We start from the raw sequence: 95548 nt of genomic DNA, 5'->3' as shown, positions 1-95548 counted from the left end.
TGTCGGAACGCCCGAATACATCCAGTATGCGGACGCTCCTCCGCCTTGCGATGCACCGCATCTGACGCCGCGCGCTGATCCACCAGGGATTACGGAACAGCCCTTAGGGTGTTCAGCAGGCTCACGGAACGGGGGAACGATGACGTCCGTGCAGGGGCCGGCGCCCTCCGCGCCCGTACGGGAGAGCGGTCCGCGCCCTCCGGTCGAGCCGCCCGCCAAGCCGCTGTCCTGGGCGATGCTGTCGCGGGCGATGGCCGTGCCGCTCATCCTGGGTCTGGTCTGCTTCCTGCCGGCGCTGGTCGCCGCCCAGCCCGGGACCGGGCCCAGGGACACGGCGTACTGGCTGCAGCTCGTGCTGACGTGTTACGCCGGAGCACGGCTGGCGACCATGATCCTGTCCACGCGGCGGCGGCTGCTGCAGGGCGTGTTCTGGTTGTTCGTGTACATCGCGATGGGCGTGGCGCCGTTCGCCCAGGCGGTCATCGGCCGGACACCGACACCGCTGGTGGGGCCGCGCGCCGATCTCGTCACCGCGATCGCCCTGATCCTGGTGGGGTGCGGCGCCTTCGACCTGGGGGCGCTGCTGGCCTCCCGGCGTCCGTTGCGGCGTCGGGCCACGGTGCGCGGGGGGCACGGCGGTCCCGCCACGGCGCACCCGGTCAGGCTGCGGCTGCTGGTGCTGCTCGCGTTCGCGGCGAGCGGCTACTACGTGCTGAAGCTCGGCGGCCCCGCCGTGTTCTTCTCCAGCAGGCAGGAGATCAGCGCCTCGGTCGCGGAGAGCGGCGTGACGTCCGGGGGGTCCCACGTGGGCTCGGCGTTCCTGAAGGGCTTCGGGACGGTGCCGGCCCTGCTGGCCCTGCTGTTCTTCACCCGCCGGCTGGTCACCTCGCGCCGGGCCCGGCGCTCGCCGTCCACGGTCCTGGTGTGGATCGCGCTGGCAGCGGTCAACCTGGTCGTGAACAACCCGGTGTCCAACGCCCGCTACTGGTTCCTGACGGTGCTGGTCTCGCTGCTGTTCACGGCGTTCCCGAGCAGCGCGGCGATGTACCGCTCGGTGCTGGCCCTGGGGGTGGCCGGCGCCCTGGTGCTGTTCCCGTACGCGGACAGGTTCCGGTACGACGACTCCGGGCACCGTCCGGTGCGGTCGTCGTCGGTGTTCGAGCCGCTGGCCACCAAGGACTACGACCAGACGGTGATGTTCGCCAACGCCATCTCGTGGGTCGATTCCGGGAGCCACACGTACGGCCGTCAGCTCGCCGGGTCCGCCTTGTTCTTCGTACCGCGGACGGTGTGGAACGAAAAGCCCGAGGACACCGGGGTGCGCGTCGGGCAGTGGATGGGGATGAACATGACCAACCTCTCCGCGCCGCTGTGGGCCGAGCTGTGGGTGGACTTCGGCGCGCCGGGCCTGATCGGCGGGCTCGCCCTGGCCGGCTACGCGGCCGCGCGCATCGATCGCCGGTACGTCCGGGCGGTGTCGCGGGACGGCCCGGGACCGGGAAGCGTCCTGGCGGTCGTGGCGCCGCTGATCGCCGGTTACGCCTTCATCCTGCTGCGCGGGCCCCTGCTCCAGGCCGTCGGCAAGCCCGCCGTCGCGGCGCTGTGCCTGGCGCTGGTCACGAGTTTCACGGACCGGAGCCGGCAGCGGCCGCACTGACCGGTGCGCCCTCCACCGCACCGCGGCGGGTCAGCCGGGCCACCCGGGTCCAGGTGGCGACCGCCTTGCAGACGGAGCCCAGGCACAGCCCCCACGCGGCGCCCTGCACTCCGCCGAGCAGGTAGCCGCCGGTGAGGAAGGCGACCGCGGCGAGGGAGAAGACGACCTGGACGACGAGCGTGGCGCGGGGATCGAGCAGCCTGAGGGCCAGCAGTCCGCAGGTGCCGGCGGCCATCGCCGCGTACTGGCTGCCGGTGGCCGGGAGCAGGGCCGCCGCGGCGGGCCAGGTGTCGCCGAGCAGATGGCGGCCGGCCGAGCGCGGGAGCAGCGCGAGCACGGTGGCCCAGCCGGCGGCGGTCAGCGCCAGAAGGGCGGCCAGGGCCGCGGTGGCCCGCACCCTGAGCCGCTGGGTGGGGAGCCGCCCGAGGAGCGGGGGGCCGAAGCCGGTGGCCGAGGTGAACAGCACGTTCAGCGGGCCGAAGAGGGTGGTGGCGCCGCGCAGGGCTCCGACGACGAGGGGGCTGCCGACCGCGCCGAGCCCGAGCACGGAGAGCTGGCTGGTGGCGTTCCCCACGCCGAACTCGACGACGAACCGCCGGCCGAGGTGCCCCTTCCTCAGCAGGGGTCCCAGCAGCACCGGGGCGCCGGCCGTCATGCGGTGCAGCACCGCCGCGGACAGCAGCAGGGCGGGCAGTGCGGAGAGGCCCCAGACGACGACCAGCCGGGCCGCCGGGGCGCCGTGCGGCTGCAGGGCCAGCGCGCCGAGGACGCACACCAGCCGGAGCGTGTCGGAGGCCAGCGCCCTGTGCGGGGCGTGCAGCGTGGCGAAGGCGTAACGGGCCGTGTCCTGGGCGAGGACGACCGGCAGCACGAGCCCGAGCGTCGTCAGGGCGCGTGCCGTCTCCCCCGGCAGCACCGCGCCGGTGACGGCCAGCACGCCGCCGACGACGGTGGAGGCGAGGAGGGTGAAGCCGACCGCGGACCGGCAGGCCCCGCGCGTCCGGTCGCTCGCCCCCCTGCGCAGCACCAAGGGCTGTCCCGTGTAGGCGCCGGACAGCCCCAGCAGTACGGAGAAGACGAGGTAGACGGCGGAGAAGCGGGCGAAGCCGGCGACGGTGGAGAGCCGGGCCGCCACCACCAGGACCAGGATGTTGGTGCAGGCCGCCACCCCTTGGTCCGCGATCGAGCAGACGACCGCGGTGCGTGCCCTCATCTGTGTCGCGCGGTGCTGCTGTGGTCGCTGTCGCCCCATCGGTCACGGCCGCCCAGCGTGCGCAGGCCGAGGGTCTCGGTGGGGTCGCCGGTGTGCCGGGCGCCCTCCGCCTCCGCACCGCCCTGCCCGTCGTGGAGGTGCGAGGAGGCCGCCCGGGCGCGGCCCGGGCGTCCGGCCGCCTTCCGGCGGGCCCGGCGCTCGCGGCGCCCGTAGCCGGGGTGGAGCAGGGCGCCGAGCACGGAGCCCCCCGCGGCGCCGATGATCTCGCGGATGCGCTCCAGGTCGCTGCGGTGGACCTCACGCGGGTCGCAGACCACCACGACGCCTTCGACGCGGTCGATGAGCGCGACGGCGTCGGCGTACGACAGGACGGGCGGGGCGAGCACGATGACGACGGCTCCGGGCCGCCCGCCCTCGGCGAGGATCCGGCCGACGGGCGCGGAGGTCAGGGCGCGCGGCACGTTGTCCGTCCGTCGGCCGGCGATCAGCGTGAAGGCCCCCGATCCGGGCACGTCCACGTGGGTGCGGCTGTCCGAGGGCCAGGGGCGCTCGCCGGGCCCGGGGGCCCGGCCGGGCCGGCCGCCGCGGCCCGCCGCGCCGAGTTCGGCGGCCAGGGACGGCGCCCGCAGATCGGCCTCGACCAGCAGGACGTCGCGCCCCATCTCGGCGAAGGCGGCCGCGAGGTTGGCCGCCGCGGCGGTCGCCATGCCGTGGTCACCGCGGGGCTCCGCGACCAGGAGACGGCGGCGTTCGGCGAACGAGGGGTCGTACGCGAGCCGGAAGGCGACGGCCCGGTACTCCTCGGCCAGCCGGCTGTCGCCGCGTCCGATGGCGAGGAGCGTTCCGGCCGCGGCGCGTTCCCTGGGCAGGGTGCCGAGCAGCGGGGCGCCGAGCGAGCGGACGAGCTCCCTGGTGGAGCGGACGGCGGGGTCGAAGACGAGCCGCACCCAGGACAGCAGCAGGCCGAGTGCGAGGCCGACGACGCCGCCGAGCCCGAGGAGCAGCGGAAGACCGGCGCCACTGGGCTCTTCGGGCGCGACGGGCTTCGTGTTCAGATAGCCGGGTGTGGTGTCGAGAGCTCGCAGCTCCGAGATCTTCTGGCTCAGTTCGGAGATGGCGACGATGAGGTTGGCCCGCGCGCTGGTGACGTCGTCGCCCGCGGTGCCGGTCTCCTGCTCGGCCAGCCGGTCACGCTGTTCGGTGAGCGGTTTCAGCTGGAGGCGGTAGCCGTCGACCATGTTGTCGATGCTGTTCTCGGTGCGTTCCCGGCGTATCTCCAGGTAGGCCTCGGCGAGCGCCTGGGCGCGGGCCCTCGCTTCCCCGGGGGTGCGGCCGGTGTACGAGAACTTCAGGACCAGGGTGTTGGGCGGGTTGGTGACCTGGAGCCCGGAGAGCAGCGCCCCGACCTCCACGGCGTCGCCGGACTTGACCAGTGAGCCGGCGGCGACGGTGCCCACGGCGTCACTGACGGCGGTCTGGCGTTCGGAGCCGATGTTGATGCCCTTGTCGGCGGAGGCGCCCGCGGCGAAGGGGTCCGAGGTGGCGGAGCGTAGGGAGACCTCACCGGTGGAGGTGTAGGTGTCCTCACCGCTCATGGCCGCCCAGCCGCCGCCGAGGAGCCCGGCCACGACGCCGCCCACGAGCAGGGTGCGGTAGCGCAGGAGCTGTCGGAACTGGTCCCTCAGCAGGGCGGGTTCGTCCTGATCCTCCAGAGCGCGGATCGGGTGGGTCATCGGCGGTGAGTCCCTTCGGCGTCCCGGAGGACCTCGGCGAGCAGCGCGTCGAAGCGGGCGAGACCGGCTTCCCGGCTGAGATGACGGGCCACGTACCGCGGCCCGTGGGAGCCGAGTTCGTCGGCCGCGGCGGGTTCCTCGGCGAGTTTGCGGACGGCCGCGAGCACCGCGGCCGGGTCCTCGGGTGCGACGAGGAGCCCGGCGCCGGAGCGCTGCACCTCCTGGGCGGTGCCGCCCTCGTCGGCCACGGAGGCGACGACGGGGCGGCCCGAGACGAAGTACGAGGTGAGCTTGGAGGGCACGCTCATGTCGAGGACGGACGCGCGCTGGGTCACGGCGAGGACGTCGGCGGCGGCCAGCACGTCGGTGAACTCGTCCGGGCAGGCCGGCGGTAGGAAGTCGAGGTTGGACAGTCCGGACGCCCGGGCCCGGAGGGCGTCGCGCTGGTTGCCGTCCCCCATCAGGACGAACCGTATGCCGGGGGCGAGCCGCGCCGCGTCGACGAGGACTTCCAGCCCCTGTTTGAGTCCCATGTTGCCGGAGTGCAGGACCACCGGGGTGCCCTCGGGCCAGCCGAGCCGGGCCCGGGTGGCGGCGCGGTCGGCCGAAGGAGCCTGTACGTGACTCCAGTTGGGGACCACCCGGATGCGGTCCGGAGCCACTCCGTAGGCGGCGACCCGGGGGACGAAGCTCTCGTGGATGACGCCGACCAGTGCGGCCGCCCCGAGCGCGTACCGCTCGGCCCGCGAGGCGAGGGCGGCCGCCCGGCCGCCGCCGGGGATGCCGCTCTGCGCGGCGGCGCCCATCAGGTCCTGCACGACCGGTAAGTAGGGGACGCCGTGACGGCGGGCGAGCCGGGCGCCGATGACGCCACCGGCGAGGGAGGGCAGCTGCGCGATCACCGCGTCGGGCCGCACGGCGGGCGGGGCGGCGAGGCCGTGCGCGAGGACGCTCGCCTCGAACGCCGCCCGGCGAAGGGCACTCTGGCGGGGCGGCACGTAGTGTCTCCGCCGGTGGACGGTGACGCCGGAGCGCTGCTCGTCGGCCCGCCACACTCCACGGTAGGCCGGCTCGGTCCGCCAGGACGGGTAGTGCGGCATGCCGGTCAGTACATGCGTGTCGGCCCCGGCGCCGGCCCAGTGCTCGGCGAGCTGGGCGGCGTACGGACCGATGCCGGTCAGCTCGGGTGCGTAGTTGGTCGAGACCACCAGCAGACGGCGGCCGGCGAGCGGCTTGTGGTGCTCTTCTGGCATCGGACGATCACCTTCCCCCCGGAACCATCGGTGTTCCCGCCGGGGAACATGCCCAAAAGTGAGCCTATCCGTTCACGAGATACGCAAGTGGTCGTCACAGTAAGGTCGTTGCACCATGAACACCCATACCGACTTCCCGCCGGACCGGATGCCATGTCCGGACGCCGTCCGGTGGTCAGCCGGACATCACGTTCACACCGTGGGGGGAGAGAACGGATGGTGCACAGGGTCGGTTACGCGCCGGGGGTCTACGACCTGTTCCACATAGGCCACCTCAACATCCTGCGGCATGCCCGCAGCCAGTGCGACTACCTGGTGGCGGGGGTGGTCTCGGACGAGATGGCCACGCTCGCCAAGGGCCACAAGCCGGTCGTTCCGCTGCCGGAACGGCTGGAGATCGTCCGGAGCGTGCGGTATGTGGACGCGGCGTTCGTCGAGACCGTTCCCGACAAGGTCGAGACCTGGCAGCAGGTCAGGTTCGACGTCATCTTCAAGGGGGACGACTGGCGCGGCACGGAGAAGGGCACGCGCCTCGAACGCGACTTCGCCGAAGTCGGCGTGGAGGTCGTCTACTTCCCGTACACCGTGCACACGTCCAGCACGCAGCTGCGCCGGGCGCTGGACTCGCTGGTCAGTCTGCCCGGAGCGCTCTCAGCTCCTTGAACCACTTGCCGAGGAACGCCACCAGGAACACCGCGTGCACGGCGGCGAGTACGGCGTACCCGGTACGGAACGCCCTCTCGTCGCCGAGCAGCAGGAACACCAGGCAGAACACCCCGTAGTCGGCCGGCAGCAAGGCCGCGGCCCGCAGCCGGGACACGGGCCCGGCCGACGCCCCGGCCGTCGGCGCGGAGCGGGCCGCCGCCCTGCCCAGCTGTTCGCGCAGCAGCCCGGCGCAGAAGGTGAGCACCGCGACGAACAGGAAACCCAGCGGCAGGAGCAGCCAGCCGTCGGAGCCGAGACCGAAAAAGCGGTGGAACGAGATCAGTACGGCGGTGTGGACCAGGATCATCTTGGCGCAGTCGACGACGTGGTCCAGCCATTCGCCGTCGGGGCCGCCGCGGCCGGTCAGCCGGGCGAGCTGCCCGTCGGCCGAGTCGAGGGCGAAGCCGATGGCGAGCCCCAGGTAGATCACGACGGCCAGCCCCCAGGTGGGGCGGACGAGAGCGACCGGCGCGAGGGCGCCGAAGGTGAACGCCGCACTCACCGCGGTGACCTGATTGGGCGTCATACCCAGGCGGTACGCGGCGGCCGCGAAGATCCGGCCGGCCGGTCGGTTCACGTACCGCGAGTAGAGCGACACCCCCTTGGCCGGCTTCTGCGCCCCCCGCAGCTCGCGCAGCACCGCACGCGTGCTCTCCATGCGCCCCCCAGCGTGTCACCGTCCCCGCGGCGGCGGCCCTGGACCGCACCGCCGGAGCCGCATCATGACACGCGCCCGTCCCTGCGCGGGCGGGATCTCCGCCACCCGGCCGGGCGGCGGGGCCGGGGACCGGCACGGCACGCGGGCACGCCGCGTCAGGCGGTGGCGGACCGGCAGTCCGGATGGCCCCAGCCGTGGTCGTTCTTGGCGATCATGTCCTTGGCCGCGTACGGCTTTCCGCAGTGGCACCGGCCGGCAAACCTGGCGCGGATGGTCGCACCGGAACGGGCCCCGCTCGCCGCCTTCTTCGCCGGTCCGCCGGTCCGCCGGCTCTCCGTCGCGCGGGAGGGAGCGGGCACGGGCAGGTCCGCGGAGCCCTGGGAGGTGCCTGCCGCGCGCTGCGCCACGGCCACTTCGCTGGCGGCCTGGTCGGCCAGCGCGTTCAGCGGGTCGCCGTCCACCTGGTGGGCCGGGACGTAGACGAACTCCACGGCCCGGCCGGTGAGCAGGGAGTCGATGCGGGCCACGAGGTCACGGTTGGCGACGGGTTTGCCGGCCGAGGTCTTCCAGCCGTTGCGCTTCCATCCCGGCAGCCACTTGGTCACCGCGTTCATCGCGTACTGCGAGTCCATCCGGACTTCGAGCGCCACGGCCGGGTCCAGCGACTCCAGCAGTTCCCGCAGCGCGGTCAGCTCGGCGACGTTGTTGGTGGCGGTGCCCAGTGGTCCCGCCTCCCACCGCAGCGGTCTGCCCTCCGCGTCGGCCACCACGTAGGCCCAGGCGGCCGGCCCCGGATTACCCTTCGACGCCCCGTCACACGCGGCGATCATGCGCTCGTTCATACCCCTGATCATGCCAGCGCCCGGGCGCCCGGATCACGTCGGCCGCGAACCGGGGCCCCGCAGGGCGGCGGCAGGGCCCGCGCACCGGGCCCACCAGGCACTTTCACCGTACGTAACGGTTCGGAATGCGGTGCTCACGCAGCGCTGTTTCCCTGAAGGGGCCCGCTCTTCCCTACCGTTCAAGGAGCGACGATGAGCGTTACAGGAGAAACCGGCCGAGCCCAGCAGATGCGCGAGAAGGCCAAGCACATGACCGAGGCCGCGGAGCGCACGAGCGACCCGGAGCAGCGGCGCCGGCTCCAGGAGAAGGCCCGGAAGCTGCAGGAGCAGAGCGAGCAGCAGGCCGGCCGGGGCGGCGGCGACCGCCCCCTGTAGCCACCGCGCGCACATGCGGACGATGGACTGCCACCCTTCCATGAGGGGGTGGCAGTCCATCGGCGCGTGGGCCGCCGCACGGGCGGCCGGACATCGCGGGGCCCGGGGCGCGGGCCGCCGCACGGGCCCGCCGGACATCCCGGGCCCCCGTCGGGGAAGTTGACCACTGTTCGTACGATGGGCCCTCACGAGGACGTCAGGTCGTCGTCGCACCGATGTGAGGGGTCTTGCATGAGCCGTCGTCCGGTCACCGTGGTCACCGGCGGCAGCCGCGGCATCGGAGCCGCCGTCTGCGCGCGACTGGCGGCCGACGGGCACGACATCGCCCTGGGCTACCGCTCGGACGCCGCAGCGGCGGCGGCCGTCGCCGAGGCCGTACGGAGGGCGGACCGGAGCTGTGTCACGGTGCGGGTCGACACGACCGACGAGGCCGACGTCGACCGGCTGTTCGACACCGCGGCGGCGGAGCTCGGCCCGGTCACCGGTCTGGTCAACAACGCCGGGGTCAGCGGGCCGCTGGGGCCGCTCGCCGACGCCGACGCGGCCGGGCTCCGGCGCGCCCTCGACGTCAACGTCGTCGGCTATCTGCTCTGCGCACGCCGTGCCGTGCGGGACATGAGCCGGTCGGGCGGCGGGGCCATCGTGAACATGTCGTCGGCGGCCGCCACCCTCGGCAGCCCCGGCGAGTACGTCCACTACGCCGCCGCCAAGGCCGCCGTGGACACGATGACCGTCGGGCTGTCGAAGGAGGTCGCCGGGGCCGGCATCCGCGTCAACGCGGTGGCCCCCGGCATCATCCGGACCGGTTTCCACGCGGACCCGGAACGCCCCGACAAAGCCGCCGCCGGAATCCCGCTGGGCCGGCCCGGAGAGCCCGAGGAGATCGCCGGCGCCGTCGCGTGGCTGCTCTCGGACGACGCCTCGTACGCCACCGGAGCGATCCTGCGGGTGGCGGGCGGTCGCTGACCTACCGGTTGTACCGTGCGGCGGTGAACGCTCCCGGCAGACTTCCGCTGCTCTTCCTCGACGTCGACGGCCCCCTCATCCCGTTCGGCCCGCGCGTCGGCGGGCATCCGGTGTACCCGGAAGGGACGCGTCCGGCCGCAACCGGGCACCCGTTGCTCGACAGGATCGACCCGGCACTCGGGCCCCGGCTGGCGGCGCTCCCGTGCGAACTCGTCTGGGCGACGACATGGGCGGACGAGGCGAACGCGGTCATCGCCCCCCGGCTCGGTCTGCCGGCACTGCCTGTGGTCGCCTGGCCCGCGCCCTCGGACGAGGACGGACGGGACGTGCGGGCGGGGCTGCACTGGAAGACCCGTACGCTCGTCGGCTGGGCGGCGGGGCGCGCCTTCGCCTGGGTGGACGACGAGATCACCGGGCGGGACCGCTCATGGGTGGCCGCGCACCATGACGGGCCGGCTCTGCTCCACCGCGTCGATCCCGGGGTCGGGCTGACCGGCGCGGGGCTGCGGCTGCTCGACGACTGGCTGCGCACGGCGTGAAGGCCGCGGCCCGGTCTCACACCAGGGCGGCGCCCCTGACCAGCAGGAGCGCCACGTCCGCCGCCGCGACGACGGCCGCCGCGGCCAGCGGAGCCTTGCGCCAGGTCCGTGCCAGCAGGAGCCCCGCGAGCGCCGCCGGGGCGGCGACGGCGAGCGTCATCGCTCCCCACGGGCCGGCCGGTCCCGCGGGGCCGAGGGCCAGGGTCGCGGAGGCCGCCACGAGGGGCACCGGCAGCAGCAGTCCGGTCGCGGTGGGCCCCAGCCGGTGCGGGAGGCCGTTCACGCCCTCGCGCAGATCGTCCGCGATGTCGGGCAGGACGTCGCCCAGGTGGGCCGCCAGGCCCAGCAGCGCCCCCGCCGTCACGGCCCACCACATCGGCCCGCCGCGGCCGGGCAGAGTCAGCGCGGCCACGGCGGGCAGGGCGCCGAACCCGATGACGTAGGGGAGCCAGGACAGGGCCGTGGCCTTCAGCTTCAGGTTGTAGGCCCATGCGGCCCCCACGGCCGTCAGATGCACCGCGCCGGCGAGCGGGCCGCAGGCCAGGGAGAGCGGAACGCACAGCAGGGCGGCGGTGAACGCCGCCGTCCACACCGCCCTGCGGCTCACCCGTCCCTCGGCCACCGGTTTCCCCCCGCGGCCGGCGGCGGCGTCCCGCCGGGCGTCGAAGGCGTCGTTTGACCAGCCGACGGAGAGCTGGCCGCTCAGCACGGCGGCGACGAGGAGGGCGCAGCGGGCGCCGTGGAGGCCGGCGGCCGCGCCCAGTGCGCCGGTGATGGCGGTCACCGCGACCACCGGCCCCGGATGGCAGGAGCGGGCCAGCCCGGCCGCGCGACGCAGCGGCCACGCGGGCGCGGCGTACGCGCGCGAGGGTTCCGGGGTGCCCATCAAGTGATGGTAGGTACTCCGGACCCGGCGGACCTGACAGCCGCACGGGTTGTTTACGGTGTTTCATCCCTTTTGCGGGGCAGGGATGGGCCATGACGCCTCACAAGCAGGGTCCGGGATGACCCGGATCGCCGCCGTACACGGCACCCTGGCCCCGTACCGCCACGCCCAGCGCGAGGTCACCGACATGGTGGCCCGCAGCTGCCTGCCGCCGGGGGGCGACCGGCGCGTTCTGGACCGGCTGCACGAGAACTCCGGGGTGCGCACCCGCACCATGGTGCTGCCGCTGGAGCGCTATGCGGAACTGGACGGTTTCGGGGACGCCAACGACGTGTACATCCAGGCGGCCGTGGATCTGGGCACGGAGGCGCTGCGCGGGGCGCTGCGGACGGCGGGGCTGCGGCCCACGGACGTGGACCTGCTGATGTTCACCTCGGTCACCGGGGTCGCCGCCCCCTCCATCGACGCGCGGCTCGTCGGCCGGCTCGGCCTGCGGCCGGACGTGAAACGGCTGCCGGTCTTCGGACTGGGCTGCGTCGCGGGGGCGGCGGGGATCGCCCGGCTGCACGACTACCTGCTCGGCCGGCCCGACGACGTGGCGGTCCTGCTCTCGGTCGAACTGTGCTCCCTCACCTTCCAGCGCGGCGACGCCTCGCCCGCCAACCTGGTGGCGACGGCACTCTTCGGCGACGGGGCGTCCGCCGTGGTGGCGCTCGGCGAGGGCCGGGCGCCGGCTGCCGGACCCGAGGTGGTGGCCACGTACGGCCGGATGTACCCCGGCACCGAGCACGTCATGGGCTGGGACATCGGCGACTCCGGCTTCAAGGTGGTGCTCGACCCGTGCGTCCCCGACGTCGTGCGCCGCTATCTGGGGGACGACGTACGCGCCTTCCTGGCCGAGCACGGGCTCAAGCCGAAGGATGTCGCCCACTGGGTGTGCCATCCGGGCGGGCCCAAGGTCCTGGAGGCCGTCTCCGACGTCCTCTCGCTGCCCGAGGGGGCGCTGGACGTCACCTGGCGTTCGCTGGCCGACGTGGGAAACCTGTCCTCGTCCTCGGTGCTCCACGTCCTGCGGGACACGCTGGAGCAGCGTCGGCCCGAGCCGGGCTCCCCCGGTCTGCTGATGGCCATGGGCCCCGGATTCTGCTGCGAACTGGTGCTGCTGCGCTGGTAGGTCGGAGGAGACGTGATCTGGTACACCGCGCTGGTGCTCGCCGTGGCGGCCGAGCGCCTCGCCGAACTCGCCGTCGCCCTGCGCAACACCCGCTGGGCGATGGCCAGGGGCGGCACCGAGTCGGGGCGCGGCCACTATCCGGCGATGGTCGCCCTGCACACGGCGTTGCTGGCCGGGTGTCTCGTGGAGGCCGGACTTGCGGACCGGCCGTTCGCGCCGCTGCCCGGCTGGCCGATGGTGGCCCTCGTCGTCGCCGCGCAGACCTTGCGCTGGTGGTGCATCCGCACGCTCGGACCACGGTGGAACACCCGCGTGATCGTCGTTCCGGGTCTGCCACTGGTGACGGGCGGCCCCTACCGGCTGCTGCGCCACCCCAACTACGTCGCCGTGGCCGCCGAGGGGATCGCGCTGCCGCTCGTCCACGGCGCGTGGCTGACCGCGGTGCTCTTCACCGTGCTCAACGCGGCGCTCATGGCCGTACGGGTCCGCTGCGAGGAGGCGGCGCTCGCCGGGGGCGTGCCGGCGTGATCGATCTCCTCGTCGCGGGCGGTGGCCCGGCCGGCCTGGCGGCGGCGATCCGGGCGGCGTCGCTCGGCATGGAGGCCGTCGTCGTCGAACCCCGCACCTCCCCTGTCGACAAGGCGTGCGGCGAGGGCATCATGCCCAGCGGGGTGGCGGCGCTGCGCGCGCTGGACGTCGAGGTGTCCGGCCACCCGCTGCGCGGGATCCGGTACGTGCAGGGCGCGCGGAGTGTGGAGGCGGCGTTCCGCGGCCGGGCCGGGCTCGGTGTGCGACGGACCGCACTGCACACCGCGTTGCACGCGCGGGCGGTGGAACTCGGCGTCCGGATCGTGCCGGGCAAGGTCACGGACGTACGGCAGGCCCACGACCGGGTCCGGGCCTGCGGGCTGACCGCCCGCTGGCTGATCGCGGCCGACGGGCTGCACTCCCCCGTCCGCCGCGGTCTCGGTCTGGACGGCCCCGGCACGACGGTGCGCCGGTACGGGCAGCGCCGGCACTACCGGGTCGCCCCGTGGACGGAGTACGTGGAGGTGCACTGGTCCCGGCACGGTGAGGCGTACGTGACGCCGCTCGGGGACGGCCTGGTGGGTGTGGCCGTGCTCAGCGGGGAGCGTCTCGCGTACGAGAGCCAACTGGCGGCCTTCCCCCGGCTGGCCGCCACCCTCGCCGGCCGGGAGGCCGGCGCCGTGCGCGGAGCCGGGCCCCTGCGCCGGCGGGCGCGGGGCCGGCGGGCGGGGCGGGTGCTGCTGGTCGGTGACGCCGCCGGCTACGTGGACGCGCTCACCGGCGAGGGGGTGGCGCTGGCCGTGGCGACGGCCGGTGCGGCGGTGGACTCGCTCACCGCGGGCCGTCCGCAGGACTACCCGGCCCACTGGGCGCGGCTGACCCGGCGTCACCGTCTGCTCACCGCAGGACTGTTGTCGCTGGCCCGGCGTCCGGCCACCGCACGGCTGGTCGTCCCCGCCGCACACCGGGCTCCGGCCCTGTTCGGCGCGGCGGTGCGGGCACTGCAGTAGGAGCCACGGCGTGCCGGATCCCGTGCCGGCGCGGGCCACCGGCCCCGGCCGCCTCCGGGGCTTCTCAACAGCGACTGATCGGCGTGGAGTTGCTGTGGCAGACTTCACCCGAAGGAGCGGTTTCATCTCATCTGCAACGGAGCTCGCCATGACGGCAGGGACGTCCCAGCCCCCGATAGACACCAGCAGGCCGCAGTCGGCGCGCGTCTACGACGCGCTGCTCGGGGGCAAGGACAACTACCCCGTCGACCAGGCCGTGGCGGAACACCTGCCCGTCGAGGCGAAGATCGGCGCCCGGCAGAACCGGGCGTTCATGAACCGCGCCACGGCCTGGCTGGCCGGGGAGGGCATCGCCCAGTTCCTCGACATCGGCACCGGCATCCCGACCGCGCCCAACCTGCACCAGATCGCCCAGGAGATCAACCCGGCCTCGCGGGTCGTCTACTGCGACAACGACCCGATCGTCCTGCGGCACGCCGAAGCGCTGCTGGTCAGCCGGCCCGAGGGCGCCACGGACTACGTCCCGGCGGACGTCCGCGAGCCGGACACCATCATCGAGGCCGCGCACAAGGTCCTGGACTTCCGGCGCCCCGTGGCCGTCTCGATGCTCGGGCTCCTGCACTTCCTGCCCGACGACGTGGACCCGATCGGCATCGTCCGCACGCTGACCGCCGCGTTGTCACCGGGCAGCTATGTGGTGCTGTCCCAGGGCGCCTCCGACGTCAACCCGGAACGGGGTCAGCAGGGGGCCGACGAGTACGACAAGGGCGGCATCCGGCTGGCGCTGCGCACCCGGGCGGAGTTCGCGCGGTTCCTCGACGGGCTGGAGGTCGCCGAGCCGGGACTGGTGACGGCCCCCGAGTGGTTCCGCGGCACGCCCGCGCCGGAGCCGGAGCACAGCGGACTGTACGTGGCCGTGGCCCGCGTCCCGTAAGTTCCGGGACACGACAGCCGCAGAAGAAGGGATCGCGCCATGGATGCGAGCCGGCACCCCACCGCCGCGTCGGTGTTCGACGCTCTCGGCGCCGACTACGAGCGGGCGTTCGGCGGATCGGACGCCCACCGCGCGTCGTTGGAGCTCCTGCTGGAACGGCTCGCTCCGGGCAGCCGGGTGCTGGACGTCGGCAGCGGCACGGGGCGGCCGACCGCGCGGACCCTCGTCGACGCCGGCCACGAGGTACTCGGCGTCGACGTCTCCCCGGTCATGGTGGACCTCGCGTCCCGGCAGGTGCCCGGGGCCGAGTTCCGCTGTGCCGACGTCCGTGAGCTACCCCTGGAGGAGGGGAGTTTCGACGCGGTCTGCGTGTACTTCGCACTCCTTCAGCTGTCACGCGCCGAGCAGGCGGACGTGCTGCGCCTGGCCGCCCGGGTGCTGCGGCCTGGCGGCCATCTGGCCGTGGCGACGGTGCCGCTGGACGTCGAGGGGGTGAGCGGCACCTTCATGGGCCAGGCGGTGCGGGTGACGAGCTTCGGCGAGGAGGCGTTCACCGCGCTGGTGGCGGGGGCCGGGTTCGCGGTCCTGGAGCAGACGAGCAGCATGTTCGTCCCTGACCATCCGGCGGCGGTGCCCGAGCCGCATCTGTTCCTGCTGGCGCGCCGGACCTGACGGCGCCCCGCCGCGGGGGCGCGCCGCCCGGAAGACCGACGAGCCGACGGTGACGGGCGCCCGTATGCGCGCGGCGCCCGGTTCCGGTTCCCCGACAGGCCACCGCGCGGGGCCGTGTCCCGTCCGACGCGTTCAGCCGTACGGCGGTCGCACCCGCCGGGGGCCGAGAATTCCGGGGGCGGGGTGCACCGGGAGCGGTGTCGCCTGTCGCCGAGATGCCGCGGCCCGCGCGAGGACATACCGTCCAAGTGGCTCATGCCGCAGGTCGGGAGGTGCTGATGCGGACGACGCCTCGCGCCCGGCGCCCCGCCTCCCACGGATGTCCGCAGGAGGTGGCGGACCGGGCAGATACGCCGGGGTCGCGGGCCGTGGCGGCGTTCCCCCGTACGGCCGCTCGTCGCGCGCCGGTGGTTCTGCTCGCCGTCTCACTCGTCCTCGCCGCGCCGTCCCCGTCCTCGCACGCCGGCACGCCCCCGATCCGGCTGTCGAGCAGCCGGGGCGCCGTCGCCGAGGGGTGCGACGACGGGCCCGCGTCGTGCCACGGTGACGTGACGTCGCTGTACCGGTACGGCTACTCCCTGGGCGTACACCCCTTCACCAGCCCGCACGACGTACGCCGGCAGCTCACCGACCACTTCTGGCTGTTCCCGGTGAGCGGTGGGTGCCCGGCCCGGATCCGGCCGGGGGACACGTGCGAACTGCTGGGCGGCAACCCGATCCGGGTGGAGGCCGTCGGCCGCACCTGGTTGCAGATCGCGACGCTGCCCGGCCACGACCTGGGCGAGGGGCTCCACATCCGCTTCGCGTTCACCCGCAGCTTCGGCTTCCACTACCTGGTCGTGAGCGCCTGGCAGGACCGGCCGACGCGGTGCACGCAGGGGGTGCTGTGCGCGACGGCGAGCCGTGCGGGGGCCTGGGTGCTGTGGAGGGTGCTGTCCGGGACGCTGACGATCACCGCGTACGCCGCCTGACCGGCCGGCCCCGCCCTCTCGCCGGGAGCGTTACTTCGCGCCGGTCCCCTCCCCCGCCTCCTCCGCCACCGCCGTGTCCAGTGCGGCCGTGAGCCGGTCGAGCCGGTCCCGCAGTTGGCTGATCTCTTCGAGGTCGAAGCCCGTCGCGGCGGCGATCCGGCGGGGTACGAGCAGCGCCCGCTCCCGCAGCGCCGCGCCCTCGTCGGTGAGATGCGCGTGCACGGAGCGCTCGTCCCGGGCGCTCCGCTCACGCCGCACCAGGCCCGCCGCCTCCAGCCGCTTCAGCAGCGGCGACAGCGTGCCGGAGTCGAGCCGCAGGTGCTGCCCCAGCGCCTTCACCGGCAGTTCACCGTGCTCCCAGAGCACCAGCATCACGAGGTACTGGGGGTAGGTGAGCCCCAGGTCCTTGAGGAGCACCCGGTAGACACTGCCGAAGGCGCGCGAGGCGGCGTTGAGGGAGAAGCAGATCTGCTGGTCGAGACGGAGGTAGTCGGCCTCGGGCGCGCCCTGGGGGGCGGGAGTGGGCGTGACGGTCATGGATTCAGCATAACCCCGCACGCCCCATTTGATTGCGCACAATTGAGTTGTGTGCTTCACTTCAGGGGAAGCGGCAGGGCACCGCCGCGGAACATGACCTTCGAGAGGAACGGTTTCCATGGGATCGATCTACACCGCCGTCGCCACCGCCACCCACGGCCGTGACGGCCGCGCCGTCAGCGCCGACGGCAAGCTGGATCTGCAGCTGGCCATCCCGGTGGAGATGGGCGGAAACGGCCAGGGCACCAACCCGGAGCAGCTGTTCGCCGCCGGGTACGCCGCCTGCTTCGCGAGCGCCCTGGGCCTCGTGGGCCGTCAGGCCAAGATCGATGTCACCGACGCCGCCGTGACGGGTGAGGTCGGCATCGGCAAGCAGGGTGAGGGCTTCGGTCTCGCGGTCACGCTGCGCGTGGAGCTGCCCGAGTCCGTCGACGAGGCCACCGGTCGCAAGCTGGTCGAGCAGGCCCACCAGGTCTGCCCGTACTCGAACGCGACCCGCGGCAACATCCCGGTCGAGCTCGTCATCGAGTAGCGGACGCGCGGCGGACGGGCCGGGCGTCGTCCCCGGCGCTCGGGTACGGCGCCCGTCAGGCGTGGAAGCCGTTGCAGACGACGGGCGTGTACTCCGAGGGGCCGCCCTCGACGTGGTAGATCACGACGGTCCAGTCGCCCAGGTCGTCCCCCACCGGGACGGCGTCGACGGCGCGTTCGCCGAAGTGGGCCGTGAAGTCGTCGGGGTACGAGAGCTTGACGGTGCCGCCGGAGGACCAGCGGGAGTAGAGGTCGACCGGCTTGCTCGTGAAACCGATGCCCTTGCTCACCGACGTCAGCGGCCGCCCCGTGGCACGGTCGGTCTCGTGCGGGGGCCGCACCCCGACGGAGACGTAGTAGGGCTTCGGCCGCTCCCCTTCCCCGGCGTCCTTCGGGCGCATCGACACCGTGGCCGTGTCCGAGCCGGTGGTGTGCGCGACGGAGGACATCAGACCGTTCGGCGGCGCTTGCCCGGGGAGATGGTCCACATCGCACGAGCCGCTGCCCAGGGCGGCCTGCCCGGGGTCCGGCGACAGGGTCCAGCGGTCCTGCGAGACCCGGTCGTTCACCAGATGGTCCGGCGGCCCGGCGGCCGTACTTCCGCCGGCCGGGCTCCTGCCCTCCGGACTCCCGCCCGCGGGCCGGGACGCCGCCGGCTGCCCGGACAGGGTGGCCTCGGGCGTGGCCGGGCCGCCACCCTCGCGGTCCGATTCGGGGAGCAGCCACACCGTCAGCGGTGCGGCGAGCGCCACCGCGCACACGGCGAGCCACGTGGTGCCCCTCGGGGAGCGGCCCGGACGGCGCTGCCGTTCGGGGCCGTCGGACGGCGCCGTGGTGCCGGGCGACCGGGTGGTCCCGGCCACCGCCGGTCCCCCGGCCTCCCGCACGACCGGCCCGTCACCCTCCGGCCCGGGCCGGGCCCCTGTTCCCGCGGCCCGGACGGTGTCCGGCTCCCCTTCGGCCCCCTGCCGGGGGTCCGCGCCGGACGGCCGGGACGGCGAGCCCGCGTCCTCGCGTACGGGCACGGGGTCGACCGCCTGCGCCACTGCCCGGTAGTGCGGATCCGACGCCAACGGGGAGTCCACCGCGCAGCCCGCGATGACGGTGGCCGGGTCGGGCCGCTCCGCCGGGTCCTTGGCGACGCATCCGCGGATCAGGGCGGCCAGCACCGGCTGTACGCCCTCCAGGTCGATGTCCTCGTACACGGCCCGGTAGTTCACGGCCGCCGCGTCGCCCGCGCCGTACGGAGGCCGGCCCGTCGCCGTGTAGGCGAGGGTCGCGCCGAGCGCGAAGACGTCCGCCGCCGGTCCCACCTCGTTGCGCAGCACCACCTCGGGGGCGGTGAAACCGGGCGTCCCGGGCGCCATGCCCTCCTGGGTGAGCAGCGTCTGCTCCCGACCACGCGCGATGCCGAAGTCGATGAGCTGGGGGCCCTGCGGCGAGAGGATGACGTTGTGCGGTTTCAGGTCCCGGTGCGTGACTCCGTGGACATGGACGGCGGCCAGGCCCTCGGCGAGCGCGGCGAGCAGGCGCAGCGCACTGGCCGGCGGGAAGGGCCCGCCCGTTCCCACGGCACCGCGCAGGGTGGGCCCGGCGACGTACTCGGTGGCCAGCCAGTAGGGGGACGAGTCGAGCGAGGCCTCGATCAACTGCGCCGTGTACGCGCTGCGTACCGTCCCGACCGTCACGGCCTCCCGTCTGAAGCGGGCCAGTGCTTCGGGGTGATCGCTGATCTCGTCGCGGATGACCTTGACGGCCACCAGCCGTCCACCGGGAGACCGGCCGAGGTACACCTCCCCCATACCGCCGGCACCGAGGCGGGCGAGCAGTTGGTAGGCGCCTATGCGCGCGGGGCCCTGAGGCCGCAGTGCATCCACGGCCCGACTGTGTCACATCCGCCCGCGCGGTGGACCGGCCAACCACAACTCGCTGACCGGGTGCGGGCGGTGGTCCGTCCTCATGCACCATCGGCGGGCGCCGTGCTCGCCTCGCGCACTTCGTCGGCCCTCGGGCCCGGGGGCCGGCCGCACCCTATGATCGTGGGACGGGCCGGCCTCGCGTGCACGGGTCCGTGTCCATGCGACGGGATGACGGCATGAGCGGAAGAAGCGGGCGGACCGGCGGCCCACGGGGTTATCCGGCGAAGCCGGTGAAGCGGCACCGGGTGCGTCCCGCGCTCACCGTCTTCCTGGTGACGGCGGGCGTGCTCTACGGGCTCGCCGTCGTCGTGCCGATGGCTGCCGGGGAGCGGACCTGGATGTGGGTCGACGTCATCGTCTTCCCGTTCATCGCCCTCATCGCGTACTCCACGATCTTCGGTGACAGCCCCCAGGACGGTTCACCGAACAACAGCCCCTTCGGCTAGGTACGTGCGTACGGAGCGGCCGCCGGGCCCGGCGCCGCTTCGGGCGGACCCGGGACGGCGCCCAGCGGCATCCGCTCCGCCTCCCCGCGCGGGCGGGTGCTGAGGGCTCCTCGCGGACAGGCGGTCATCAAGCCGCTCCGGGCCTCGCCGGCCGCGTTCAGCCGGGGAACGAGAGTCCTCTGGACACCCGGATCGCCGAGGACAGCAGCCCCTGCCGGACCTGCGTGGACCGGTACATCCGGTCCGACCGGAAGGAGATCCCGAGCGACCCGACCTGATCACCGCTGTACACGGGCACCGCGAGGCAGGTGGTGCCGCGGGCGTACTCCTCCCGGTCCATGACGAGCGGGGTGGCGGCCGAGGCGTCGAGCTGCTGGATGAGCTCTTCCCGGTGCGTGATGGTCCGGGGCGTGAGCCCGGTCAGGGAGTGCCGGGACAGATACTCGGCCCGCCCCTCCCCGTCCAGTTCCCGCAGGACGCTCTTGCCCAGGGCGGTCGCGTGCCCCGCGTCCTCGAAGCCCACCCAGAGGTCCACCCGTGGGGTCCTGGCGCTGTCGACGATCTCCATGACGCGGATCTCGCCGTCCTCGTACAGGGTCAGGTAGGCGGCCGCCGACAGATCGTTCCGCAAGGCCATGAGAACGGGGCGGACGCGCCGGAGCAGCGCGTCGCCGGTGCGCTCCGCGCCCGGTCCGGCGCCCGTGTCGGCGAGGACGTAGGTGCCGTCGCCCAGCGCCGTCACGAACCCGTCGCGGGCCAGTTGGGGCAGCAGTTCCCGGACCTCGGCCGGGGCGAGCCCCGCTTCCCGGGCCAGCTGCCGCGCGTCGGCCTTGGCGCCGTGCGCGCCGACGGCCTCCAGCAGGCGCAGCGCACGCCTGACGGCCGTGACGGGTTCGGTGCCGGCTCGGTCAGCCATGCCCCCAAGCATCACCCCGGGCCCGTGGAGCGGCAACGCGTCCCGCTCGCCGGGGGCCCGGCGGGGCTCTCCCAGGTCGCGTGGCGGGCGTGGCATCCCGGGCATAGCCTGCCCAGGAGCGTCGTTTCGTCAGCCGCTTGTCAGCCGCCCCCCGGGTCGAAGGGTTGAGGAACGTGAGCGTCAACGGTGACGGCCAGGATTCCCGGGGTGCCGGAGCGGGCGCCGCCCCGGACGGGAAACCCGCGTTCCGCCCCTACCGTCACCCCGCGGCGGGCTGGGGCGCGGCCACGAGTGTGGGCCGGTTCGTGGCGCGCGAGGGGGCGCTGGTGGACGGCCCGCGGGCGACCCTGCGGATGAACCATGAGAACACCGGGTTCGACTGCCCCGGATGTGCGTGGCCCGACACCAAGGGGCTGCGTCTGGACGTCTGCGAGAACGGCATCAAGCACGCCGCCTGGGAGATGACGAACAAGCGGGTGGGGCGCGCGTTCTTCGCCGCCCACTCGGTGACGGAGCTGGCCGGGTGGAGCGACCACGACCTGGAGGACCAGGGCCGGCTGACCGAGCCGATGGTCTACGACCCCGAGTCGGACCATTACGTCCCGATCAGCTGGAAGGACGCGTTCGACCTGGTCGGGAGTGCGCTGCGCGCGCTGGACAACCCGAATCAGGCGTCGTTCTACACCTCTGGGCGGCTCGGCAACGAGGCCACGTTCCTCTACCAGCTGATGGCCCGGGAACTTGGCACGAATAACCTGCCGGACTGCTCCAACATGTGTCACGAGGCGAGCGGCCGGGCCCTCGGGGCGTCCCTGGGCACGGGCAAGGGGACGGTCGACCTCAAGGACTGGGAATCCGCCGACGCGCTGTTCATCTTCGGCGTCAACGCCGCGTCCAACGCACCGCGCATGCTGACCGCGCTCACCGAGGCGCACGACCGCGGCGCCCAGATCGTCCACGTCAATCCCCTGGTCGAGGCGGCCGCCACCCGCACCATCGTTCCGCACGACTTCGTGGACATGGCCCTGTTCAAGCCGACCCCGACCAGCACCCTGAACCTGCAACCGCGCATCGGCGGCGACATGGCGCTGCTGCGCGGCATGGCCAAGGCGATCCTGGAGCAGGCGGGCGCCGATCCCAAGGCGCTGGACCAGGAGTTCATCGACCGTCACACCGAGGGCTTCGAGGCCTACCGCGCACGGTGCGAGGCCACCCCGTGGGAGGAGATCGAGACCCAGTCCGGCCTGGGCCGCGCCGCCGTCCTCAAGGCCGCCCGCGTGTACCGCGAGGCCGACCGCACCATCGTCAGCTGGTGCCTGGGACTGACCCAGCACGAGCACGGCGTCGACACGGTGCGGGAGATCGTCAACCTGCTGCTGCTGCGCGGAAACGTGGGACGGGAGGGGGCGGGCCCCTGCCCCGTGCGAGGACACAGCAACGTCCAGGGCAACCGCACGTGCGGCGTCGACCACCACCCCACCGACGCCTTCCTGGACCGTCTCGGCGAGGTCTGCGGCATCGAGCCGCCGCGCGAGCCCGGACTGGACACCGTCCGCACCATCCAGGCGATGCGCGCCGGGGACGTCTCGGTGTTCGTCGCCATGGGCGGCAACTTCGCGCTCGCCGCACCCGACACCCCGTACACGTTCGAGGCGCTGCGCGCCTGCGATCTCACCGTCCAGGTGAGCACCAAGCTGAACCGCAGCCACATCGTCCACGGCAGCCGGGCAGTGATCCTCCCGTGCCTGGGCCGTACCGAGAAGGACCATCAGCGCGAGGGGGTCCAGAAGACCTCCGTCGAGGACTCGATGAGCATGGTCCATCTGTCGGTCGGCATGAAGCGCCCCGCTTCACCCCACCTGCTGTCCGAACCGGCCATCATCGCCGGCATGGCGCGCGCCGCTCTTCCGGACAGCGCCACGCCCTGGCACTGGTACGTCGAGGACTACGACCGGATCCGGGACACGATGGCCAGGGCGCTCGACGGCTTCGAGGACTTCAACCGCCGGGTCCGCCTGCCCCTCGGCTTCCGGCTCAGGCAGCCCGCCCGCGAGCTGGTCTTCCGCACCCCCTCCGGGCGCGCCGAGTTCTGTGCCGCCGCCCTGCCGGACGTCGTCCCGGCCGCCGGCACCCTGGCGCTGGGGACCATGCGGTCCCACGACCAGTGGAACACCACCGTCTACTCCGACAACGACCGCTACCGCGGCATCAAGAACCTGCGCACGCTCGTCTTCATGAACCGGGCCGACATGCGGGAACGCGGCATCGCCGACCTCGGCCCCGTCGACATCACGAGCACCGCGAAGGACGGCAGCCGGCGGTCGCTGGAGGGCTACCTCGCGATCCCCTACGACATCCCCCGCGGTTGCGCGGCCGGCTACATGCCGGAGATGAACGTGCTGTGCGCGCTCAGCGATTACAGCACCCAGAGCGACCAGCCGATCATGAAGCACCTCAAGGTCACCATCGCCCCGGCCGCCTGAGCGGGCGCGGACGTCACCGCCGTCGGGGCCGGCCGCGCCGGGAGGAGACGGGCGCGGGCGGTCCGGAACGGATCAGCCGTCCGCGGACGCCGCGAGGGACCGGGGCCGCAGATCCGTCCAGTGGGTCTCGACGAAGTCCAGGCACGCCTCCCGGGTGTTCTCCTCGAAGGCGATCGTCCAGCCCCCAGGCACCGCCGCGAAAGACGGCCACAGCGAGTGCTGGCCCTCACCGTTCACCAGGACCAGGAACCGGCCGTCGGGGTCGTCGAACGGATTGGTGCTCATGGGTCAGTACCTCCTCGGGTCCGACGGGCCGTGACAGCCGCGCCGCGCGGATACCTCTGCCCGCCAGGCCGGCCGGGGTGTTCCCGACAGCGGACATGGAAGCAGACTTAGGTTAGGCTCCCCTAATTGACGTGAGCTTATCCCTTCTCCGTTCCCTGTCACAAGGAGACGTTCATGCCCCCGGTGACCCGCCCCGCGGAGGGCGCGCTCCTGCCCACTGGCAGGCCTTTCCCGACCGTCGCCGGCCGCCTCGGCGTGCGGCGATGACCGAGCCCGGCCACGGCCCGGCGCGCTCCTCCGGGAGCAGCCCGTTCGCGGCGTTCGGTCTTCACGGGGCCCCCGGCACCGACGCGTTCTGGGCGGCGGCGCGGACGCCCGCGCCGGCGCCCGCCCGCGACGGCGGCTGGCTGGCCCTGTTCCTCTGGCGCGGCTCCCCGGCGAGCATCGGCTTCGAGAGCTGGTCGGAGCCGGTCCCCCTCCGCCGGTGGGGCGGCACCGACTGCTGGTACGCAAAAGTGCCCATGCCCGAACGGCTGCGGGTGACCTACCAGTTCCTCGTGGACGACACGGCATACGCGGATCCGTTCAACCCGGCCGGCGCCGGCGGGGACCGTTCCATCGCCTCCACCCCGGACGCCCCGGCCCAGCCGCACTGGCCCGTCGTGGGCGCCGACGACGTGCTCCCCCTCCCGCGCACCCGGCTCCGCTGGACCAGCGAGCGGCTCGGCGGACGGCGCACGGTGGGCGTCCACCCCGTGGGCGGCGGCGGGCCGGTGGTCCTGCTGCTCGACGGGGACGACTGGCTCCACCTGCACCCGGCCATGGCCGCGTTCGACTCGGCCTTCGCCGCCCGCGAGATGCCGCCCGTCACGCTCGTCTTCCTTCCGGCCAGGGACCGGGCTGCCGAGTTCGGTGCCGGGTCCGGACTCTGGGAGGCGGTCCGGGACGAACTGCTGCCGCTGGTCGCGGAGTCCGACGTCCCCGCGGACCTGACCCGGCTGGTGGTCGCCGGGCAGAGTCTCGGCGGGCTGAGCGCGGTGAACGCGGCTCTGGAGTACCCGGAACTGGTGTCCCGCGTCGCCTGCCAGTCGGGATCGTTCTGGTGGACCCCTGAGGCCGGCGACCTGGCGGACCCCTTCGACGGCCCGGCCGGCGGCGCCGTCGCCGCGCGCCTGCGGGAGCGCGGCGGTCCGGCCGGCCTGAGGATCGCGTTCGACGTGGGGGAACACGAGACGCGGATGCTGCCCCACTGTGAGCGGGTCGAGGCCCTCGCACGGGCCGCGGGAGCGACGGTCCGGGTGTCACGGTCGGCGTCCGGCCATGACCGGGCGGGCTGGCGGCACGCCCTGCTCAGGGATGTCGCCTGGACCCTCGGCTGACGGTCATCGTGCCACCGCCAGGCAGTAGGCCTCATCGGTGGCGAGAAGGGCGCGATGGGTGTCCTCGGCCGTGATGACGCCGCCGTCCAGGACCAGGACCCGGTCGGCCGCGTCCAGGACGGCCGGGCTGCTGGTGATCACCACGGTGGTGCGGCCCCGGCGCAGCTTCACCAGGTTGCGCGCGATCAGCTGTTCGGTGACCGCGTCGACGGCCGTGGTCGGGTCGTGCAGCACCAGGACGTCGGTGTCGGCGGCCAGGGCGCGGGCCAGGGAGAGCCGTTGGCGCTGTCCCCCGGACAGGTTCGCGCCGCGGTCGCGGACGGCGTGGTCGAGTCCCGCCCGGTGCAGGGCGACGACGTCGGTCAGCAGGGACGCCTCGACGGCCTCGGGCACCATCCGGCTGGTTCCCGACGGATCGATGTTGGTCCGGAGCGTGCCCGCGAAGATCTCCGCGTCGTACGGGTTCACCAGCATGTGCTCGCGGACCGCCTCGACCGGCAGGTCCGCGATCTCCCGCCCGCTGATCCGTACCGCTCCCCCGTAGGCGTGCGCCGGGACGTTCACGGCCAGGACCGACGCGAAGTCGGCTGCCGCACGCGGCTGATAGGCGGCGATCGCCACGAACTCACCGGCGGCGACCCGCAGACGCAGCCCGCGCAGCGCCCCGTAGCGGACACCGTCGATCTCCAGGTCCCCGCCGGCGGCCGGGCGCTGGGGCCCTGGGGTCGTCGCCGCGGGCGCCGCCAGGACCAGTGCCATCCGCTCGGCCGAGGCACGGGCCGTCATCACGTACTTCGGCATCTCCGAGAACATCTTCAGCGGTTCCATGACGAACTGCGCGAGGCCCACGGCCATGACGAGTTGCCCGATGGTGATCTCCCCGTCGAACGCCAGCCGGCCGGCCGTCAGCGTCACGGCCGCGGCGAGGACGGCGTTGAGGGCCTGCGCGGCGCCGGCGTACGCGCCGTTCACCCTGGCGACGGTGATCGCCTGGCGCCTGGCCTCCGCGCTGACCTTCCGGTAGGACACGAACGCCGCGTGGTTGCCCCCGAATCCGTGCAGCGGGCGCAGACCGGTGATCAGGTCGGCGACCTTCGCGCCCGCCCGCGCGACCCGGGCCTGCTGTTCCTGCGTACTGGCGCCGATCCGCTTGGACAGCACGCTCAGGATCGTCAGGATCACGACGGTCCCCGCGATCACCAGCAGCCCCAGCCGTACGTCCGCCAGACCCAGCGCGACGGCCGCGACCAGGACCGCGACGAGCGAGCTGATCAGCAGGGGCACCACCTCGACGATGTCGGCGGTGGAGTCCGCGTCCTCGGTGGCGATGGTCAGCACCTCGCCGGACTTCAGACCGATGGGCCGGTCCACCGGCTGCAGCCCGCACGCCGCGACCGCTACCCGCCAGCGGTGCGCCTCGGTCGTGTTGGCCTTCTGCAGGACGCGCATCCCGAACCGCCACGACAGCGACACGGTCGTGATGATCAGGGCCAGCGCGCCGATCGACACCCCGAGGGAACGGGGGCTCCGGTCCTGCAGCGTGTGCTCGACGATCAGCCCGAGCGCGATCGGGAACGCGGTCTCGCCCGCCTGGTACAGGCCCATGAGGACGGTGCCCCGGACCATGGCTCCCCTGTTGCGGCGCAGAGCGGTGCGGAGGATGCCGGCTCCTCGCAGGGGCCGGCGGGGGTCAGGAGCGCGCATCGAGGTGACCCGCAATCGCTTCGGGGGTTCGCAGGGTGAGCAGGTCGCGGATCGTGACCACCGGGCCGTACTCCCGGCGGAGCAGCCCGGTCAGACGCACCGCGAGCATGGAGTGCCCGCCGAGGGACACGAAGTCGCTGACCGCGCTGACCTCGTCGTCGTCCAGGTCCAGGGCCTCGGCGAAGAACGCGCACACCGCGATCTCGGTGTCGGTCCGCGGTGCGCGTTCGGCGACTGTCGTCAGCACACCCAGTGGCTTGGCCTCCGGCAGCGCCTTGGTGTCGGCCTTCCCGTTCACGGTCAGCGGGATGCGGTCGACCTGCGCGTAGTGCGTGGGGCGCAGGAAGTCGGGGAGGGCGGCGCCCACTTCGGCGGCGACGGACGCCAGATCGCAGCCGTCGAGCACCAGGTAGGCGGCCAGCCGGTACGCTCCGTCGACCTGCGGGTCCGGCTGCGCGACGGCGGCGGCGAACCGCACCGCCGGGTGCGCGGCGAACGCGGCCTCGACCTCGCCCGGTTCGACGCGGTGCCCACGGATCTTGACCTGCTGGTCGGTGCGGCCCAGGTACATCAGGTTCCCGTCGGGCCGCCGGACCACCAGGTCCCCGGTCCGGTACATCCGCTCGCCGGGTGCGCCGAACGGGCACGCGACGAACCGGTGCGCGGTCTGGGCCGGCTGCCCGAGGTAGCCGCGGGCGATGCCGACACCCGACACGTACAGCTCTCCGGGGACGCCGTCCGGCAGCGGCCGCAGCCACGGGTCCAGCACGTACACCTCGGTGTTGTCGATCGCGACGCCCACCACCGGGTCCTCGCACTCGAAGGTGCCGACGCCGAGGGTGTTGATGGTGTACTCGGTGGGTCCGTACAGGTTGTAGCCGGCCGTGCCCTCGGTCTCGGTGAGCCGCTGCCACAGGGCCGGGGTGACGGCCTCGCCGCCCAGCAGCACCAGCGCGGGCCGCCGTCCGGGGTCGTCGAGCAGCCCCTCGGCCACCAGTTGCCCCGCGTAGGTCGGGGTCACGTTGATGACGTCGATCCCGTGCTCCAGGCAGTACGCGACCAGCCGGGGCGCGTCGCGGCGCAGTTCCTCGTCACAGATGTGCACCTCGTGGCCGTCGGCGAGCCACAGCAGCTCCTCCCACGACATGTCGAAGGCGAACGACACGGTGTGCGCGATCCTGAAGACCCGGTGTCCGTGCTCCGCCAGCACCGGCTCGAAGATCCGCCGCTGATGGTTGATCAGCATGTTCGTGAGTCCGGCGTACTCGGTGACCACGCCCTTGGGCTTCCCGGTCGATCCCGAGGTGAAGATCGTGTACGCGGGGTGCCGCAGCCGGTCCGGATCGTCCGGCGCGAACGTCCGGTACGGCGCGGCCGCGGGCAGCGGACGGTCGAGCTCGATCAGCTCGCCGGTCAGCCGGGGCGACACCGCGCTCACCGTGAGGATCACGTCCGGGCGGGCGGCGTCGACGATGGCGGCGATCCGCTCGTCCGGATGGTCGAGCTCCAGCGGCACGTACGCGGCGCCGACGCGCAGCACGGCGAACAGCGCCACGATCGAGTCGAGGGAGCGCGGGATCGCGAGGGCCACGGTCCGCTCCGGTCCGATGCCGCGCGCGGCCAGCACGCCCGCCACCGCGCGGCTGCGGTCTTGGAGCTGCGCGAAGGTCATGGCGCGGCCGTGGGCGACGAGGGCGACCCGCTGCGGATCGCGGTCGGCGGCCACGTCGAACCGGTCGACGACGGTGTCCGTGCCGACATCCGTACGAGCGGGGGGCTCCGGCGGCGTACCCACCCCGCGCAGGGCGCCGACCGGGCCGTCCGACGTGGCGAGGTCCTCCAGCACGCGCAGGTAGTCGTCGAGGAGGCGGCGGGCGTTCGCCGGGTCGTCGTCGCGGTGCTCCAGCTTGACGGTGAGCCGGTCTCCGGGCGTGACGACCCAGGTGAACGGGTAGTGGGTCGAGTCCTCGGACCGCACCGAGGTGATGCCGTGCCGGGCGTTCATCTCGGCGAACGCGTCGGGGTCCAGGAAGTTCTGGAGCACGAACAGGTTGTCGAACAGGCTGTCGTGTCCACTGGCCCGCTGGATCTCGCCGAGGCCCAGGTGCTCGTGTTCCATCGCCTCGACGCGGGCCGCCTGGACGGCCGTCAGGTAGGCGGCGACCGTGTCGTCGGGCCGGGCCCGGGTCCACTGGGGCACGGTGTTCAGCAGCACACCGACGATCCCGGACAGTCCCGCGCCCTCCCGGCCGGAGACGGTCACACCGAACACCGCGTCGCCGCGGCCGGTGTGCGCGCCGAGCAGCAGGCCGAACGCCCCGGTCAGCACCGAGTTCAGTGTCACGCCGTGCGTCCTGGCCGCGTCCCGCAGCAGGTCGGAGAGTTCGGCGGACAGGGTGCGGACGAGCGCGCGCGGCAGTTCGTCCGTGCCGGCCGGGCGCGGTCCGGCGAGCAGCGTCGGTCCGGTCAGGCCGGTCAGGTGCTCCGCCCAGAAGCGTTCCGCCACGGCGGGGTCCTTGGCGGCGAGTGTGCGGGCGTAGTCCTCGAAGCCCGGCGAGAGCGGGACCTCTTCCAGCGGTTCGCCCTCGACGAGGGACCGGTAGGCGGCGAACAGGTCCCGCAGGAGGATCTCGCGGGACCAGCCGTCCCACAGGAGCAGGTGGTAGCTGAGCAGCAGGCGGTCGCGGCCGCCGGGCGGACGCACCACGGTCAGGCGGATCAGCGGCGGCTCCCCCGGGTCGAATCCGGTCTCGCGGTCCCTGGCGCGCAGGGCGTCGGCCTCCGTCTCCGTCGTCAGGTGGACGGTGCGGACAGCGACGCGGCGGCCCGCCTTGAGGACCTGGACCGGGTTCCCGCGGTCGTCGGTGGCGAAGCCCGCACCGACGACCGGGTGCCGGGCGATCACGTACGCCATCGCCTCGGCCAGCGCATCGGCGTCCAGGCGCCGGTCGAACGTGAAGTAGCTCTGTGCGACATAGTGTCCGGCCGCGCCCGCCATCTGGGCCTGGAAGTACAGGCCCCGTTGGAGGGGGGTGACCGGCGCGGTGCGCTCAGCCGTGCTGGAGGCGTCCGCGACGTGCTCCAGCGCGGTCCGCCAGTGCCCGGTGATCTCGTCGGGGATGCCGTCGGCGAGGGTGAAGACCGCGTGCAGGCTGCCGGTGGCTTCGTCGGTCCACGCGTTGACCTCGACGGCGTACGGACTGCGCTCATCCGCGCCGGTGATGCGCGGCGCGTGGGACTCGCCGCCCCGGCCGAGGTAGTTGAACAGCACCTGGGGGTGGGCGGTCAGCAACGGGGCCGTCTGCGGATCGAGGTACCTGAGCCGGCCGTAGGCGGCGTGCCCGTCCTCGTCCGGCCGGCGTCCGGCGACTTCGCGCGCCGCCTCGACGGGGTCGGTGTGCGCCGTGAGCCGGACCGGGGCGATGGCGGTGAACCAGCCGACCGTGCGGGTGTAGTCGTGGTGCTCCCGCACGGGGAACCGGCCGTGCCGCTCCAGATCGACCGCGAGGTCGGTGGGTGAGCGCTGGATGGCCGTCAGCGCGGTGCGGAGCGCTCCGCACAGCAGCTCGGTGAGACCGATGCCGAGTGCGGCGGGCGCGGTACGGGTCACCCGGTCGCTCACGTCGGGCGGAAGCACGACGGCGCTCTCGCGCAGGCCCGCGACGGCGGGCAGCAGCGGGGGCGCCGCGAGCGTGGTGATCCAGTCCCCGACCCCTGCCACCTCGGCGGACCGGGCGCTCATCGCTTCCGCGTACTCCGCGTAGGACGTGGTGGGCGGTGCCAGGGCCGCCCCGCTCAGGGCGGTGGCCAGGTCGTCGAGCAGGATCAGCCAGGACACCGCGTCGACGGCGAGGTGGTGCACGGCGACCACGAGGGTCCGGCTCTCCGGCAGCCAGGAGAACGCGATGACGTCCCCGGTCCGCGGATCGAGGCGACCGGCGGCTTCGTTCGCGGCGGCCGTCGCGTCGGTCGTCTCCGCCCGGACGACGGTGACCTCGCGGTGGGGTGCGGTGCGCAGGGCCCACACGCCGTGCTCGACGTCCAGCTTCAGCCGGAGGACGGGGTGCGCCGCCACGACGGCGTTCGCGGCGCGTCCGGCATCGCCGTACCCGGTGCCTTCGGGCGCGACCAGTGTCCTGGCCTGGGCGAACCGGGCGAGCGAGCCGCCCAGTTCCCGCTTGCGCAGGATGATCGGGGTCGCGGGCAGTGGGCCGTCCTCACGGCGGACCGGTTGGGGCGCGGTCGGCGGTGTGCGCGATTCCAGCTGCTCGGCCAGTGCGCGCGGGGTCTTGAACAGGAAGACGTCCCGCGGTGCGATCGACAGCCCGAGCGCCCTCGCCCGGTTGATCACGGTGATCGCGAGGATGCTGTCACCGCCGGCCACGAAGAAGTCGGTGTCCGCGTCCACGGTGGAGCCCGGCAGGGACTCGCCGAAGACGCCGACCAGTGCGGCGAGCGCGGAGCCGGTCGCGGGTCCGGTCGCGGGTCCGGGGGCGGGGTCCGCCGCGCTGTGCCCGGCCAGGGCCCCGCGGTCCAGCTTTCCGTTGACCGTCAGCGGCAGCGCGTCGACCCGGCGCACCTGGCCCGGGACCATGTGCGCGGGCAGCTTCGCGGCGAGCAGGCCGCTGAGGTCGCCGGGTGCCCGGCCCACCACGTGTGCGATCAGGTGGTCGCCGCCGGCCGACGCGGTGACGGCCACGTCGACCACGCCCTCGAGTTCCCTGATCGCCGACTCCACCTCGCCGAGTTCGATGCGGAAGCCCTTCAGCTGGACCTGGTCGTCGGCGCGTCCCGCGAACTCCAGGTCACCGTCGAGCGTCCGCCGGGCGAGGTCGCCCGTGTGGTACATGCGGGAGCCGTCCCCCGCGAACGGGTTCGCCACGAACCGGCCCGCGGTGAGCCCCGGCCTGCCGAGGTAACCGAGCGACACCTGGTCGCCCGCGACGTAGATGGCGCCCACCCGGCCGGGCGGCACCGGCCGGAGACGGTCGTCGAGGAGATAGGTGTGCAGACCGGGGACCGGACCGCCGATCGGGCTGGCGTCACCGGCGAAGTCCTGGTCGGTGAGCACCCGGTGGGTGACGTGGACGGTGGTCTCGGTGATGCCGTACATGTTGACCAGCTGGGGCGAGCCGGCGCCGTGCCGCTCGACCCAGCCGCGCAGCCGCGCGGGATCCAGCGCCTCACCGCCGAAGATGATCCGGCGCAGTGCGGTGGCCGGTCCGCCGGCGTGCCGGTCGGCCTCGGCGAACTGGTAGAAGGCCGACGGGGTCTGGTTGAGCACGGTGACTCCCCGCTCCCGGACCAGCCGGTGGAAGTCCACCGGGGAGCGGGTCAGCGCGTAGTCCGGCACCAGGAGCTCACCGCCGTGCGTCAGTGCGCCCCACAGCTCCCAGACGGCGAAGTCGAAGGAGTACGAGTGGAACTGGACCCACACGTCACGGGCGTCGAAGCCCATGGCGGACCGGGTGTTCGCGAGCAGTGCCACCACGGAGGCGTGCGGGACGACGACGCCCTTGGGCCGGCCGGTGGAGCCGGATGTGTAGATGATGTACGCGGGGTCGTGGGGGGCCGGGCCCGTGGTGTCCGGGGCGGGCTCGTCCGTGCGCGGCAGCGCGTCCCCGAGTGCGAGCACCCGGGCCCGGACGCCCGCACGGGTCAGCAGACCGGTGAAGCGGTCCCGGTGCTCACGGCCGACGAGGACGACCTGCGGCGCGGCGTCGGCCAGGATGTACGCCAGCCGCTCGTCCGGGTACGCCAGGTCCAGCGGTACGTACGCGCCGCCCGCGGTGACGACGGCGAGCAGGGCGACGACCTGTTCCACGGAGCGCGGGACGGCGACGGCGACGCGTCCACCCGGCCCGACCCCGGTCGCCCGCAGTGCTTCGGCCAACTCGTCCTTCGCCGTCAGCAGTTCGCCGTAGGTGAGCGACCTGCTGCCGCCGTCGAGGCCGCACTGGGTGACGGCGACGGCGGCCGGGTCGCGCAGTGCGGCGGCGTCGAACAGGGCGTCCAGCGTCGTCGGCTCGACCGGCGCCGGGCGCCGGCCGTCGTCGGCCGCCAGGTCCTCCACCAGCGCGTCCGGCCGGGTGAGCAGGCCGGTGAGAGTGCGGGTGAACGTCCGCAGGATCGCCGAGGCGCCCGATCGCCTGAGCAGCGCGCCGTCGTAGATCAGGTTGAAGCGCGGCCGGCCGTCGTCGGCGCGTTCCACCACCAGCGTCAACGGGTAGTGCGGCGCCCCCTCGTTCACGATGCCGGTGATGACGAGGTCGTCCTCCGGTCCGCGCAGAGCGGCCACGTCGGTCGCCACGTCGAACACCACCAGGGTGTCGAAGCGGGCGCCGGTCAGCCGTCCGATCCTCGCCAGCGAGACGTGCTGGTGCGGCAGCACGGCGCTCTGGTGCTCCCGCACCGAGGCCAGCAGACCGGACGCCGTGGTGGTCGCGGTCCACCGGGCGCGCACGGGAACGGTGTTGATGAACAGGCCCACCATGTCGGCGATGCCGGGCACATCCGCGTCCCGCCCGGACACGGTGGATCCGAACACCACGTCCTGGCCGGACAGGATGCCGCCGAGTGTCACCGCCCAGGCGCTGTGCACCGCCACGCTCAACGGGACGCCGGCCGCCCGGGCGGCCGCCTCGACGTCGTCCGCCGGCTCCACGGCCGTGTCGGCGAACCGGTCGGAGGGGGTGTGGCCCTCGGCGACCAGTGAGGGTCCGGGCAGTGCGTCGAGCTGGTCGCGCCAGACGCGGTCGCTCTCCTCGCCGTCGCGTCCGGCGAGCCAGTGCACGTAGTCGGGGAAGCCGCCGGTCCGGTACGCGGTCCCCGGCCGGTGGTACTCGGCCAGCAGCGCGCGGAGCATCGGCGGCACCGACCAGCCGTCGGCGATGATGTGGTGCACGGTCTGTACCAGCACGTTCCGGCCGGCGCCGCCGCGCACGAGCGTGTAACGCATCAGCGGGCCGGTGGCCAGGTCGAACCCGGCGCGGCGGTCCTGTTCGGCGTACGCGCGGATCTCGGCATCGGTGACGCCGGGGCGGTCCAGTGTGGTGAAGGGCGCCTCGGCGCCGCTCTCCAGTACGGAGACCACCCGGCCGTCGGCGAGGGCCACGAACCGTGCGGCCAGGTTGGGGTACAGCGTCAGCAGCCGGGTGGCCGCCGCCGCGAGCCGTCCCGCGTCCACCTCGCCCTCCAGCGTCAGCAGTTGCTGCTCCACATAGCTGCCCGCCGACTCGTCGTCGAAGACCGAGTGGAAGTACAGGCCCTCCTGCAACGGGGTCAACGGGAGGATGTCGTGCAGGCCGGGGCCGTCCAGGGCGTCGACATCGGACTGGGTGAGCGGCAGCGAGCCGAAGTCGCTGGGCGAGTGGCCGCCCCCTTCGAGCGCGGCCAGTTGGGCCAGGGCCTCCCTCAGGTACTCACCGACGGCGGCGATGTCCTCGTCGGTGAACATGCCGTCGGGCCAGGAGACGGTGGTGACCAGTTCGTACCCACCGGCCACCGCCGGTTCGGCGATCAGGTTGAACTCCAGGGCGCGCGGCAGGCGCATCCGCGGGTCGCGCCTCTCACCCAGCTGCCCCGTGGTCCCGGCGAGCTGCCAGTCCCCGGCGGTGTCCGCCTCGAAGCGGCCCAGGTAGTTGAACAGCACCTGGGGCGCGGGCGCGTCGAACCGGGCGCCGGCCAGGTAGCGCAGGACGCCGTACGAGAGACCGTTGGCCGGCACCCGGGCGAGGTCCTCCTTGACCGCCTTCAGCGCGGCGGCCAGGTACGCGGGGGAGGTGGGATCGGTGGTGGCGCCCGGATCGACGGTCACCGGGAAGAGGGTGGTGAACCAGCCGACGGTGCGGGACAGTTCGGGCTCGAAGCCGGCGGCGTCCGCGACGAAGCGGCCTTCGCGGCCGTGGCCCTCCAGTTCGATGTGCGCGAACGTCTGGTCCTGGCCGAGGTCGCGGCGCCACCGGGCGAGGGCGACGGCGAGCGCGGTCAGCAGCACGTCGTTGACGCCCGCGTGGAACCGCGCGGGGACCTCGCTCAGCAGCGCCGCCGTGATCTCGGGACCGACCAGGACGGTCCGCTTCCGCTCGCGGGCCACCGTGTCGTCCTCGGCGAGCGCCCGCCTGCCCAAGGGATGGTCCACACCTGGCAGGGGGCGGCCGAAGTGGGCGAGGTCCGCGTCGAAGGCGGTGTGTCCGAGGAGCTCCGTCCAGCGCCGGAACGACGTGCCCACCGGGGGCAGTTCGACCGGGGCTCCCGAGGTGACCTGCCGCCAGGCCGTGGCGAGGTCCTCCATCAGGATCCGCCAGGAGACGCCGTCGATCACCACGTGATGGACGGCCACGACGAGTTGCCGTGCCGCGCGGCGCCAGACGGCGCGAAGCATGACTCCGTTGTCCGGGTCGAGCCCCGCGACGGCGAGGGTGACGCACGCGTCGAGCGGCCGGCCGCTCTCCTGCCACCCGGCGACGGCCGTGTCCGCATCCGGCACGTCGAAGCCCCAGCGCTCACCGCGCACCAGTCCGGCCCGGAGCATGGCGTGGTGGCGGACCACGGCGGTGAGGATCTCGTCCAGGGCGCCGGTGGTCAGGTCGGGCGGGGTGTTCAGGACCACCGACTGCACGAAGCCGTCGACCGCGTCCGTGGTCTCGCCGAGCCACTGGACGATGGGCGGCCCCACGACGGGCCCGGTCGCGACATCGTCGTCCCGCGCCGTGGAGGCGTCCTCGCGGGTCGCGACGGCGGCGAGGGCTCCGACGACGCCGTGGGTGAAGACCTGCCGGGCCGTGACGTGGAGACCGGCGTCGCGCAGCGCGCTCAGCAGGGAGATCGCCGAAATGCTGTCCCCGCCGAGCCGGAAGAAGTCCTGGTCGACGCCGACCCGCTCCAGCCGCAGCACCGCGGCCACGGCCGCGCAGACCAGGCGCTCGTTCTCGGTGACGGGCGCGCGCACCGGTCCGGCGGATGGCACGGGCTCCGGCAGCGCCGCCCGGTCGATCTTGCCGTTGGCGGTGAGCGGGAACTCCCGCAGCACGACCGTGTGGGCGGGCACCATGTACTCCACCATGTGCGTGGCGGCCCATGCCCTGACCTCTTCGACGTGCAGGTCCTCGTTGCCGGCGGCCGGGATCACGTACCCCACGAGGGAGGTGCCGCCCGCCGGGTTCCTCCTGGCGACGACGCAGCTGTGCCGTACGCCGGGGTGCTCGGCGAGACCGGCCTCGACGTCCTCGATCTCCAGGCGCATCCCCCGGATCTTGATCTGGTTGTCGGCCCGGCCGAGGAAGTCCAGTGAGCCGTCCGGGGCGAACCGGGCGAGGTCGCCGGTGCGGTACAGCCGGGATCCGTCGGACGCGAACGGGTTCGCCACGAAGCGCGACGCGGTCAGGCCGGGCGCGTTGACGTACCCCCGCCCCAGGAGGAAGCCGCCCACGTACAGTTCGCCGCCGGCCCCGACCGGGACCGGGCGCAGTTCGTCGTCCAGCACGTACAACTGGGTGTTGGGGTTGGCCTTGCCGATCGATGTCGACAGGCGTTCCGCCGCGCCCCGGTAGATGACGTGCGAGACGCCGATGGTCGTCTCGGCCGGGCCGTAGCCGTGGTACAGGGGAATGCCGAGGCGGCTGCGGAAGCGCTCGTAGAGCTCGGGGGTCAGCACCTCGCCGCCGCACCACACATGCCGCAGGCTGTCCAGCTGCCCGGAGTCACCCGCCATCTCCAGCAGGACGTCCAGCATGGACGAGACCAGGTACGTGAAGGTGACGCGCTGCTCGGCGATCACGCTCAGCAGGTGCTGGGGGTCGCGCTCGCCGCCGGGCCGCAGAACCACCAGCCGGCCGCCGCGCACCAGCGGCAGGAAGATCTCGTTGATGGAGATGTCGAAGGACAGGGGCGCCTTGAACAGGGACGCGTCGTCGTGTCCGAAGTGCAGGATCTCGCCGGCCTGCCACAACAGGCGTTCACTGATCGCCTCGTGCCGGATCATCGCTCCCTTGGGCCGGCCGGTCGAGCCGGACGTGAAGATCACATAGGCCAGGGCGGGTCCGGGGACGGCGACCCCGGGGCCCTCGGCGGGATAGGACGCGTACCCCCAGTCGCCGAGGTCCACGGCCACGGCCTCCGGCTCACCTGGGGGGTGCTCGCCCGTGCCGGTGAGCTGGAGGACGACCCGGGCGTCCTCGATCACGACGGCCCGGCGCGCGGCGGGCCACTGCGGATCGAGCGGGACGAACGCGCCTCCCGCCTCGAGCACACCGAGCAGCCCGATGACCATGGCGGCGGAGCGGCCCAGCGAGATCCCGACGACCTGCTCGGCGGTGAGCCCACGCTCGATCAGGTGGTATGCCAACTGCGCCGCTCGTTCCGCAACTTGGCGGTACGTCAGTGACCGGGGCCCGTCCACGATCGCGAGGGCGTCAGGGCGCCGGCGGGCCTGCTCGTGGAACATCTCCACGAGGGTGGGGCGGATCCGGCCCGCCTCGGTGTCGTTCCACCGTGCCAGGGTTTCGGTCCTCGCCGCGACGCCGGAGGGGCCGATGGTCCCGAGCGGGCGGTCGGGAAAGTCGGCGAGGTCGTCCAGGGCGAGCTGGGCATCGGCCGGAGCGATGCCTTCGGGGACGGCGATGCTGCGGCCGTCCGCGCCGACCGCCCAACCGTCCGCGCCACGGCCGCCGTTGCCGACCCACCCGAGGACGTCGGTGAACTGGGTGCCATGGGTGAGGTCCATGCCCTCAGGACCGCGTCCCCTCGCCCAGTAGGACAGGCCGATGGCGCACGCGGTGGTGAGGGTCCGGTCGCTGTGATCACCGGTTCGCCGGCGCAGGCCGGCCAGACCCGATTCGGAAAGCACTACGGCACGAACGCCCGGTTCCAGCATCGAAGACTCCGCTTCCCATCCGAGTTAGTCCCACGTTGTCCACCTGGCTCCGGTTCACCGACTGCCTTCGCGCCAGGCGCGCCACAGCCGCGCGTACCGGCCCCCCAGAGCCACCAGTTCCTCGTGCGTCCCCTGCTCCACGACCCGCCCCGCGTCCAGTACGGCGATCCGGTCCGCGGCCATCGCCTGGGTCAGCCGGTGGGCCACGAACAGCGTGGTCCGGCCCGCGCACGCGGCGAGCACGCCCCGTTCCAGCTCGGCGGCGCCCTCACTGCCGGCCTCCGCCGTCGACTCGTCCAGGACCACCACCGGCGACCGGGCCAGCACCAGCCGGGCCAGGGCGATCTGGGCCGCCTTGGTGACGTCCAGGCGCTCACCGCCCTCACCGACCAGGGTCCGCAGTCCGTCCGGCAGCGCGTCGGCCCACGCGCCCGCACCGACCGTCCTCAGCGCGTCCGTCAGCTCGGCGTCGGTCGCCTCCGGCGCGGCCAGCCGCAGATCCTCGGCAAGCGGACCGGAGAACACATGGCTCTCCTGCGTCAGGATGCTCACCAGGGCCCGCGCCCCGGCCTCGTCCAGTCCGGCGAGGTCGTACGGTCCGATCCGCACCGAGCCGGCCTGCGGGGTCCCGATGCCCGCGATCAGGGCGGCGAGGGTCGACTTGCCCGCGCCCGTCGCTCCCACCAGGGCGAGTGAGCCGCCCGCCGGGATCGTCAGGCTGACGTCCCTCAGGACCGGTTCCTCGGCATCGGGGTAGCTGAACGTCAGCCCCTCCACCGTCACCCGGTACGCGCCGGCTTCCGCCGGCGCCTGGGTGGCGTCGCCCACCAGGCGGTGTTCCGCGTCCTCCCCCAGCACCCCGACCAGCCGGGTCAGGCTCGCGCCCGACTTCTGCGCCTCGTCGAAGGTGAACATGATGGCGCCGAGGGGGGTGAACAGCCGGTGGAACACCAGCGGGGCGGCCGACACCTCGCCGAGGGTGGCCGCACCGCCTTCCAGCAGGGCGTATCCGGCCAGCAGGATCAGCACCAGCCCGATGAACTCGGCACGGTTCTCCCGGCCGACGAAGCGGCCGAAGAACCGGAACACCTCGATGCCGAGCTCACGCACCCGCCACGACTCAGCGGTGACCTTCTCGCGGAACGCGCCTTCCAGCCGGTAGGCCCGGACCGTGTCGATCCCGTTCAGGCCGCTGATCAACGCCTGCGCCCGGTCGGCCTGGGCCGCCCGCTGCTTGCGGTAGAGCGGTGCGGACCGGGGGAGGTACCAGCGCAGGGCCAGCGCGTAGGCGGGGAGCGCGCCGGCGCCCGCCAGGCCGAGCCGCCAGTCCAGCCCGAACATGCCGGCCGTGGCGATGGCGACCAGCACCCCCGCCGAGAACACCGTGGGAACGGCCGACCGGATGCCCCTCGACAGTACGGCCACGTCGTCGCCCACCCGCGACAGCACGTCCCCGCGGCCGACCTGCTCGATCCGCGCACTGGGCATCGCCAGCACCGCGCGGACGGCGCCTTCGCGCAGCCGGGCGAGCAGATCCGCGCCCAGCCGCCCGATGAGGTACGCCGATCCCGCGGTGGCCGTCGCCCCCAGCAGCGCGGCGGCCGCCATCAGCACCCCGATCGTGACGAGGAGCTCACGCGACGCACCCTCGACCACCCCGTCGACCACCTGGCCGAGCAGGAGCACGGGGAGCACCTGGAGCGCGGCGCCGGCCACCGTGGTGAGGACCGTGGCGGCTGCCAGCCACGGCACCTCCAGGCAGTGGTCCGTGATCCACCGGGCGGCCTCGCGCCCGGTGGCCGTGCGCAGCGTCGCCGGGGCGGGCCGGATGCCCGTGCTCACACGCGGGCCGGGGCCGGCCGGCCGAGGGTGCGGGCCGATGTCACTGGTCGACCGACTTGACGAGCTCGTCGATCGCGTACGGCAGCGACAGCAGGGTGCCCTGCGAGATGGCCGCGCCGACCGCCGGCCCCTCGCTGTCGAGCAGGTACGACACCCTTCCCTCCTTGACCGCGGACAGGTTGGCGAAGAGCTCGGACTTCTTGAGCGCTTCCTGGTCCGCCTTGTCGTTGATGACGAAGATGCGGTCGACGTCGACGAGGTCCATGCGTTCGGGCGAGAGCACGGTGTAGAACGTGCCGCCCGCGATCTTGTCGATCTCCGTCGCGCCCTTGTAGCCGATGCCGGTGACCAGGCGTCCGCGCACGTCGGTGGTGGTGAACGGCGCCACGGACTTCTCGTACCAGGACAACGCCACCGCGGTCTGGCTCGCGAACTCCGGGTGGGCCCCGGCGGCCGCGTCGAGCTTGCCCTGGATGCCCTTCACCATCGCGGCGCCCTCGGCCTCCTTGCCGAGCGCCTTGGCGATGTGGACCGCGTTGTCCTGCCAGGGCGCGCTGAAGGGTTCCTTCTCGGCCTTGGTGCGGCCCACCGTGGGGGCGATCTTCGAGAGCTTGTCGTACGCGGCCTGGTCGACCTCGGAGTAGACGGCGATGATCAGGTCGGGCCGCAGAGCGGCGATCTTCTCGTAGTTGGGGCCCGCGTCCCCGTTCTTCATGATGACCTCGGGGCGGGTGTCACCCCACTTGTCCTTCACCCAGGGCCACTGGGTGTTGATGTCGGGGGTCTTGCCCGCGGGGTTCGGATACTGGTCGACCATGCCGACCGGCTTGATACCGAGCGCCAGGATGGTCTGGTCGTCCGTGTAACCGACCGAGACGACCCGCTCGGGCGCCTTGGTGATCTCCGTCGATCCGAACGCGTGCTCCACGGTGACCGGGAACGCGCCGGCGGCGGCGGGCGCCTTGTCGCTCGACGCGTCCGTCTCGTCCGCCGAGTCGGAACCGCATCCCGCCAGGAGGCCGATGCCGAGGGTCGCGGCGGACACCGTCGCCGCCAGCCGCCGCCAGGGCTTCGTGGGCATCGTTCTATGGAGGAGCATCCGGATTCCCTTGCCTTCGCACTGTCCACTGAGCCCCTGTAAGGGCAGCCAAACCTTACCCCGAGAAAGTGAGGGTAGCCTAGCCTAACTGTCGTAATTCCTTGTGACGCAACCTAGTTGAGCGACACGTGGGTACGACCGATCGGCACGATGAGGGGCCGGTCGCCCACCGGGTCGTCGATCACCAGCGCGCGCAGCCCGAACGCCTCGTCCAGCAGCTCAGCGGTGATCACGTCGCGCGGGTGCCCCTGCGCCAGGATCGCGCCCTCCCGCATCACGACGACGTTGTCGCTGTACCGGGCGGCCAGGTTGAGGTCGTGCAGCACCATCACGACGGTGCGTCCGGACTCGTGCAGGTCGTCCACCAGGTCGAGCACATCGATCGCGTGCGCCAGGTCCAGATACGTGGTCGGCTCGTCCAGCAGCAGGAGATCGGTGCCCTGGGCCAGGGCCATCGATATCCAGACGCGTTGACGCTGCCCTCCGGACAGCGAGTCGACGGGCCGGTCCGCCAGTTCGGACACCCCGGTCATGGCCAGGGCGGCCGCGACGACGCCGGCGTCGTCCGACGACCACTGCCGCAGCCAGCTCTGGTGCGGATGCCGCCCCCTGGCGACCAGGTCGGCCACCGTCAGCCCCTCCGGGGCCACGGGCGCCTGCGGGAGCAGGCCGAGCTTCTTCGCCACCTCCCTGGTCCTGAGCGCGGCGATGTCCTCCCCGTCCAGCACCACCGCGCCCCTGGCCGGCTTGAGCAGGCGGGTCAGTGTGCGCAACAGGGTGGACTTGCCGCAGCCGTTGGGGCCGATGATCGTGGTGATCACGCCTGGCGGGATCACCACGTCCAGACCGTCGATGACGGTGCGGCCGCCGTATCCGACCGTGACACCCCTGGCTTCCAGCCGTGGTGCGTCCCTGCCCACCGACTCGACCTCGGTGGTGGTGTGGTGAACGGCCACAGGCCCCCCTTTGTCCGGGTAGTCCGACTCGTCTGTCATCTATCTGAGGTTCGCCCGCACCAGCAGGTACACCAGGAAGGGCCCGCCGATCGCGGCGGTGACCACCCCGACCGGGAGGCCGATCGGCAGCGCCGAGCGCGCCACCAGGTCGGATCCGGTCAGCAGCAGCGCGCCGACCAGTCCGGAGGCCACCAGCGGCGGTGTCGGGCACCTCGCCAGACGCATCGCCACCTGCGGTGCCACCAGCGCGACGAACGGAACCGGACCGGCCGCGCTCACCGCCACCGCGGCCAGCAGGACCGCGCACAGCAGCAGGACGGCCCGCACCCTCGTGTGCCGGACGCCGAGGCCGGCGGCGACCTCGTCACCGAGGTGCAGGGGCTTGAGCTGGAAGGCGACGCAGGTCACGACGGCCATCAGGACGAGTGAGCACCACAGCGCCACCCGCACGTCGTCCCACGACCGGTCGTCCAGCGAGCCGACCAGCCACGCCTGGGCCCGTGCCACGTCCCTGATGTCGGCCGAGACCAGAAGCCACGTCGTGACCGCCTCCGTCAGGGCGCTCACCGAAATGCCGATGAGAATGAGCCGGAAGCCGTCGATCCCCCGCCGCCACGCCAGGAAGTACACCAGCAGCCCGGCCCCCAGGCCGCCGGCGAGCGCCGCCGCGGAGAGGCCGACGGAGCCGGCGACCGCCGCGGCGGTCCCGCCCGACACCGTCACCAGGAACACCGCGACCATGCTCGCTCCCCCGGTGATCCCGAGGACGTCCGGGCTGGCCAGGGGGTTGCGCGCGACGGACTGGGTGATCGCCCCGGACACCCCGAGCGCGACGCCCACGAGGAGGCCGGCCAGGGCACGCGGCATCCGTAGTTCCATGATCACGAACTCGTCGACCCGCTCGCCCCGGCCGATGATCGTGGCGATCACCCGGGAGAGGCCGATGGGGAAGTCCCCGACGCCGATGGAGAGGCAGAACACCAGGAACGCCCCGGCCGCCAGCACCAGCGTGACCAGCACGATCCAGGGCCGCCATACGAACGACACCCGGCCGATCCGCACGCCCGGCGCCAACGAGGGCTTCGTCTGTGTCACGTTCACGCACTCCTGAACTTCCCACGCCACACCAGCGCCGCGAAGAACGGGGCGCCGAGGAGCGCGACGACGACGCCCGCGTCCAACTCACCCGGCCTGACCACGAGTCGGCCCACGAGGTCGCAGACCAGGAGCACGACGGCGCCCAGAAGACCCGCGTAGGGCACCAGCCAGCGGTAGTCCGGCCCGGTCAGGTGGCGGGCCACGTGAGCGACCATGAGCCCGAGGAACGCGATGGGGCCGCACGCCGCCGTCGCCGCGCCCGCCAGCAGGGTGATGGCGAGGATGCCGACCGTCCGGCTCAACGCGATGTTCACGCCCAGCCCCCGTGCCACGTCGTCACCCAGGTTCAGCAGGTTGAGGGAGGGCAGCATGGCGAGCGCGAGCACCAGTCCGACCGCGACGAACGCGGCGACCGGCCAGATGACGTCGAAGCCGACGCCCGCCACGGAGCCCGCGTTCCAGAACCGCAGCGCGTTCAGCGACTTCTGGTCCGACAGCGCGACGGCGGTGGTCATGGCCGCCAGGAACACGGTGATCCCCTGACCGGCCAGGGCGAGCGTGAGCGGATTACCCGCGCCCCTGCCGAGGCTCGCGAGCCCGAACACCACGACACCGGCGACCGCCGCGCCCAGGAAGGCGAACCAGGCGTACTGGAACGGATCGGTGAACCCGAACACGGCGATGACCGCGACCACGGCGAACGAGGCGCCCGCGTTCACCCCCAACAGGCCCGTGTCCGCGATCGGGTTGCGCGTGTAGCCCTGGATCAGCGAGCCGCCGGCCCCCAGGGCGATGCCCGCCACGACGGCGAGCACCGTCCGGGGCACCCGTACGGTCCGCACGATGAGCCGGATCTCGGTGAGCCGCTGGTCGGGTTCCGGCGCCGCGAAGAGCCCGTGCCACACCTCGGCGGGGCTCAACGCACGGGCGCCCACGGCCAACGACATCGCTCCCGCGGCCAGAAGGATCACCAGAAGCCCCGCCAGGCCTGCGATCCTGCGTCGGCGGGTGTTCGTCGTGCCACGGAGCGCGGGGCGCTCCACTGCGGTCGTGCTCATGTCGACGTTCGCTGTCCCTTTGATCCACTCGGCACGCGGGGCGATCCCTACAGGTGGTGGCCGCTGCGGCGTGGCGCGCCGCCGTTCTCGCCGACAGCCGGCCGGGCCGCGCCGGAAGCGGGCCCGCGGCCCCGGTCGAGCAGCGAGTCCAGGATCTCGCCGACCCGGATCGCGGTGTTGGACAGCAGCGCCGAGGTGATGCCGTGCGTGTGCTCGGTGCCCCCCTGGAGGTAGATGCCGCAGCGCAGGCCGGAGTCGGTCGTGATGCGGTAGTCGCGCTCCACGCGCACGCGGCCCTGCTCGTCCCGCAGACAGCGGTCGGCGACCTCACCCAGGAGACCGAGCGGGTCGGCGGGGCTGTACCCGGTGGCGAGCACCACCACGTCGGCCTCCAGGAGCGTCTCCTCGCCCGTGACCAGGGACCTCACGGTGGCCCGGACGTTGTCCGGTGTCTCCTTGACCTCCTCCAGCCGCGACACGTTGAGGAAGCGCAGCCGCTCGGCGCCGAGCACCTTCTCCTGGTACATCTGGCGGTACAGGTCGTCGATGAGGTCGATGTCCACCACGGAGTAGTTGGTGTTGCCGTGGTAGTCCATCAGTCTGCGCTTGACGCCTTCGGGAGCGGCGAAGTACTCGTCGACGGCCCCCGGGTCGAAGATCTTGTTGGCGAAGCTGCTGTCGTCGGCGGGGCTGTAGCCGTAGCGGGAGAAGACCGCGCAGACCTCGGCCCCGGGGAAGCGGCGGTGCAGATAGGCGACGTTCTCCGCGGCGCTCTGCCCCGCACCCACGACCACGAACCGCGAGGGCGTGGCCGCCTCCAACGCGTCGACCTTCGCCAGCAGTTCGGAGTTGTGCCAGACGCGTTCGCCGCGCTCGACCCCCTCCGGCAGGAGGGGGCGCAGCCCGGTGCCCATGACGAGGTTGCGGGCGCGGTGCACCGTGAGCCCCTCCCCCGACCGGACCGTCACGTCCAGGTACTCGACGGCTCCGTCCTGGACGACGGGCGTGACGCCGACGACCTCCTGGTCGTAGGAGACCAGGCGGCCGACCCGCGCCGCGGCCCACTCGAAGTAGTCGTGGAACTCCACCCGCAGCGGAAAGAGGTTCTTGTGGTTGATGAAGTCGATCAGCCGCCCCTTGCTCTGCAGGTAGCACAGGAAGCTGAACTCGCTGGCCGGGTTCCGGAGCGTCACCAGGTCCTTGAGGAAGGAGACCTGCATGGTCGCGTCGTCGATGAGCATGCCGCGGTGCCAGCCGAATCGCGGCTGCTGCTCGAAGAAGTGGGCGCTGACCGCCTCCTGGGTTCCGCTGCGTGCGTTGTGCTCGCTGACCGCGATCGCCATGGCCACATTGGACGGCCCGAAGCCGATGCCGATGAGGTCGTGGACCGGTGGTGCGTCGCCAGGAAGAACCTGTGACATGTCACTCCCATCGTGAGGGGAAGCCGCCTGCCAGGTGCGGGGAAAGCGCGATGACCGGGTACGCCGAACGAGCGACCCGGGAGAACTTAGGTGAGCCTAAGCTAATCCTCAGGTGCTGTCGATAGACCGGAACCGGCCAACAGGAGGCGAATGGACCGGCCAACTGCGGCGAGACAACAGCCCGTTGCGACATTAGGTAAGCCTTGCTTTACTGACTCTCGCTCGTCCCTACGCTGAGGAGGAACCCCTATGCGGGTCGTCATGTTCGGTTACCAGACCTGGGGGCACCGCACCCTGCAAGCCCTCCTGGACTCCGAACACGACGTGGTGCTGGTCGTGACCCATCCCAAGAGCGACCACGCGTACGAGAAGATCTGGAGCGACTCCGTCGCCGACCTCGCCGAAGAGCACGGCGTTCCGGTTCTGATCCGCAACCGCCCCGACGACGACGAGCTGTTCGAGCGCCTCACGCAGGCCGCCCCGGACATCATCGTGGCCAACAACTGGCGGACCTGGATCCCTCCGCGCATCTTCGCCCTCCCCCGCCACGGCACGCTGAACATCCACGACTCGCTGCTGCCGAAGTACGCCGGCTTCTCGCCCCTCATCTGGGCCCTGATCAACGGCGAGCGCGAGGTGGGCGTCACCGCGCACATGATGAACGACGAACTCGACGCCGGCGACATCGTCCGGCAGGAGGCGGTTCCGGTCGGACCGGCGGACACCGCCACCGACCTCTTCCACAAGACCGTCGAACTCATCGCCCCCGTCACCACCGGGGCGCTCGACCTCATCGCCGGCGGGCAGACGGAGTTCACCCCGCAGGACCGCTCGCGGGCGAGCTTCTTCCACAAGCGCTCCGTCGAGGACATCCGCATCGACTGGACGTGGCCGGCGCAGGACCTCGAACGGCTCGTACGCGCCCAGTCGGAGCCGTACCCCAGTGCCTTCGCCTTCCACAAGGGCCGGCGTCTGGAGGTCCTCGCGGCGGTGGTCTCCCAGGGCCGCTACGGGGGAACGCCCGGCCGCGTCTTCTACCGTGAGGGAGAGGGCGTGGTGATCGTCGCCGGTGCGGACGCCCGCACCGGCCGCAACCACGGGCTGGCCCTCACGCGCGTCCGCACCGAGGACGGCCGGGAGATGCCCGCGACGGAGTACTTCACCTCCATGGGCGGTTACCTGACCAGCCGGCCCTGACGCACCGGGTTCCGCGCCCCAGGTGTCCGGCGCGCTGCCGCTCGTGCGGTACGGGCGAGCGCGGGTGCCGTCCGGCCGGCGCGGGTTCCGCGCTCGGCCGGACGCTCAGGCGGCTGTCGCGACGAGGCGTCGCAGTGCGGCCTGGGCGGGCGGGCCCCAGGTGGGCTTTCCGCCGGGGCGGCCGTGGACGCCGGCGTCCGCGATGAGGACGCCGCTCAGGGCCTGCCGCACGGCCCAGCCGCGGGCGCGGCGCCGGGTCGCCGCGTCCGCGGCCGGCCGGTAGGCGTCGTGGAAGCGCTCGACTCCGTCGTCCGGCAGCAGCACCCAGGCGGCGGCGAGGTCGCAGGCCGGGTCTCCCGAGCAGAGATCACCGAAGTCGATGACGCCGCAGAGGGTGCCGTCCGCGGTGAGGACGTTGGCCGGATGCAGGTCACCGTGGAGCCACAGCGCCGGGCCGGTCCACTCGGGCGCGGTGACGGCGTCCTCCCAGACCGCGCGGACGGCGTCCGGGTCGGGGACCAGCCCCTGTCGCGCGGCCGAGGCGAGCGTCCCGAGGAGTTCGCCGGAGAGGCCGGACAGCGACCCGCCGCGACCGAAACGGCCGACGGGCGCCGCGTCAGGGGCGGGGAGGTGAAGAGCCGTCAGGAAGCCGGCCAGGGCGTCCGCCGCGTCCGTGGCCTCGGTGGCGGGAGCGCGGTCGGCAGGCTCACCCGGCACCCAGGTGGTGACGATCCAGGGCCGCGGGAACCGCTCGGAGGGCTCACCGAGGCGCTGCGGGACGGGCACCGGGAGCGGAAGGGCGGGGGCGAGAACCGGAAGCCAGGTGTGTTCCTCGCGCAGCAGGGCGTCGGCCGACCGCGTCGCCCAGGGAAGCCGGACAGCGAGGTCGTCGCCCAGCCTCCACACCTGGTTGTCCCAGCCGCGCGCGCCGAGCCGCACAGGGTGACCGGCCAGGTCGGGGTGCTGGTCGCGCAGCAGTTCCCGTACCAGTTCCGCGGTGATCTCGGTCTCGGTGGTGCCGGTGTGCGTCATGCGGCCCCACCGTAGCCGGGCCCGCCGGCCGTCTTCCGCCCGGTGGCGGGATCCGGTCGCGGGAGCTCCCGGGAACGGCTTACGGGGCCGGCCGGTCGCACCGGCCGGCCCCGTAGGCCCGTGTGTCGGGGTCAGCTCCCGCGGATCAGCCGTCGGAATCCGACGACGGGATGAAGGCGCCCGGTACGTCCTCGGGGGCGAAGATCTTCCGCTCGCCGGGGTAGGGCTGCTTCCAGTTGTGCGTCTCGTACCACGTGAAGTGGTTCATCTGCGCGGGGTTCGCGTAGTCGGGCACGGCATGGGGGCCGCTCAGCCGCTGCCGCGACTTCCAGTCGCTCCACCGCGCCGCGAGCGGCCGCATGTCCGCAGGGACCTTCGCCGCCGGGACGGCCGCGGCACGGGGGTTCTGGGGTGCCGGTGTGTCGAGGCCGCAGGCGGGCGGGGTCGCCAGTCCGTCGGTCAGCGGGGTCCGGTTGGCGAGGGCGTCGAAGGGCGTGAGGTCCGCCTTCTTGGTGAACGCCGCGGTCATCGGGGTGGCGGCGCTGTCCTTCTGGTTCATCGGGTGGATCCCGAGGATCTGCTCGATGGTCCGGATCATCGTGATCTGGGTGTAGTAGTGGCTGTCGACGACTCCGCGCCGGGCGTAGGGGCTGATGATCTGGACGGGGGCCCGGTGGCCGTCGACGTGGTCGAGGCCGGCCTGGGAGTCGTCCTCGACGACGAAGATCGCGGAGTCCTTCCAGTACGGGCTGTGGGAGATCTCGTCGACCATCCTGCCGACCGCGAGGTCGTTGTCGGCCACCTGGGCGGCCGCGTTGGCCGGGCCGCCGGTGTGGTCGCTGGACAGCCAGAACATGTTGAGGTTCGCGGGCCCGTTCTTCTCGAAGTCCTGCTTCCAGATCCCGTACCGGTAGACATCGGGGACACTGGTGTCGAACTTCGGGAAGCCGTGCACCGACACGCCGTTGAGCGACGGGATCGGGGAGGACGAGACCATCGGGTAGGCGGTCCCCTGCCCCGTCGCCTCCATGTTCTTGCTGTCGCAGTACAGGTTCTGCCAGCTCGAACCCGCCGGCTTGGTCAGGAACTGCTGGAACTCGCCGAAGTTCCGCACGGACTTGCCTGCGGCCTGCGCACCGGTCCAGATGAAGCCGGTCCGCTGGTGACCGAGGGCGTCGTCCTCGGTGTCGTAGCTGCGCAGGTACTCACCGGCGGAGGACTCCGTGTACTCGGGGTTGTCGGCCTGCATCAGCCAGTTGTGGCCCTCGGCGGAGTTCGTGCCGATGTCGTAGGTGTTGTCGTAGAGGCCGAACTGCCGCGCGAGCGCGTGCTGGTTCGGTGTGACGTTCTCCCCGAACTGCGTCAGCGACGGGTCGCCGTTGCCCTGGGGGATGTCACCGAGGACCTGGTCGTAGGTCCGGTTCTCCTTGACGATCATGAACACGTGCTTGATCGTCGAGGGATCGCCGAGCCGCGCGGGCACCGGCACCGGCTTCGCCTTGCTTCTGCCCTGGGCGACCTTGACCGAGCCGTGGGTCCAGCCGTTCTGCTGGAAGACCGTGCCCGTCCGGGACGTGACGGTCTTGTCGTCGGGCAGTGTGAACCGGGTGAGGCTCGACGTCGTGTCGTGGGTGGCGTGCCCGGCGCCGGTGGTGGGCCGGCGTGCGTCGATGCCGCGGGTGTGGGAGACGAGCACCTGATCGCCCACGGTGGCGATCTCCGCGGGGAAGTAGTCCGTCGGAAGCAGGCCGACGTAAGCGACCGGCTCCTGCGGGCTCGTGTACCGGTAGACGGCGACCGCGTTCGCCCGGCCGAGCGTCACCAGCAGGTGGCCGTCGTCGGTGAGCGTCACGGCGTCGGGCTCGTAACCCACCGACGCCTCGGGCCACGGCCGGGTGGCGATGGTCTGCACGACCTTGTCGTCGGCGGTCCTGATGACCGACACGTCGTTGGTGGCCGTGTTGGTGACGAACAGCGCCCCCTTCTTGGCGTACATCGCCGTCGGGTGCAGCCCGACGCCTATGCTGGTGACGGCGGCGGCCGGCTTCTCCAGGTCGATGACGCTGACCGTGCCGGTGGTGGTGGCCGCGGTCACCGGGTCGGCCGGAACCGGCGTGTTGTAGCTGTTGATCGTGGTCTCGCCGGGCTTCGCCGGGCGTCCGCCCTCGTTGCTGACATAGAGCTTGCCGCCGACCTGGACCATGTCGCGCGGCGCAATGCCCACGGCCCAGCTCTGCTTGACGGCCCCGGTCGCCGCGTCGATGGCGACCACCCGGTTCTGGCCGTTGAGCGCGCCGTACACGGTGGTGCCGTCCGGCGAGAACACCGCCTCGCCCGCAAGCGCGTGTCGGGGCCCGTCCGCCGGGATCGTGACGGACGTCGGCTCGGCGACGCCGCCGTCCGGATTCACCCGGAACCGGGTGTAGCCGTCGGGCTGGCCCAGCCACAGCTGCCGGCCGTCGGGCGAGTACGTGGGGCCCTCCTGGCCGACCGAGTTGCTGGCGATGCGTGGAGTCGACGACGCCGCGTTGCTGACGAGTTGCTGCACCTTCCAGCTTTTCAGGTCCACGATCGACAGCGCGGCACCGCCGTCGGTGACCGACGCCGCGAGGTGGGTGCCGTCCGGGCTGACCGAGGACGACATGATCTTGCCGTTGTTGATCACCAGGCGCTCGCCGTAGGGGGCGATGTGCTGGTCGCTGGAGATGACCTGGCCCTGACGGGTGGTCTGGCCCACCTGTTCGACGCCGAACTGCTGTGTCTTCGCGAAGGCGGTTCCGGCGGCAGCGACGGCGACGGCCGTGATGCCTGCCGTGACCAGGGGGATCCTGCCGACGCGTCTGCCGCGAAGGCCGGAACGGTCCCTCTCGGCACGCCTGCGGCGTGTTACCTGCATGGGGTCATCCCTTCGTCGTACCGAGCAGTTCGACATTGCCGTCGAACTGCCAGAGCGGGTTCGGTGTGTCCCCGGCGGAGGTCCGTACCAGGAAGTAGCCGTTCACTTCCTTCGGGCCGTCGCCGTCGGCCATGAAACGGCCGTCCGGGGTCACATCGAGTTGGTAGACCGCCGTCCCGGTGGCCGCGACGTCGGGGAGGTGCCAGGAGACGACGCAGCGCCAGTCGTTGCCCGCCCCCTGCGCGCCGTCCGACACGTCGCCCTTGGTGCAGGCGGCCGTGGCCCGCAACCGCTCCTCGGTGACGTCCGGCCGGTGGAGCCAGCCCGCCTGCTGGCGGTACAGGTGGGCGAACGCCGTGGCCACGGAGCGCTGCACCTTGTTCTGCTCGATCCCGGAGCCGCCGGCCGAGGTCGTCCCGGCGACCACCCCGACCGTGGCGGCGAGCAGTGCGGCGAGGGGCAGGGCCCCGGCGGTGATCGCGAGGCGGGGCGAGGCCCCGTCCGTCAGATTGGTGAAGTCGCGGCGCATGAACAGCAGATACGCCAGAGCCGTCGCGGTCACGGCCCAGACGAGGCTGACCACCGTCCCGGTCACGAGCGGGCCGAGCTGTCCGGGGCTCGTGAAAAGACCGTTCCACGCGGTGAACGCGTAGCCGGGCAGGGCGAGACGCACCGCGACGGGCAGCGGCAGCATCTGGACGAGTTGCATCGCGAGCGCGACGAGCGCGGGCAGCAGAAGCCCCATCGGGGAGCGTCCCAGCGTGACGGAGCCCAGGAGCCCGATGGCGGCGAGGGCCAGCGTCGGAGCGAGGACGCAGACCCAGGCGAGCAGCACCCTCGCCGCGGCGTCCCCGGCGCTCAGCAGGTGGCCGTCGAGGCCGACCAGCGGCCGGTTGCCGACCGCCATGACCCCGCCGGCCGCGCTGGAGCAGACGAGCCCGGCCACGAGAAGGAGGATCACGGTGAGACTGGCCAGCGCCTTCGCCACGAAGATCCGCCGAGGAGACCGGACGGCCACCAGCAGGTGGCGCCAGGTGCCGAGCCGGTCCTCGGAGGCGAACACGTCGCCCGCGACGAGCGAGGTCAGCAGCGGGAGCGCCCAGGTGCCCGCGAATCCGAGCACCACCAGCGGACCGGCCCACCCGGTGGCGTGCATCCAGCGGCCGAACAAAGTGTCGACGGGGAGGCTGCTCTGCCGGCTCACCGCAGCCACGAAGAGCGCCGGGGCGATCCAGCAGGCGAGGATCACCAGGCGGATCCGCCACTGCGAGAGGAGCTTGACCAGTTCGAAGCGGTAGACGCGCGCCAACGGGACCGCGCGTGCGGGGGCGTTGCGGACGGGTGCTGCGGTCGCGCTCGGGGTGGCGGTCGCGGCTGCGGTCATCGGACGGTCTCCTGCTGCTCGGTGAGGGCCAGGAAGGCGGCCTCGAGCGGTGACACCACAGGGGCCAGCTCGCGCAGGGCGATGCCCGCGTGCACAAGTCGCACCACCAGTTCGTCGAGGGCGGGTACCAGGGTGCGTACGGCGAACCCCTCTTCGTCGGGGCGGGTCGTGCCGTCGTCGACGACCTGGATTCCCGTCGTGCCCGCGGCGAGTTCACGGGCGGCCCTGGGGTCGGAGGTGAGCACCCGGTACTCGAGCTCGCGGTTCTCGGCGGCCAGTCGGCTCAGCGGGCCGGAGAAGACGACGCGTCCCGTGGCGAGGATGGTGACCCGGGAGCACAGTGCCTCCAGGTCATCCATGCGGTGGCTCGAGAGCACGACGCCGGTGCCCTCGGCCGCGAGGCGGCTCAGGACTCCGTGAATGTGCTTCTTCCCGGCCGGGTCGAGGCCGTTGGAGGGCTCGTCGAGCACAAGAAGCCGGGGCTTGGTGAGGAGCGCGGCGGCGAGACCGAGCCTCTGACGCATACCGAGGGAGAAGCCGCGGGCCCGGTCGTCGGCGACATCCGTGAGGCCGACCTGGCCGAGCGCGTCGTCGATCCCCACGGCCGGCGCGTCGCGGCCGCGCAGGGCGGCCAGCGCGGCCAGGTTCTGCCGTGCGGTGAGCGAGGGGTAGAGCCCCGGCCCGTCCACGAACCCGGCGACCCCCTCGGGAGCGACGAGGGCGCGTCCGACCGGCGTACCCAGTATCTCGAGCCGGCCGCCGTCGGCGGCGGCGAGACCCAGCAGGAGGCCGAGCAGCGTCGTCTTCCCGGCGCCGTTGGGCCCGGCCAAGCCGTGGACCTGTCCCTGCGCCACATCCAGATCGACGCCGTCGAGAGCGATGACATCACCGAAGCGTTTGGTGATCCCGCGAGCCCGGATGGCGGGGAGAGTGTCCATGAGTCCCTTCCTGGAATGACCACGAGGGACACTAGGGGCGGCACATACCCCTGCCAGGGGCGGCGAGTTGAACGGCCGGGAAACGACGGAAGACCGGCGTCGGCCACGCCGGCGACTTCCCTCCGTTTGTCCAGTTCATGCACATCGGCCGGTGGCCGGACGAGGTGGCGCGGCGACGGCGCCCCGCACCCGAGGCGCCGCTCTTCGCCATGAGCATCGGGGAGCATCGGGCTCGCTCATCGCCGCACGCCGAGGCGGCCGACGACCGGCCGACCGGGCACCGCGGACGGCTGGCCGCCGGGGACTGCGCACGACCGGCTCGGCGGAAGCCGTCACGGCCACCCGGGAAGCCGCTGCGGGCAGGGGCGGGGACGCCAAGGGGCGGGGCGCTCCATGACCGAGTTACCGGCTGGGCTGGTCGACGAGCTGATCCTGCGCCAGGACGCGCCTCCCGCAGGGGATCGGCCGGCGCTCACCTTCGCCGCCTGCCCTGCCACGCACGCGACTCACTTGCCCGGTCGGTCCGGAGGCACGCGGCTCCTGCCCGGTGCCGTCCGGGCCCGCCCGGCTCACCTGCCCGTTCGGTCCGGACCCGCGCGGCTCCTGCCGGGTGCCGTCCAGGCCCACGCGGCTCACTTGCCCAGTCCGACCCTGACCAACGCGGCCGCCAGCCTCGGAAGGTCGTCGTCGTCGACGAGGCGGGCGAGCCCGTCGGGTGTCTTCGGGAGCCCCAGTCCGGCGGCGGCATCCCGGGCCCGGGCGTCGAACGCCGGGCGGAGCTCCGGCCAGATGCCCTGCGCCTCACGGCTGAAGATGTCCGCCCCCACGGGCCCGATCCGAGGGAACTCCCGCAGCAGTGCGCGGATCCGCTCCGGATCTCCTCCGGCCTCCTCGCGCAGCCGCCGCAGGTCCCCGCGATACCGGTCGAGCAGGAGTTCCGCCCCCTCACCGAGCGCGGTGGCCGTGCTCTCGTCGTAGCGGCGGTAGTGGGCGCGGCCCAGGGCATCCACCCGGTCCTGCCAGGACGCCTTCAGCATCGCTCGCGGCGTGCGCATCCCCGCTCCGGACAACTCCCGGGCCGCCGCGACGGCGATGTCGGCCTTGATGCGGACGGACAGCAGCACACAGAGCGTGAGCAACCGGTAGAGCGGGGCCGGGGTGTCACCGAGCCGGATTCCCGCTTCCTCAGCGTACGTTCGCCCGTGCTCCTCCAACAGACGCTGCACCGTCACCTGCCGGGACATGGGGTACCTCCGATGAAGCCACCAGGCGGCGCGGCCGGCGTCGCGCGGGTCCGCCACCGGGAGAGCAGTCGTCACGGGGCTGTGTCGTTCGCCGGGGCCGCCGACCGGCCTTAATTTTACTCGTTCGGCGTGCACCACACCCCTTCGCGTACCCGGAACTCCCCCGCGCGAGCCCTGCGGCCGTGTCACCCGAGCGGACGGCCCGATGGGCGCCCGCATGACCGCGGTGCCATGTTTCGGACGTGGACGAGTGGCAACCCGCATGTACGGCGGCTTGGCATCACCGCCGCCCGTGACCGTGTGCCCTTGAACGCGCATAACAGGATGAAACGAACATCAGAAGGAGAGCGCCATGCCGGCAGGATCCAGCCCCAAGCGCGAGCGTCAGTACGAGCACGTCAAGGAGAGCGCGGAGAAGCGCGGCGCGTCGGAGGAGCGCGCGAAGGAGATGGCCGCCCGTACCGTCAACAAGGAGCGCGCCCGCTCGGGTGAGGCCAAGACGGCGAGCAAGACGTCCACGGGCGACCCGAAGTCGGCCTCCCAGCGCGGCGGGGAGCGCTCGCACAAGGGCGCTCAGGGACGCACCAGGGACCAGTTGTACGAAGAGGCCAAGAAGAAGAACGTGCAGGGCCGCTCGACGATGAACAAGGAGCAGCTCCTCAAAGCGGTGAGCCGCTGAGCCACCGGGCGCGCCGCTCACCTCTTTGAATAGTGGGTCGTCAGAAGGACCCCCGGTCCGGCGCGGTCGCCTCAGGGCGGGGTTCGTTCCCACCGGGCGAGGTACGTTCCCACCAGAGGCGGGGTACGTTCCGCCGGGCTGGGTTCCTTCCACCGGGCCGGGTACGTTCCCACCAGAGGCAAGGTTCGTTCCCACCGGGAAGCCACCCTCGCGGCACGGCACGCGGTTCGACCTGCACGTCTCGGACCCGCGCCTCGACGGCTGTGCCACCGGACGGCTCGCAGGATCTGATCAGTGCGAGGCCGGCCGCCCGGGAGCGCCAGCGGCGGGCCCGCGCTACGGCTGGGAGGCGAGGTGCTGTTCCGCCGCCAGCACCGCGTCGTGCACGCCGGTCCTGCCCAGCAGCACACACAGCGTGTAGGCGGCGTCGTCCAGTGCCTGCCGCGCCCGCATGTCGGACGGAGCGGCGGTCAGCCGGGACTGGCAACCGCGGAACTCCGCCAGAACCTCCGCCGTCCGGGCACGGCTCGGCATCAGTCCGACGCAGGCCGCCCGGGCCGACACGGTGCGGGCCGCCGCGACGGCGCGGTGCAGTGCCCGCTCCACGTGCGCCGGCATGGCGACACCCCGCGCGTGGGCGGCCATGGCGGCCGCCACCTCGGCCGACGTGATGCCCGCCGTCTTCGCCGCCGCGCCCAGTACCCGCCTGGCGTCCCGGGCCGAGCACGGAGTCACGACCATGACGGTGCCCACCGCCCACGCGGCCCTGGGCTCGTCGATAGGCGGCTGTGCGGTGGACGCGGCCCCTTCCGACGCGGCCCCTTCGGGCGACGGGCTCCTGCTGCCGGAGTCGGGGGTGCGGGGAGTACGAGCAGACATCATCAGGGCCATTTCTCGACGAGGCGACGGAGAGTTCCGCGACGACCGGCGGGGAGCCTGCCGGTCTTCGTCCGCCCCCGTGTGCTCATTTCCGAAAACATGACATCCGGAGCAGAAGTGCGCCTGCGGGCCACGCCGCTCGGGTGACCGCCGGGCCCCGGTGGGTGGACGGAGGTGGAGGGCGGCACCCGGGACGACGTGGGGGGCGGTCGTCCCTGAGGCCTCGGTCAGCCGCCCGCGACGGCTGCTCCGGCAACGATGAGGCGACGCTCCGTGTCCGCAGGTGAATGTGCGGTGCGCGGGACGCGGCCCGAGTGCGCGGAAGTTCCGCCCGTGCGCACAGTTGGAGGGGAGAGCCACCGGTCAGGCGACTGCGGCAAGGGAAGCGAGGACGGTCCGCGGGTTCGAGTGGGCTGTTTCCGCCTCCACTTTCCTCCGCCCCCACCCTAGGAGTCTTCGATGCCGGCCCTCGGAACGACGATGCCGGAGACCGGCGCGCCCTGCTGGGTGAGCCTGGTGACGCCCGACCCCGACGCGGCCCGGTCCTTCTACGCGCGGGTGATGGGATGGGAATTCCGCGACAGTTCCCTCGGGCGCGACTTCTCGGTCGCCGTGGCGGAGGGCGAGCCGGTCGCAGGGATGGGGTACTGCCACAGCCAGGGTCTTCCCGCCCGCTGGACGCCGTACTTCGCCGTGGCCGACGCCGACGAGACCGCGGACCGTGTCAGGGAGCGGGGCGCCACGCTCGCCGTCGGTCCCGCGCGGCTGGGCGGTGGGCGTGCCGCCCTCGCCGCCGACCGTGACGGGGCGGCTTTCGGATTCTGGGAGGGCCCCGCCCTCGCCTGGACGGTGGGGCAGGGCAGTGCCCCCGCACGCCTGGACCTCATGACGCGCCACGCGTTCGAGGCGGCCATCTTCTACGCCGAGATCTTCGACTGGGCGAAGTCGAGCGGCGGATGCACCGTGGACTACGCGCAGGATCACGTCGTGGTGCAGGTGGCCGGTCACACCGTGGCCACGTTGCGGGGCGGCGGCATCGAATCGGCCCCGGACCCGACGATGCGGCCGAGGTGGGTCGTGGACTTCCACGTGGCGGACAGCCGCGCGACCGCGGAGGCAGCCGACGCGGCGGGCGGCGTGGCCTCGCCCGCCCCTCCCCCGCTCGGCTGCTCGAAGGACGCCTACATCATCCGCGATCCGAGCGGCGCCCTGTTCACCGTCTCCGGCGCCGCCTCCGTCCCCGGCGCCGTCCGGGGCGGCGCCGCCTCGGTCCCGGGCGCCGTGACATGATGCCGGAGCCCCGCTGAGCTGCGGCCGGCTCGCCCCGACTGCCGTCGCAGTCAGCGGTCGGCGCTGACAGCCGCAGAGCTGACGGGCGAAGCGCCTGCGCACGCGGTCAGGAGCCCTCGGGCGGGTAGACCAGGTGCCCGTTCCGGATTTCCGCGTGCTCGTTCAGGACCGCCGGCTTCGCCGTCGTCGGGGACATGATGTGCACGACCTCCGCGCCCGCGACGATCAGTGCGTCGGTGATCAGTCTGCGGTGACAGCGCCACGGGACGGCTTCGCTGCACATGATCGCCGGCCGTTCGCGCGCGGCCACGTCCAGCAACTCGTGCAGCCCGCGCTCGAAGTCGTCGCTCGCCATGTAGTCGGCGTAGTCACGAAAGGCCTTGACCCGCCATGCCCCGTTCACGCTCGGCACGCCTTTGGGCGTGTGCCGTCGACCGCCCAGCTCACGAATCCACCGGTACGCGATGCCGGGAGGCAGGGCGTCCATGATCTCCTGCTGGTTCCACTGCGGGAACTTCCGCGACGAGGGGAACGAGCGGACGTCGACCAGACAGCTGATCTCGTTGGTCCGCAACAGCTCCAGCATGTCGTCGAACGCGCGGGTCGAATGGCCCACCGTGCAGATGCGGTTCGTCATGCTGCCGCCTCACTCGCCGTTCATCCCGCCGGACGGACCTGTCGCTCGGCCACGGACCCACGGACCGGAGTACGGCGCGCCCGGTCCCTGACCCGTCGGTCGGACACCGCCTCATGGCCGCTCCTGGAGACTCTCGCACGTAAACGCCCCGCACGGCGTGCGAAACCGGGGCGATTCTCCCCGTCCTCTCCACCCGCGAGGCCGACGGCGACCGGCCCCGCTCTCCGTGCCGGCCCTATCCTGTGCCCTGATCCCGGTCGTCTTTCCCTGGAGGCCACGACCGTCGCATACGAGCCGCCCACCGCTCCGGAACGGGGTCGATCATGTCCAGCACCGAGGACTACCCGGAATCGGCCGCCGCCGATTCCCGCACGTTGGCAGATCTGGATGCCCGGCTGGTGTCGTGCCGCGCCTGCCCGCGTCTCGTCGCCTGGCGCGAGGAGACCGCTCTCACCAAACGCGCCGCGTTCCGTGACTGGGAGTACTGGGGACGCCCGGTGCCCGGGTTCGGCCCGGCGACCGCCCCCCTCGTGATCACGGGACTGGCCCCCGCCGCGCACGGCGCGAACCGCACCGGCCGGATGTTCACCGGTGACCAGGCCGGTGACCTGCTGTTCGCGACGCTCCACGAGATCGGCCTCGCCTCCCGGCCCACGGCGACGCATCTGAACGACGGACTGGAGCTCTACGGGGTCAGAGTGACCTCGCCCGTCCACTGCGCACCGCCCGCCAATCTCCCCACGACCGGGGAACGCGACACCTGCCGCCCCTGGCTGGCCCGGGAGTTGCGGCTGCTGCGGCCGACGGCTCGCTCCGTCGTCGTGTTGGGCGGCTTCGGCTGGCAAGCCGCCCTGCCGGCCCTGCGGCAGGCGGGCTGGGACCTGCCCCGCCCGCGTCCGCCGTTCGGCCACGGCGTACGGACGGCCTTGGCGTCCACGGACGGTGGCACTGTCCCGTTGACGGTCTTCGGCTGTTACCACGTGAGCCGGCGGAACGTGTCCACCGGCCGCCTCACCCCGGCCATGCTGCGCGAGGTGCTCGTGGAGGCCGCGCTCACGGCCGGGCTCCCGGTCGTACGACCGGGGGCGGGGTGACCGGAGCCGTACGGCCGGTCCGGCGCCCTCGCAGCGGGAGAGCGCGCGTCCCCGTGCGGGTCCCGCTGACGCGCGCCCTGCGCACCTCGGGTGGACGAGCGCCACCACGTGTGCGGCGGCGGCGCCCGGGCACCTGATCGATATTGGATGCACTGCGGTCGCGCAGTGCGCGCCCGCCGCCCGGACGAGGAGACAGCTGCTGTGACACATCCCGCCGCATCTGAGGAGCCCGGAAACAGGGGAAGCGGCATCGGCGGTGCAGACGGCGGGCCGGCCCCCCGTCGGGGCCGTGAGGGCCCTGACCGGCGCGGCGGGCCGCACGACGAGGCGGCAGCGCCGGGTGATTCCGGGGTCGGCGTCCTGACGACGGCCGTCCCGGCGCGGCTGGACCGGCTTCCCTGGTCACGCTGGCACTGGATGATCGTCATCGGCCTCGGCACGGTGTGGATCCTCGACGGGCTGGAAGTGACGACCGTCGGCAACATCGCGAGCCGGCTGTCGGAGGACGGCTCGGGCCTGGCCATCACGTCCGCCCAGGTCACGGGCCTGGCGGCGGCCCTCTACGTCGCGGGTGCCTGCGCGGGCGCGCTCGTCTTCGGCTGGCTGACCGACCGGTACGGACGCAAGAAGCTGTTCATGGTGACTCTCGCGGTGTACCTGGCCGCGACCGCGATGACCGCCCTGTCCTTCAGCGCGTGGTGGTTCTTCCTCTTCCGCTTCCTCACCGGATTCGGCATCGGCGGGGAGTACGCGGCCATCAACTCGGCGATCGACGAGCTGATCCCCTCGAAGTACCGGGGCCGGGTCGATCTCATCATCAACGGCAGCTACTGGCTGGGCGCGGTCGGCGGCGCGCTGCTGTCGATCGTCATGCTGAACACGGACTACTTCCCGAAGGACCTGGGCTGGCGGCTCACCTTCGCCCTGGGCGTCGTCCTGGGCCTCGTGATCCTGCTGGTACGGCGGCACGTGCCGGAGAGTCCGCGGTGGCAGTTCATCCACGGGCGCGGGGAGGAGGCCGACCAGCTCGTCGACTCCGTCGAGCGGGAGATCGAGGAGGAGAAGCACGAGAAGCTGCCGCCCCCGGCCGGTGAGATCACGATCCACCAGCGCAAGAGCATCGGCTTCGGGCTCATCGCGAAGACCGTCTTCCGCAGCTACCCCAAGCGCGCGGTCCTCGGCCTGTCCCTGTTCATCGGGCAGGCGTTCCTCTACAACGCGATCACCTTCGGTTTCGGCGCGATCCTCACGACGTTCTTCGACGTCGAGAGCGGCCACACCGGCTACTACTTCGCGGTGATCGCGGCCGGCAACTTCGTCGGCCCGCTCGTGCTCGGCAAGCTGTTCGACACGATCGGGCGGCGCGTCATGATCGCCGCCACGTACATCCTGCCGGGCATCCTGCTCTTTATCACGGCCTGGCTCTTCGACCGGGGCTCGCTCACCGCCAACACCCTCACCGCCTGCTGGTGCGTCGTGCTGTTCTTCGCCTCGGCGGGAGCGAGCAGCGCCTACCTGACCGTCTCCGAGGTCTTCCCGATGGAGACCAGGGCCATGGCCATCGCCTTCTTCTACGCGATCGGCACGGCGGTCGGCGGGATCAGCGGCCCGCTCATCTTCGCCGACCTCACCGAATCGGGCGTGCCGGGCGACACGGCCCTCGCCTTCTGCATCGGCGCCGGGCTGATGTGCGCGGCAGGCATCGTCGCGGCCTTCCTCGCGGTCAACGCCGAGCAGCGCTCCCTGGAGGACATCGCGAGGCCGCTCTCCCAGACGGAGTGAGACCGGCGGCCGCGGCGACGAGGCGGGGCTACGTCGAGGCGGACCCCCGGTGTGCGGCCGGTGGAGCGGCCTCGTGCGGCGTTCTCACGAGGCCGCTCCACCGGCCGTCAGCTCACGGAGACGTACGGCCTCATTCCGCGCCGGCGATCCCGGCGATGAGGATGTCGAGCCGTTCCTCCTGTCCCTCCGGCGGGATACGGCCGCTGTCCGACAGGACGGCCATGCCGTGCAGGGCGCTCCAGACGACTTCGGCGAACAGTTCGCGGCGCTCGTCGCCGCGGGGAAAGCAGTCGGCGAGCGCGTCGAAAGCGGCCCGCAGCGGGGGCGGCGTATCGGCGCTCGCGAACTTCAGGTCGGTGGGCAGCATGAACATGGCCTGGTACAGGGCGGGGCGCTCGGTCGCGAACGCCAGGTAGGCGCGGCAGACGGCGCGCAGGGCCCCTCCCGGTTCGGGGGCGGCCTGCCGTGCGCTGCTGAGATGGGCGGCGAGCTCGCCGAATCCGTCCACGGCGACGGCGCTCACGATCGCGTCCTTGCCGTTGAAGTGGCTGTACAGCACCGGCTGGCTGTACTCGACCCGTTCGGCCAGGCGACGGGTCGTCACCGCCTCCCAGCCTTCGGCCTCCGCGAGTTCCCGCGCGGCGGTGATGATCAGCTGATGTCGGTGGGCGCGTTCACGTGCGCGGCGCTCGCTGATGACGGACATGACCGCATCATAGCAACGCTAGACATCCTGCCAGGGACAGAGAATCCTCCCCCTGTCGTCACCGCGCCACCGGGGAAAGGGGGACGGTCACCGGAAGCGGGCCCGATCACCGTAAGAGGCGACGCCCCGCTCGCCCGGCCGGTCGACGCCTACGGAATCCGCCTCTGCGACGCCGGATGCCGACCTGCGTGCGGGGGCGTATGGTCCGCATATGGGCGTTTGTTGGCGTGCCTGGTGTCCGGCAGCCCTGCCCGTGCGCGACGGGCACGGCGCCCTCTTCTGGTTCCCTGAACCCAGCCGACCGGCCCGGTCCGCGCGCCCGCAGGCCGCCGACGCCGCCCGAGAGGACAGGGCCGACCCGCGCCGTTCACCCCGGCCCGCCGGCACGCGCGCGCGCACCGCCGCGAGGGGGCATGCCTCGTCGAGGCGTCAGCAGGCCTCGACGAGCGAGCCCGGGCGGGCGACGCCGCAGCTGTGGACGCAGGGGGGTCGCTGATGGAAACCGCTATGGCAGCCGTGATCCGCGAAGCCGGCGCGTTCGGAGGGCTGCTGTACGTGCTCGTTCCCGGCGACAACGCGTTGTGGCTGACCATGGCGGCCGGGGTCCCGCAAGCGATGGCAGCTCCGTGGAGGCGGGTGGGGCTGACCGATGCGATGCCGGTGGCCGATGCCGTGCGCGAGGGGGATCTGATCTGGATCGCCGGTCAGGAGGAGATGGCACGCCGCTACCCCCGCCCCGCGCTCGTACTGCCGTACGACTTCGCGCTGTCCGCCGCCCCGGTGGCCGCCGGGCCCGAGGTCGAGGGCGGCCTGGTCCTCCTGTTTCCCGGGACGCATCCCCCGCACCTGAGCGCCGAAGAACGCGACGCCATCGAGTCGGGCTGCCGGCGCCTGGGCCGTCTCCTGCGGGAGGCGACGGACCGCGGTGATCCGCCGCGGCCCGCCGACCGCCCGCTGACACTGCCACCGCCGGCCGGACGCACCCCCTCCCCCGGCGAGGCGTCAGAGCTGTCCGCGTTCGTCGACCGGCTGCCGGGCGGGTCCTGCGCGCTGGACATGCACGGCCGCATCACCTTCATCACCCCGGCCGCCGCCGCGCTCCTCGGCGCCGATGTGACCACCCTGCTGGGCGCGCTGCCGTGGGAGGCGCTGCCCTGGATGGACACCCCCCACGTCGAGGACCGCTACCGGGCGGCGTTGGTCAGCCGCCGGCCTCAGTCGTTCACCACTCTTCGCCCCCCGGACGTGTGGCTGGCATTCGAGCTGTACCCGGACCCTTCCGGCATCAGTGTCCGCATCACGCTCAGCGACCCGGCAGGGAGTCCGGCCTCGCCCCCGCGCGTACAGACCGCGGGCCCCAGCCGCGCCACCGTGCTCTATCACCTGATGCACCTGGCCGGCACCCTGACCGAGGCCGTCGGCGTGCAGGACGTGGTCGAGCAGACCGCGGACCAGCTGCTGCCCGCTCTGGACGCACAGGCCATGGTGCTCATGACCGCGGAGAACGGCCGCTTGAAGCTCGTCGGGCAGCGGGGCTACCCCGCCGCCATCGTGGACCGCTTGGACGCGATCCCGCTGAACTCCCATGTCCCCGGCAGCGAGGTCCTGACCACCGGGGTCCCGGGCTTCTTCACGACCTTCGACGAACTCCAGCGCGCCTACCCGTCGACCCGGCACGAGGACGGGATGGCCTCATGGGCCTTCCTGCCGCTGATCGCGTCCGGCCGCCCCATCGGCTCCCTCCTCCTCGCCTACGCGCAGACACACGTGTTCCCGCCCGGCGAACGCGCGGTTCTCACCTCCCTGGCCGGTCTCGTCGGGCAGGCCCTGGACCGCGCCATCCTGTACGACTCCAAACACCACCTGGCCCACCGCCTGCAGTCCGCCCTGCTGCCGCACACGCTCCCCCGGGTCCCCGGCCTGAGGGTCGCCGCCCGCTACCTGCCCGCCGCCCGGGGCCTGGGCATCGGCGGTGACTTCTACGACCTCATCCGCCTCGACGAGCACACGGTCGGCGCCACCATCGGCGACGTGCAGGGACACAACGTCGACGCCGCCGCTCTCATGGGCCAGGTCCGTACCGCGGTGCACGCCCACGCCACCGTGGGCGCGTCCCCCGACGTCGTCCTGGCCGGCACCAACCGCCTGCTCACCGACCTCGACCCGGACCTCTTCACGAGTTGCGTCTACGTCCACCTCGACCTCGCCCGTCACCGGGGCTGCCTCGCCACGGCGGGCCACCCCCCGCCCCTCCTCCGGCATGCCGACGGGCGCATTGAACTCCTCCGCGTCCCACCCGGCCTCCTGCTCGGCATCCAGTCGGACGCGAAATACGCGGCACAGGAGTTCCCGCTGCCGCCCGGCTGCGTGCTCGCCCTCTACACCGACGGGCTCGTCGAAGCTCCCGGAGTCGACATCGAGGACGCCACGGCCGCCCTCGCCGGACTCCTTGAGCACGGGGATCCGGCCGACCTCGACGGCATGGCCGACACCCTCGTCCGGCACGCACCCACCCCGGGGGACGACATCGCCCTGCTGCTCGTCAGCCCGGGTGAATGACGCGGGACGGGTATCCCGTGCGGGTCCGGCCGGCGCGAGCGCGGAAAGGTGTCGGAGGCGGGGGTCGAGGGTACCGGTGAGCAGTCGGCGCACGGGACGGATGGACACCCACCTGGCCGAGCGAGTCACAGAGGAAGAGGAAAGGAACCACTCATGAGCCGCGACGGGAACCACGCTCCGCACGACGCCGCCCCCCGCACCGCCGGAGAAGAGGTGGCCGAGGAGGCGAAGCGGGCGGCACGGAAAGTCCGCCCCGGCGACCACGAGGACAGCGAGCACGGTGAGGGCGACGCGCTGACACCGAACACCGAGGCGCAGGAGTCCGCGTCGGACGAGCACTGAGTGGGCGTGTGACAGTCCGGGCCGAAGCTGCGGCGCCCTGGTGCGGGCGTGGGGGCGCATCGGATCCCGCGTCCGGGTCCCTCACCTCGCATGGGCGGCGAAGAACGTGCCGGACAGATGCCGGCCGGCGGCCGTCAGTGTTCAGTCCGAGGAAAGCGCTTCGAGCAGAGCGCCGACCTCCGACGCCGGCAGGGAGCGCGCGACGTCGGCCTGGGCGACCATGCCGACGAGCACATGCCCGTCGATGACGGGCAGCCGCCGCACCTTGTGGGAACTCATCGTGCGCAGGATCTCCTGGGCCTCGTCGTCGGCTCCGATGGTCACGGCCTCGCCCTGCGCCAGCTCACCGGCGGTCGTACTCGCCGGGTCCCGGTCGGCGGCCAGCACCTTGATCACTATGTCGCGGTCGGTGATCACGCCCTTGAGCCGCTCGTCCTTGCCGCAGACCGGCAGGGCGCCGACTTTGAGGTCCGCCATCTTGTGGGCGACGGTCCGTATCGAGTCGTCGACGCCGGCGCATTCCGCGCCGGGGGTCATGATCTCTCGTGCGGTGGCCATGAGGTCCTCCTCCTGTCGGTCCGCGAACCGGCTGTTCGCTGATCACTCCGTACGCTGCCGGGCCGGCCCGGACACGGTGGTCCCGTCCTGTGTCCTCGGTCGCGGACACCGCATGCCTGCGGTGCCCTCGGCGCCTCCCGTCCCAACGGCTCACGGTCGCGTTGGGTACCCCTCCTCGCCGAGCCCATGCGGAACCGGAGCGCGCAATCGGCCCGCGCTTCCCGGAGGTCGCTGTTTGGAAGACCCGCGCAGGGGGACCCAAGGAGGTGGCCGGCCGCGGGAACAGGGATGCAGGGGTGCTCGCCGCGGCCGGCAGCCGGCGCCGTGAGCGTGCCAGGTGGTGAGAAAGGGTGTGGTCTCCATGGACACGAAGGGACGACATGTCGGCTGGGCGGCCCGGACCCATGCCGGCGGCGCCCGCAGACTGGCCCGGGTCTCCGTGGGTGTGGCGGCCGTCGTGCTCGTGGCGGGCGTCCTGCGGGGCCGCCGCTCCCACACGCGGGAGGACCGCGTGCCGACGCGCCCTCGGCGCCGGACGCGGCGCTGGGAGCATTTCGGGGAGACCGGCGCGAGGCAGGCGGACGGCTTCGGGGCTGAGGGCGAGCGGCTGACCGCACACGACCTCAAGGGATACGGGAACTTCGGCACCCGTCCCGCGCCTCCCGGGAGGGGGGACCGAAACGAGGGCGATGACACGGGTGGCTTCGGCAGCGGGGGTCCGGGGGCGTGACCGTGTCCACGGCGCGACCGGCGTCCACGGTGACGGACGCCGGCGCGTGCGGCTGAGAACGCGGACCCGCACGGGGGCCCGGTCTCGGCCGCCGTCGGCGGGGTGCGCCGTCAGGACGATCCGCGTCTGTACGCCTGCCGGGAGGGCCGCGCCTGGCACACGCTGCGGAGCGGCCGGCGCAACGAGGCACCGCGGCTGCCGGCCGGGCCGGACCTCACGGCCAAGGATTTCCGTACGCCGTTCATCGGCGCCTCCCTCGCGTCGTACCGCTCTCCACCAGCGCGATCTGCGCCTCGACCCACCCGGGCAGTCTCCGCCGCTGGCGCAGGGCGGAGGGCATCTTGACCAGCGCCTCGCGCAGGGCCCGGCCGGCGCCGGGGCACCCGCCGCTCCAGTCCTGAAGCAGCCGGGCGGTCTCGCCCAGAGCCCGCGGCAGTGGTCTGCGGAGCCAGGCCGTGAGCAGCGAGTTGCGCCGCAGGGCGACGGTGCGCCCGGGCCGCTCACCCGGTGCGGGGCCGTGGTGGGAGATCAGGGAGGGCTCGTACACGACTCCCCAGCCCGCCGCCGTCAGGTCGTAGGCGAGGAGGGTCTCCTCACCGCCGAAGAAGAGCAGCCCGTGGTAGCCGCCCACTGCCAGGAACGCGGAGCGGCGTGCGATGGCGGCGCAGCCGAGGAACCCCAGCACGGGCGTGCCGGGGAGGTCGGCCCGCGTGGGCAGGGGTGAGCCCGCGAGGAGGGCGTTGACCGGGTCCTCCGAGGAACCGGGCTGCACGACGGTGCGAGCGGCCACGAGGCCGAGGCGGGGGTAGGTGTCGAAGAGCGCCTCGGCGGCCTTGAGGGCTCCGGGCTCCCACCACGAGTCGTCGTCGCTGAAGGCCACGTAGGGGGTGCGGGCGTGACGGGCCGCCAGGTTCCGTCCGACGGCTCCGGTGTTGTGTCCGGGGGACAGCAGCCGTGCCCCGGACGGGTGGGCCCGTACGGCTTGCGCCGTACCGTCCGTCGAGCCGTTGTCCACCACGAGGACGGGAGGGCTTTCGGGGAGCGCCTGGAGGCGGTCGAGGGTCCTGAGCAGACTCTCGCGCCGGTTGCGGGTGATGATCGCGACCGTGGTCCGCGCGGTCGCGCCGCACGCGCCCGGGACGGGCTCAGACATACGCTGTCACTTCTCCCGTGGGTCCGCCGCGCCGCAGAGCGGTGAGGGCGCCGCGCACCACGTGGCCCGTGTCGAGCTTCAGCAGCAGGGCGTCCGGCTCGGCCGCGTGCGGGTCCCCCGGGGGGCCGGGGTGCCAGAGCGTGAGGTGCCGTCGCCGGGCCGGCGGCCCCCACAACCGCGGTGCCACCGGCCCGAACAGCGTCACGGACGCGGTGCCGTGGGCGAACGCGAGATGGGCGGGGCCCGTGTCCCCGCTGATGAGGAGTGCGGCGCCGGCGATGAGCGCGGACAGCTGGTCGAATTCCAGGGTGCCGGCGAAGGTGTCCTGCCTCGGGAGACCGGCGGTCGCGGCCACCGTCGCGCACACGTCCTCCTCCCCCGGGCCTCCGGTGACGACGACTCGTCGCCCGGTCTCCCGGATCGCCGCCGCGACGGCGGCGTACCGGTCGGCCGGCCAGCGCCTGGCCACGGAGTCGGCGCCGGGGTGGAGGACGACGGCCCCGGGCGCTGGGGAGGGGCGCGACGGCGGCGCGATGCGGATGTCGTCGGGGTCCGCCGGGATGCCGTACGCCTCCAGGAACCGGCACCACCGCTGCCGCTCGTGTTCGTCGGCCCGCCAGCGCGGTGGCGAGGGATGCCCCGGCTCGGGGCGGGCGTACGACAGCAGCCGGCCCGGGGCGAGGGCGGCGAGCGCGTCGTGACTCGGGGTTCCGTTTCCGTGCAGGTCGATGGCGATCTCCGGCGGGGCGCCGGGCCAGTGGCTCAGCGACGGCACCTGACGGCCGTTGTCCGCCGTCGGGAAGTGCGTGTCCACGGTGCCGGTCGCCCGGACGGCGGCGCCGAGGCCCGCGGGCGCCGCCAGCACGAGCTCATGGCCGGGAAACGCCCTCCGCACCCCGCGCAGGGCGGGCACTCCCGCCAGCAGATCGCCCAGCCCCAGGGCCCGCAGAACCAGCACGGTGGGGCGCGCGCCGGCATGGGGGGCCGGTACCCCGCCCGCGGCAGGGGCCACCGGGCTCACCTGCGCCGGGTGGGCCGTGCGGCGCTCGCGGGACCGAGCGCGGCCCGTTCCACCAGCCGGGTGCTGGAGCGGCCGTCGAGGTACGGGAGCAACACCACCTGGCCGCCCCAGCTCTCCAGGAGGCCGGCTTCGGGGAGGTCGGAGAGGGCGTAGTCACCGCCCTTGGCCCAGACGTCGGGCCGCAGTTCTTCCAGCAGACGCTCGGGCGTGTCCTCGTCGAAGACGATCACGGCGTCCACGCAGTCCAGCGCCAGCAGGACCCGGACGCGGTCGGCGGCCGGGACGACGGGGCGCCCGCCGCCCTTGCGGCGGCGGACGGAGGCGTCGGAGTTCACGCAGACGACGAGACAGTCCCCGACCCTGCGGGCAGCTTGGAGGAGTTCGACGTGCCCGGCGTGCAGCAGGTCGAAGCAGCCGCCCGCCGCGACGACGGTGCCCCGCCTCTCGCGGACGCGTCGCACCACGTCGTGCGCCCCGCCGGTCCGCCCGGCACCCCCCTCGGACGTGGCGGGTCCGTGCAGCACCGCGTGCGCCCCGCCGGCGCTGACGAACCGTGCCGCGGCGTCGACCGCGTCGCGCACGGCCACTTCGGGCAGCTCTCCGTCGGCCAGCCGCCCGGCGACCGTGACGGCGAACCTGTCCCCCGCCCCGCAGCAGTCGCCGTCCGCCTTCCAGGGGGCGGGGACGAGCAGCGGCGTGCCGCCCCGCACCAGCATGGCGCCGTCCTCCCCCAGGGTGACCGCCATGGCCGCGACGTCCCACCTGTCCAGCAGGGTCCGGGCGTCCGCAGCCGCGGAGCGCAGCCGGTGACGGCCGCTCTCCCGCCGGCCCGCGGCCGCGGAGCGCCGTGCGTCCTGGCCGGCGAAGTGGCGGGCCTCCGAGGCCGCCGGCGTGGCCATCCGGGTACCTGCCACCGGCGGGCCACCGGCGGGGTGGGGGTCCCACACGAGTGGCACGTGGGCGGCCCGGCTCGTCAGAGCGTCGCGCAGGACGTCCGCGACGCCCCGGCCGTAGTCGGCGACCAGTACGGCACGGGCGCCGGCGACGGCCTCGGTCGCCGCCGCCGTGGCGCTCGCCGCCCGCCCGTCGCCGTCGTCGAGCCGGAGCAGCGGCCGGCCGTCGGCCATGAGCCGGGTCTTGCAGGCCAGGGGCCCGGTCAGGGGGATCTCGACGAGGCGGACGCGATCCCTGAGCATGTCCCGGACCGCGTGGGAGGACGCGTCGTCGCCGAGGGCGGTGACGAAGGTGATGTCCCGGCCGTCAGCGGCCGCGAGGCAGGCTGCCAGGGCCGCGCCGCCGGGGCGTGCGCGGCGCTCGGCCTGTCCGATGACGGGGACGGGCGCGTCCGGTGCCAGGCGCTCGGCACGGCCGGAGACGTCACGGTCGAGCAGGGCGTCACCGACGATCAGCAGCGGGGTGCGGGGCTTCACGCGAGGTCCTCCTCGGCCGGCTCGCCGTCCCCGGGCCGGGGGCGTTCCTTCCGGGGGGCGCGGGCGGCGATCTCGCGGTCGAAGCTCTCGCAGATCATGTGCACGGCGACCAGGTGGAGTTCCTGGACCGTCGCGGCGACCGCGGCCTCGACGCTGAGGACCTCGTCGCTCGCCGCGGCCAGGGGGTTGGGCGCGGGCCCGGTGAGGGACCAGACGGGCATGCCGATGCGCATGGCCTGCGTCGCCGCGCCCAGGAGATTGGCGCTCGCGCCGCTGGTCGACAGCAGCATCAGCACGTCGCCGGGGCGTCCGTGGGCGCACGTCTGCCGGGCGAACACCTCGTGCACGCCGTAGTCGTTGGCGATGGCGGTGGTCGACGAGGTGTCTGCGTGGAGCGCGATGGCCGAGTAGGCCGGGCGGTCGTCCCGGTAGCGGCCGACGAGTTCGGCGGTCAGGTGCTGCGCCTGGGCGGCGCTTCCGCCGTTGCCCGCCACGAGCAGCCGGCCTCCGCCGGAGAGGACGCGGGCCAGGGCCGCTCCCCACCGCTCGGTCACGTGGGCGGTCCGTCGGAAGGCCGGCAGGGCGCGCGCCAGGTCGTCACAGTGCTGGCCGGGTGCGATGAGCTTCATCGTGCCACCTCCGTGGGCAGGGGAACCGGGGTGAGCTGGGCGTAGACCCGTGCGACGCCGTCGGTCACCTCGTCCCAGCTGTACCGGGCGAGTGCGTGGGCGCGGCCGGCCTCTCCGTAGCGTGCGCGCCGGGACGGATCGTCGAGGAGGGAGCGGACCGTGGCCGCCAGGTCGTGGCCGCCGTCGTCGGCGGGGGGCACCAGGGTGCCGGTGACCCCGTCGACCACGGTGTCCAGCTGGCCGCCGACGGCCGTGGCGACGACCGGTGTGCCGCACGCCATGGCTTCGATGGGGACGATGCCGAACGGCTCGTATCGAGGCAGCGACAGCAGCAGGTCGGCGCTGGACATGAGCTGGGGCATCTTCTCCTGCGGCACACAGCCGAGCATCGTGACCCGCTCCGCCACGCCGTGCTCGGACGCGATCTTGCGCAGCCGTTCGGCTTCGGGATCGGCGAAGAGCAGGGGGGCGTCCGGGCCTCCGGCGATGAGCAGTTCGGCGTCGGGCACGTCGGCCAGGGCCCTGATCGCCCGGTCGAATCCCTTACGGGGAACGAGTCGCCCGACGGACAGGAGGCGGCGGGGCGCGCCCGGTGGCCGCCCGGGGGCGGGCACGGGCGTGAAGCGGGTGGTGTCGACCCCGCAGGGGACGACGGAGATCCGCTCCCTCGGGACGCCCATCGCGACGAGCTCGCCGACCTCGTCGGCGCACGTCGCGATGGTCCGGTCGGCCTCCCGGCCGATGCGTGCCTCGATGTCGATGCGCTCGGGCGGACTGGTGTCCTGCGTCCCCTGGTAGCGCTTCTTGACCGTGCCGAGCGCGTGGTAGGTCTGCACCACGGGGATGCCGGTACCGCGGGTGCCCGCGAGTGCCGCGAGACCGGACATCCAGAAGTGCGCGTGCACGACGTCGGGGCGCGCCAGGCGCCACATCCTGGCGAGGTAGGCGCCGAAGTCCGGCATCCAGGCCAGGAGTTCGTCCTTCGGCACGGCCGTCGGCGGCCCGGCCGGCACATGGACGACCTTGACCCCGAGCGGGGTGCGGACCAGGGTGGGCAGGTCGGGACCGTCGCGTCGGGTGTAGACGGTGACGTCATGTCCGCGCCCGGCCAGACGCGCGGCCAGCTGGGCCACGTAGACGTTCTGTCCGCCGGCGTCCGGGCCGCCCAGCTCGGCGAGGGGGCTGGCGTGTTCGGACACGAGGGCGATCCGGCCGGGGCGCGGCTTCGAGTACGTCATCGCGTGACCTCTTTCATGAGTCGTTCCCAGTCGTCCAGAAAGCGCTCGACTCCGTATCTGGCGCGGGCCGCGGCGCGGGCCCGGTCCCCGACCCGCCGGGCGTGGCCGATGTCCGCGAGGAAGTGGCGCAGCGCCTCGTGGAGCACCTCGGGCCGGTTGGAGACGACTCCCGCGTCCGGTGGCACCGCCTCGCGGACCTCCGTGGTCCCGAGAGCGACCACGGGCATGCCCAGGAACATGGCTTCCAGGAGGGAGAGCCCGAGCGAGGTCCAGCGCACCGGGTGGAGGTAGACACGGCGGCGTGCCAGGGCGGGGTGGAGCTCGCTCTGCGGGAGGTCGGCGGTGCGGCAGAGCTCCGGCGGCAGGCCGAGCCGGCCGGCCAGTTCCTGGGTGCCCATGCCGAAGACGTCCAGCGGCGCCGCCTCGGCGAAGCCGGGCAGCAGGTCCGTGCCGGTGGTACGGCCGCGCCGCACCGGTTCGTTGACGACGACGGCGGCCCGGGGTTCGGTGCCCGTCCACAGGTGTCCGGGGTCGATGATGCCGTGCTCGACGACGCTCGTGGGGGCCCGGCCGTTGTCCCACATCAGCCGGTTGAAGTGCGTGACGTGGACGACGGGGATGTCCGAGCGGTCCGCCAGCGGGTGCACCGTGTCCACGGCGGACCCGTGCGGGCTGTTGTGCTCGACGTACACGGCGGGCACGTCCTGCCCCGGTCGCCGGCCGGTCCAGGCGTGGGTGAGCTCGATCTCGTGCGGCCGTTGCAGGACGACCAGGTCGATGTCGCTGTCCCGCAGTTCCCCGGGGGTGCGCTCACGCACGTTCTGTGGCCAGGTCCACGTCCGGGCCCGTCCGAGTCCGTCCGGGCCCCGGTCGGGCGTGACCGGCACGAGGTAGGTGTGCGGCCCTTGGACGAAGGAGGTCAGCCACGAGCCGTGCACGTGCCAGATCAGAATGTTCATGAGCTCTCCTTCAGCAGCTTGTGCACGGCGCTCACCACGTCGTGGGCGGTGACGCCGTTCAGGCAGGGGTGTCCCGGCACCGGGCAGACGCGTGCCCGGGTGTCGGCGCACCCGGCCCGCTGGTCGCCGAGCAGCACGGTGGGGACGCCGTAGGGAGCCCACTGTTCAGCGGGTACGACGGGCGCGAACAGGGAGACGACGGGCGTCCCGACGGCGGCGGCCAGATGGGCGGGGCCGGTGTTCGCGCAGACGAGCGCGTCGGCGCCCGCCAGCACGCCGGCCAGTTTCCGGGGGCTGGTACGGCCTCCGAGGTCGATCGCGACGTCACCGCTGACCAGCCGCGTCAGGTCCGTCTCGCGGGGCCCTCCGGTGACGACGACCCGGTGGCCCGCGTCGGCCAGCAGCTGGACCGCTTCGGCGTGCCGCTCGGCGTCCCAGGAGCGTGCCGGGGCGCTCGCGCCCGGATGTACGACGACGTACGGGCCGTTGCCCGTCAGGGCGGCGGTGTCGGGTGGCGGCAGGACGCGGAGCCGGCCGTCGTCGCCCGGCGCCGGTGCGAACCCCATGGCCGTGGTGACGTCCAGGGCGGCCTCCGCCTCGTGACGCCCGGGAAGCCTGTGGTGCCGCACGTCGAGCAGCTGTCCGGCGTGGTCGGTGCTGTCGGCGCCGATGCTGCGGACACCGGCCAGCCTCAGCAGCAGGGCCATGGGCAGCGGACTCTGGTGGAAGGAGGTCAGGACGAGCGCGGCGTCCAGGGCCCGGGCCCGCAGCGCGTCCACGAGTCCCGGGACGTCCGCCTGGTCCACGGGCGGCGGGTGGGTGCCCTCCCAGGGGGCCTGCCAGACGATCACGTCGTCCACCCCGGGGAGCATGCGTGCCGCGGGTTCGCCCAGAGGCCCGCAGAGCACGGTGAGCCGGGAGGCCCGGCGCGCCGCCGCCCGGACGGCGGGGCCGGCGAGCAGCACGTCACCGAAGCTGTCGAGTCGTACGACGAGCACGTTCATGAGGAGCCCCCGTCGGTCGCGCGGAAGACGGAGTCCCGGCCCGGCCGGGCCAGCACGCGGCGCACGGCGGCCAGGATGTCGGGGGCCGGCTCCGCCTCGGCTGCCGTTTCCCCGGGCAGGGTCTCCGCGTTGGGGACGAGGATGCCCTCCGCGCCGGCCGCCCTGGCCGCGCGCACGTCGGCCGCGATGTCACCGATCACCACGCAGTCCTCGGGGCGCACGCCGAGGTACCGGGCCGCGGCCGACACCAGGCCGGGGTGCGGCTTGCGGCAGCGGCATCCGCTGCCGGGGTGGTGCGGGCAGTAGAGCCAGACGTCGAACGGGCCGACCGCTTCGTCGACGCGTGCGTTGACCCGGCGCACCTCCTCGTGTGTGAGCAGGCCGCGCCCGATCCCGGACTGGTTGCTGACGACCCCGGTCCTGATACCGGCCTCGCGTACGAGCCGCACGGCGTCGACGGCTCCCGGTATCGCGCGGACCAGATCCGGGTCGGCGTTGTAGGGCACGTCGTGCACCAGGGTGCCGTCCCGGTCGAACAGGACGGCGGCCGGCCGGGCGGCCGGGCCGGGGGCTTCGGAGCCCGCGTGTGCGTCGCGGCGCTTCGTCACGGGCCGACTCCCCAGGGCGCGGTGCCTCGGTGCCGTACGCGGCCCACGGCCCAGTGGCGGACGGCGAGGGGCGGGATGACGACACTCGTTCCGATCATGGTCACGACCTCGGGTGCGGTCCGGGGGCCGGGGGCGATCCGGGCCCACGCGAATTCCGCGGTGCCCAGGGCCCACACCCCCGCTGCCACCGCCGCGGCCCGCGGGCGCCCGCCCAGGATCAGACCCGCGGCGGCGAGGCCGGCGACGGTGACGGCGAGGTGGCGTGGCAGCCGGCCGCGGGGGGCCGCGGCCCTCCCCCACCAGTCGGCGCCGTGGAGGTGGCCCATCAGCGCGTCGTCGGCGTTTCCCCGCTGTGCGCGCACGGACACCATGCGGTCGGCGGGCCGGACGGGGTGCAGCGTGGAGCGGCTGCCCCGGGTCAGCTTCCAGCCCGCGTCCATCATGCGCAGGGCCAGGTCGGCGTCCTCGCGGAAGGCGCGGCGGAACCGTTCGTCGAAGCCGCCGGCCTTCCTCAGCGCCTGGGTGCGGTAGGCCATGTCGGCGGTGGCCCAGGCCGCGTCCTGCAGGCCCGCCGTGCAGCGTTCCCAGTCGGTGGGCTCCCGGTCGGCGGGCAGCGGGACCGTCAGCCGGCCCTGCACCCCCACGGTGACGGGGTCGGCAGCCGCCAGGTCGTCGGCGAGCCGGCTGCCCCAGTCGGCACCCACCCGTACGTCGTCGTCGAGGAAGACGACCCAGGGGGTGGTCACCTCCCGCAGACCCGCGTTGCGCGCGGCGGCCGGTCCCCGTCCGTGCGTGGCGAGCAGCCTCAGGCGGTCGGTGAGCGGACCCGCCCCGACGGTGTCGAGCGGTCCGTCGGCCGCCGGGCGGTCGTCGACGAGGAACACCTCGTACGGCGCGGGCACGGCCGCCGCGGCCAGCGCTTCGAGGCAGTCGGTCAGGCAGCGCCGGCCGATGGTGGGGATGACCACGGAGTACGAGACGCGGGGCCGGCCCGGGCGCCGTGCGTCGCCGGCCGTCATGAGAACACCTTCGCCCGGCGGACGAGGAAGGGACCGATGGCCAGCAGGTCGACGGGAGCCGAGCCGAAGCACTCCAGCGCCTCCCGGGGATGGTCGACCATGGGCCGGCCGGCCGTGTTCAGACTGGTGTTCACCACGACCGGGAGGCCGGTCCGCCGTTCGAACGCGGTGAGCATCCGGGCCACGAGCGGCTCGGCGGCGGCGTCCACGGTCTGGATCCGCGCCGTGCCGTCGACGTGGACCACGGCGGGGATGCGGTCCTTCCACTCCTTCGCCACCTCGTGGACGAAGAGCATGTACGGACTGGGCAGGGGGCCGTCGAAGAGCTCCGCGGCCCGTTCGGCGAGGACCATCGGGGCGACCGGCCGGAATTCCTCCCTGCCTTTGACCGCGTTCAGGCGTTCCAGGTTCTCGGCGCGTCCGGGGTGCGCGAGCAGGGACCTGTGACCGAGCGCCCGGGGGCCGAACTCGCTGCGCCCCTGGAACCACGCGACGATGCCGTCCTGCGCCAGTTCCTCGGCAACGGCCGCGGCCACGTCCTCGGGCTCCTCGTAGGGCAGGGCCGCCGTCTCCAGGATGCGCCGCAGCTCTTCGTCGCTCCAGCCCCTGCCGAGTGCCGCGGTGCTCATCGGCCGAACCGGGCCGTGCTCCGCGGCCACGTGCAGGGCCGCGCCGAGGGCGGTTCCGGCGTCGCCGGCCGCCGGCTGGACCCAGATCCGTTCGAACGGGCCCTCCCGGTGCAGGCGGGCGTTGGCGACGCAGTTCAGGGCCACTCCTCCGGCGAACGCCAGGCCGACGGCCCCGGTGCGGTCGTGCAGCCACCTGCCGAGGTCCAGGACGGTCTCCTCCAGGCAGTGCTGGGCGCTGGCCGCCAGGTCGGCGTGCTCCTGGGAGTAGGGATCACCGGGGCCTCTGCGCGGGGCGAAGTCGCTCCAGTGGACACCGCTGGCGAGGAACCCTCCGTCGCCGCGGCCGTGGACCCGTTCGCCGATCCGGTCGGCAAAGCGCGGCTTGCCGTACGAGGCGAGTGCCATCACCTTGAACTCGTCGCTGCTGCGCAGGAATCCGAGGTGATCGGTCAGCTCCTCGTAGAAGAGGCCGAGTGACTCCGGCAGCGGCTGGGTGCGCAGGATTTCGAGCCGGCCGGCCGTGTAGTTCCCGGCCAGTTGCGAGGAGCACTCGCCCCGTCCGTCGAGCACGAGTACCGCACAGTCGCCCAGGGGCGCGGCGAGTCCGGCGGACGCGGCGTGCGCCACGTGGTGCGCGACGAAGCGGACGCCGGCCGGGTCCAGCCCCGGCAGCGCCTCGGCCAGGAAGTCGGGGGCCCGGCGGGCGTAGATCTGCCGCAGTTGGTCCCATGGATCGTCCAGACCCATCTCCGCTGCGGGCAGGGCGAGTTCCGGGTCGTACGCATAGGCGACCGCGTCCAGGTCCGCCGCGGCGAGGCCGGCCTTCTCCAGGCACCACCGGGCGGACAGCTCCGGCAGTTCCCAGGCCGAGAAGGGCAGGGGGCGCTTACCGTGCTTGCGCCGGCTGAAGCGTTCCTCCTCGGCGGCGGCGACGATCTCACCGTCGATGACGAGGGCCGCCGACGGGTCGTGGAACAGTGCGTTGATGCCGAGCACACGCATGCGGGGTCTCCTTCAGACGTTCCCGGCCGGGTACGCGGCCGGGGTGCCGGGCAGCAGCGAGGAGAAGTACGCGATGGTGCGCTCCAGCCCCTCCTCCCAGGACACTCGCGGTTCCCAGCCGAACATCTCGCGTACGAGCGTGGTGTCCGGCCTGCGCCGTTCCGGGTCGTCGACCGGCCGTTCGATGAAATCGATCCGACTGCCGGAGTTGGTCAGTTTGACGATGCGGACGGCGATCTCCCGGACCGTCGTCTCGTCGCTGCCGCCGATGTTGACGGGCCGTACGGACCGGCTGGCCGCCACTCTCAGCACTCCGTCGAGCGTGTCGTCCACGTAGCACAGGGACCTGGTCTGGCTGCCGTCTCCGGTGACCGTCAGGGGTTCACCGGCGAGCGCCTGGCAGATGAACGTGGGGACGGCCCGGCCGTCGTGCGCCCGCATCCGCGGTCCGTAGGTGTTGAACAGCCGGACGATGCCGGCGTTCGTCCCCCGCGCTCCCGCGTGCGCCGTGACCAGCGCCTCGGAGAACCGCTTCGACTCGTCGTACACGCTGCGCGGCCCGACCGGGTTGACGTTGCCCCAGTAGTCCTCCCGCTGGGGGTGGACCATGGGGTCCCCGTAGACCTCCGAGGTCGAGGCCAGCAGCAGCCGGGCGCCGTCCCGGGCCGCGAGGCCCAGCGCGTTGCGGGTGCCGAGGCTTCCGACGTCCAGGGTCTCCAGGGGCATCCGCAGGTAGTCGGCAGGGGACGCGGGGCAGGCGAAGTGGAGCACGAGGTCGTAGGGCCCGGGGAGCTCTTGGGCACACGAGGGGTCCGATACGTCGCACTCGACGAAGCGGAACCCGCTCCGGCCGACGAGATGGGCCACGTTCTCGGACGATCCCGATGACAGGTTGTCGGCGCAGTCCACGTCGACACCGCCGTCCAGGAGGCGTTCGCACAGGTGCGAGCCCAGGAATCCGGCTCCGCCGGTCACTACGGCGCGCTGCCAGGGCAGTCGGTCACTCGCCGAAGGCGTCATGTACTGGCTCTCCCTTCATGTGGTCCGGCGGCACGCGTGCGCGCGCCCGCCCACAGCGAGCCGTCAGGCCATGAGCCGCACCTGAGACCCGTCGGGCCCGGCGTCGCGGCCCGGTCCGGGGACGCCGCGCCGCCCGCTGCACCCGCCGGTCCGTCCTCAGGTGGCGGTGACTCTCTGTGCGCACCGCCGCTGTCCGGCGGCGCACCGAGCGCTGTTCCCTCACGCTCGGCTCTCCCACGCATCCTGCCGAACCACGGCGCGCTCGCATCCCGGGGCCTGCCGTTGGAATGAACCGGGAAAGGCCAGGTGGAACGAACCGGCAAGGGCGGCCAGGCGATGACGGCTCACGCTCTCCGCCGCGCGCTCGACGCGCGCCTCAGCCCCCGCACACCGGCGGGCCGGGTGCTGGTCACCGGCTGGTTCAGCTTCGCGACGGTGAGGTGACAGCGGGTGACGCCCTCGCCCGAAGGGCCGTGCCGGCGTCCCTGGACTGCCCGGGCATCGCGCACGAGACCGTGGGGAGCCCCGTCTTCACCCCGGGGACGCTGGCCCTGGCGACAGCCGGGCCCGAGACGTACGAACAGCTGCTGCTCGTATGCGGTCCGGTCCACGGCGGGCAGCTGGCCGGACGCACCAGCGCTACACGACGTGCCGGCGCACGGCCATCGGAGTGAGCGTCGTGGACGAGAGGGACGACGCCGTCACCGGATTTCCCCGCGTCCTGGCACGCGATCACGGCGGCGAGGGCGCTTCCCCGACCTCGCGGCGACGGCCCCCGCGCAGTCGCCGCCGCCCCTCGTGGGAGTGGCGCTCGCCCATGGCCAGGGCTCCTGTCGCCACGCGTCCTGGACCGCTGGTGGGACCGGTGCCTGTCCCCGGCCGGCCGGTCAGCGGCCCGCGGAAGGGCGGTGCGCCTCGGCGGGCGGGACCTTGCGCCGCCCGTCGCGGAGCGGACCGGGCCTTCCTGACCGGCGAGGGGAGCGGGCAGGCGCGGACCCAGCCCCCGGGCCCTCTCTGTGAGCAACAACACCGGGCGGCGCATATCCCGTGCCACCAAGGGAGTTGAGAGTGTCGAGAGCGCTCCGGCGCGGCGCGGCGACGGGCGACGCTTGGGTCGGCGGCGACGGTTTGTGAAGATATAAGACGCCCGACGGTCGGCCGGCCACCTCAGTGGCCACCCCTCCCGGCCCTCGAGACTCCGCGACCTCGCCGCCTTCGGTGCCGACGTGCGCGTCACTCCCCCGGCCCCGTTGGAAAAGTGCTGCCCTGTGTCTGTCCCCGTCTCGTCCGAGGCCGCTCCCGCCCCGGCCGCCGCCGTCCCCCCTGCCCGCGCTCGCCGGCGCCGGGGCGGTGGCAGCCCCTGGCGGTGCCTGCGCACCCCGAGCATGCGCCGCTGGTCCGCGGCCAACCTCGTGTCGAACGCCGGCACCTGGATGCAGCTCACGGTGCAGAACCTGCTGGTCCTGCAGATCACCGGCTCGGCGGCCGCCACCGGTCTCTCACTGGCCGTGCAGGCCGGGCCCGGCCTGCTGCTCGGCGTCGTCGGAGGCGCGGCGGTCGACCGGTGGAACCGCAAGGTCACCGCCATGGTGAGCCAGGTGGTCCTCGGACTCGTCGCCTTCTCCACGGCGGCGCTGATCGGACTCGACCTCCTCAACATGCCGGTCCTGCTCCTCCTGGCCGCGGTGACCGGCATCGTGAACACCATCGACGGGCCGGCGACGTCCCTCCTGGGCAACGACCTGGTCCCGAAGGACGACGTGCCCTCCGCCATCGCGCTGGGTTCGATGGTGCACAGTGCCGGCCGTCTGGCGGGCACGGCGCTGGCCGCCGTCGCGGTGGGAACGCTCGGCACCGCGTCCGCGTACGTGGCCAACGGCGTGTCGTTCCTCTTCGTGGCGGCCGTCATCCCGTCCTTGCGGCCGGCGGCGCACGCGCTGCGGGAGGCGGCGCAGACGCGCCGCGCACCCGCGCCCCGCTCACCGGCGGCCGAAGCACCCGTCGGCCGGAGGCGCGCCCCGTCACGCGACAAGGCCTCCGAGGACGGGGCACGGGCCGGGCTCACGTACTTCATGAGCCGGCCCCGTCTCGTCGCGCTGGTGGGCATCACCGGACTCAGTTCGATCTTCGGACGCAACTACCAGCTGACCCTGGTGGTCCTGGTCATCGGGCCGCTCCACGGCGACCAGGGCGACTTCGGCACCGTCTCCACCGTGCTCGCGGTGGGCGGAATCGCGGGCGCGGTGCTCGCGGGGCGGCTGCGCAGGCCCACGGTGCGGCTGGTGGGCGTCCTGGCGGCCTGCGGAGGCCTGCTCCAGGTGGCCGCCGGCCTTTCGCCCGGACTCGTCGTGCTCGTCCTGCTGGTCATCCCCATGGCCGTCGTGGAGTCGCTGTCCGACACAGCGGGCGCGACCGTGCTCCAGACGGACCCCGCCCCGGAGATGCGAGGCCGGGTCCTCGGAGTCTGGCGCAGCGCCGGGACGGTCTGGGGGCTGGCCGGGCCTCCCCTGCTCGGTCTGCTGCTGGAGTACGCCGGTGCGCGCGGCGCCCTGGTCTCCGGCGGCCTGCTGATCGCCGGAGCCATCGCGCTGGGGGGCCTGCGTCACCGACGGATCACCCACCGCGCCTCGGGCGGGCGCCTCCCCGTGACCGCCTCCCTCGCTCCGGCGGCCGGGCTCTCCAACGCCTGACGCCCACCGGCCTCGGGGACCGGGGACCGACCGCCCACGCCGGACGCCTGGAGGCGGCCTGAAGCGCGCCGCCCCCGCCGCCCGGCTCCACGGGCGGCGGGGCAGCGGACGGCGGGGACACGTACGAGCCCCCGCCGTCCGGCTACGCGTCAGGGCCGGCGGAAGCCGGGAAGCGTTCCCAGGCCCGGTGAGCGCCCAGAAGGCGGGTGACTTCCCGCACCACTTCCTCGCTCGGCCCCGAGGCGATGCCGGGCGCGTCCGTGGGCACGCCCGCCGCGCTCAGGACCGCGTCGGCCCCGCCCCAGAAGCCGATCGCCTTGCCGTGCCGGAACGCCTCGGCCACGAGCATCAGCACCCGCGGATCCGCCGTGGCGGCCGAAGCGCCCGGGCTCCCCGCCTTGGCGTCCCTCGCACCGAGCGCGTCGGCGCCTGCCCCGGGTACGCCGGCCAGCAGGACCGCGTCGAACTCGATGGAGCGGGCGGTGGCGAAGCTGCGCTGCACGGTGACCGGATCGCCGTCCGCGTCGAGCTTCCCGCCCGCCGGGGCGACGACCAGCGGCACCATTCCGGCGTCCAGCACGGCACGGCGTGCTGAACGGACAGCGCCGAGATCCATGCCGGCGTCGGCGACGATGCCGACGACACGGCCGTCCGGCGGCCAGGTCTTGCCCACCTGGGACAGTGCGGGACTGGGCTGGGGCGATGCCGGCGTCTCCTCGGGAGCGGGGGCCGGCAGACCGAGCCCGGCGGCCACCCGCTCGCACAGCACGCCGTCGATCCGTGCGAGTACCTTCAGCGCCCGCAGCTTGATGTTCTCCTCGTAGCACTTGCCCAGTTCGAAGGTGTAGGCGCCGATGATGTGCTCACGCTCGACGGACGACATGCTGAGCCAGAACAGCCGGGCCTGGCTGAAGTGGTCGTCGAAGGAGGCAGGGGCCTCACGCACCTTCCTGCTCTCCGCCACCTCCACCGGTACCTCGATGAAGGCGCCGGAGTCCTCTCCGGCGAGGAACGGGCATCCGCCGTCCAGCGAATTGGGCCGGTAAGGGGCCACGCCCCGGTGCACGGCCGTCTGGTGCATGCCGTCGCGCAGCATGTCGTTGACCGGCGCGTGCGTGCGGTTGATCGGAAGCTGCGGGAAGTTCGGCCCGCCCAGGCGCGTGAGCTGGGTGTCCACGTACGAGAACAACCGTCCCTGGAGCAGCGGATCGTTGGTCACGTCGATGCCGGGCACCATGTTGCCCACGTGGAAGGCGACCTGCTCCGTCTCGGCGAAGAAGTTCGACGGGTTGGCGTTCAGGGTCATGAGGCCGATCGGCTGGACCGGCGCCAGCTCCTCGGGGACGATCTTCGTCGGGTCGAGGAGGTCGATGCCCTCGAACATCTGCTCGGGGTTGTCGGGGAAGGCCTGTACGCCCAGTTCCCACTGCGGGAAGGCTCCGGCCTCGATGGCATCGGCCAGGTCGCGGCGGTGGAAGTCCGGGTCCACGCCCGCCGCGATCTGGGCCTCCTCCCAGACCATCGAATGGACGCCCAGCTTCGGCTTCCAGTGGAACTTGACGAGCGTCGTGGCCCCCTCCGCGTCGACGAGACGGAAGGTGTGCACACCGAAGCCCTCCATCATCCGGTAGGAGCGCGGGATGCCTCGGTCGGACATGTTCCACAGGGTGTGGTGGGTCGCCTCGGAGTGGAGGGTGACGAAGTCCCAGAAGGTGTCGTGCGCGCTCTGCGCCTGCGGGATCTCCCGGTCCGGGTGCGGCTTGCCCGCGTGGATGACGTCGGGGAACTTGATCGCGTCCTGGATGAAGAACACCGGGATGTTGTTGCCGACCAGGTCGAACACACCCTCCTCGGTGTAGAACTTGGTCGCGAAGCCACGTGTGTCGCGTACGGTGTCGGCCGAGCCGCGCGACCCGAGCACGGTGGAGAACCGGACGAACACCGGGGTCTCCACGTCCTTGGCCAGGAAGGCCGCCTTCGAGATGTGCGCGGCCGACCCGTAGCCGCGGAAGGTGCCGTGCGCGGCGGCCCCGCGCGCGTGGACGACCCGCTCGGGAATCCGCTCGTGGTCGAAGTGGGTGATCTTCTCGCGCAGATGGTGGTCCTGCAGCAGGACCGGGCCCCTGGGCCCCGCCTTCAGCGAGTGATCGGTGTCGTGGAGGCGCGCCCCCTGCGCGGTGGTCAGGTAGGAGCCGCTCTGCGCCATCCGCGCCTGGCCGGCGCCCGTGGCCTGCCCGGTCGGGCTGACCGTCTCGGGCCCGCGCTGGTCCGGCTTCGGGGGCAGGGGCTCCCGGGGCGTGGTCGGCTCCTCCAGGGAGGGAGCGGCGCTGCCGGGCTTGCCGGGGATGCCTTCCTCGGGGCCTGACCCTTCCGGCAGCCCGCCGGCGGGCTCGGCCGCGGTGGGCTCGGGGTGCTTGTCGCTCATGACTGCTCCATCCGTAGGCGCGGGTGTGCGAGGGGCACGAAAGAGTCGGTTATCCAGAAACCGGGCATCGACACAACAAAAGCGCGGACCTGTCCCTCCGCGCCCCGCCGGCGCCGCTCGCCCCGGACCCCGGCGGACGCCGCATGGCGGAGCGAGCCGACCGACGCGACGGGGCCTGACCGAACACCAGTCGTAGCCGAGGTGAGGGCGGACAGCGACAAGAACGGCGCCCTGCTACGGCAGACGCGTTAGCCGGCCCCTCCAATGGCCGTCGTCCGGGCCTCCGGGAGGAACGGGGTCCGAAGCGAGCCGGCGAGCCCTGCGCGTGCCGTTCACGACCGGCGAGCGGGCGAGTCCCGCGCGTGCCGTTCACGACCGGCGCGTGGCGAGTCGCCCGCGTGCCGTTCACGACCGGCGCGCGGGCGTACGGAATGTCGGTTCGCCTCGAAAAGCCTAAGGTGGGAGTCCGACGCACCGCCGGTTCGGCCGGCGCCCTTCTGCGTGTGGAGACGCTCATGGCCATTCGTCATCAGCTCATCAAGCACCCGATGTCGGCCCTGTGGGCTGTCCTGGAACGGCCGGACCAGTTCGGCGAATGGGTGGTCGGTACGTCCGGCTCCCGAAGCCGGGAGGGGCAGTGGCCCGAGGTCGGGTCGTCGCTCGAGTACACCGTGCGCGTCGGCCCGAAGGAGTTCCACGGCCACACGACGGTGCGGCGCCTCGAACGCCCGCACACCCTTGAACTGGAGGCGCACAGCGGCTTCCTGGGAACGGCGCGCATCGCCTTCGACATCCGGCCGTGGGGCGACGACGAGACGCTGGTCCTGCTCGACGAGCACCCGCTCCGGGGCACGAGCGGCAGCTTGCACAACGCCGCCGTCGACGCGCTCCTCCAGATCCGTCACCGGGCCATGCTGGGGCGGCTCGCCTCCGCGGTCGACTCGCTGGCGGCGAGCGACAGCCGACGGTCCACGCCGTGAACGACGGCACCGGCCCGGCCCTCCCCAGGACGAAGGATGACGGCTGATGGCCGACGCGGTGGTGATCGGAAGCGGGCCCAACGGCCTGGTGGCAGCCAACCTTCTCGCGGACGCCGGATGGAGCGTCGAGGTCTTCGAGAGCCAGGACGAACCGGGTGGGGCGGTGCGCAGCGACCGGGGGGTGCATCCGGACTTCGTGAGCGACATCTTCAGCGCGTTCTATCCGCTGGCCGCCGCTTCTCCCGTGCTGAACGGTCTCGGCCTGGAACGTGAGGGGCTGCGGTGGAGCCGGGCGCCGTTCGTGCTCGCACATCCCCTGCTCGACGGCAGCTGCGCCGTGCTCGACCCGGACCGGGCGGGCACCGCGGCCCGGCTCGACCGGTTCGCGGACGGCGACGGCCGGGCGTGGACCTCCCTGTGCCAGGTGTGGGACCAGGTGGGTGACGACGTGCTGCGGGCTCTGTTCACCCCGTTCCCGCCCGTGCGGGCCATGGCCGCCTTGGCGGCCCGCCTCCACGCGGCGGGCGGGATCCGCCTGGCCCGGAGCCTGCTCCTGCCGGTGCGCCGGCTGGGCGAGGAGGAATTCTCCGGCCAGGGAGGGCGGCTGCTGCTGGCCGGCAACGCGCTGCACGCCGATCTGGCTCCGGAAGCCGCCGGAAGCGGCGGGTTCGGCTGGCTGATGGCCATGCTCGGGCAGGCGTACGGCTTCCCCGTGCCCGTGGGCGGCGCCGGCGCCCTGACCTCCGCGCTGGTCCGGCGCCTGCGGGCCCGCAACGTCGACGTCCACTGCGGCAGCCGGGTGACCGAGGTGGTCGTGCGGCGCGGCCGCGCCGTGGGAGTGCGCACGGAGAACGGCGATGCCGTACCGGCCCGCAAGGCCGTGCTCGCCGATGTGTCGGCGCCCTCCCTCTACCTCGACCTGATCGCCCCGGAGCATCTTCCGCCCCGCGTCTTCGGCGATCTCCAGCGCTTCCAGTGGGACTTCGCCACGTTCAAGGTGGACTGGGCCCTGAACCGGCCCATTCCCTGGAGCGCCGAGGAGGCCCGCTCGGCAGGCACGGTGCACGTGGCGGAGGGCATCGACGACCTCACCCTGTTCGCCGCGCAGATCGCCATGGGACAGATCCCGGAGCGTCCTTTCGCCCTGGTGGGCCAGATGACGACCGCCGACGCCTCGCGCTCGCCGCAGGGCACGGAATCGGCGTGGGCGTACACCCACGTGCCGCACCGCGTGAAGTCCGATGCCGGCGGGGACGGGCTCACCGGCCGCTGGGACGCGGCCGAAGCCGAGAGGTTCGCCGACCGGCTGGAACAGCGCATCGAGAGCTACGCACCGGGGTTCAGGAGTGGTGTCATGGCCAGGCGCGTGCTCCCCCCTCCCGCCCTCCAGGCCGCCGACAGCAACCTGCACGGCGGTGCGATCAACGGCGGGACCACCAGCCTCCACCAGCAACTGGTGTTCCGGCCCCTGCCCGGCACCGGCCGGCCCGAGACGGCGGTCCGTGGCCTCTACCTGGCCTCGGCCTCAGCCCATCCGGGCGGTGGCGTGCACGGTGCGCCGGGGGCCAACGCCGCTCGGGCCGCGCTCCGCGCGCGGGGCGCCGCCGCACTGGTCTCGACCGGGCGGCGCGCGCTGGCTCACCGCAACCGGGCCGCCGAGCCGCCCAGGTGACGGGGCGTGCCGCCGCCACGGGCGAGAGACGCGGCGCCCGGGCCGGTCCCCGTCCTCCCCCGCCGGTGGCCCTTCCGCTCGTGTCCCCCTGCCGCTCGGGCACAGGATCGTCCACGGGGCGCGCCCTCGGGCACTCCGTGGGGGCATCGGAAGCGTGCGAGCCGAGGGGGCGCATCGTCAGCGTGATCAGGTCGTCACACGCGGCGGCATCACACGCGGCGGTTCGTGAGCGTGAACAGTCCTCCGTCCGGATCCTGCAGCACGCGTGAGAAGCCGTCAGGCGACCAGGCGGTGACCGGCAGTTGCGGCTTGCCGCCGCCTGCCGCGACGGCGGTGGCCACGGCCCGTTCCACGTCGTCGACTGCGAAGTTCACCAGCCAGCGCGGCCTCGACTGCGGCTGCGCCGACGTCTGAACGCCGCCGCCGCGCAGGGAGAGGGCGTCCCGCCCGTCCCGCTCCACGAGGACGTGGTCGCGCCGGTAGGCCACATCGATGCCCGGCTCGTCGGCCCAGCCGAAGACCTCTCCGTAGAAGACCGCGGCCTCGAACACGTCACGGGTCTGCAGGTCCAGCCGCGCGGGGGCGCTCTCCTCGCCGACCGTCCACGCCAGGGCCGGCCCTTCCCAGAACCCGAAGGCCGCCCCGTCCCGGTCGGCGGCCAGTCCCGCCCGCCCCTCGCCCAGGGCCACGGGGCCCACGGCCAGGGTGGCCCCTCGTTCCCGGATCCGTGCGGCCGTCACCGTGGCGTCGCGTACGGCGAAGTACGGGGTCCATACCGAGGTCTGGGCCAGGCCCGGCCGACGTTCGCCGATGCCCGCCACCGGCCGGCCGTCGACCGCCGCCACGAGGAAGCCGCCGCCCAGCGAACTCGGCCGGAAGTCCCAGCCCAGTACCGCAGCGTAGAAGGCCTGGGCCGCCCGCAGATCACTGACCATCAAGTTGACCCAGCACGGGATTCCCGGTGCCGGCACCACACGCTCCGCAGCAGACATCAGCCGTCCTTCACCGTCGACGTGGGCCAGGCCCCTCCGGATCCGGGTTCCCGGGCCCGCAGCGGACGAACGTACCGGCTCGTGCCGCACGGCGAGAGGTGACCGGGCCGCTTCCCGGGCCGGAGTCCGCCGCGGACGTGAACACGAGGGGGCCACCTGCCCGGCGGCGGCCCCTGGCCGGGCGGCTCCGTCAGCCGGTCGCACCGATGCGGGAGAAGACACCGGTGTCCAGGTGGGCGAGGAGGTCTGCCGCGTCCTGGTACACCTCGACGGCCCCGGCGGTCACCAGGTCCTCGCGGGGGATGCCGCCCGACAGGACCGCCACCGGGGTGACGGACGCGCTGGTCGCGGCTTTCATGTCCCAGACCGAGTCGCCCACGTACACCGTCTCCTCGCAGGTGGCGCCCGCGAGCTCCATCGCGTGCCGGATCGGTGCGGGGGCCGGCTTGCCCTCGCTGACGTCGTCGGCACTGGCCGTGTCGGTGATGGCGTCGTCTGCGTCGAGTGCCTTGCGCAGCGCCTGCAGTTCCGGACCGGTCGCCGACGTGGCCAGGACCACCGTCCACCCCCGTGCCGCCAGGGTGCGCAGGAGGCGCGCCGCACCGTCCAGGACGGGCAGGCGCTCGAAGTAGGTCGCGTAGAGCGTGGAATGGGCGGCGCTGATGCCGGCGTCCCGCTCCCGGTCCCGGTCCGCTCCGAGGAGATGCTCGATCAGGTCCGCCGACCCGAGGCCGATCGCCCGGTGCACCGCGCTCATCGCGACGGTGTGGCCCGCCTGCCGGAACGCCTCCCACCACGCGGTGGCGTGCAGGTAGTTGGTGTCCACCAGCGTTCCGTCCACATCGAACAGGGCCGCGCGCGTCATATCGGTTCCTTCCGGTCGGAAGCCGGGACATCCGGGGCCGCTCCGTGCCCGCTGCGCGGTCGTCCGACGGATCAGAAGGTGACCGTCTCGGCGCGGCGGATATCGGCGCCCATGTTGCGCTCCATCATCCGCAGCCCGGCCTGCGCGAGGTCCTCGTAGATGTGAGCGACACCGTCCCGCGGAATTGTAATGTCCAGATGCCGGATGTGCGCGTCCAGCGCCGAGTAGAGGACGCACTGCTCCGTCACCTGGCCGCAGAGCACCACGTGGGTGACGCCAAGCTGCTGCAGCAGATACTCGAGGGGCGTCTCGTAGAAGATCGAGTGCCTGGCCTTCACGACGAACAGGGAACGCTCGTCCGGCCGCAGCGGCTCCACGAGGTCCGGCCGGGCTCCGTCCATGGCCATGGCCACGATCTCTCCGTGATGGGACCGCCATTCCCCGAAGTTGTCGTTGGCGTAGATCACCGGAGCGTCCTGTGCGCGGGCCGCCTCCAGCAGCCGGGCGATCACGGGGACGGCACGTTCCACATCGGGAAGGAGCTGTTCGGCGTCCTTGTGCCGGTAGTTGTTGATCATGTCGATGACGATCAGCGCCGTACGTCCCATGCATCCGATGGTGGCATCCTCCCGCCGTGTCTGCGAGCTGTCCCGCGCGGGACCACGCGCGCAAGTCCCCCGGGGACGAGGCCCGCGCGCAGGGCCCGGTCCGGCGCGTCGCACGTCACGGCAGGGGCCGCGAGGGAGAATGCTGCACTACCGACTACGTGCGAGGAACACAGTGACGGCCTCCCGCCTTCGGCGTTCGTGGACGCTGCTTCCCCTGCTGCCGGCGGTGGTTCTTCTCTGCGCGTGCGACGACAGGGCGTCGGCTGCCCGGAGCGCGGCGGCCGCATTCGAGCGGGCGTGGGAGGGCCACGACGCGGAGGCTGTGTGCGCCGCCCTGGCGCCGGGAACCAGGTCCGCGTTGGAGTCCGACGAACAGGCCGGGTGCCCGAAGGCCCTCGGTGAGATCCCCCTTCCCGTAGGCGGACGTCCTCGGACGGTGAACGTCCACGGTCGTCAGGCCCGTGCCGTCCTCGCGTCCGACACCCTGTTCCTGTCCCTGTTCCCCGGCGGATGGAAGGTCGTGGCGGCCGGCTGCACACCCCGCACGGACAAGCCCTACACCTGCGTGCTCAAGGGGGCGTAGCGGCGTGAGAACCCTCTTCGTCCTGTGTCTGGCCGGCGTTCTCGTCGGTCTCGCGTACTTCCTGACCGTGGGACTGATGAACCGGTGACGCCGCCGGCCGATGGTGCACCGCGTCGAAGGACCCGAACACGGGAGAAGGGCTCCTTGCGCGTCTTCATGCGCGACAATTCGCTGACGCTCGCCTTCGGAGCGGCGTTCCTTCTGGCGTTGACCGGCCAGGCGATCGTGGGCCACATCGAATTCAACGAGCAGCTCGCCGTGGACGATCTCTACCCCGTCACCTTCGGCACCTATGTGACGTCGTCCGACTTCGCGGTCGACGTGACGGAGAACTGGCAGTCGGAGTACCTGCAGTTCTTCCTCTACATCTTCGGCACCGTCTGGCTGCTCCAGCGCGGCTCGCCGGAGTCCAAGGGGGTGCACGAGGCCGGGCCGGAGTCCGACGAGGAGCAGCGCATGGGCGTCCACGCACGCCCCGACTCGCCTCGGTGGGCCGCGGCCACGGGATGGCGGCGGGCGGCGTTCTCCCGTTCGCTCGGCATCACCATGGGAGCCCTCTTCCTGCTGTCCTGGTTCGCCCAGTCCGTGGCGGGTGTCGCCTCGTACAACGAGCAGCGGCTCCGCCAGTTGGAAGCGCCCGTCAGCTGGGGCGGCTACCTGGTGTCCGCCGACTTCTGGAGCCGCACGCTGCAGAACTGGCAGTCGGAGTTCCTGGCCGTCGCCTCCATGGTCATTCTCTCCGTCTACCTGCGTCAGCGGGGCTCACCGGAGTCCAAACCCGTCGGTGCATCCCATGGAGCCACCGGGGTGGAGGGGTGAGCCGGCACACCACCTCGCGCCCGGGCCGGGAGCCGGGGCCGCGTGGGCGAAGATGTCGCCCCTCCCCGAGTCCTTCCGGCCGTCGGGGGAACAGGTGATCCATGACGATCCGATCTGAACTGCCGGGTGTGGCCGAGTCCTACTGGATGGCCACGGTGCCCGCCGCCCCGCGGCCCCCGCTGGATGCCGACACGACGGCGGACGTCGTCGTGATCGGTGGCGGCATGGCCGGGCTGAGCATCGCCTGGGAACTGACCGTGGCGGGACGGCACGTGACCGTACTGGAAGCGGATCGCATCGCCGCCGGGGTGACAGGGTACACGACGGCCAAACTCACCGCGGCCCACTCCCTCGTCTACGAGCGGCTGCGCCGCACGCGGGGGCCCGAGGGCGCGCGACAGTACGCCCACTCGCAGCAGGCGGCGGTGGACCGGGTCGGGGCGGTGGCGGACGAACTGGGCATCGACTGCGACTTCGAACGCTCCTCGGCTCTGACCTACACCACCGATCCGCACCGGCGCGCCCTGTTCGAGGCCGAGGCCGACGCCGCCTCGGAGGCAGGCCTGGACGCCCGCTTCGTGACAGCGACCGACCTGCCGTTCCCGGTCGCCGCCGGCGTACGGGTCACACACCAGGCACAGTTCCATCCGCGCAGGTACCTGCTGGGCCTCGCGGACGCGATCGTCGCGCGCGGCGGCGCCCTTCATGAGCGGACCCGGGTGACCGGCCTCACCGAAGGCAGCCCCTGCCGGGTGAGCACGGAACGCGGCACGACGGTCACGGCCGCGGACGTCGTCGTCGCCACGCATTACCCGGTCTTCGACCGTGCGCTCCTCTTCGCACGCCTGTCACCGCGTCGCGAACTCGTCGTCGCCGCTCCGCTGCCCGCGGCCCAGGCTCCGAAGCACATGTACATCACCGACGACCTGGGAAAACGGTCCGTCCGCACAGCGCCGCTCGACGAGCAGCGGCGGCTGCTGATCGTCACCGGTGAGAGCTTCACGCCGGGGACGGGCGACAGCCGCGAACGGTTCCTCCGGCTGGACGCGTGGATGCACGAGCACTTCCCGGTCGGCGACACGGCCTACCGGTGGGCTGCCCAGGACAACGACGTGAGCGACGGCGTCCCGTTGGTCGGGCCCTTCCACCCCGGGGCGCGCCATGTGTATGTGGCGACCGGGTTCGGGGGCTGGGGAATGAGCGGGGGCGCCATGGCCGGACAGCTGCTGGCATCGGCGCTCACCGGCACGGCACCCGACTGGGCGAGCCTCTACGACCCGCGCCGGCTGCGGGCCACCGTCCGGGAGGGGACGCAGCTGCTGAAGCAACAGGCGGAGGTGGCCCGGCACTTCGTCGGTGACCGGCTGAGGAGCACCCACGTCGACTCCGTGGACGACATCACCCCCGGCACGGGAGCGGTGGTACGCGTCGACGGGCGGCGCTGTGCCGTCTACCGCGACGAAGGCGGAAACGTCCACGCCCTGTCGGCGCGCTGCACCCACCTGGGCTGCCTGGTCGCGTTCAACGAAGCGGAGACCGCGTGGGAGTGCCCGTGCCACGGTTCGCGGTTCGGCATCGACGGCGAGGTGGTCCAGGGACCCGCCCTGCGGCCGCTGCCCCCGCGCGCCGTGTGAGCGGGCGGGGGCACCGGGGCCCCGGCCGCACCGAACCGGCCGGGGCCCCGGTGCACAGGGATCAATCGGCCGAGGCCCCGGTCAGCTTTCTGACCACCCTCGCGCCCGCCCGGTCCGCCGCGGCCTTCACCGCGGCGAAGAGGACGGCCTGGAGCGCCGCCGCGATGAGCACTTCCTTCCAGCGCCGCTGCCGGCCCGGGGCGTCCGGGGCGTCCCCGTGCCTCCCGACACGTTTCCAGACGGCTCTGAAGAGCCCGCCCGCCACCACACCGCTCAACGATCCGAGCAGCAGCCCGACAGGTTTGTAAGCCAGTTTCGCCACGTTCATCGTTCGCTCCTCGTCGCGGGCCGGCGGAAGGGGCGGGCCGTTGCCGCCGCCTCATGGCTTGAGCAGCGTCTTCACCATGCCGTCCGCCTTCTTCTGGAACGTCTCGTACGCCTTCGGCCCGTCGTCCAGCGGAAGGTGATGGGTGGCGAAACCGTCCACGCCGAGCGGGTCGTCGTCATCGAGCAGCGGCAGGATGGCGGGAACCCAGCGTTTGACGTTGGCCTGGCCCATGCGCAGCTGGATCTGCTTGTCGAACATGGTGAGCAGCGGCAGCGGGTCCATGGCGCCGCCGTACACGCCGGAGATGGAGATGGTGCCGCCCCTGCGCACCACGTCGATCGCGGTCAGGAGCGCCGTGAGGCGGTCGACGCCCGCACGTTCCATCAGCGTGCGCGCGGCGGCGTCGGGCAGCAGACCGGTGGCCCATTGAGCCGCCTTTCCGATCTGTGCGCCATGGGCCTCCATGCCTACGGCGTCGATGACCGCGTCGGTGCCACGCCCGCCGGTGAGGTCCCGGATCGTCTGGGCGAGATCCTTTCCGCTCTTCGCCAGATCCACTGTCCGGACCCCGCGCGCGGCCGCCCGTTCCAGCCGTTCGGGCACCAGGTCCACGCCGATGACCAGGCCCGCACCGCGGTGCAGGGCGATGCGTGCGGCCATGTCGCCGATCGGGCCCAGTCCCAGTACGGTGACGCTCCCGCCCGGGGGGACGGCGGCGTACTCCACGGCCTGCCAGGCGGTCGGCAGGACATCCGAGAGGTACACGAAGCGGTCGTCCTCCGGGCCGTGCGGGACCTTGACGGGCAGGGTGTTGCCGAACGGCACCCTCAGGTACTCGGCCTGCCCGCCCGGCACCTGCCCGTAGAGCTTGGTGTACCCGAACAGGGCGGCTCCGCTGCCGTACTCCGTGACCTGTGTGGTCTCGCACTGCGAGTGAAGCCCCTGGTCACACATGAAGCAGGCCCCGCAGGAGACGTTGAACGGCACCACCACCCGGTCCCCGCGCGCCAGCGCGGTCACCTCGGCACCCGTTTCCTCGACCACTCCCATCGGCTCATGGCCGAGGATGTCCCCGGGATCGAGGAAGGGGCCGAGCACTTCGTACAGGTGCAGATCGGACCCGCAGATGCCGGTCGAGGTGACCCGAATGATCACGTCCGTCGGGTCCTTGATGATCGGGTCGGGCACGGACGTCACCCGGACGTCCCGCCGTCCCTGCCAGGTCAATGCACGCATGCGCCCTCTCCTCACTTCGATTGCGGTCCCGGGTGCGTCGTCCGCCGCCCGCGTCAGCGACCGCTCCTGCGCTCCGCCGTCCCTCCCGGCATGTGCCGTGTCATGGTTGGTCCGCATCGCCCCGTTCGCACCACGGGTTCCCACGAGAGCCGCCTTCAATCAGGACCCGCGCAATCACGTCCGTGTTTCACTCAGGCCCGGTGGGTACCCGTCCGTCACGCTCCCCGCGTACGCGGCAGCACAGGCACTGACGGTTGGGAAGACAGCCCCGGTGCCGCCCGGACCTCCCCGCACGGCCGGCCGGAGGGTCATCGCGTTGCGCCCAGGAAGGCCTGAACGGGTACGATTAGTACGTGTTTCGGACAGGAGGCACACCCGTGGAGCTGAGCTCCGGGTGCGCCCTGCCCAACTTCCCCGGGTGAGAGCGGCACCCAGCATCGCCGAGGGAGTGACGCGTATGGCTGACGCCCACGAACGAGCACCGGGACCGGTCGACTGTCCCGACGCCGCCTTTCGCCGGCTCCAGGTCCTGCCCGACGGGGCCGAGAAGGACGAGCTGCGTCAGGCGACCGTCTGCACCTGGCTGCCGATGGCACACCGGCTGGCCGCCAAGTACCGCAACCGCGGGGAGTCGCTGGAGGATCTGCGTCAGGTGGCGGCGATGGGTCTGGTGAAGGCGGTGGACCGCTACGACCCGTCGCGCGGCAAAGCGTTCGAGACGTACGCCGTCCCCACGGTGACGGGGGAGCTGAAACGGCACTTCAGGGACCATACGTGGGGGATCCACGTCCCCCGGCGCGTGCAGGACCTGCGCAACCGGGTGCGTGTCGCCCGGCGCGACCTCGCGCAGCGGTCGGAAGGGCGCGTCCCGACCGACGGGGAGATAGCGGCCGACACCGGCCTGAGCCTGGAAGAGGTCCGCACGGGGCTGGAGGCGCTGGACAGTTACCGCACGTTCTCGCTGGACGCGGAGGCCCCGGGAGGCGACCGCGGCTACTCCCTCGCCGACACCCTGGGGTGCTGTGACGCCGCGCTGGACGTGGCGGTCGACCGCGAGGCGGTGAAGCCGGCGCTGCGGCGTCTGCCGGAGCGGGAGCGCACCATCCTGTACCTGCGGTTCTTCCGCGACATGACGCAGGAGAGCATCGCCGAGGCGCTCGGAATCTCTCAGATGCACGTGTCGCGACTGATCAGCCGGTGCTGCGCGGACATCCGGCGTCAGGCCATGCAGGGCGTGGCCTGACGGAGCGTCCGCGGGTTCCGTACCGTTCCGGTCCTGGGCCCGGAACGGTGCGGAGCCATGAGCTGCGCTCACCGTGAGAACCGGTACGGAGCCATGAGCTGCGCTCGCCGTGAGACGGAGGAGACCATGAGTTCCCCGGACGGTGCCGAGTGACCGAGGGCGGAGGTCACACGGCCTGTGCCCTCGCCGGGAACGACGGGCCGTTCCGGGCCAGGACCGGCGCCTATCCCCGTGTCCTCGCCACGCACTCGGCGACCATGGCCCGCAGGCTGCCCGTCTCCTCCAGCAGCCGGCGCTGGACCCGGGCTCCCGGCCCGCGCGACGCCACGGCCTTCATCGCCCTCTCCACCGACGCGAGATCCCCGCTGTCCTCCAATGCCTCCCGGACGTGCGCGAGCAGGGCGTCCAGCACGTCCTGTGCCGGTTCGGGCCGCATGGTCAGGGGATGCAGCAGACGGCTCTCCAGTCCTGAGCGGCCCGCCTGCCAGGCCGCCATCCGGAGAAGACTCACGGGCAGCGCGTCCGGAGGCTCACCGGCTCGCCAGGCGCGGGCCGCCGTCTCGACCAGCCCGCGTACGAGAGTGGCGAGCAGCGCGGCGTCCGCCGGGTCCAGACACACGTCCGCCACCCTGATCTCCACGGTGGGGTAGCGGTGCGAGAGCCGCGCGTCGAAATAGACCATGCCCTTGTCGCGCAGGACGCCCGTCTCGACGAGCGCCTCCACCTGGCGGTGGTACCTCTCGGCGGAGCCGAAGACCTCCACGGGGCCCGCCGAGGGCCAACGGTTCCATACCCTGCTGCGGTAACTGCTGTAGGAGGTGTCCCTTCCTTGCCAGAAGGGCGAATTCGAGGTCAGCGCCAGCAGGACCGGGAGCCAGGGCCGCAGGCGGTCCAGCACGGCCACCCCCTCCTCGTCGGAGGAGACCGAGACGTGGACGTGGCAGCCGCATGTCAGTTGTTCGCGTGCGGTGAGTCCGAACCGCTGGGCCAGCCAGCGATAGCGTTCGCCGTCGCCGATCGAAGGGTTCACGGGCAGGGGTGACGTCGCCAGCGCCACCACGGCGGCCCCTAAGCCGGCTGCGCTCGCGGCCGCCTCGGCGCGCCAGCGCAGGATCTCGTCCGCCAGTTCGGACATGACCGCGCGGGGTTCGGTGCCGAACTCCAGCTGCTGGTCGTGGAGTTCGGACTCGAATACGGATTCTCCCTCGGCTCGGCGCTCCGCCAGGGCCAGCACCGCTGTGGAAAGCGCCTGTGGTTCGCCGCTCTGCGCATCGACGAGCAAAAGTTCTTCTTCGACACCGACGGTCCTCGCCATCGCTCCCTCTGCCTCCTCGGTGGGTTCAGTGTCTTACGCGGGCTCGCTCGGCGAAGGCGCGGTCCGGCCCCGGCTGTGACGCCGGTGGCTGGTGTCGCACCAGGGTGGTGTCCGGGTTCTCCGGCAGACGCAGACCGCCACCAGGAAGCGGTCGGAGAGCGCGGTGCTTCCGTCGGGCATCGTCACCTCGACCGGCCCTTCCACGAGCAGAGGCCCGTTCTCGTCGAGCAGGACACGGACGGGTTCGCGGGGTTCACGCTCGTTGGGCACGGATGACCACCAGTTCCTCGGAGGCGTCGTACGGATGCATGAGGGCGCTCTCGCTCAGCCAGGCGCGGCGCGACAGGAGGACGGGGCCGAGCGGCACCCGCGTCCTCGTGGCGACCGCGGCGTCGAGCCCCGCCCGTGCCAGACGGGAGACGGTGAGGTCCGGATCGCAGAGACCGGAGTGCACCATCAGCAGCACTCCCCCCGGCTTGAGCGCGTTCGGCGCGTGGTCGCAGACCCGGTCCAGGACCGCGCGGCCGTCAAGGCCCGCGTCCCAGGCCCGGCGGGCTCCCCGGTCCGGCACACCGGCCTGCGGCGCGGGCACGTAGGGCGGGTTGCACAGCACCAGGTCGTACGCGCGCTCCGCCATCGCGGCCGCCAGGTCCCGGCGGCGCACCCTGACACGGCGACGGTTCAGCAGGGCGTTGAGGCGGGCCGTGGCCACAGCCCGGGCCGAGACGTCCACGGCTGTCACTCTCGCCCCTCTTCGCGCGGCCGTCACCGCCAGCACCCCACTGCCGGTGCAGACGTCAAGGACGTCGGTACCGGGCCCGACGGCCTCACGGTCAAGTGCCCGCAACAAGAGGCGGGTGTCGGACTGAGGTGCGTACACACCGGGAGGAATCACCAGTACGGCACCGTCCGCGTCCACAGTCTCCGTCGTCATACCGGCCCCTTTCGCGTCCTGCATCCGAGGCCGTGCCAGTCAGGTCATTCGCAACGGCCCTTCGCGGCTCGACGGTCCGCGAGCCGGTTGGCGGACGTCTCAAGAGTCCCGTATCCCGGAGCACGCCGCATCACGACCTGTGACCGGCACTCACACCGGCTCGGCACACCGTTCAGCCACGATGGCCATGTGCCCCGCGATCCTCTCCACACACCCGGCCTCGGCCAGGGAGAACGACGGCCGCGTTCCCGTGCGCAGAAGTGTGAGCGCGCCGCGTACGGGCAGGTCGCCCGCCGCGGGGGTGAGCGCCACGGTCAGCAGGGAGCCGGCATCGGCGCGTCCCAGCATCGGCGCTCCCCCGCCGTCGAGCCCGAAGCGCCGCCGGTCGTGCGCCGAGCCGTCCAGGACGGCCGACGCGGCGGCCACGGCCTCGGCGACCACGGGGCAGCCCTCCGGGTCCTGTTGCGCGATCTCCTTCTCCAGCCCGGGGTCGTCGGTCTGCTCGGGGCCGCTGACGACGAGGCGGGTGAGCACGCCGTCCCGCAGAAGATCCAGGACCGCCCAGTCCGCCAGTTCTTCGCGGACCGCGTCCGTCGCGGCGCGGAGCGCGGCCGCCGGCCCCCGTGTTCCCGCCCTGAGCAGTGCGCCGCTCGTCCGGTCCATCAGATCCGTGAGCGCGGCGTCACGCGCGGCGACGGACACGCTTTCCGTCGGTGCCGCCGGGTCGGGCCGGCCGGGCGGGGACCACAACCGGTCGGACGCCGGCCAGAGGACCACCAGGACGGCCGGCTCACTCTCGCCGGGCAGACGCGCCTCACTGAGAGTGACGCGCACGAGGCTGCCGGTGCGTTGCACGAGCCGCACCGCGAGGCTGCGGCTTCCCTCGCCTCTGGCCACCGCCG

Annotated in this window: 79 protein-coding genes (1 of these 79 only partly in view); 31 read left to right on the top strand and 48 right to left on the bottom strand. The window is 72.9% G+C overall.

Annotated elements, in window-relative coordinates:
- Positions 1–235 precede the first annotated feature (235 nt).
- Positions 236–1657 carry a hypothetical protein gene (locus ABZ454_RS17060; protein ID WP_359538752.1) on the top strand — a complete coding sequence of 474 codons (1422 nt, stop codon included), beginning with the start codon at positions 236–238 and terminating at the stop codon, positions 1655–1657.
- Here ABZ454_RS17060 and ABZ454_RS17055 read toward each other — a convergent pair.
- The 3 genes from ABZ454_RS17055 to ABZ454_RS17045 are packed head-to-tail and all read right to left on the bottom strand — an operon-like array spanning position 1626 to position 5856.
- Positions 1626–2870: a hypothetical protein gene (locus tag ABZ454_RS17055; RefSeq protein WP_359538728.1), complete on the bottom strand. Its 1245-nt coding sequence runs from the start codon at positions 2868–2870 to the stop codon at positions 1626–1628. The two genes, ABZ454_RS17060 and ABZ454_RS17055, sit on opposite strands and share 32 nt — an antisense overlap.
- Positions 2867–4603 (bottom strand): lipopolysaccharide biosynthesis protein, encoded by a 1737-nt coding sequence (locus ABZ454_RS17050; protein ID WP_356323949.1) that lies wholly within the window; start codon positions 4601–4603, stop codon positions 2867–2869. Before ABZ454_RS17050 ends, ABZ454_RS17055 begins: the two co-directional genes overlap by 4 nt.
- Complete coding sequence (locus ABZ454_RS17045) at positions 4600–5856, bottom strand: glycosyltransferase (protein ID WP_359538726.1); 1257 nt, start codon at positions 5854–5856, stop codon at positions 4600–4602. Before ABZ454_RS17045 ends, ABZ454_RS17050 begins: the two co-directional genes overlap by 4 nt.
- Positions 5857–6072: 216 nt before the next feature.
- Between ABZ454_RS17045 and ABZ454_RS17040 the strand changes: the two genes are divergently transcribed.
- Positions 6073–6519: an adenylyltransferase/cytidyltransferase family protein gene (locus ABZ454_RS17040; protein WP_359538724.1), complete on the top strand. Its 447-nt coding sequence runs from the start codon at positions 6073–6075 to the stop codon at positions 6517–6519.
- Here the strand turns inward: ABZ454_RS17040 and ABZ454_RS17035 are convergent.
- Together ABZ454_RS17035 and ABZ454_RS17030 are read right to left on the bottom strand one after the other, a co-directional pair.
- Positions 6488–7219, bottom strand: a complete 732-nt coding sequence (locus ABZ454_RS17035) for a CDP-alcohol phosphatidyltransferase family protein (RefSeq protein ID WP_359538722.1) — start codon at positions 7217–7219, stop codon at positions 6488–6490. The genes ABZ454_RS17040 and ABZ454_RS17035 overlap by 32 nt on opposite strands.
- Before the next feature lie 155 nt (positions 7220–7374).
- Positions 7375–8061 (bottom strand): ribonuclease H, encoded by a 687-nt coding sequence (locus ABZ454_RS17030; RefSeq protein ID WP_359538719.1) that lies wholly within the window; start codon positions 8059–8061, stop codon positions 7375–7377.
- 192 nt (positions 8062–8253) lie between these two features.
- Between ABZ454_RS17030 and ABZ454_RS17025 the strand changes: the two genes are divergently transcribed.
- The 3 genes from ABZ454_RS17025 (at position 8254) to ABZ454_RS17015 (ending at position 9941) form a co-directional block, all read left to right on the top strand.
- Positions 8254–8436: a DUF6381 family protein gene (locus tag ABZ454_RS17025; RefSeq protein WP_356323960.1), complete on the top strand. Its 183-nt coding sequence runs from the start codon at positions 8254–8256 to the stop codon at positions 8434–8436.
- 231 nt (positions 8437–8667) lie between these two features.
- Positions 8668–9402: an SDR family oxidoreductase gene (locus tag ABZ454_RS17020; RefSeq protein WP_359538718.1), complete on the top strand. Its 735-nt coding sequence runs from the start codon at positions 8668–8670 to the stop codon at positions 9400–9402.
- Between the two features lie 23 nt (positions 9403–9425).
- On the top strand, positions 9426–9941 hold the full coding sequence (locus tag ABZ454_RS17015; RefSeq protein ID WP_359538717.1) for an HAD domain-containing protein: 516 nt from the start codon (positions 9426–9428) through the stop codon (positions 9939–9941).
- 16 nt (positions 9942–9957) lie between these two features.
- Here ABZ454_RS17015 and ABZ454_RS17010 read toward each other — a convergent pair whose 3' ends face one another.
- The gene (locus ABZ454_RS17010) at positions 9958–10827 is read right to left on the bottom strand and encodes a UbiA family prenyltransferase (protein ID WP_359538715.1); all 870 of its coding nucleotides are present in this window, start codon (positions 10825–10827) and stop codon (positions 9958–9960) included.
- A gap of 118 nt (positions 10828–10945) precedes the next feature.
- Between ABZ454_RS17010 and ABZ454_RS17005 the strand changes: the two genes are divergently transcribed.
- The 6 genes from ABZ454_RS17005 (at position 10946) to ABZ454_RS16980 (ending at position 16116) form a co-directional block, all read left to right on the top strand.
- Positions 10946–12001, top strand: coding sequence for a 3-oxoacyl-[acyl-carrier-protein] synthase III C-terminal domain-containing protein (locus tag ABZ454_RS17005; RefSeq protein WP_359538714.1), 1056 nt, complete (start codon positions 10946–10948; stop codon positions 11999–12001).
- Between the two features lie 12 nt (positions 12002–12013).
- Positions 12014–12529: an isoprenylcysteine carboxyl methyltransferase family protein gene (locus ABZ454_RS17000; RefSeq protein WP_359538713.1), complete on the top strand. Its 516-nt coding sequence runs from the start codon at positions 12014–12016 to the stop codon at positions 12527–12529.
- Positions 12526–13539, top strand: a complete 1014-nt coding sequence (locus tag ABZ454_RS16995; RefSeq protein ID WP_359538711.1) for an FAD-dependent monooxygenase — start codon at positions 12526–12528, stop codon at positions 13537–13539. The genes ABZ454_RS17000 and ABZ454_RS16995 overlap by 4 nt, the downstream gene beginning before the upstream one ends.
- A 148-nt stretch (positions 13540–13687) precedes the next feature.
- The gene (locus tag ABZ454_RS16990) at positions 13688–14473 is read left to right on the top strand and encodes an SAM-dependent methyltransferase (protein ID WP_359538710.1); all 786 of its coding nucleotides are present in this window, start codon (positions 13688–13690) and stop codon (positions 14471–14473) included.
- 39 nt (positions 14474–14512) lie between these two features.
- A complete protein-coding gene (locus tag ABZ454_RS16985) occupies positions 14513–15145 on the top strand; it encodes a class I SAM-dependent methyltransferase (RefSeq protein WP_359538707.1) in 633 nt (210 codons plus the stop codon).
- A 278-nt stretch (positions 15146–15423) separates the two neighbouring features.
- Positions 15424–16116: a hypothetical protein gene (locus ABZ454_RS16980; RefSeq protein WP_359538705.1), complete on the top strand. Its 693-nt coding sequence runs from the start codon at positions 15424–15426 to the stop codon at positions 16114–16116.
- 30 nt (positions 16117–16146) lie between these two features.
- Here ABZ454_RS16980 and ABZ454_RS16975 read toward each other — a convergent pair whose 3' ends face one another.
- On the bottom strand, positions 16147–16653 hold the full coding sequence (locus tag ABZ454_RS16975; RefSeq protein ID WP_359538704.1) for a MarR family transcriptional regulator: 507 nt from the start codon (positions 16651–16653) through the stop codon (positions 16147–16149).
- 118 nt (positions 16654–16771) lie between these two features.
- Here ABZ454_RS16975 and ABZ454_RS16970 point away from each other — a divergent pair, with 118 nt between their 5' ends.
- Entirely contained in the window at positions 16772–17185 is a 414-nt protein-coding gene (locus ABZ454_RS16970) for an organic hydroperoxide resistance protein (protein ID WP_359538702.1), read from the top strand.
- 55 nt (positions 17186–17240) lie between these two features.
- Here ABZ454_RS16970 and ABZ454_RS16965 read toward each other — a convergent pair whose 3' ends face one another.
- Positions 17241–19061 carry a protein kinase gene (locus ABZ454_RS16965; protein WP_359538700.1) on the bottom strand — a complete coding sequence of 607 codons (1821 nt, stop codon included), beginning with the start codon at positions 19059–19061 and terminating at the stop codon, positions 17241–17243.
- Between the two features lie 218 nt (positions 19062–19279).
- Between ABZ454_RS16965 and ABZ454_RS16960 the strand changes: the two genes are divergently transcribed.
- Entirely contained in the window at positions 19280–19549 is a 270-nt protein-coding gene (locus ABZ454_RS16960) for a hypothetical protein (RefSeq protein WP_359538698.1), read from the top strand.
- 157 nt (positions 19550–19706) lie between these two features.
- Here ABZ454_RS16960 and ABZ454_RS16955 read toward each other — a convergent pair whose 3' ends face one another.
- On the bottom strand, positions 19707–20465 hold the full coding sequence (locus ABZ454_RS16955) for an IclR family transcriptional regulator C-terminal domain-containing protein (RefSeq protein WP_359538696.1): 759 nt from the start codon (positions 20463–20465) through the stop codon (positions 19707–19709).
- A 173-nt stretch (positions 20466–20638) separates the two neighbouring features.
- Between ABZ454_RS16955 and ABZ454_RS16950 the strand changes: the two genes are divergently transcribed.
- A complete protein-coding gene (locus ABZ454_RS16950) occupies positions 20639–22948 on the top strand; it encodes an FdhF/YdeP family oxidoreductase (protein ID WP_359538694.1) in 2310 nt (769 codons plus the stop codon).
- 72 nt (positions 22949–23020) lie between these two features.
- Here ABZ454_RS16950 and ABZ454_RS16945 read toward each other — a convergent pair whose 3' ends face one another.
- Positions 23021–23233, bottom strand: a complete 213-nt coding sequence (locus ABZ454_RS16945) for an MbtH family protein (protein WP_356322551.1) — start codon at positions 23231–23233, stop codon at positions 23021–23023.
- 263 nt (positions 23234–23496) lie between these two features.
- Here ABZ454_RS16945 and ABZ454_RS16940 point away from each other — a divergent pair, with 263 nt between their 5' ends.
- Positions 23497–24612, top strand: a complete 1116-nt coding sequence (locus ABZ454_RS16940; RefSeq protein WP_359538692.1) for an alpha/beta hydrolase-fold protein — start codon at positions 23497–23499, stop codon at positions 24610–24612.
- Positions 24613–24615: 3 nt separating this feature from the next.
- Here the strand turns inward: ABZ454_RS16940 and ABZ454_RS16935 are convergent, their stop codons facing one another.
- The 8 genes from ABZ454_RS16935 to ABZ454_RS16900 form a co-directional block, all read right to left on the bottom strand.
- On the bottom strand, positions 24616–26316 hold the full coding sequence (locus ABZ454_RS16935) for an ABC transporter ATP-binding protein (RefSeq protein WP_359538690.1): 1701 nt from the start codon (positions 26314–26316) through the stop codon (positions 24616–24618).
- Complete coding sequence (locus ABZ454_RS16930) at positions 26303–37189, bottom strand: amino acid adenylation domain-containing protein (protein ID WP_359538687.1); 10887 nt, start codon at positions 37187–37189, stop codon at positions 26303–26305. The genes ABZ454_RS16935 and ABZ454_RS16930 overlap by 14 nt, the downstream gene beginning before the upstream one ends.
- A gap of 54 nt (positions 37190–37243) precedes the next feature.
- Positions 37244–39031 (bottom strand): ABC transporter ATP-binding protein, encoded by a 1788-nt coding sequence (locus ABZ454_RS16925; protein ID WP_359538685.1) that lies wholly within the window; start codon positions 39029–39031, stop codon positions 37244–37246.
- Positions 39032–39071: 40 nt separating this feature from the next.
- On the bottom strand, positions 39072–40130 hold the full coding sequence (locus ABZ454_RS16920) for an iron-siderophore ABC transporter substrate-binding protein (RefSeq protein ID WP_359538683.1): 1059 nt from the start codon (positions 40128–40130) through the stop codon (positions 39072–39074).
- 113 nt (positions 40131–40243) lie between these two features.
- Complete coding sequence (locus ABZ454_RS16915) at positions 40244–41086, bottom strand: ABC transporter ATP-binding protein (protein WP_359538750.1); 843 nt, start codon at positions 41084–41086, stop codon at positions 40244–40246.
- Positions 41087–41125: 39 nt separating this feature from the next.
- The gene (locus ABZ454_RS16910) at positions 41126–42187 is read right to left on the bottom strand and encodes an iron chelate uptake ABC transporter family permease subunit (protein ID WP_359538681.1); all 1062 of its coding nucleotides are present in this window, start codon (positions 42185–42187) and stop codon (positions 41126–41128) included.
- On the bottom strand, positions 42184–43242 hold the full coding sequence (locus ABZ454_RS16905; protein WP_359538678.1) for an iron ABC transporter permease: 1059 nt from the start codon (positions 43240–43242) through the stop codon (positions 42184–42186). The genes ABZ454_RS16910 and ABZ454_RS16905 overlap by 4 nt, the downstream gene beginning before the upstream one ends.
- 47 nt (positions 43243–43289) lie before the next feature.
- Complete coding sequence (locus ABZ454_RS16900; protein ID WP_359538676.1) at positions 43290–44663, bottom strand: lysine N(6)-hydroxylase/L-ornithine N(5)-oxygenase family protein; 1374 nt, start codon at positions 44661–44663, stop codon at positions 43290–43292.
- Positions 44664–44912: 249 nt separating this feature from the next.
- Here ABZ454_RS16900 and ABZ454_RS16895 point away from each other — a divergent pair, with 249 nt between their 5' ends.
- On the top strand, positions 44913–45860 hold the full coding sequence (locus tag ABZ454_RS16895; protein ID WP_359538674.1) for a methionyl-tRNA formyltransferase: 948 nt from the start codon (positions 44913–44915) through the stop codon (positions 45858–45860).
- 105 nt (positions 45861–45965) lie between these two features.
- On the opposite strand, the gene ABZ454_RS16890 is transcribed toward ABZ454_RS16895, so the two are convergent.
- The 5 genes from ABZ454_RS16890 to ABZ454_RS16870 form a co-directional block, all read right to left on the bottom strand.
- The gene (locus tag ABZ454_RS16890; RefSeq protein ID WP_359538671.1) at positions 45966–46892 is read right to left on the bottom strand and encodes an aminoglycoside phosphotransferase family protein; all 927 of its coding nucleotides are present in this window, start codon (positions 46890–46892) and stop codon (positions 45966–45968) included.
- A gap of 145 nt (positions 46893–47037) precedes the next feature.
- Complete coding sequence (locus tag ABZ454_RS16885; RefSeq protein ID WP_359538669.1) at positions 47038–49788, bottom strand: alkaline phosphatase family protein; 2751 nt, start codon at positions 49786–49788, stop codon at positions 47038–47040.
- Positions 49789–49792: 4 nt separating this feature from the next.
- A complete protein-coding gene (locus tag ABZ454_RS16880) occupies positions 49793–51172 on the bottom strand; it encodes an ABC transporter permease (RefSeq protein ID WP_359538666.1) in 1380 nt (459 codons plus the stop codon).
- Positions 51169–52110 (bottom strand): ABC transporter ATP-binding protein, encoded by a 942-nt coding sequence (locus ABZ454_RS16875; RefSeq protein WP_359538664.1) that lies wholly within the window; start codon positions 52108–52110, stop codon positions 51169–51171. Before ABZ454_RS16875 ends, ABZ454_RS16880 begins: the two co-directional genes overlap by 4 nt.
- 632 nt (positions 52111–52742) lie before the next feature.
- Positions 52743–53354 (bottom strand): endonuclease, encoded by a 612-nt coding sequence (locus ABZ454_RS16870; protein WP_359538663.1) that lies wholly within the window; start codon positions 53352–53354, stop codon positions 52743–52745.
- Positions 53355–53706: 352 nt separating this feature from the next.
- On the opposite strand from ABZ454_RS16870, the gene ABZ454_RS16865 reads away from it, so the two are divergent.
- On the top strand, positions 53707–54033 hold the full coding sequence (locus ABZ454_RS16865) for a plasmid stabilization protein (protein WP_359538662.1): 327 nt from the start codon (positions 53707–53709) through the stop codon (positions 54031–54033).
- Between the two features lie 336 nt (positions 54034–54369).
- Here the strand turns inward: ABZ454_RS16865 and ABZ454_RS16860 are convergent, their stop codons facing one another.
- A complete protein-coding gene (locus ABZ454_RS16860) occupies positions 54370–54768 on the bottom strand; it encodes a DUF5133 domain-containing protein (RefSeq protein ID WP_359538661.1) in 399 nt (132 codons plus the stop codon).
- A 603-nt stretch (positions 54769–55371) separates the two neighbouring features.
- Between ABZ454_RS16860 and ABZ454_RS16855 the strand changes: the two genes are divergently transcribed.
- A complete protein-coding gene (locus ABZ454_RS16855; RefSeq protein WP_359538659.1) occupies positions 55372–56202 on the top strand; it encodes a VOC family protein in 831 nt (276 codons plus the stop codon).
- Between the two features lie 106 nt (positions 56203–56308).
- Here ABZ454_RS16855 and ABZ454_RS16850 read toward each other — a convergent pair whose 3' ends face one another.
- A complete protein-coding gene (locus tag ABZ454_RS16850) occupies positions 56309–56839 on the bottom strand; it encodes a DUF488 domain-containing protein (RefSeq protein ID WP_359538657.1) in 531 nt (176 codons plus the stop codon).
- Positions 56840–57162: 323 nt separating this feature from the next.
- On the opposite strand from ABZ454_RS16850, the gene ABZ454_RS16845 reads away from it, so the two are divergent.
- Both ABZ454_RS16845 and ABZ454_RS16840 read left to right on the top strand, forming a co-directional pair.
- The gene (locus ABZ454_RS16845; protein WP_359538655.1) at positions 57163–57933 is read left to right on the top strand and encodes a uracil-DNA glycosylase; all 771 of its coding nucleotides are present in this window, start codon (positions 57163–57165) and stop codon (positions 57931–57933) included.
- Between the two features lie 360 nt (positions 57934–58293).
- On the top strand, positions 58294–59715 hold the full coding sequence (locus ABZ454_RS16840) for an MFS transporter (protein ID WP_356322578.1): 1422 nt from the start codon (positions 58294–58296) through the stop codon (positions 59713–59715).
- Positions 59716–59845: 130 nt separating this feature from the next.
- Here ABZ454_RS16840 and ABZ454_RS16835 read toward each other — a convergent pair whose 3' ends face one another.
- Positions 59846–60421, bottom strand: coding sequence for a TetR/AcrR family transcriptional regulator (locus ABZ454_RS16835; RefSeq protein ID WP_359538653.1), 576 nt, complete (start codon positions 60419–60421; stop codon positions 59846–59848).
- Positions 60422–60916: 495 nt separating this feature from the next.
- On the opposite strand from ABZ454_RS16835, the gene ABZ454_RS16830 reads away from it, so the two are divergent.
- Both ABZ454_RS16830 and ABZ454_RS16825 read left to right on the top strand, forming a co-directional pair.
- Positions 60917–62980 carry a SpoIIE family protein phosphatase gene (locus ABZ454_RS16830; protein WP_359538652.1) on the top strand — a complete coding sequence of 688 codons (2064 nt, stop codon included), beginning with the start codon at positions 60917–60919 and terminating at the stop codon, positions 62978–62980.
- A 153-nt stretch (positions 62981–63133) separates the two neighbouring features.
- Positions 63134–63322 carry a hypothetical protein gene (locus ABZ454_RS16825; RefSeq protein WP_356322573.1) on the top strand — a complete coding sequence of 63 codons (189 nt, stop codon included), beginning with the start codon at positions 63134–63136 and terminating at the stop codon, positions 63320–63322.
- 141 nt (positions 63323–63463) lie between these two features.
- On the opposite strand, the gene ABZ454_RS16820 is transcribed toward ABZ454_RS16825, so the two are convergent.
- Positions 63464–63880, bottom strand: coding sequence for a CBS domain-containing protein (locus tag ABZ454_RS16820; protein ID WP_359538649.1), 417 nt, complete (start codon positions 63878–63880; stop codon positions 63464–63466).
- Between the two features lie 361 nt (positions 63881–64241).
- Here ABZ454_RS16820 and ABZ454_RS16815 point away from each other — a divergent pair, with 361 nt between their 5' ends.
- On the top strand, positions 64242–64610 hold the full coding sequence (locus ABZ454_RS16815; protein ID WP_356322575.1) for a DUF6479 family protein: 369 nt from the start codon (positions 64242–64244) through the stop codon (positions 64608–64610).
- Positions 64611–64851: 241 nt separating this feature from the next.
- On the opposite strand, the gene ABZ454_RS16810 is transcribed toward ABZ454_RS16815, so the two are convergent.
- From ABZ454_RS16810 to ABZ454_RS16760, 11 genes are read right to left on the bottom strand one after another with little or no spacing between them, the layout of a single operon-like run.
- Complete coding sequence (locus ABZ454_RS16810; RefSeq protein WP_359538646.1) at positions 64852–65763, bottom strand: glycosyltransferase; 912 nt, start codon at positions 65761–65763, stop codon at positions 64852–64854.
- Positions 65756–66784 (bottom strand): glycosyltransferase family 9 protein, encoded by a 1029-nt coding sequence (locus ABZ454_RS16805; protein ID WP_359538643.1) that lies wholly within the window; start codon positions 66782–66784, stop codon positions 65756–65758. The genes ABZ454_RS16810 and ABZ454_RS16805 overlap by 8 nt, the downstream gene beginning before the upstream one ends.
- A complete protein-coding gene (rfaE2, locus tag ABZ454_RS16800) occupies positions 66781–68214 on the bottom strand; it encodes a D-glycero-beta-D-manno-heptose 1-phosphate adenylyltransferase (RefSeq protein WP_359538641.1) in 1434 nt (477 codons plus the stop codon). Before rfaE2 ends, ABZ454_RS16805 begins: the two co-directional genes overlap by 4 nt.
- Entirely contained in the window at positions 68211–68843 is a 633-nt protein-coding gene (locus ABZ454_RS16795) for an SIS domain-containing protein (protein WP_359538639.1), read from the bottom strand. Before ABZ454_RS16795 ends, rfaE2 begins: the two co-directional genes overlap by 4 nt.
- Positions 68840–70081, bottom strand: coding sequence for a glycosyltransferase (locus ABZ454_RS16790; protein ID WP_359538637.1), 1242 nt, complete (start codon positions 70079–70081; stop codon positions 68840–68842). Before ABZ454_RS16790 ends, ABZ454_RS16795 begins: the two co-directional genes overlap by 4 nt.
- Entirely contained in the window at positions 70078–71040 is a 963-nt protein-coding gene (locus ABZ454_RS16785; protein WP_356320453.1) for a glycosyltransferase, read from the bottom strand. Before ABZ454_RS16785 ends, ABZ454_RS16790 begins: the two co-directional genes overlap by 4 nt.
- The gene (locus tag ABZ454_RS16780; RefSeq protein WP_359538635.1) at positions 71037–72044 is read right to left on the bottom strand and encodes a glycosyltransferase family 9 protein; all 1008 of its coding nucleotides are present in this window, start codon (positions 72042–72044) and stop codon (positions 71037–71039) included. Before ABZ454_RS16780 ends, ABZ454_RS16785 begins: the two co-directional genes overlap by 4 nt.
- On the bottom strand, positions 72041–72652 hold the full coding sequence (locus ABZ454_RS16775) for an HAD-IIIA family hydrolase (protein WP_359538633.1): 612 nt from the start codon (positions 72650–72652) through the stop codon (positions 72041–72043). Before ABZ454_RS16775 ends, ABZ454_RS16780 begins: the two co-directional genes overlap by 4 nt.
- Positions 72649–73671 (bottom strand): glycosyltransferase, encoded by a 1023-nt coding sequence (locus ABZ454_RS16770; RefSeq protein ID WP_359538631.1) that lies wholly within the window; start codon positions 73669–73671, stop codon positions 72649–72651. Before ABZ454_RS16770 ends, ABZ454_RS16775 begins: the two co-directional genes overlap by 4 nt.
- Positions 73668–75302, bottom strand: coding sequence for a carbamoyltransferase C-terminal domain-containing protein (locus ABZ454_RS16765; RefSeq protein WP_359538629.1), 1635 nt, complete (start codon positions 75300–75302; stop codon positions 73668–73670). The genes ABZ454_RS16770 and ABZ454_RS16765 overlap by 4 nt, the downstream gene beginning before the upstream one ends.
- 12 nt (positions 75303–75314) lie before the next feature.
- Entirely contained in the window at positions 75315–76322 is a 1008-nt protein-coding gene (locus tag ABZ454_RS16760; protein ID WP_359538627.1) for an NAD-dependent epimerase/dehydratase family protein, read from the bottom strand.
- 306 nt (positions 76323–76628) lie between these two features.
- Between ABZ454_RS16760 and ABZ454_RS16755 the strand changes: the two genes are divergently transcribed.
- Both ABZ454_RS16755 and ABZ454_RS16750 read left to right on the top strand, forming a co-directional pair.
- Positions 76629–76766, top strand: a complete 138-nt coding sequence (locus ABZ454_RS16755) for a hypothetical protein (RefSeq protein ID WP_359538625.1) — start codon at positions 76629–76631, stop codon at positions 76764–76766.
- Positions 76767–77590: 824 nt separating this feature from the next.
- Positions 77591–79012: an MFS transporter gene (locus tag ABZ454_RS16750; protein WP_359538623.1), complete on the top strand. Its 1422-nt coding sequence runs from the start codon at positions 77591–77593 to the stop codon at positions 79010–79012.
- Between the two features lie 142 nt (positions 79013–79154).
- On the opposite strand, the gene ABZ454_RS16745 is transcribed toward ABZ454_RS16750, so the two are convergent.
- On the bottom strand, positions 79155–81437 hold the full coding sequence (locus ABZ454_RS16745) for a catalase (RefSeq protein WP_359538622.1): 2283 nt from the start codon (positions 81435–81437) through the stop codon (positions 79155–79157).
- Between the two features lie 515 nt (positions 81438–81952).
- Here ABZ454_RS16745 and ABZ454_RS16740 point away from each other — a divergent pair.
- Positions 81953–82417, top strand: coding sequence for an SRPBCC family protein (locus ABZ454_RS16740; RefSeq protein WP_359538619.1), 465 nt, complete (start codon positions 81953–81955; stop codon positions 82415–82417).
- A gap of 46 nt (positions 82418–82463) precedes the next feature.
- Complete coding sequence (locus ABZ454_RS16735; RefSeq protein ID WP_359538618.1) at positions 82464–84089, top strand: NAD(P)/FAD-dependent oxidoreductase; 1626 nt, start codon at positions 82464–82466, stop codon at positions 84087–84089.
- Positions 84090–84298: 209 nt separating this feature from the next.
- Here ABZ454_RS16735 and ABZ454_RS16730 read toward each other — a convergent pair whose 3' ends face one another.
- The 3 genes from ABZ454_RS16730 to ABZ454_RS16720 all read right to left on the bottom strand — a co-directional run bounded on the left by ABZ454_RS16730 (position 84299) and on the right by ABZ454_RS16720 (position 86554).
- Positions 84299–85081 (bottom strand): VOC family protein, encoded by a 783-nt coding sequence (locus ABZ454_RS16730; protein WP_359538616.1) that lies wholly within the window; start codon positions 85079–85081, stop codon positions 84299–84301.
- A 190-nt stretch (positions 85082–85271) separates the two neighbouring features.
- Positions 85272–85946 carry an HAD family hydrolase gene (locus ABZ454_RS16725; RefSeq protein WP_359538614.1) on the bottom strand — a complete coding sequence of 225 codons (675 nt, stop codon included), beginning with the start codon at positions 85944–85946 and terminating at the stop codon, positions 85272–85274.
- A gap of 71 nt (positions 85947–86017) precedes the next feature.
- On the bottom strand, positions 86018–86554 hold the full coding sequence (locus ABZ454_RS16720; protein WP_356320429.1) for an isochorismatase family cysteine hydrolase: 537 nt from the start codon (positions 86552–86554) through the stop codon (positions 86018–86020).
- A gap of 436 nt (positions 86555–86990) precedes the next feature.
- On the opposite strand from ABZ454_RS16720, the gene ABZ454_RS16715 reads away from it, so the two are divergent.
- From ABZ454_RS16715 to ABZ454_RS16705, 3 genes are all read left to right on the top strand, one after another.
- Positions 86991–87137 (top strand): hypothetical protein, encoded by a 147-nt coding sequence (locus ABZ454_RS16715; RefSeq protein WP_359538612.1) that lies wholly within the window; start codon positions 86991–86993, stop codon positions 87135–87137.
- Between the two features lie 156 nt (positions 87138–87293).
- Entirely contained in the window at positions 87294–87956 is a 663-nt protein-coding gene (locus ABZ454_RS16710) for a DUF6766 family protein (RefSeq protein WP_359538748.1), read from the top strand.
- A gap of 101 nt (positions 87957–88057) precedes the next feature.
- Positions 88058–89590 (top strand): FAD-dependent oxidoreductase, encoded by a 1533-nt coding sequence (locus ABZ454_RS16705; RefSeq protein ID WP_359538609.1) that lies wholly within the window; start codon positions 88058–88060, stop codon positions 89588–89590.
- Positions 89591–89651: 61 nt separating this feature from the next.
- Here ABZ454_RS16705 and ABZ454_RS16700 read toward each other — a convergent pair whose 3' ends face one another.
- Both ABZ454_RS16700 and ABZ454_RS16695 read right to left on the bottom strand, forming a co-directional pair.
- The gene (locus tag ABZ454_RS16700; protein ID WP_359538606.1) at positions 89652–89918 is read right to left on the bottom strand and encodes a DUF4235 domain-containing protein; all 267 of its coding nucleotides are present in this window, start codon (positions 89916–89918) and stop codon (positions 89652–89654) included.
- 51 nt (positions 89919–89969) lie between these two features.
- Positions 89970–91154: an alcohol dehydrogenase catalytic domain-containing protein gene (locus ABZ454_RS16695; RefSeq protein WP_359538605.1), complete on the bottom strand. Its 1185-nt coding sequence runs from the start codon at positions 91152–91154 to the stop codon at positions 89970–89972.
- 457 nt (positions 91155–91611) lie between these two features.
- On the opposite strand from ABZ454_RS16695, the gene ABZ454_RS16690 reads away from it, so the two are divergent.
- Positions 91612–92397 carry a SigB/SigF/SigG family RNA polymerase sigma factor gene (locus ABZ454_RS16690; protein WP_356320417.1) on the top strand — a complete coding sequence of 262 codons (786 nt, stop codon included), beginning with the start codon at positions 91612–91614 and terminating at the stop codon, positions 92395–92397.
- A gap of 223 nt (positions 92398–92620) precedes the next feature.
- Here ABZ454_RS16690 and ABZ454_RS16685 read toward each other — a convergent pair whose 3' ends face one another.
- The 4 genes from ABZ454_RS16685 to ABZ454_RS16670 all read right to left on the bottom strand — a co-directional run.
- The gene (locus ABZ454_RS16685) at positions 92621–93712 is read right to left on the bottom strand and encodes a glutamate--cysteine ligase (protein ID WP_356320415.1); all 1092 of its coding nucleotides are present in this window, start codon (positions 93710–93712) and stop codon (positions 92621–92623) included.
- 33 nt (positions 93713–93745) lie between these two features.
- Positions 93746–93982 carry a CDGSH iron-sulfur domain-containing protein gene (locus ABZ454_RS16680; protein WP_359538603.1) on the bottom strand — a complete coding sequence of 79 codons (237 nt, stop codon included), beginning with the start codon at positions 93980–93982 and terminating at the stop codon, positions 93746–93748.
- Positions 93966–94646, bottom strand: a complete 681-nt coding sequence (locus ABZ454_RS16675; protein WP_356320410.1) for a HemK2/MTQ2 family protein methyltransferase — start codon at positions 94644–94646, stop codon at positions 93966–93968. Before ABZ454_RS16675 ends, ABZ454_RS16680 begins: the two co-directional genes overlap by 17 nt.
- A 150-nt stretch (positions 94647–94796) precedes the next feature.
- Positions 94797–95548, bottom strand: the 3' portion of a protein-coding gene (locus ABZ454_RS16670) for a PAS domain-containing protein (RefSeq protein WP_359538601.1). It continues 403 nt past the right edge of the window; only the last 752 of its 1155 coding nucleotides appear in the window; its start codon lies beyond the right edge, outside the window — the gene reads right to left on this strand; its stop codon occupies positions 94797–94799.

The organism is Streptomyces sp. NPDC005803, from assembly GCF_040630435.1.
In the GTDB taxonomy this organism is placed as follows: domain Bacteria; phylum Actinomycetota; class Actinomycetes; order Streptomycetales; family Streptomycetaceae; genus Streptomyces.
Note: the sequence above shows the minus strand (reverse complement) of the source record. Positions and strands in the feature narration are given on the sequence as shown.

What these genes read in the sequence shown, in the direction of transcription:
- ABZ454_RS17060 (WP_359538752.1), top strand. Translation starts at nt 236, where the DNA reads ATGCTGTCGCGGGCGATGGCCGTGCCGCTCATCCTGGGTCTGGTCTGC.
- ABZ454_RS17055 (WP_359538728.1), bottom strand. Translation starts at nt 2,870, where the DNA reads ATGAGGGCACGCACCGCGGTCGTCTGCTCGATCGCGGACCAAGGGGTG.
- ABZ454_RS17050 (WP_356323949.1), bottom strand. Translation starts at nt 4,603, where the DNA reads ATGACCCACCCGATCCGCGCTCTGGAGGATCAGGACGAACCCGCCCTG.
- ABZ454_RS17045 (WP_359538726.1), bottom strand. Translation starts at nt 5,856, where the DNA reads ATGCCAGAAGAGCACCACAAGCCGCTCGCCGGCCGCCGTCTGCTGGTG.
- ABZ454_RS17040 (WP_359538724.1), top strand. Translation starts at nt 6,073, where the DNA reads ATGGTGCACAGGGTCGGTTACGCGCCGGGGGTCTACGACCTGTTCCAC.
- ABZ454_RS17035 (WP_359538722.1), bottom strand. Translation starts at nt 7,219, where the DNA reads ATGGAGAGCACGCGTGCGGTGCTGCGCGAGCTGCGGGGGGCGCAGAAG.
- ABZ454_RS17030 (WP_359538719.1), bottom strand. Translation starts at nt 8,061, where the DNA reads ATGAACGAGCGCATGATCGCCGCGTGTGACGGGGCGTCGAAGGGTAAT.
- ABZ454_RS17025 (WP_356323960.1), top strand. Translation starts at nt 8,254, where the DNA reads ATGAGCGTTACAGGAGAAACCGGCCGAGCCCAGCAGATGCGCGAGAAG.
- ABZ454_RS17020 (WP_359538718.1), top strand. Translation starts at nt 8,668, where the DNA reads ATGAGCCGTCGTCCGGTCACCGTGGTCACCGGCGGCAGCCGCGGCATC.
- ABZ454_RS17010 (WP_359538715.1), bottom strand. Translation starts at nt 10,827, where the DNA reads ATGGGCACCCCGGAACCCTCGCGCGCGTACGCCGCGCCCGCGTGGCCG.
- ABZ454_RS17005 (WP_359538714.1), top strand. Translation starts at nt 10,946, where the DNA reads ATGACCCGGATCGCCGCCGTACACGGCACCCTGGCCCCGTACCGCCAC.
- ABZ454_RS16990 (WP_359538710.1), top strand. Translation starts at nt 13,688, where the DNA reads ATGACGGCAGGGACGTCCCAGCCCCCGATAGACACCAGCAGGCCGCAG.
- ABZ454_RS16985 (WP_359538707.1), top strand. Translation starts at nt 14,513, where the DNA reads ATGGATGCGAGCCGGCACCCCACCGCCGCGTCGGTGTTCGACGCTCTC.
- ABZ454_RS16980 (WP_359538705.1), top strand. Translation starts at nt 15,424, where the DNA reads ATGCGGACGACGCCTCGCGCCCGGCGCCCCGCCTCCCACGGATGTCCG.
- ABZ454_RS16975 (WP_359538704.1), bottom strand. Translation starts at nt 16,653, where the DNA reads ATGACCGTCACGCCCACTCCCGCCCCCCAGGGCGCGCCCGAGGCCGAC.
- ABZ454_RS16970 (WP_359538702.1), top strand. Translation starts at nt 16,772, where the DNA reads ATGGGATCGATCTACACCGCCGTCGCCACCGCCACCCACGGCCGTGAC.
- ABZ454_RS16960 (WP_359538698.1), top strand. Translation starts at nt 19,280, where the DNA reads ATGAGCGGAAGAAGCGGGCGGACCGGCGGCCCACGGGGTTATCCGGCG.
- ABZ454_RS16955 (WP_359538696.1), bottom strand. Translation starts at nt 20,465, where the DNA reads ATGGCTGACCGAGCCGGCACCGAACCCGTCACGGCCGTCAGGCGTGCG.
- ABZ454_RS16945 (WP_356322551.1), bottom strand. Translation starts at nt 23,233, where the DNA reads ATGAGCACCAATCCGTTCGACGACCCCGACGGCCGGTTCCTGGTCCTG.
- ABZ454_RS16940 (WP_359538692.1), top strand. Translation starts at nt 23,497, where the DNA reads ATGACCGAGCCCGGCCACGGCCCGGCGCGCTCCTCCGGGAGCAGCCCG.
- ABZ454_RS16935 (WP_359538690.1), bottom strand. Translation starts at nt 26,316, where the DNA reads ATGCGCGCTCCTGACCCCCGCCGGCCCCTGCGAGGAGCCGGCATCCTC.
- ABZ454_RS16930 (WP_359538687.1), bottom strand. Translation starts at nt 37,189, where the DNA reads ATGCTGGAACCGGGCGTTCGTGCCGTAGTGCTTTCCGAATCGGGTCTG.
- ABZ454_RS16920 (WP_359538683.1), bottom strand. Translation starts at nt 40,130, where the DNA reads ATGCTCCTCCATAGAACGATGCCCACGAAGCCCTGGCGGCGGCTGGCG.
- ABZ454_RS16905 (WP_359538678.1), bottom strand. Translation starts at nt 43,242, where the DNA reads ATGAGCACGACCGCAGTGGAGCGCCCCGCGCTCCGTGGCACGACGAAC.
- ABZ454_RS16900 (WP_359538676.1), bottom strand. Translation starts at nt 44,663, where the DNA reads ATGTCACAGGTTCTTCCTGGCGACGCACCACCGGTCCACGACCTCATC.
- ABZ454_RS16895 (WP_359538674.1), top strand. Translation starts at nt 44,913, where the DNA reads ATGCGGGTCGTCATGTTCGGTTACCAGACCTGGGGGCACCGCACCCTG.
- ABZ454_RS16890 (WP_359538671.1), bottom strand. Translation starts at nt 46,892, where the DNA reads ATGACGCACACCGGCACCACCGAGACCGAGATCACCGCGGAACTGGTA.
- ABZ454_RS16885 (WP_359538669.1), bottom strand. Translation starts at nt 49,788, where the DNA reads ATGCAGGTAACACGCCGCAGGCGTGCCGAGAGGGACCGTTCCGGCCTT.
- ABZ454_RS16880 (WP_359538666.1), bottom strand. Translation starts at nt 51,172, where the DNA reads ATGACCGCAGCCGCGACCGCCACCCCGAGCGCGACCGCAGCACCCGTC.
- ABZ454_RS16875 (WP_359538664.1), bottom strand. Translation starts at nt 52,110, where the DNA reads ATGGACACTCTCCCCGCCATCCGGGCTCGCGGGATCACCAAACGCTTC.
- ABZ454_RS16870 (WP_359538663.1), bottom strand. Translation starts at nt 53,354, where the DNA reads ATGTCCCGGCAGGTGACGGTGCAGCGTCTGTTGGAGGAGCACGGGCGA.
- ABZ454_RS16865 (WP_359538662.1), top strand. Translation starts at nt 53,707, where the DNA reads ATGCCGGCAGGATCCAGCCCCAAGCGCGAGCGTCAGTACGAGCACGTC.
- ABZ454_RS16855 (WP_359538659.1), top strand. Translation starts at nt 55,372, where the DNA reads ATGCCGGCCCTCGGAACGACGATGCCGGAGACCGGCGCGCCCTGCTGG.
- ABZ454_RS16850 (WP_359538657.1), bottom strand. Translation starts at nt 56,839, where the DNA reads ATGACGAACCGCATCTGCACGGTGGGCCATTCGACCCGCGCGTTCGAC.
- ABZ454_RS16845 (WP_359538655.1), top strand. Translation starts at nt 57,163, where the DNA reads ATGTCCAGCACCGAGGACTACCCGGAATCGGCCGCCGCCGATTCCCGC.
- ABZ454_RS16835 (WP_359538653.1), bottom strand. Translation starts at nt 60,421, where the DNA reads ATGTCCGTCATCAGCGAGCGCCGCGCACGTGAACGCGCCCACCGACAT.
- ABZ454_RS16830 (WP_359538652.1), top strand. Translation starts at nt 60,917, where the DNA reads ATGGAAACCGCTATGGCAGCCGTGATCCGCGAAGCCGGCGCGTTCGGA.
- ABZ454_RS16825 (WP_356322573.1), top strand. Translation starts at nt 63,134, where the DNA reads ATGAGCCGCGACGGGAACCACGCTCCGCACGACGCCGCCCCCCGCACC.
- ABZ454_RS16820 (WP_359538649.1), bottom strand. Translation starts at nt 63,880, where the DNA reads ATGGCCACCGCACGAGAGATCATGACCCCCGGCGCGGAATGCGCCGGC.
- ABZ454_RS16815 (WP_356322575.1), top strand. Translation starts at nt 64,242, where the DNA reads ATGGACACGAAGGGACGACATGTCGGCTGGGCGGCCCGGACCCATGCC.
- ABZ454_RS16810 (WP_359538646.1), bottom strand. Translation starts at nt 65,763, where the DNA reads ATGTCTGAGCCCGTCCCGGGCGCGTGCGGCGCGACCGCGCGGACCACG.
- ABZ454_RS16795 (WP_359538639.1), bottom strand. Translation starts at nt 68,843, where the DNA reads ATGAAGCTCATCGCACCCGGCCAGCACTGTGACGACCTGGCGCGCGCC.
- ABZ454_RS16790 (WP_359538637.1), bottom strand. Translation starts at nt 70,081, where the DNA reads ATGACGTACTCGAAGCCGCGCCCCGGCCGGATCGCCCTCGTGTCCGAA.
- ABZ454_RS16785 (WP_356320453.1), bottom strand. Translation starts at nt 71,040, where the DNA reads ATGAACATTCTGATCTGGCACGTGCACGGCTCGTGGCTGACCTCCTTC.
- ABZ454_RS16780 (WP_359538635.1), bottom strand. Translation starts at nt 72,044, where the DNA reads ATGAACGTGCTCGTCGTACGACTCGACAGCTTCGGTGACGTGCTGCTC.
- ABZ454_RS16770 (WP_359538631.1), bottom strand. Translation starts at nt 73,671, where the DNA reads ATGACGGCCGGCGACGCACGGCGCCCGGGCCGGCCCCGCGTCTCGTAC.
- ABZ454_RS16765 (WP_359538629.1), bottom strand. Translation starts at nt 75,302, where the DNA reads ATGCGTGTGCTCGGCATCAACGCACTGTTCCACGACCCGTCGGCGGCC.
- ABZ454_RS16760 (WP_359538627.1), bottom strand. Translation starts at nt 76,322, where the DNA reads ATGACGCCTTCGGCGAGTGACCGACTGCCCTGGCAGCGCGCCGTAGTG.
- ABZ454_RS16745 (WP_359538622.1), bottom strand. Translation starts at nt 81,437, where the DNA reads ATGAGCGACAAGCACCCCGAGCCCACCGCGGCCGAGCCCGCCGGCGGG.
- ABZ454_RS16740 (WP_359538619.1), top strand. Translation starts at nt 81,953, where the DNA reads ATGGCCATTCGTCATCAGCTCATCAAGCACCCGATGTCGGCCCTGTGG.
- ABZ454_RS16735 (WP_359538618.1), top strand. Translation starts at nt 82,464, where the DNA reads ATGGCCGACGCGGTGGTGATCGGAAGCGGGCCCAACGGCCTGGTGGCA.
- ABZ454_RS16730 (WP_359538616.1), bottom strand. Translation starts at nt 85,081, where the DNA reads ATGTCTGCTGCGGAGCGTGTGGTGCCGGCACCGGGAATCCCGTGCTGG.
- ABZ454_RS16725 (WP_359538614.1), bottom strand. Translation starts at nt 85,946, where the DNA reads ATGACGCGCGCGGCCCTGTTCGATGTGGACGGAACGCTGGTGGACACC.
- ABZ454_RS16720 (WP_356320429.1), bottom strand. Translation starts at nt 86,554, where the DNA reads ATGGGACGTACGGCGCTGATCGTCATCGACATGATCAACAACTACCGG.
- ABZ454_RS16710 (WP_359538748.1), top strand. Translation starts at nt 87,294, where the DNA reads ATGCGCGACAATTCGCTGACGCTCGCCTTCGGAGCGGCGTTCCTTCTG.
- ABZ454_RS16705 (WP_359538609.1), top strand. Translation starts at nt 88,058, where the DNA reads ATGACGATCCGATCTGAACTGCCGGGTGTGGCCGAGTCCTACTGGATG.
- ABZ454_RS16700 (WP_359538606.1), bottom strand. Translation starts at nt 89,918, where the DNA reads ATGAACGTGGCGAAACTGGCTTACAAACCTGTCGGGCTGCTGCTCGGA.
- ABZ454_RS16695 (WP_359538605.1), bottom strand. Translation starts at nt 91,154, where the DNA reads ATGCGTGCATTGACCTGGCAGGGACGGCGGGACGTCCGGGTGACGTCC.
- ABZ454_RS16690 (WP_356320417.1), top strand. Translation starts at nt 91,612, where the DNA reads ATGGCTGACGCCCACGAACGAGCACCGGGACCGGTCGACTGTCCCGAC.
- ABZ454_RS16685 (WP_356320415.1), bottom strand. Translation starts at nt 93,712, where the DNA reads ATGGCGAGGACCGTCGGTGTCGAAGAAGAACTTTTGCTCGTCGATGCG.
- ABZ454_RS16675 (WP_356320410.1), bottom strand. Translation starts at nt 94,646, where the DNA reads ATGACGACGGAGACTGTGGACGCGGACGGTGCCGTACTGGTGATTCCT.